The sequence below is a fragment of the Aquabacterium sp. genome (genome assembly GCF_036273115.1).
In the GTDB taxonomy this organism is placed as follows: Bacteria; Pseudomonadota; Gammaproteobacteria; order Burkholderiales; family Burkholderiaceae_C; genus Aquabacterium.
The window spans coordinates 286800-400328 of sequence record NZ_DASUIN010000002.1 but is presented as its reverse complement, the minus strand read 5'-3'; the positions used below and the strand labels follow the sequence as shown (position 1 = coordinate 400328).

General features: G+C 61.6%; 112 protein-coding genes and 2 tRNA genes (2 of these 114 running past the window's edge). 50 read left to right on the top strand and 64 right to left on the bottom strand.

The annotated features are described in order from the left end of the window. Window positions 1–1349, bottom strand: the 5' portion of a protein-coding gene (locus VFW72_RS02595; protein ID WP_329672698.1) for an amidase. Its footprint begins 142 nt before the window's first position; only the first 1349 of its 1491 coding nucleotides appear in the window; the start codon lies at window positions 1347–1349; its stop codon lies beyond the left edge, outside the window. Window positions 1350–1490: 141 nt separating this feature from the next. Between VFW72_RS02595 and VFW72_RS02590 the strand changes: the two genes are divergently transcribed. Together VFW72_RS02590 and VFW72_RS02585 are read left to right on the top strand one after the other, a co-directional pair. Further along, a complete protein-coding gene (locus VFW72_RS02590) occupies window positions 1491–2516 on the top strand; it encodes a helix-turn-helix transcriptional regulator (RefSeq protein WP_329672697.1) in 1026 nt (341 codons plus the stop codon). Continuing rightward, on the top strand, window positions 2506–3573 hold the full coding sequence (locus VFW72_RS02585; protein WP_329672696.1) for an RNA methyltransferase: 1068 nt from the start codon (window positions 2506–2508) through the stop codon (window positions 3571–3573). The genes VFW72_RS02590 and VFW72_RS02585 overlap by 11 nt, the downstream gene beginning before the upstream one ends. Here the strand turns inward: VFW72_RS02585 and rlmD are convergent, their stop codons facing one another. From rlmD to surE, 4 genes are read right to left on the bottom strand one after another with little or no spacing between them, the layout of a single operon-like run. Continuing rightward, window positions 3574–5007, bottom strand: a complete 1434-nt coding sequence (rlmD, locus tag VFW72_RS02580; RefSeq protein ID WP_329672695.1) for a 23S rRNA (uracil(1939)-C(5))-methyltransferase RlmD — start codon at window positions 5005–5007, stop codon at window positions 3574–3576. Window positions 5008–5037: 30 nt separating this feature from the next. Continuing rightward, entirely contained in the window at window positions 5038–5958 is a 921-nt protein-coding gene (locus tag VFW72_RS02575; RefSeq protein ID WP_329672694.1) for a peptidoglycan DD-metalloendopeptidase family protein, read from the bottom strand. 10 nt (window positions 5959–5968) lie between these two features. Continuing rightward, window positions 5969–6853: a protein-L-isoaspartate O-methyltransferase gene (locus VFW72_RS02570; RefSeq protein WP_329672693.1), complete on the bottom strand. Its 885-nt coding sequence runs from the start codon at window positions 6851–6853 to the stop codon at window positions 5969–5971. Further along, window positions 6850–7599, bottom strand: coding sequence for a 5'/3'-nucleotidase SurE (surE, locus tag VFW72_RS02565; protein ID WP_329672692.1), 750 nt, complete (start codon window positions 7597–7599; stop codon window positions 6850–6852). Before surE ends, VFW72_RS02570 begins: the two co-directional genes overlap by 4 nt. Before the next feature lie 226 nt (window positions 7600–7825). Here surE and VFW72_RS02560 point away from each other — a divergent pair, with 226 nt between their 5' ends. Together VFW72_RS02560 and VFW72_RS02555 are read left to right on the top strand one after the other, a co-directional pair. Next, on the top strand, window positions 7826–8557 hold the full coding sequence (locus tag VFW72_RS02560; protein WP_329672691.1) for a response regulator transcription factor: 732 nt from the start codon (window positions 7826–7828) through the stop codon (window positions 8555–8557). Window positions 8558–8571: 14 nt separating this feature from the next. Beyond that, window positions 8572–10908: a sensor histidine kinase gene (locus VFW72_RS02555; protein WP_329672690.1), complete on the top strand. Its 2337-nt coding sequence runs from the start codon at window positions 8572–8574 to the stop codon at window positions 10906–10908. Here the strand turns inward: VFW72_RS02555 and VFW72_RS02550 are convergent. After that, window positions 10893–12683, bottom strand: coding sequence for a GspE/PulE family protein (locus tag VFW72_RS02550; protein WP_329672689.1), 1791 nt, complete (start codon window positions 12681–12683; stop codon window positions 10893–10895). The two genes, VFW72_RS02555 and VFW72_RS02550, sit on opposite strands and share 16 nt — an antisense overlap. Window position 12684: 1 nt before the next feature. Continuing rightward, window positions 12685–13458 (bottom strand): spermidine synthase, encoded by a 774-nt coding sequence (locus VFW72_RS02545; protein WP_329672688.1) that lies wholly within the window; start codon window positions 13456–13458, stop codon window positions 12685–12687. A 27-nt stretch (window positions 13459–13485) separates the two neighbouring features. Here VFW72_RS02545 and VFW72_RS02540 point away from each other — a divergent pair, with 27 nt between their 5' ends. From VFW72_RS02540 to VFW72_RS02530, 3 genes are read left to right on the top strand one after another with little or no spacing between them, the layout of a single operon-like run. After that, entirely contained in the window at window positions 13486–14064 is a 579-nt protein-coding gene (locus VFW72_RS02540; RefSeq protein ID WP_329672687.1) for a DNA-deoxyinosine glycosylase, read from the top strand. Beyond that, window positions 14061–14741, top strand: a complete 681-nt coding sequence (locus tag VFW72_RS02535) for a phosphatase PAP2 family protein (protein ID WP_329672686.1) — start codon at window positions 14061–14063, stop codon at window positions 14739–14741. Before VFW72_RS02540 ends, VFW72_RS02535 begins: the two co-directional genes overlap by 4 nt. Then, window positions 14738–15124, top strand: a complete 387-nt coding sequence (locus VFW72_RS02530; protein WP_329672685.1) for a diacylglycerol kinase — start codon at window positions 14738–14740, stop codon at window positions 15122–15124. The genes VFW72_RS02535 and VFW72_RS02530 overlap by 4 nt, the downstream gene beginning before the upstream one ends. On the opposite strand, the gene VFW72_RS02525 is transcribed toward VFW72_RS02530, so the two are convergent. From VFW72_RS02525 to VFW72_RS02505, 5 genes are read right to left on the bottom strand one after another with little or no spacing between them, the layout of a single operon-like run. Further along, window positions 15079–15975, bottom strand: coding sequence for a TatD family hydrolase (locus VFW72_RS02525; protein WP_329672684.1), 897 nt, complete (start codon window positions 15973–15975; stop codon window positions 15079–15081). The genes VFW72_RS02530 and VFW72_RS02525 overlap by 46 nt on opposite strands. A gap of 9 nt (window positions 15976–15984) precedes the next feature. Further along, on the bottom strand, window positions 15985–16665 hold the full coding sequence (locus tag VFW72_RS02520; RefSeq protein WP_329672683.1) for an ABC transporter ATP-binding protein: 681 nt from the start codon (window positions 16663–16665) through the stop codon (window positions 15985–15987). A gap of 12 nt (window positions 16666–16677) precedes the next feature. Next, window positions 16678–16887 (bottom strand): DUF2788 domain-containing protein, encoded by a 210-nt coding sequence (locus VFW72_RS02515; RefSeq protein WP_329672682.1) that lies wholly within the window; start codon window positions 16885–16887, stop codon window positions 16678–16680. Window position 16888: 1 nt separating this feature from the next. Then, a complete protein-coding gene (locus VFW72_RS02510) occupies window positions 16889–17662 on the bottom strand; it encodes a DUF2189 domain-containing protein (protein WP_329672681.1) in 774 nt (257 codons plus the stop codon). After that, window positions 17655–18905 (bottom strand): lipoprotein-releasing ABC transporter permease subunit, encoded by a 1251-nt coding sequence (locus tag VFW72_RS02505; protein WP_329672680.1) that lies wholly within the window; start codon window positions 18903–18905, stop codon window positions 17655–17657. Before VFW72_RS02505 ends, VFW72_RS02510 begins: the two co-directional genes overlap by 8 nt. Window positions 18906–18939: 34 nt before the next feature. Here VFW72_RS02505 and VFW72_RS02500 point away from each other — a divergent pair, with 34 nt between their 5' ends. Then, window positions 18940–19935 carry a hypothetical protein gene (locus VFW72_RS02500; protein ID WP_329672679.1) on the top strand — a complete coding sequence of 332 codons (996 nt, stop codon included), beginning with the start codon at window positions 18940–18942 and terminating at the stop codon, window positions 19933–19935. After that, window positions 19932–21653, top strand: coding sequence for a single-stranded-DNA-specific exonuclease RecJ (gene recJ / locus VFW72_RS02495; protein ID WP_329672678.1), 1722 nt, complete (start codon window positions 19932–19934; stop codon window positions 21651–21653). The genes VFW72_RS02500 and recJ overlap by 4 nt, the downstream gene beginning before the upstream one ends. 31 nt (window positions 21654–21684) lie before the next feature. Here the strand turns inward: recJ and VFW72_RS02490 are convergent, their stop codons facing one another. From VFW72_RS02490 to flgA, 3 genes are all read right to left on the bottom strand, one after another. Next, window positions 21685–22080 carry a hypothetical protein gene (locus tag VFW72_RS02490; protein ID WP_329672677.1) on the bottom strand — a complete coding sequence of 132 codons (396 nt, stop codon included), beginning with the start codon at window positions 22078–22080 and terminating at the stop codon, window positions 21685–21687. A gap of 30 nt (window positions 22081–22110) precedes the next feature. Next, window positions 22111–22416, bottom strand: a complete 306-nt coding sequence (flgM, locus tag VFW72_RS02485) for a flagellar biosynthesis anti-sigma factor FlgM (RefSeq protein ID WP_329672676.1) — start codon at window positions 22414–22416, stop codon at window positions 22111–22113. Window positions 22417–22542: 126 nt separating this feature from the next. Beyond that, complete coding sequence (gene flgA / locus VFW72_RS02480) at window positions 22543–23319, bottom strand: flagellar basal body P-ring formation chaperone FlgA (RefSeq protein ID WP_329672675.1); 777 nt, start codon at window positions 23317–23319, stop codon at window positions 22543–22545. 128 nt (window positions 23320–23447) lie between these two features. Between flgA and flgB the strand changes: the two genes are divergently transcribed. From flgB to VFW72_RS02405, 15 genes are all read left to right on the top strand, one after another. Beyond that, window positions 23448–23885 (top strand): flagellar basal body rod protein FlgB, encoded by a 438-nt coding sequence (gene flgB / locus VFW72_RS02475; protein ID WP_329672674.1) that lies wholly within the window; start codon window positions 23448–23450, stop codon window positions 23883–23885. A 23-nt stretch (window positions 23886–23908) separates the two neighbouring features. After that, the gene (flgC, locus tag VFW72_RS02470) at window positions 23909–24319 is read left to right on the top strand and encodes a flagellar basal body rod protein FlgC (RefSeq protein ID WP_329672673.1); all 411 of its coding nucleotides are present in this window, start codon (window positions 23909–23911) and stop codon (window positions 24317–24319) included. Between the two features lie 25 nt (window positions 24320–24344). Beyond that, window positions 24345–25016 carry a flagellar hook assembly protein FlgD gene (locus tag VFW72_RS02465; RefSeq protein WP_329672672.1) on the top strand — a complete coding sequence of 224 codons (672 nt, stop codon included), beginning with the start codon at window positions 24345–24347 and terminating at the stop codon, window positions 25014–25016. Between the two features lie 44 nt (window positions 25017–25060). Beyond that, entirely contained in the window at window positions 25061–26404 is a 1344-nt protein-coding gene (gene flgE, locus VFW72_RS02460; RefSeq protein WP_329672671.1) for a flagellar hook protein FlgE, read from the top strand. A 37-nt stretch (window positions 26405–26441) separates the two neighbouring features. Next, window positions 26442–27176, top strand: a complete 735-nt coding sequence (gene flgF, locus VFW72_RS02455) for a flagellar basal-body rod protein FlgF (RefSeq protein WP_329672670.1) — start codon at window positions 26442–26444, stop codon at window positions 27174–27176. A gap of 31 nt (window positions 27177–27207) precedes the next feature. Beyond that, complete coding sequence (gene flgG, locus VFW72_RS02450) at window positions 27208–27990, top strand: flagellar basal-body rod protein FlgG (protein ID WP_329672669.1); 783 nt, start codon at window positions 27208–27210, stop codon at window positions 27988–27990. After that, a complete protein-coding gene (locus tag VFW72_RS02445) occupies window positions 27990–28679 on the top strand; it encodes a flagellar basal body L-ring protein FlgH (RefSeq protein WP_329672668.1) in 690 nt (229 codons plus the stop codon). The genes flgG and VFW72_RS02445 overlap by 1 nt, the downstream gene beginning before the upstream one ends. A gap of 42 nt (window positions 28680–28721) precedes the next feature. Continuing rightward, on the top strand, window positions 28722–29852 hold the full coding sequence (locus VFW72_RS02440) for a flagellar basal body P-ring protein FlgI (protein WP_329672667.1): 1131 nt from the start codon (window positions 28722–28724) through the stop codon (window positions 29850–29852). Next, window positions 29852–30760 carry a flagellar assembly peptidoglycan hydrolase FlgJ gene (gene flgJ / locus VFW72_RS02435; RefSeq protein ID WP_329672666.1) on the top strand — a complete coding sequence of 303 codons (909 nt, stop codon included), beginning with the start codon at window positions 29852–29854 and terminating at the stop codon, window positions 30758–30760. Before VFW72_RS02440 ends, flgJ begins: the two co-directional genes overlap by 1 nt. A 20-nt stretch (window positions 30761–30780) precedes the next feature. Next, complete coding sequence (gene flgK / locus VFW72_RS02430; RefSeq protein ID WP_329672665.1) at window positions 30781–32766, top strand: flagellar hook-associated protein FlgK; 1986 nt, start codon at window positions 30781–30783, stop codon at window positions 32764–32766. A gap of 11 nt (window positions 32767–32777) precedes the next feature. Further along, the gene (gene flgL / locus VFW72_RS02425; RefSeq protein ID WP_329672664.1) at window positions 32778–33977 is read left to right on the top strand and encodes a flagellar hook-associated protein FlgL; all 1200 of its coding nucleotides are present in this window, start codon (window positions 32778–32780) and stop codon (window positions 33975–33977) included. A gap of 18 nt (window positions 33978–33995) precedes the next feature. Then, the gene (locus tag VFW72_RS02420) at window positions 33996–35201 is read left to right on the top strand and encodes an EAL and HDOD domain-containing protein (protein WP_329672663.1); all 1206 of its coding nucleotides are present in this window, start codon (window positions 33996–33998) and stop codon (window positions 35199–35201) included. 134 nt (window positions 35202–35335) lie between these two features. Continuing rightward, entirely contained in the window at window positions 35336–35671 is a 336-nt protein-coding gene (locus VFW72_RS02415; RefSeq protein ID WP_329672662.1) for a hypothetical protein, read from the top strand. A gap of 188 nt (window positions 35672–35859) precedes the next feature. Then, window positions 35860–37728, top strand: coding sequence for a hypothetical protein (locus VFW72_RS02410; RefSeq protein WP_329672661.1), 1869 nt, complete (start codon window positions 35860–35862; stop codon window positions 37726–37728). 17 nt (window positions 37729–37745) lie between these two features. After that, window positions 37746–38798 (top strand): serine/threonine protein kinase, encoded by a 1053-nt coding sequence (locus VFW72_RS02405; protein WP_329672660.1) that lies wholly within the window; start codon window positions 37746–37748, stop codon window positions 38796–38798. Window positions 38799–38817: 19 nt separating this feature from the next. On the opposite strand, the gene VFW72_RS02400 is transcribed toward VFW72_RS02405, so the two are convergent. The 6 genes from VFW72_RS02400 to VFW72_RS02375 form a co-directional block, all read right to left on the bottom strand. Continuing rightward, a complete protein-coding gene (locus VFW72_RS02400; protein WP_329672659.1) occupies window positions 38818–39258 on the bottom strand; it encodes a hypothetical protein in 441 nt (146 codons plus the stop codon). A gap of 8 nt (window positions 39259–39266) precedes the next feature. After that, window positions 39267–40001 (bottom strand): FAD:protein FMN transferase, encoded by a 735-nt coding sequence (locus VFW72_RS02395; protein WP_329672658.1) that lies wholly within the window; start codon window positions 39999–40001, stop codon window positions 39267–39269. Beyond that, window positions 39998–40567 (bottom strand): FMN-binding protein, encoded by a 570-nt coding sequence (locus tag VFW72_RS02390; protein ID WP_329672657.1) that lies wholly within the window; start codon window positions 40565–40567, stop codon window positions 39998–40000. The genes VFW72_RS02395 and VFW72_RS02390 overlap by 4 nt, the downstream gene beginning before the upstream one ends. Then, complete coding sequence (locus VFW72_RS02385) at window positions 40567–41826, bottom strand: hypothetical protein (protein ID WP_329672656.1); 1260 nt, start codon at window positions 41824–41826, stop codon at window positions 40567–40569. Before VFW72_RS02385 ends, VFW72_RS02390 begins: the two co-directional genes overlap by 1 nt. Window positions 41827–41869: 43 nt before the next feature. Next, a complete protein-coding gene (locus VFW72_RS02380) occupies window positions 41870–43123 on the bottom strand; it encodes a cytochrome-c peroxidase (protein ID WP_329672655.1) in 1254 nt (417 codons plus the stop codon). 101 nt (window positions 43124–43224) lie between these two features. Further along, a complete protein-coding gene (locus VFW72_RS02375; protein WP_329672654.1) occupies window positions 43225–45153 on the bottom strand; it encodes a S8 family serine peptidase in 1929 nt (642 codons plus the stop codon). A 175-nt stretch (window positions 45154–45328) separates the two neighbouring features. Here VFW72_RS02375 and VFW72_RS02370 point away from each other — a divergent pair, with 175 nt between their 5' ends. After that, window positions 45329–46573: an MFS transporter gene (locus VFW72_RS02370; protein ID WP_329672653.1), complete on the top strand. Its 1245-nt coding sequence runs from the start codon at window positions 45329–45331 to the stop codon at window positions 46571–46573. A gap of 16 nt (window positions 46574–46589) precedes the next feature. Here the strand turns inward: VFW72_RS02370 and VFW72_RS02365 are convergent, their stop codons facing one another. Next, window positions 46590–46886: a hypothetical protein gene (locus VFW72_RS02365; RefSeq protein WP_329672652.1), complete on the bottom strand. Its 297-nt coding sequence runs from the start codon at window positions 46884–46886 to the stop codon at window positions 46590–46592. Between the two features lie 152 nt (window positions 46887–47038). On the opposite strand from VFW72_RS02365, the gene VFW72_RS02360 reads away from it, so the two are divergent. Together VFW72_RS02360 and VFW72_RS02355 are read left to right on the top strand one after the other, a co-directional pair. Then, window positions 47039–49210 carry a TonB-dependent receptor gene (locus VFW72_RS02360; protein ID WP_329672651.1) on the top strand — a complete coding sequence of 724 codons (2172 nt, stop codon included), beginning with the start codon at window positions 47039–47041 and terminating at the stop codon, window positions 49208–49210. Window positions 49211–49234: 24 nt separating this feature from the next. After that, window positions 49235–51373 carry a TonB-dependent receptor gene (locus VFW72_RS02355; RefSeq protein WP_329672650.1) on the top strand — a complete coding sequence of 713 codons (2139 nt, stop codon included), beginning with the start codon at window positions 49235–49237 and terminating at the stop codon, window positions 51371–51373. A 67-nt stretch (window positions 51374–51440) separates the two neighbouring features. Here the strand turns inward: VFW72_RS02355 and VFW72_RS02350 are convergent, their stop codons facing one another. From VFW72_RS02350 to VFW72_RS02340, 3 genes are all read right to left on the bottom strand, one after another. Beyond that, on the bottom strand, window positions 51441–53456 hold the full coding sequence (locus VFW72_RS02350; protein ID WP_329672649.1) for an ATP-binding protein: 2016 nt from the start codon (window positions 53454–53456) through the stop codon (window positions 51441–51443). A gap of 22 nt (window positions 53457–53478) precedes the next feature. Continuing rightward, entirely contained in the window at window positions 53479–54402 is a 924-nt protein-coding gene (locus VFW72_RS02345) for an ABC transporter substrate-binding protein (RefSeq protein ID WP_329672648.1), read from the bottom strand. Window positions 54403–54636: 234 nt separating this feature from the next. Further along, window positions 54637–54939, bottom strand: coding sequence for a hypothetical protein (locus VFW72_RS02340; RefSeq protein WP_329672647.1), 303 nt, complete (start codon window positions 54937–54939; stop codon window positions 54637–54639). Window positions 54940–55049: 110 nt separating this feature from the next. On the opposite strand from VFW72_RS02340, the gene VFW72_RS02335 reads away from it, so the two are divergent. Together VFW72_RS02335 and VFW72_RS02330 are read left to right on the top strand one after the other, a co-directional pair. Continuing rightward, on the top strand, window positions 55050–55298 hold the full coding sequence (locus VFW72_RS02335; RefSeq protein ID WP_329672646.1) for a hypothetical protein: 249 nt from the start codon (window positions 55050–55052) through the stop codon (window positions 55296–55298). Window positions 55299–55412: 114 nt separating this feature from the next. Continuing rightward, window positions 55413–57296, top strand: coding sequence for an ATP-binding protein (locus VFW72_RS02330; protein WP_329672645.1), 1884 nt, complete (start codon window positions 55413–55415; stop codon window positions 57294–57296). On the opposite strand, the gene VFW72_RS02325 is transcribed toward VFW72_RS02330, so the two are convergent. From VFW72_RS02325 to VFW72_RS02315, 3 genes are all read right to left on the bottom strand, one after another. After that, window positions 57211–57879: a hypothetical protein gene (locus VFW72_RS02325; RefSeq protein WP_329672644.1), complete on the bottom strand. Its 669-nt coding sequence runs from the start codon at window positions 57877–57879 to the stop codon at window positions 57211–57213. The two genes, VFW72_RS02330 and VFW72_RS02325, sit on opposite strands and share 86 nt — an antisense overlap. A gap of 158 nt (window positions 57880–58037) precedes the next feature. Further along, on the bottom strand, window positions 58038–58517 hold the full coding sequence (locus VFW72_RS02320; protein WP_329672643.1) for a hypothetical protein: 480 nt from the start codon (window positions 58515–58517) through the stop codon (window positions 58038–58040). A 145-nt stretch (window positions 58518–58662) separates the two neighbouring features. Further along, a tRNA-Ile gene (locus VFW72_RS02315) sits at window positions 58663–58741 on the bottom strand. Between the two features lie 139 nt (window positions 58742–58880). Between VFW72_RS02315 and VFW72_RS02310 the strand changes: the two genes are divergently transcribed. Continuing rightward, window positions 58881–59084: a hypothetical protein gene (locus VFW72_RS02310; RefSeq protein ID WP_329672642.1), complete on the top strand. Its 204-nt coding sequence runs from the start codon at window positions 58881–58883 to the stop codon at window positions 59082–59084. Between the two features lie 18 nt (window positions 59085–59102). On the opposite strand, the gene hrcA is transcribed toward VFW72_RS02310, so the two are convergent. Continuing rightward, a complete protein-coding gene (gene hrcA, locus VFW72_RS02305; protein WP_329672641.1) occupies window positions 59103–60122 on the bottom strand; it encodes a heat-inducible transcriptional repressor HrcA in 1020 nt (339 codons plus the stop codon). Between the two features lie 95 nt (window positions 60123–60217). On the opposite strand from hrcA, the gene VFW72_RS02300 reads away from it, so the two are divergent. From VFW72_RS02300 to rapZ, 3 genes are read left to right on the top strand one after another with little or no spacing between them, the layout of a single operon-like run. Then, window positions 60218–61120 (top strand): NAD kinase, encoded by a 903-nt coding sequence (locus VFW72_RS02300; protein WP_329672640.1) that lies wholly within the window; start codon window positions 60218–60220, stop codon window positions 61118–61120. A 1-nt stretch (window position 61121) separates the two neighbouring features. Further along, entirely contained in the window at window positions 61122–62876 is a 1755-nt protein-coding gene (gene recN, locus VFW72_RS02295; protein WP_329672639.1) for a DNA repair protein RecN, read from the top strand. After that, a complete protein-coding gene (rapZ, locus tag VFW72_RS02290; RefSeq protein WP_329672638.1) occupies window positions 62873–63760 on the top strand; it encodes an RNase adapter RapZ in 888 nt (295 codons plus the stop codon). Before recN ends, rapZ begins: the two co-directional genes overlap by 4 nt. A gap of 9 nt (window positions 63761–63769) precedes the next feature. Here rapZ and VFW72_RS02285 read toward each other — a convergent pair whose 3' ends face one another. From VFW72_RS02285 to VFW72_RS02255, 7 genes are all read right to left on the bottom strand, one after another. Beyond that, window positions 63770–64705, bottom strand: a complete 936-nt coding sequence (locus tag VFW72_RS02285) for an SDR family oxidoreductase (RefSeq protein ID WP_329672637.1) — start codon at window positions 64703–64705, stop codon at window positions 63770–63772. 50 nt (window positions 64706–64755) lie between these two features. Further along, window positions 64756–65037, bottom strand: a complete 282-nt coding sequence (locus VFW72_RS02280; RefSeq protein WP_329672636.1) for a Dabb family protein — start codon at window positions 65035–65037, stop codon at window positions 64756–64758. A 12-nt stretch (window positions 65038–65049) separates the two neighbouring features. Continuing rightward, window positions 65050–66915: an acyl-CoA dehydrogenase gene (locus VFW72_RS02275; RefSeq protein ID WP_329672635.1), complete on the bottom strand. Its 1866-nt coding sequence runs from the start codon at window positions 66913–66915 to the stop codon at window positions 65050–65052. Window positions 66916–66957: 42 nt separating this feature from the next. Beyond that, the gene (locus VFW72_RS02270; RefSeq protein WP_329672634.1) at window positions 66958–67737 is read right to left on the bottom strand and encodes a crotonase/enoyl-CoA hydratase family protein; all 780 of its coding nucleotides are present in this window, start codon (window positions 67735–67737) and stop codon (window positions 66958–66960) included. A gap of 156 nt (window positions 67738–67893) precedes the next feature. Beyond that, entirely contained in the window at window positions 67894–69999 is a 2106-nt protein-coding gene (locus VFW72_RS02265) for a 3-hydroxyacyl-CoA dehydrogenase NAD-binding domain-containing protein (protein WP_329672633.1), read from the bottom strand. Window positions 70000–70194: 195 nt separating this feature from the next. Beyond that, a complete protein-coding gene (locus VFW72_RS02260; RefSeq protein ID WP_329672632.1) occupies window positions 70195–71826 on the bottom strand; it encodes a 3-(methylthio)propionyl-CoA ligase in 1632 nt (543 codons plus the stop codon). Between the two features lie 106 nt (window positions 71827–71932). After that, on the bottom strand, window positions 71933–72667 hold the full coding sequence (locus tag VFW72_RS02255; RefSeq protein WP_329672631.1) for a nitroreductase: 735 nt from the start codon (window positions 72665–72667) through the stop codon (window positions 71933–71935). Between the two features lie 211 nt (window positions 72668–72878). Between VFW72_RS02255 and VFW72_RS02250 the strand changes: the two genes are divergently transcribed. From VFW72_RS02250 to VFW72_RS02240, 3 genes are all read left to right on the top strand, one after another. After that, window positions 72879–73580: a TetR/AcrR family transcriptional regulator gene (locus VFW72_RS02250; protein WP_329672630.1), complete on the top strand. Its 702-nt coding sequence runs from the start codon at window positions 72879–72881 to the stop codon at window positions 73578–73580. Between the two features lie 125 nt (window positions 73581–73705). After that, on the top strand, window positions 73706–74359 hold the full coding sequence (locus VFW72_RS02245; RefSeq protein WP_329672629.1) for a protein-L-isoaspartate O-methyltransferase: 654 nt from the start codon (window positions 73706–73708) through the stop codon (window positions 74357–74359). A gap of 26 nt (window positions 74360–74385) precedes the next feature. Then, the gene (locus VFW72_RS02240) at window positions 74386–75789 is read left to right on the top strand and encodes a TolC family outer membrane protein (protein WP_329672628.1); all 1404 of its coding nucleotides are present in this window, start codon (window positions 74386–74388) and stop codon (window positions 75787–75789) included. A gap of 83 nt (window positions 75790–75872) precedes the next feature. On the opposite strand, the gene VFW72_RS02235 is transcribed toward VFW72_RS02240, so the two are convergent. The 7 genes from VFW72_RS02235 to petA form a co-directional block, all read right to left on the bottom strand. Continuing rightward, entirely contained in the window at window positions 75873–76502 is a 630-nt protein-coding gene (locus VFW72_RS02235) for a DUF3617 domain-containing protein (RefSeq protein WP_329672627.1), read from the bottom strand. 188 nt (window positions 76503–76690) lie between these two features. Beyond that, window positions 76691–76766: transfer RNA gene (locus VFW72_RS02230), tRNA-Thr, on the bottom strand. Window positions 76767–76796: 30 nt separating this feature from the next. Next, window positions 76797–77390, bottom strand: coding sequence for a ClpXP protease specificity-enhancing factor (locus VFW72_RS02225; RefSeq protein WP_329672626.1), 594 nt, complete (start codon window positions 77388–77390; stop codon window positions 76797–76799). A gap of 18 nt (window positions 77391–77408) precedes the next feature. Next, window positions 77409–78023, bottom strand: coding sequence for a glutathione S-transferase N-terminal domain-containing protein (locus tag VFW72_RS02220; RefSeq protein ID WP_290870182.1), 615 nt, complete (start codon window positions 78021–78023; stop codon window positions 77409–77411). 132 nt (window positions 78024–78155) lie between these two features. Beyond that, window positions 78156–78923 carry a cytochrome c1 gene (locus VFW72_RS02215; RefSeq protein WP_329672625.1) on the bottom strand — a complete coding sequence of 256 codons (768 nt, stop codon included), beginning with the start codon at window positions 78921–78923 and terminating at the stop codon, window positions 78156–78158. Window positions 78924–78942: 19 nt separating this feature from the next. Continuing rightward, the gene (locus VFW72_RS02210) at window positions 78943–80343 is read right to left on the bottom strand and encodes a cytochrome bc complex cytochrome b subunit (protein ID WP_329672624.1); all 1401 of its coding nucleotides are present in this window, start codon (window positions 80341–80343) and stop codon (window positions 78943–78945) included. Between the two features lie 13 nt (window positions 80344–80356). Then, entirely contained in the window at window positions 80357–80956 is a 600-nt protein-coding gene (gene petA / locus VFW72_RS02205; RefSeq protein WP_329672623.1) for a ubiquinol-cytochrome c reductase iron-sulfur subunit, read from the bottom strand. A 296-nt stretch (window positions 80957–81252) separates the two neighbouring features. Here petA and VFW72_RS02200 point away from each other — a divergent pair, with 296 nt between their 5' ends. After that, window positions 81253–83769 (top strand): DUF1631 family protein, encoded by a 2517-nt coding sequence (locus VFW72_RS02200; RefSeq protein ID WP_329672622.1) that lies wholly within the window; start codon window positions 81253–81255, stop codon window positions 83767–83769. Here the strand turns inward: VFW72_RS02200 and pdxA are convergent. Beyond that, window positions 83758–84831, bottom strand: coding sequence for a 4-hydroxythreonine-4-phosphate dehydrogenase PdxA (gene pdxA / locus VFW72_RS02195; RefSeq protein ID WP_329672621.1), 1074 nt, complete (start codon window positions 84829–84831; stop codon window positions 83758–83760). The genes VFW72_RS02200 and pdxA overlap by 12 nt on opposite strands. Window positions 84832–84895: 64 nt before the next feature. Here pdxA and hisI point away from each other — a divergent pair, with 64 nt between their 5' ends. The 5 genes from hisI (at window position 84896) to tatC (ending at window position 87327) form a co-directional block, all read left to right on the top strand. Then, entirely contained in the window at window positions 84896–85285 is a 390-nt protein-coding gene (gene hisI / locus VFW72_RS02190; RefSeq protein WP_329672620.1) for a phosphoribosyl-AMP cyclohydrolase, read from the top strand. A gap of 8 nt (window positions 85286–85293) precedes the next feature. Continuing rightward, window positions 85294–85662 carry a phosphoribosyl-ATP diphosphatase gene (locus VFW72_RS02185; protein WP_329672619.1) on the top strand — a complete coding sequence of 123 codons (369 nt, stop codon included), beginning with the start codon at window positions 85294–85296 and terminating at the stop codon, window positions 85660–85662. Between the two features lie 145 nt (window positions 85663–85807). Beyond that, window positions 85808–86044, top strand: coding sequence for a Sec-independent protein translocase subunit TatA (tatA, locus tag VFW72_RS02180; protein WP_329672618.1), 237 nt, complete (start codon window positions 85808–85810; stop codon window positions 86042–86044). Window positions 86045–86047: 3 nt separating this feature from the next. Then, window positions 86048–86533, top strand: coding sequence for a twin-arginine translocase TatA/TatE family subunit (locus VFW72_RS02175; RefSeq protein WP_329672617.1), 486 nt, complete (start codon window positions 86048–86050; stop codon window positions 86531–86533). Between the two features lie 11 nt (window positions 86534–86544). After that, window positions 86545–87327 (top strand): twin-arginine translocase subunit TatC, encoded by a 783-nt coding sequence (gene tatC / locus VFW72_RS02170; protein WP_329672616.1) that lies wholly within the window; start codon window positions 86545–86547, stop codon window positions 87325–87327. Window positions 87328–87423: 96 nt separating this feature from the next. Here the strand turns inward: tatC and VFW72_RS02165 are convergent, their stop codons facing one another. Beyond that, complete coding sequence (locus VFW72_RS02165; RefSeq protein WP_329672615.1) at window positions 87424–88608, bottom strand: S1C family serine protease; 1185 nt, start codon at window positions 88606–88608, stop codon at window positions 87424–87426. Between the two features lie 31 nt (window positions 88609–88639). Here VFW72_RS02165 and VFW72_RS02160 point away from each other — a divergent pair, with 31 nt between their 5' ends. Further along, window positions 88640–89389, top strand: a complete 750-nt coding sequence (locus VFW72_RS02160; RefSeq protein ID WP_329672614.1) for a Nif3-like dinuclear metal center hexameric protein — start codon at window positions 88640–88642, stop codon at window positions 89387–89389. A 67-nt stretch (window positions 89390–89456) separates the two neighbouring features. On the opposite strand, the gene VFW72_RS02155 is transcribed toward VFW72_RS02160, so the two are convergent. The 12 genes from VFW72_RS02155 to VFW72_RS02100 form a co-directional block, all read right to left on the bottom strand. After that, entirely contained in the window at window positions 89457–90041 is a 585-nt protein-coding gene (locus VFW72_RS02155; protein ID WP_329672613.1) for a CBS domain-containing protein, read from the bottom strand. Between the two features lie 182 nt (window positions 90042–90223). Next, window positions 90224–91003 carry an imidazole glycerol phosphate synthase subunit HisF gene (hisF, locus tag VFW72_RS02150; protein ID WP_329672612.1) on the bottom strand — a complete coding sequence of 260 codons (780 nt, stop codon included), beginning with the start codon at window positions 91001–91003 and terminating at the stop codon, window positions 90224–90226. Window positions 91004–91006: 3 nt separating this feature from the next. Further along, a complete protein-coding gene (gene hisA / locus VFW72_RS02145; protein WP_329672611.1) occupies window positions 91007–91753 on the bottom strand; it encodes a 1-(5-phosphoribosyl)-5-[(5-phosphoribosylamino)methylideneamino]imidazole-4-carboxamide isomerase in 747 nt (248 codons plus the stop codon). Window positions 91754–91789: 36 nt separating this feature from the next. Continuing rightward, complete coding sequence (gene hisH / locus VFW72_RS02140; protein ID WP_329672610.1) at window positions 91790–92476, bottom strand: imidazole glycerol phosphate synthase subunit HisH; 687 nt, start codon at window positions 92474–92476, stop codon at window positions 91790–91792. Between the two features lie 46 nt (window positions 92477–92522). Beyond that, the gene (hisB, locus tag VFW72_RS02135) at window positions 92523–93137 is read right to left on the bottom strand and encodes an imidazoleglycerol-phosphate dehydratase HisB (protein WP_329672609.1); all 615 of its coding nucleotides are present in this window, start codon (window positions 93135–93137) and stop codon (window positions 92523–92525) included. After that, window positions 93134–94234, bottom strand: coding sequence for a histidinol-phosphate transaminase (gene hisC, locus VFW72_RS02130; protein ID WP_329672608.1), 1101 nt, complete (start codon window positions 94232–94234; stop codon window positions 93134–93136). The genes hisB and hisC overlap by 4 nt, the downstream gene beginning before the upstream one ends. A 54-nt stretch (window positions 94235–94288) precedes the next feature. Beyond that, entirely contained in the window at window positions 94289–95602 is a 1314-nt protein-coding gene (hisD, locus tag VFW72_RS02125; RefSeq protein WP_329672607.1) for a histidinol dehydrogenase, read from the bottom strand. A gap of 96 nt (window positions 95603–95698) precedes the next feature. Then, window positions 95699–96337: an ATP phosphoribosyltransferase gene (gene hisG / locus VFW72_RS02120; RefSeq protein WP_329672606.1), complete on the bottom strand. Its 639-nt coding sequence runs from the start codon at window positions 96335–96337 to the stop codon at window positions 95699–95701. Further along, window positions 96334–97632: a UDP-N-acetylglucosamine 1-carboxyvinyltransferase gene (murA, locus tag VFW72_RS02115; RefSeq protein ID WP_329672605.1), complete on the bottom strand. Its 1299-nt coding sequence runs from the start codon at window positions 97630–97632 to the stop codon at window positions 96334–96336. The genes hisG and murA overlap by 4 nt, the downstream gene beginning before the upstream one ends. A gap of 71 nt (window positions 97633–97703) precedes the next feature. Continuing rightward, the gene (locus VFW72_RS02110) at window positions 97704–97955 is read right to left on the bottom strand and encodes a BolA family protein (RefSeq protein WP_329672604.1); all 252 of its coding nucleotides are present in this window, start codon (window positions 97953–97955) and stop codon (window positions 97704–97706) included. Window positions 97956–97988: 33 nt separating this feature from the next. Next, window positions 97989–98753: an ABC transporter permease gene (locus tag VFW72_RS02105; protein WP_329672603.1), complete on the bottom strand. Its 765-nt coding sequence runs from the start codon at window positions 98751–98753 to the stop codon at window positions 97989–97991. After that, window positions 98750–99676 carry an ABC transporter ATP-binding protein gene (locus VFW72_RS02100; RefSeq protein WP_329672602.1) on the bottom strand — a complete coding sequence of 309 codons (927 nt, stop codon included), beginning with the start codon at window positions 99674–99676 and terminating at the stop codon, window positions 98750–98752. Before VFW72_RS02100 ends, VFW72_RS02105 begins: the two co-directional genes overlap by 4 nt. A gap of 128 nt (window positions 99677–99804) precedes the next feature. On the opposite strand from VFW72_RS02100, the gene VFW72_RS02095 reads away from it, so the two are divergent. Further along, on the top strand, window positions 99805–100062 hold the full coding sequence (locus VFW72_RS02095) for an acyl-CoA-binding protein (protein ID WP_329672601.1): 258 nt from the start codon (window positions 99805–99807) through the stop codon (window positions 100060–100062). 54 nt (window positions 100063–100116) lie between these two features. Here VFW72_RS02095 and VFW72_RS02090 read toward each other — a convergent pair whose 3' ends face one another. Continuing rightward, a complete protein-coding gene (locus tag VFW72_RS02090; protein ID WP_329672600.1) occupies window positions 100117–100422 on the bottom strand; it encodes a polyhydroxyalkanoic acid system family protein in 306 nt (101 codons plus the stop codon). A gap of 96 nt (window positions 100423–100518) precedes the next feature. Between VFW72_RS02090 and VFW72_RS02085 the strand changes: the two genes are divergently transcribed. Further along, entirely contained in the window at window positions 100519–101727 is a 1209-nt protein-coding gene (locus VFW72_RS02085; RefSeq protein ID WP_329672599.1) for a M20 aminoacylase family protein, read from the top strand. On the opposite strand, the gene fabR is transcribed toward VFW72_RS02085, so the two are convergent. Next, window positions 101654–102409, bottom strand: a complete 756-nt coding sequence (gene fabR, locus VFW72_RS02080; protein ID WP_329672598.1) for an HTH-type transcriptional repressor FabR — start codon at window positions 102407–102409, stop codon at window positions 101654–101656. The genes VFW72_RS02085 and fabR overlap by 74 nt on opposite strands. Before the next feature lie 139 nt (window positions 102410–102548). Between fabR and VFW72_RS02075 the strand changes: the two genes are divergently transcribed. The 3 genes from VFW72_RS02075 to VFW72_RS02065 all read left to right on the top strand — a co-directional run bounded on the left by VFW72_RS02075 (window position 102549) and on the right by VFW72_RS02065 (window position 107142). Beyond that, a complete protein-coding gene (locus tag VFW72_RS02075; RefSeq protein WP_329672597.1) occupies window positions 102549–103643 on the top strand; it encodes a ferredoxin reductase in 1095 nt (364 codons plus the stop codon). 3 nt (window positions 103644–103646) lie between these two features. After that, window positions 103647–104756 (top strand): acyl-CoA desaturase, encoded by a 1110-nt coding sequence (locus VFW72_RS02070; RefSeq protein ID WP_329672596.1) that lies wholly within the window; start codon window positions 103647–103649, stop codon window positions 104754–104756. A gap of 64 nt (window positions 104757–104820) precedes the next feature. After that, entirely contained in the window at window positions 104821–107142 is a 2322-nt protein-coding gene (locus VFW72_RS02065; protein ID WP_329672595.1) for a DEAD/DEAH box helicase, read from the top strand. Here the strand turns inward: VFW72_RS02065 and VFW72_RS02060 are convergent. Genes VFW72_RS02060 through VFW72_RS02050 form a run of 3 tightly spaced genes read right to left on the bottom strand, consistent with a single transcriptional unit; the run spans window position 107078 to window position 108736 of the window. Beyond that, a complete protein-coding gene (locus VFW72_RS02060) occupies window positions 107078–107419 on the bottom strand; it encodes a YkgJ family cysteine cluster protein (protein ID WP_329672594.1) in 342 nt (113 codons plus the stop codon). The two genes, VFW72_RS02065 and VFW72_RS02060, sit on opposite strands and share 65 nt — an antisense overlap. After that, window positions 107416–108153 carry an RNA ligase family protein gene (locus VFW72_RS02055; protein WP_329672593.1) on the bottom strand — a complete coding sequence of 246 codons (738 nt, stop codon included), beginning with the start codon at window positions 108151–108153 and terminating at the stop codon, window positions 107416–107418. Before VFW72_RS02055 ends, VFW72_RS02060 begins: the two co-directional genes overlap by 4 nt. Then, complete coding sequence (locus VFW72_RS02050) at window positions 108131–108736, bottom strand: hypothetical protein (RefSeq protein WP_329672592.1); 606 nt, start codon at window positions 108734–108736, stop codon at window positions 108131–108133. Before VFW72_RS02050 ends, VFW72_RS02055 begins: the two co-directional genes overlap by 23 nt. A 52-nt stretch (window positions 108737–108788) precedes the next feature. Between VFW72_RS02050 and VFW72_RS02045 the strand changes: the two genes are divergently transcribed. After that, window positions 108789–110561, top strand: a complete 1773-nt coding sequence (locus tag VFW72_RS02045; RefSeq protein ID WP_329672591.1) for an AAA family ATPase — start codon at window positions 108789–108791, stop codon at window positions 110559–110561. Further along, complete coding sequence (locus VFW72_RS02040) at window positions 110545–111315, top strand: general secretion pathway protein GspB (protein WP_329672590.1); 771 nt, start codon at window positions 110545–110547, stop codon at window positions 111313–111315. Before VFW72_RS02045 ends, VFW72_RS02040 begins: the two co-directional genes overlap by 17 nt. Window positions 111316–111329: 14 nt before the next feature. Here VFW72_RS02040 and modD read toward each other — a convergent pair whose 3' ends face one another. Together modD and cphA are read right to left on the bottom strand one after the other, a co-directional pair. After that, a complete protein-coding gene (modD, locus tag VFW72_RS02035) occupies window positions 111330–112181 on the bottom strand; it encodes a ModD protein (RefSeq protein ID WP_329672589.1) in 852 nt (283 codons plus the stop codon). Between the two features lie 105 nt (window positions 112182–112286). Beyond that, window positions 112287–113529, bottom strand: the final stretch of a protein-coding gene (gene cphA, locus VFW72_RS02030) for a cyanophycin synthetase (RefSeq protein ID WP_329672588.1). It continues 1325 nt past the right edge of the window; only the last 1243 of its 2568 coding nucleotides appear in the window; the start codon falls outside the window, past its right edge — the gene reads right to left on this strand; it ends in the stop codon at window positions 112287–112289.

The following is a 113529-nucleotide window of genomic DNA, read 5'->3' as shown; positions in this document are numbered from 1 at the left end:
GACATGGCTGGCAACCCGGTCAGGTTGGCCAGTTGAGTGAACGGCAGCCAGGCCATGTTGTCACGCACCAGTTGGTCAATGCCCCCCGCGCGAATCAGGGCACGCGTCAGGCCCAAAGTGGCCACAGCCTTCAAAGCTGCCACCTGCCAGGCAGGGACCGCCGTGCTGCCATGCGCCCCAGGCGGTGTGGCCAAGGTGGGCGTCAGCCAGACATCATGGCGCTCGAAGAAATGCCCCATGGCCATGGTGCAGGCCTTCGCGACGGTGTGGGCATCGAGGTACTCAGCCGCCGACAAGGCCTGGCCGAGCAAGCACATGGAACGGGTATCAGGCTCAAACCCCTCCCAACCGCACCCAGTCTGTTTGCGCACCTCTTGTACAAACTGGCCAACTTGAACACACCACAGCATCATGAAGCGCCGCGCCGCATCAAAGAAATCAATGTCAGGCTGGGCCTCTTCCACCTCATGACCCAGGTCTTTCAGCAAGGCCACTGTGCGCTCAACAGACGCAACAGCAGACGGATCCACCCCCAGGCCCAGCGGTGAGCGGGTGCTGAAGGCCACCCGCAACTTGCCAGGTGGGCGCGACACCTCCTCAAGGTAGGGCCGTACCGGAGGCGCCAGCAAGGCAAGTGCCCCCACTTCCGGGCCGTGGGTAGCGTCCAGCATGGCTGCGCTGTCGCGCACCGAACGGGTCAGCACATGCCCCATGACACCACCATGCATGTACTCGCTCAACTGGGGTCCCCAAGGGTTGCGCCCACGCCCCGGCTTGAGCCCAAAGAGACCACAGCAAGCAGCCGGAATGCGAATAGACCCACCGCCGTCGTTGGCGCCAGCCAGCGGCACCACACCAGCGGCCACGGCAGCAGCGGAACCGCCAGACGATCCGCCCGGGGTCACCGCCAGGTTCCACGGGTTGGCCGTCACGCCGGAAACAGCCGGTTCCGTCACCCCTTTGGAGCCAAACTCCGGCGTATTCGTCGTGCCCAGCACCACCACCCCTGCATTCAACCAACGCTGAGTCAGGGTGGCCGTCTGCGCGGCGACGTGACCAGATTGGTGCAGGGCCCTGCAGCCGTTGTAGTTGGGCACGCCGGCGATGTCCTGAAACAGGTCTTTGGTCAGGAAAGGCACACCCGCAAATGGGCCAGATGGTTTGCGCTTGACTTGCTCCTGGGCGCGATCTCGTAGAGGGGTGACCAGAAAATTCAGTTTGGGGTTGACCGCCTCCAGGCGCGCCCAAGCAGTGTCCAACAGCTCCTGGGCGCTGACTTGTCCGCTGCGAACCAATTCGGCCAGAGCCAGGCCATCGAGTTGTCTGTATTCCTCGAACTTCACAAACATGCCCTCGTTGTGTTGATGCGATACGCAATTGTCCGAATCACCACCGACGAACCGTGAGTGACAATCGAGCCAATTTGATTGCCATTTCGGGCCAGCATGGTACCCACCCCACACCCAGACTCAGACAAACCCCTGGTTTCCATGTCGTACTGGTCGGTCGTCGAATCGGTACTGAATGACCACGGCATTCAACAGGACTGGATGACCCAACACCCCGCCTTGAAACTCGGGCGCCAGACGGGTCGCCTGCGCTGCCGTGATTACGAGTCGCTGTTGCTGATGGCTTTGCAGGCTTTCGGACAGGCCTTAGGCGTAGAGGCTGGCCTACGCGGCTACCCCACCAAGCACGGCCCCTTGGGCGTGGCCTTCATGAGTTGCGCCACATTGGCCGACGCCATGCAACTGGGCATGCGCTATCACCCCACACGCATGCCGTACTACGACATGCAACTGCACACATCCCCCAACGCCCCCGCCGATTGGATCTGGGTGGATGTGCATGAACGCCTGCATGTGGATGGTCTGGAGCAATTCGGCAAGCTGTCTGCCCTGGTTGAGATCGCCACCCTGATTCGGACGCTGGCCCCTGTGCCGCGAGACCAGTTGCACTTGTATTTCACGATGGCCGAGCCCGATTTCTTCCATCGCTACCAAGATCGGCTGCCGCCCTGCACCTTCGGCTGGCCGGTTGACCGACTGGCCATTCACATCGACGCGCTGAGCGCCCGACTGCCCTCTGCCAACGCCGAAGCGCTCAAAGAGGCCTGCGCTCAATGTGACGCCGAATGGGTGCGACTGGGGCTGGCGGGCACCTGGCGCGAACGCGTCCTGAGCCACCTGCAGGATCCCACGCTCGCCCCGCGAACCATTGAACAGATGGCCGCCCGCCTTTGCACATCGGAGCGCACACTCAAACGCCAACTGCAGAAAGAAGGCTGCACCTTCAAATCGCTGCAAGATGCCGCACGACTGCGTGCTGCCAACAGCATGCTGAGTGATCGGGCTCTGGCCATTGCCGACATCGCGCAGCGAATTGGCTTTGACGACCCGGCCCACTTCACCCGGGCCTACAAGCGCTGGACCGGTGAAGCACCCAGCGCGGTCCGCGCTGCCCTGTTCGAGCAACAGTCCCCAGGCTTGCGTACACTCGCCTCCCATGCGAATTGAAGACATCCGCCAACGCCTGCGTGAGCGCGGCGCCAAGCCCTGCCATGAGCAGCGGGTGCTGCGCCACTGGGTGCAAGCCCGCCCTCATGACAGCGGGCGCCGCCGCCCGCAAGACTTCCTGCCTCAAGAGGTTCGCGACCTGTTGCCCAGCCTGAATGCCGAACTGCAGGGCCTGGCCACCTTGCGCTCGGCCCACCCTGGTGAGGACGGTTCGGAACGACTGCTCGTCGACCTGGCCGACGGCCAGACCGTGGAAAGCGTGCTGCTGCCCCGTGATGGCTTGTGCGTATCCACCCAAGTGGGTTGCGCCGTGGGCTGTGTGTTTTGCATGACCGGCAAGGACGGCCTGCTGCGCCAGGTCAGCAGCGCAGAGATCGTGGCCCAAGTGGCCCTGGCACGCACCCGTCGCCCGGTCAAGAAAGTGGTATTCATGGGCATGGGGGAGCCGGCCCATAACCTCGACAACGTCATGGAAGCGATCGACACCTTGGGTACCTTGGGGGCCATCGGCCACAAGAGCCTGGTGTTTTCTTCGGTGGGCGACCCTCGGGTGTTCGAGCGCCTGCCGCAAGGCCCCGTCAAACCGGCGCTGGCCTTGTCACTGCATACCTCAAGGGCCGATTTACGCGCCCGCCTGCTGCCCAAGGCCCCGCGCCTGAGCCCCGAGGAATTGGTGGAACTGGGCGAGCAATACGCGCGAGCAACTGGCTACCCCATTCAATACCAATGGACGCTGCTGGAAGGCATCAACGACTCACAGGAAGAGATCGACGGCATCGTGCGCCTGCTATCGGGCAAGTACGCGATGATGAACCTCATTCCCTTCAACTCGGTCGAAGACACGCCCTACCGCCGTCCTGAGTGGGAACAGGCCGCCGCCATGGCGCGCCAATTGCACCAGCGCGGCATTCTGACCAAGCTGCGCCATTCGGCAGGGCAAGACGTGGATGGTGGCTGCGGACAGCTGCGAGCCCGGGCACTGGGCGACGATCGCCCCACCCTGCCCCTGCAGCCGCAACCCCAGACCGTGCGCATCGACCGACGCGCACGAGGCTGATCAGGCCTTCTCGAACACCGCCATGCTTTCCACATGGGCGGTGTGCGGGAACATGTTCACCGCCCCGGCCGCTACGCAGCGGTAGCCGGCCTGATGCACCAGCAAGCCAGCATCACGCGCCAGGCTGGCGGGGTTGCAACTGACGTACACGATGCGCTTGGGCGCCACCCAATCAGGCACCAGAGATGGATCCTGATGCAGGTCAGCCATGGCCTTGGCCAGGGCGAACGCGCCCTCACGAGGGGGGTCGACCAGCCACTTGTCGGCGTAGCCATAACCCGCCAACTCCTGCGGGGTGATCTCGAACAGATTGCGCGCCACAAAGGTCGTGGGCGTGCTAATGGCATTGGCCACCACGTTTTCGCGCGAGCGAGCCACCAGTTGCTCGCTGCCTTCGATGCCCAGCACTTCACGGGCCTGTCGAGCCAAAGGCAAGGTGAAATTGCCCAGGCCACAGAACCAGTCGATGACACGCTCATCGCGCTTCACATCGAGCAAGCGCAAGGCCCGGCCCACCAGCACCTGGTTGATGGCATGGTTGACCTGGGTGAAATCGGTGGGCTTGAACGGCATGGTGATGCCGAATTCAGGCAAGGTGTAGTCCAGACCTGGCAGGGACGGATCGAGCGGATGCACGGTATCGGGGCCCTTGGGCTGCAACCACCATGAGATCAGGTGCTCACCGTTGTTCCAGGCGCTGTGCTCCTTGGCAAAGTCCAGCAACTTCTGGCGGTCGCTGTCGCCCAGCGCTTCCAGGTGGCGCAGCACCAGAACTGTCACCTTGGTGCCCACGGCCACTTCGATTTGGGGCAAGCGGTCGCGCTCGGCCATGGAGCCGATCAACTCGCGTAGCGGCATCAGCAAGCGGCTGACGTGAGGCGGCAAGATGGCGCAGGTCTGGATGTCCGCCACATAGCGGGACTTGCGCTCGTGAAAGCCCACCAGCACGGTGTTCTTCTTGGCCACATAGCGCACCGACAAACGGGCACGGAAACGGTAGCCCCAGGTGGGGCCTTCAATGGGGCGCAACAGGGTTTCGGGCTTGACCTTGCCCAGGTGCCAAAGGTTGTCTTCCAGCACGCGCTGCTTCACGGCCACCTGAGCCGAGGCATGGAAGTGCTGCATCTTGCAGCCACCACACACACCGAAGTGAGGACAGCCTGGGGTGACACGCTGCGAGCTCTCGCGACGCATCTCGGTCATCGTGGCCTGTTCCCAGTTGTTCTTCTTGCGGGACACAGACACGCGCACCTCTTCACCCGGCAAGGCGCCGTCGATGAAGACCACCTTGCCATCGGCGCGATGGGCCACGCCCTGCGCTTCCAGATCAAGGGATTCGACCTTCAGCCATTCCTGGCTGGGGTGCACGGGAGCAACCGGCGCAGCCTCAGGAGCCTGCGCCACAGATTCGGTGGAAACGGATTCTTGACTCATCCCCGAATTGTCTCAGGGATGAGCGCTGCTTCAACGTGCGGGCAGCTGTTTTGAGGGGTCGATCGGCTTGCCTTGCTTGCGGATTTCGAAGTGCAACTGCACCCGATCCGCATCAGTGGACCCCATTTCGGCAATTTTCTGCCCCTTGCGCACGACCTGATCTTCCTTGACCAGCAAAACCTTGTTGTGGGCATAGGCCGTCAGGTACTCACCACCATGCTTGATGATGATGAGGTTGCCGTAGCCTCGCAAGCCCGAACCGGCATAGACCACGCGGCCGTCGCCAGCCGCCAGCACGGGGTCGCCTTCCTTGCCGCCAATGGCCAGGCCCTTGCGCTTGCCTTCCTCAAAGCCACCCACAACCGGCCCGTTCGATGGCCAGATCCAGGCGGGCTCGTCCGCAGTGTCTTTGGACGATTCGGACGCCGAAGACGCGACAGGAGCCGGCGTCTGTGCCGTAGAAGACGCAGCAGAGGCCACCACACCAGCTGCCCCGGCAGGCTTGGTGGCTGCGCTGGCCACAGGGGCCGCGGCGGTGCTGCCCTTGCCATCCAGCCCCTTGGCTTCGACTTTGGGCACACTGATGGGCTTGGCCGCGGGCAAGGTGCTGGCGGCATCCACCGACGGCGGCACCACGCGCAGCACCTGACCGACCTCGATCAGATTCGGGTTCTCAAGGTTGTTCCAGTTGGCAATGTCGCGATAGTTCTGCCCCGATTCCAACGCAATGCGAATCAAGGTATCGCCCTTGGCCACGGTGTAGTAACCGGGTTTGCCGGCGTTTTCGGCACCGGGCGGAGGCTTGGGTGCGCTGACATTGCCACTGCCCGAGGCGCCACCGGAACGACCGCGATCTTCCACGGGCGCGCGATGGTGCTGGGTGGCACAACCGGCCAACAGGGACAACAGGACAGCCAAGGAGGCCAGACGGAAACGGGAAGTCATGAGCATGAGCGTCACTTCAAGTGATGCCGGATTTTAGTGGCACGAACAGAACAGCTCCGGCGCGAGTGTGCTGCAGACTGCCATCGGGCAGGCGATCCACCACGGTCAGGACCTGTCCCTGCCCGCGGCTGTCTTCCATGGGCGCGATCAAACGACCACCCGGCGCCAACTGGTCCAACCAGGCCTGGGGCAAGGCCGAACCACCCGCAGCCGCGATGATGGTGTCATAAGGCGCCTGCGGCGGATGGCCCACCATGCCGTCGCCGTAAACAAGACGCACGTCTTGCCACGCGGGCACATGCTGCCGAATGACATCGAGATTGCTGCGCGCCTTGAGGTGCAGATCGCGCAGCCGTTCAATGGATACCACGTGCCGGGCCAACAGGCTCAACAAGGCGGCCTGGTAGCCACACCCGGTACCGACTTCAAGGCAGGCCCCCAAAGGACGAGCGGGGTCCACGTGCGGCAGCGTCAGGCCAGGCCGAGCGCACAACAACTGCAACATGGTGCCGACCACAGAGGGCTTGGAAATGGTCTGCCCCAGGCCAATGGGCAGACTGGTGTCCTCATAAGCCTGATTGACCAGCGCCGTGTCCACGAACAAATGCCGAGGCATGCGTGCAAAGGCCTCCAGCACCGCCGTGTGCGTGATGCCGTCAGCCCGCAGCCGCTCGACCATGCGCAAGCGCACGGGCATCGAGTCCAGTCCGACACCTTGGGGCACCGTGTGTCGACGGCGGTCCTGTTCGATCTGATGCAGATGGGCCTGGGGCCTCAACACTTCGCGTTGAACAACGGGGCCTGCACGACCACGAGGCCCGCCGCTGGGGCTGGCCACCTTGTCGAGCGGCAAAGGAAACCGCTTGGGCGGCTTGTTGTCTGACGACCGCCCGTGGCTCATCGCACACCCAACCAGCCGTGCCAGGTGGGCATGGCACCGTGATCGGTCATGTCAACCTGCAAAGGCGTGATCGACACACCGCCGTCGCGAGTGACTTGAAAGTCGGTGCCATCGCCCTCTTCCCGGGCATCGCCGGCAGGCCCGATCCAGTAAATCGTGTCGCCACGCGGATTGGTCTGCGCAATGGCTGGCCGGCTGGCATGACGGCGCCCCAGACGGGTCACGTGCCAGGGTGCCTCTTCCAGGTCTTCGATGGCAGGCATGTTGACATTCAGCAGCCAAGGCCCCGTAGCGGGCGGGCGCGCCAGAACCGACTCGACCACGCGACGGGCCACCCGGGCAGCCTTGTCCAGATGCCCCCAGCCTTTGTCCGTCAGGGAAAAAGCAATGGCCGGCACCCCGAAAAGATAGCCTTCGGTGGCCGCAGCCACTGTGCCCGAATACAGGGTATCGTCGCCCATGTTGGCACCATTGTTGATGCCCGACAGCACGAGGTCCGGCTTGGGGATCAAGCCCGAGGTCAAGGCCAGATGCACGCAGTCAGACGGCGTCCCGGTGACGAAATGGAAGCCGCTGGGAGCCGTGTGCACGGTCAGCGGGTGGTGAAGGGTCAGGGCATTGGACGTACCGCTCGCGTTGCGTTCTGGCGCAAACACGTCGATATGACCCAGGCCCTCGCAGGCTTTGACCAGAGCAGCCAGCCCTGGGGCCAGATATCCGTCGTCGTTGGCAATCAGAATACGCATGGGTCTATTGTAAAAGTCCTCGGCCAAGTCGCCGAGGCATTAGGGTAAGCCCTTTTGGTGTCTCCTCCCCGTCAAACCAAGGGGGGTGTCCCGCGTGACGGCGCCTGTCTGCGCACTGATAATGCGCCGGTACCCATCATCCAAATGGATGAGCCCTGCACCCCAGCTGTCCAAGGGGAAACCATCAACCCAGGCTTGCCGACAGGCCCGCCTCGGGAGGAGCTTCATGACTGTCAAGGTTCTGATTCTGGAAGACAACCCCGTAGCCCGCAGCTTCCTGAGCCGCGTGGTACGCGAGAGCTTCAGCGACGTCAGCAGCATCACCGAGGCTGGCGACCTGGAAGCCGCTCGCCGTCTTCTGGGTTATGCCCCGGGCGGGCAGGCCGTTGCCGACCAAGCCCCCTATCAGCTGATTCTGGTCGACCTGGAGTTGCCAGACGGCAGCGGCATGGAGTTGCTCAAGGAATTGGCAGCTTACCCCGCCACCCGAATCGTGACCACGCTGTATTCGGACGACGAACACCTGTTTCCTGCCCTGCAATGTGGCGCAGACGGCTATCTGCTGAAAGAAGACCGTTTCGAAGTGCTGGTGGAAGAGTTGCAGAAGATTGTGCGTGGGCAGCCGCCCTTGTCGCCAGCCATTGCCCGCCGCCTGCTGACCCACTTCCGGACCGGCGAAGGCGCCTCGTTCGGGCAAGGCAATGGTCATGCCACAGCCACGGCCCTTCATCAGCCAGCCCACGCAGTGGCCGCCCCCTTGGACCATGAACGCCTGACGCCTCGGGAAAGCGAAGTGCTGACCTACCTCAGCAAGGGCTTCACCATCAAGGAAATCGCTGCCCTGATGGGCATCAAGTGGTTCACAGTGAACGACCACATCAAATCGATTTACAAAAAGCTGAACGTATCCAGCCGTGCTGAAGCCGCTGTTCTAGCCAGCAAACAAGGGCTGGTCTGACCCAGTAGGCTGGCATGTCCGCCTCATTCCCACCCCGAAACGATCCGGACGAAGCCCCCACGAGCCAGATCACCTCGCACTGGCCCAGCCTGGAGGCAGTCCTGCAGGGGCCGCTCGAAATGCCCCGCTGGCTGGGCTGGCGGCTCAAGCTCTTGGTGGTCTGGGTGCTACTCGGCTGCGCCCTGGTGTTCGGCATAGCCAACTGGCTGATGAGCCAACCCAAGTTGCCCCTGACGCTGCGGGGGACGCCCGATGGGCTGGTGAGGGTTCACAGCGTGGACTACCCCACCTTGCAACGGCTGGAGGGCCGCGTGCTGACCTCTGTGGCCTGGCACGCTCAAGACCCGGCCATCGCGAGCGATGGTCGCCAGATTGCGCCAGTCGACCTGCTGGTACTGCAGCGATCGGCCCGCTGGATCAGCCAAGCCGAATCGCGACAACGCTACTTCGATGAGCACGCGGCTCTGGCAGCCCTGCTGTCAAATTGGCAAGCCGGCAAAAGCATCATGGTGGACCTGGGCTTCCAGTCTGGCCCCACCGAATCGGTGCTGATCGCGCCGCGTGGTCTGATGGGGCTGAGCCCCTTGTTCTGGGTTCTCAGCCTGCTGTCGCTCATGGTCTATGCCGTGGGCGCCGTGGTCCTGCTGGCCAATCCGCAATGGCGCAACGTGGCGTTTGCCGTGGTGGCGGTGTGTCACAGCGTCGAACTGGCCCTGATCGGCATATCTACCAGCCTGGACCTGTTCACGCCCCAAGGCTTTCTCGTTTGGGACAGCCGCATCCGCGCCGTGTGCGATTTGCTGATCACCTCGACCATGGTCATCCTGGCAGCCTTGCATCCGCGCCCATTGCCGCGCTGGCATTGGGCCGTGGCCGGGGCCGCCTCAGGCATGCTGGTCACGCTTGCGGGGTTGGCGCTCTTGCCCATGACCTGGCGCTGGTGGTGGCTGCAGGGGGCATGCGCCACGATGGGTTTGGCCGCCATCGGTGTGATGACGCTGAATCATCACCACGTTCCCCACCCGTTCACGCTGATCATGCGTCGCTTCGCCTTGATCACGCTCGCATCGTGGTTGTTGCTGAGCCTGGCCATCGCCGTGGGCATTCAGCGCGCCGACATGCAGCTCAATGTGGCCACATTCGGGGTCATGACCTGGCAGGTTTTCGCGGCGTCCCAGTTACTGCTGTCACCCTACCTGTCACGCTCCAAACTGATCTTGCAGGAGTTCTCTCTGCTAGCGGCATCAAGCACAGTAGCGGCCTCGCTCGACTTGTTGTTCGTGGCCATCTTCTCGCTGGGTCAGTTCACGTCGATGACCTTGTCGCTGTTCCTGTCGTTCGGGGTGTATTTGTCAATTCGGCGCTGGCTGATGACCCGTCTGCCAGGCCGAGACCCCCTGACCACCGAGCGCCTGTTTCAGCGCCTCTACCGCATTGCTCGGGAAGTCGAAAGACAACCCGAAGCCCTCGACAACTCGTTGATGCAGTTGATGCGCGAACTGTTTGATCCGCTTGAGGCCTCCCTGCTGCAAGGTTCGGTCGGGGCTGCCACCCTCAAGGGCAATGGCTCGGTGCTGCTGATGCCGCTGCCGCAACTGGATCGTCCTCACTCCGACTCGGGGCGTGTGCTGATTCTGAAATACGCCAAGAAGGGCCAGCGCCTGTTCACCGGCGAAGACGCCCGCCTGGCCGATCGCATCGTAGAACAACTGCACCGAGCCATGAACTTCGACAAAGCCGTTGAGCAAGGCCGCAGCGAAGAACGGCTGCGCATTGCGCAAGATCTGCATGACGACATCGGCGCGCGTCTGTTGACCCTGATGTACCAGGCCCCCAACCCGGCCATGGAGGAGTACATCCGCCACACGCTACAAGACCTGAAAACCTTGACACGCGGGCTGGCAGCACAGTCCCACGCCCTGTCGGAAGCAGCAGGCGAATGGAAACGCGATCTGAGCCAGCGCCTGGGCGCTGCCCGCTGCGAGCTCGAGTGGCAGCTTCAGATCGATGTGGATGTGGTGCTGACCATGGTGCAATGGTCAGCGCTGACTCGCATCCTGCGGGAACTGGTCAACAACACCATCAGCCATGCCAAGGCCAACAAGGTCCATGTGAGCGTGACATTGGAGCAGGATCGCTTGACCCTGGTCGTGGCCGACAACGGCGTGGGAGTGGAGCCAACCACCTGGTCTCACGGCCTGGGTCTGGGTGGCGTGCGCAAGCGGGTCAAACAACTGGGCGGCGTCGTGCGCTGGATGAGCAATGAGCCGCGCGGCATTCGTTGCGAGGTAGTCGTGGAGCCCTTCTCGGCGTCAGCCGGCCAAGCCCCCGACCCTCAGGTTTCCCACTGAGGCGTGTTGCGCAGCACTTCTTCCAGGGTGGTCAAACCCTCGGCCACCTTCATGGCGCCAGACAAACGCAGCGGGCGCAGGCCTTCCTTGGCCGCGGTCTTGCGCAAGGCATGCATGTCAATGCCAGGGTGCATGGCATGGCGCACGCCCTCAGACACGGGCAGCAGTTCATACAGCCCCACGCGCCCCTTGTAGCCAGTCATTCGGCATTCCAGGCAGCCCACGGGCTTGTAGGGTTGAATCTTGCCGTTCATGCGCCAAGGCCGGATCACTTCGGCCAAGGCTTCTGGCGTCAGATCATGATCGGGCTGTTTGCAGCTGGGGCACAAGGTGCGCACCAGACGCTGGGCCAGCACACCGATGACGGTGGCACTGATCAGATAGGGTGGCACCCCCAGATCGGTGAGGCGGGTGATGGCCGAAGCCGCATCGTTGGTGTGCAGGGTAGAGAACACCAGGTGGCCGGTCAACGAGGCCTGGATGGCCATTTCCGCCGTTTCCAGGTCACGGATTTCGCCCACCATGATGATGTCGGGATCTTGCCGCATGAGGGCTCGCAGCCCTTCGGCAAAACTCAGGTCAATACCGGGCTGCACCTGGGTCTGATTGAAGGCCGGCTCGATCATTTCGATGGGGTCTTCGATGGTGCAGACATTGACCTCGTCAGTGGCCACGCGCTTGAGGGTGGAATACAAGGTGGTGGTCTTGCCCGAGCCAGTGGGCCCGGTCACCAGAATGATGCCGTGCGGGCGACCCACCAATTGCTCCCAGATCTGGATTTCATTGGGGGCAAAGCCCAGCGCATCAAACGACTTGACCGTGTTGTCAGGGTCGAAGATCCGCATGACCAGCTTTTCGCCAAAGGCTGTGGGCATGGTCGACAAGCGCATTTCGACTTCGTCGCCACCGGGATTGCGGGTCTTGATGCGGCCATCGAGCGGGCGGCGCTTTTCCACCACGTCCATGCGCCCCAGCAGCTTGATGCGAGCCGTCATGGCCTGCATCACCGCCAAAGGCACCTGGTACACCGTGTGCAGCACCCCGTCGATGCGGAAGCGAATGGCCCCCATTTCGCGGCGGGGCTCGAGGTGAATGTCGGAAGCACGCTGGTCAAACGCGTATTGCCATAACCAGTCAACCACCTGGATGATGCCCTGGTCATTGGCATCGAGCTGGCGATTGGTCTTGCCCAGCTCCACCAGCTGCTCGAAGTTATGCACCACCGAGTCACCGGTTTTCTTGCTGGCATCGCGAACCGACTTGGCCAGGGTGTAGAACTCGGTGCGGTAGCGCTGCAGGTCCAGCGGGCTGGACACGACCAGGCGAATCTTTTTCTTGGTGTGCGCCAGGATCTCGTCTACCCAGGCCACATCGAGCGGCTCGCAGGTGGCAATGGTGATGTCGGTCAACCCCACCTGCACGGGCAGCGCTGAACGGCGCTCGGCGTAGTTGATGGACATGACCTCGGCCACACGACCCACGTCGACCTTCAGCGGGTCAATGCGCAAATAAGGCAATCCGAGATGGCCAGCCAGCCATTCGGTCAGCGGCTCCAACTCCAAGGCGGCCCCGGTGTCGGCCCGCTTGAGCCCGAGGCCCGCCAGACGCACCAGAGGGTGCTGTGAGCTGCTGCCTGCGGCAAAGCGCTGCCGCACCAGTTGGGCGTCTTGCTCGGTCAGCACGCCGTCTGCCGTCAACCAGGACAAGACCAGCACCCAATCCAGCGGCCCTTGGTGGGTGGAGACGCGACGTTTGGAGTGGGCTGATGCGGTCATCTCAGGACTTCTTCGAAAGCTTGGGCGTGAAGGTAGACAGGAGCTTGACCCATTTTCGCGCAGGCAAGTCCCATTTGGTCTGCAAAGTTTCGGCTCGTTGAGCCAGCACTTCTCGTTCAGGCAGGTCAAACCCCTTCCACGCCAGGACGATGGTGTTGCCCTCGGTGGTGGGTTTCAGCATGGCAACACGGTCCTCGCCGAAGGCGGCCCGAATGCGCGCAGCGCTGCGATCGAAACTGGCATCACGTCCAAACAGGTTGACGGTCATCACCCCGCCATCATCCAGCACGCGCCAGCAGGCGCGATAGAAGTCTTCGTCGTCCAGCACAGGGCTGGCGGCCTCATGGTCATACAGGTCGACACAGAGGGCGTCAGCCGACGCAATGTGGCGATCATCTTCAACGTACTTGGCGGCATCCGCCTTCAATACCGTCAATCTTTCATCATTTTCTGGCAAATGAAACCAGACTCGGCACACCCCGATGACGGCGGGATTGATCTCCACCGCCGTGGTCGGCAGCCGCAAGACACTGTGACAGTACTTGGTGATGGCCGCCGCGCCCAGGCCCAGTTGCAAGCAGCGCGTGTCAGCCAGATCTTGCGGGTCACGCAGCAACAACCAGGCCATCATGCGCTGGATGTAATCAAGTTCCAGCTTGGTGGGCTTGCTGATGCGCATGGCGCCCTGAACCCAGGGGGTGCCCAGGTGCAGATAGCGAATGCCGCGTTCTTCGGAAATGGTGGCTTCGGCCAGTTGGGGTTTGCTGCGTTTCACGGGGGCGAGTGTGGCACAGTCATTGCCATGTGTTCTGCTACGTCGCCCTCCGATTCGAATGCCGCCCGCCGTCTACAAGGGTTGCCGCCCGTGGTGGGGCCAGGAGCCCGGCTGCTCGTTCTGGGCAGTTTTCCAGGCGCGGCATCCCTGGCTGCCCAGCAGTATTACGCCCACCCTCGCAACCAGTTCTGGCCCATTCTGTCGGCCATCTGGGGGTTGAGTGGCTCAGAAAGCTTGCAAAACCTGCCCTACCCCGATCGCCTGCCCGTTGCGATGCGACATGGCTTGGCGATCTGGGATGTCTACTCGGCTTGCATGCGCGAAGGCAGCCTCGACAGCGCCATCGAAGCGGCTGAACTGAACGATCTGGCAGGGCTCATCCGAAGCACGCCAACCTTGCGGGGCATTGCCCACAACGGTGGCGAATCGGCTCGCCACATCAAGATCACCCAGGCGCTGGGCTTGCCTGTGTTCAAGCTGCCCTCCACCAGTCCGGCCAATGCATCGTGGTCTTTCGAACGCAAGTTGGCTGCCTGGCAGGCCGTGTTCGAACAGACCGGCACCCATGTGTTGTTGCCCACTTCAGTGGAGGCCACCCGATCATGAACACGCGCCTTGACCTCCCGCCCAAAGTGCTGTGGCCGCTCTTGCTGCTGGCCGCGTCGGCCTGGGCCTTTGTGAAAATCGCGGGCGAAATGCTCGAGGGCGATACCCATGCCATCGACATGATGGTCTTGCAATGGTGCCGGGTGCCCGGCCAGGCATCGCTGCCCATTGGGCCCCAATGGTTCCAGGAAGGGGTGCGAGATCTGACCGCTCTGGGCAGCCCTGCGGTGCTGGCCCTGGCGGTGGGGGCGGCATGGGGCTATTTGATGCTGGCCGGACGCAAGCCTCTGGCCTGGCTCACGGCGGTGGCCACCGGGGGCGGACTGTTGACAGCCATGTTGTTGAAGAACCTGTTCTCGCGAAGCCGCCCCGATGCGCTCTACCACGCCACGGTGGCCAATGGCTATAGCTTCCCCAGCGGGCACGCGATGATGTCTGCCGTGGTGTTTCTGACCCTGGCCGCGCTGCTGGCACGCGTGGCCCCGCGCGTGCGTCTGCGGTGGTACATCATGGGCATCGCCCTGGTGTTGACGGGGCTGACAGGCCTATCTCGCGTGTATCTGGGGGTGCACTGGATCTCGGACGTGGCCGCGGGCTGGGCGGCCGGAGCGGCCTGGGCCATGGGTTGCTGGCTGATCGCGCACCGGCTGCACATCGGACAGGAATTTCGCTCATGAAGGGGCAAAGATGGCTGACCCGCCTGGGTTACGCGTTTGCTGGCTTGCGCACAGCTTGGCTGACCGAAAAGAGCCTGCGCACCCACGCCTTAGCCACCGCAGGAGTGATGCTGGCGCTGGTCATCACGCGGGCCCCGGCAATGTGGTGGGCAGTGATGGCACTAACCATCGGCCTGGTCCTGGCGACAGAACTCATCAACACGGCCATCGAGACCTTGGCCGATCACCTGCACCCCCAACGTCATGAAGCCATTCGAGTGACGAAAGACGTTGCGGCGGCGGCGGTGCTGGTCAGCAGCACGGTGGCACTGCTGGTGGCTGCCGCCTTCGTCGTGGATCAGGTCTTGCCCATGCTGGGAATGTCGCTGCCGATCAAACCTTGAGCAGCCCCTTCGGCGACCAAGCTCGTCAGACGCGGCAACGCAGCCAGGGCATTGCGCTGCGTCTGGGCTTCGACCTCGGCCGGCGTCCAGCCACGCACTTGCGCCAAGGTCTGCGCGATGCGAGGTAACTCGGCGGGCTCATTGCGACTGCGTTCGCCCTGAGCGCGCTGCTCGGCTGTTTTGTACAACCAGTGGGGCGGAATGTCGGGCGCGTCGGTTTCGAGCACCAAGGCCTCGGCCGGCAGATCGGCTGCCAGACGGCGTATTTGCAAGGCGCGGTCGTAGGTCATGGCCCCGCCAAACCCCAGCTTGAAACCCAGTTCAATGAATGCCAGGGCTTGCTGGTGGCTGCCATTGAAGGCATGCACAATGCCCCCCGCCACAGGCTGCCCGACATCGCGGCAACGCCTCAGGTGCTTGAGCAGCACGTCGGCACTGCGCCGCACATGCACGATGACGGGCAACCCATATCGGGCTGCCAGCTTCAGCTGCTCAGCATAAAAGGTTTCCTGCAGGGCTCGACTGGCTTCGTCTTGCAACTCGGGCACAAACCAGTCCAGCCCGATTTCCCCCACGGCGACCAGACGCGGGTCATGCGCGGACTGTGCCAGCGCTTGCGCCAGTTGCTGCAAGGCATCGTGTGGCACCGCTTTCACGTACAAGGGGTGAATGCCCAAAGCATAAGCGCCCTGGCACGCCTGCGCTGCGTTGCGCGAGGTGGAGAAGGTGGCCGGTGACACGGCGGGGATGACCATCAAGCCCACGCCAGCGTCACGCGCGCGAGCCATCACCTGTGCGCGATCGGCATCGAATTCAGGAGCGTCCAGGTGGCAGTGGGTATCGATCCACATGCCTGAACCTTACTGCGCAAACAGCCCGTTGACCAGGTGATGGCGTTGATCGCAACGGGCTGCCAAGGCCGTGTCGTGCGTGACCATGATCACCGACGTGCCCTGATCGGCTGCCAACTGCAGCATCAGGTCGAAGACCACATCGGCTGTGTTGCGGTCGAGGTTACCGGTGGGTTCATCGGCCAACACACAGGCGGGCTGGGTGACCAGGGCGCGAGCCACGGCCACGCGCTGGCGCTCGCCCCCCGATAGTTCGGACGGACGGTGTTCGGCACGGTTGGACAGGCCCACGCGGGCCAACCAGGCACGCGCTTTGTCTCGTGCTTGCGCCAGAGGCTCCCGGCGGATCAACCAGGGCATGGCCACGTTATCGATCGCGGTGAATTCGGGCAAGAGGTGGTGAAACTGGTAGATGAAGCCCAGGTGCTGGTTGCGCCAGGCGCCTTGCTCGGCAGCGCTTTGGTCAGACCACGACCGGCCCATCAGGCGAACGGTGCCGCTGGTAGGCACGTCCAGCCCGCCCAGCAAATGGAGCAAGGTGCTTTTGCCCGAGCCCGAGGCCCCGACCACCGCGACGGTTTTGCCACGCTCGACACTCAGATCCACGCCTTGCAGGATGGTCACATCCAGCGGCCCTTCGTGAAAGCGCTTGATCAAGCCCTGCGCCTGCAGGATGACGGCATCAGTCATGCGTGACCCCGGTCAGATGTTCAGCAGCCAGGCAATGACATTCTTGGCGATGAAGCCCAGCATGCCAAAGCCCAGAACAATGAACAACACGAATGTGCCAAAGCGTCCGGCCTTCGACTCCCTGGCCAGTTGCCAGATGATGACGAACATGTAGAGGATGAAGCCCCCTACCCCAACCGTGAGGCCCAGCTGAGCAATCTGCTCTTCTGTCAAACCAAACATCTCAAACCTTTTCGCGCACCACCAGGTCGCGGTAGGCGTGCCAGCTGGCATGACCCAGCACCGGCATCACCAGAATCAATCCGAACATCAGGGTTCCCAGACCCAGCAGCGTCAGCACCATGACCACGCCGGCCCACAGGCCGGTGGCGACGGGGTTGGCCAGCACCGCACGCCAACTGGTGAGCACGGCACGCTGCACACCCACTTGACGGTCCATCAGCAGGGGAATGGCGATCACACTGGAAGCGAACACGGGGGCGGCCATCAAGGCCCCCACCACCAACCAGATCTCGAACAGGCCAGGCTGCGGGGCCAATACCACCCGCTGGAGGAAATCGGTCGGCGTCGTCACCGGAGGGTGGACACCCAAGCTGATGAGCGCCGCCGAGGTGATGACCCAGCCCGTTCCCAATACGGTGAGCAAGATGCCGAACTGGATCAACCGGCGATCCAGCGACGCCCAGACCGCCCATACAGTCGAAAAATCAGCGCGCTCGCCGCGAACCAGCGCCCGGCTGACCGCATACAAGCCCGTTGCCAGCAAGGGCCCCACCAGCAGGAAGCCGGAAAACGCCCCGGCCAGGACCCAGAATCGATCCCAGGCCAACCAGAGGGCGAAGCCGCCAAACAGCGCTGCCGCAGCGCCATGCGCCAAGCCGACCTGGGGCGCTTCCATGAAGTCAGCCCACCCCCTCACCAACCAGATCCAGGCGCGCAAGGGATGGACCTTGCGAACCCGCAGTGGTGTCTTGGGCAAGGGGTTGTGATCACTCATATCGCAGGGCCTCCGCGGGTTGCACACGACTGGCGCGCCAGCTGGGGTAGAGGGTGGCCAGCAGCGCCAGAATCAAGGAAATGACGGTAATGGGCAGGATATCCGACCATTGCGGATCGCTGGGCATCTTGCTGATCAGATAGATGCTGCCGGGCAGAAAACTGACACCCAGCAACCTTTCGATGGCCGGCACGATCACGTCGATGTTGAACGCCACCAATAGCCCCAGGCCCAAACCACCCAGGGTGCCCAAGACACCCGACATGGCGCCTTGCACCATGAAGATGCCCATGATGGAACGCGGCGTGGCCCCGAGCGTGCGCAAGATGGCAATGTCGGCGCGCTTGTCGGTCACGGTCATGACGAGAGTGGACACCAGGTTGAACGCCGCCACTGCCACGATCAGGGTCAGGATGATGAACATCATGCGTTTTTCCACCTGAACCGCTTCGAACCAGTTGCGGTTGGTGTGGGTCCAGTCACGCACCAGCATCTGGGGCATGGTCTTCGACAGCTCATCGCCCACGGCACGCGCACGCTGAGGGTCTTTCAGCTTCAGCTGCACGCCCGACACCCCACCCGTGCGGAACAGGCGGGCCGCGTCGTCGGCATGCATCAGCGCCAGACCCGAGTCGTATTCGTAATGCCCCGCCTCAAAGAGCCCCACCACCGTGACCTGCTTCAAGCGTGGTACCACGCCGGCTGGCGTGACCTGACCGCTGGGGGCCACGAGGGTGATGGTGTCACCTTCGCGCACCCCCAGGCTGCGCGCCAGCTCGCTGCCCAGCACCACACCCCAACCACCGGGCTGAAGACGCGAAAACACCGACACCATGCGAGCCGCCAAGGGGGTGACCTGCGCTTCTTCAGCGGGCACGATGCCGCGCACCATCACGCCACGCATGTCTTCCCCGCGGGCAATCAGGGCCTGCGCGGGCACAAAGGGTGCTGCGCCCACGACATCAGGCTGTTTGCGCGCCTGCTCGGCCACCGCACGCCAATCGGCAATGGGGCCGCCCAATGCGTCATACAACTCGACGTGGGCCACCACCGACAGCATGCGGTCACGCACCTCCTTCTGGAAGCCGTTCATGACCGACAGCACGATGATGAGGGCCGCTACGCCCAGCGCAATGCCGATGACGGACACACCGGAAATGAAAGAAATGAAGCCGTTGCGACGGTCGCTGCGGCTGGCGCGGGTGTATCGCCACCCGACACGCCATTCATAAGGTAGGTTCATGGTGACAGGAGTGTACTCATTCGATAATGCCACCATGAGTGTCCCGACCGTCACCCACTGGGTTCTGCCCTTTGCTTCGAGTCTGTCCGAACCGTGCCAGCATGCGCTGCCGCGCCTGGGGCAGGACCCGGCCTTGCCCAATTTGCAGCAACTGCTGCAACGCCTGCAACCTTCGAGCCGCCTGGAAGGCGACGAGTTCGACCTGACCCTGCCCCACGAAAAGTGGCTGGCCCGCCAGATGGGCTGGAACCCCGATCAGGCGCCCTGGGCACTCTGGTGGGCCCGACAAGATGGCGTGGCCCTTGACACCGACCGCCCCTGGGGCCTGATGAGCCCGTGCCACTGGCTGATGGGCCGTGACCACCTGACCTTGCTGGACCCGCAGGCTTTGGCTCTGACCGCCACCGAATCCCGCGAATTGCTGGAGGCCATTCGCCCGCTGTTCGAAAGCGAGGGCTGGAAGCTGGTCTGGGGCGCCCCCACACGCTGGTACGTGTCGCACGAATCGCTGCGCGACCTGCCCACGGCCTCGTTGGACCGCGTCATTGGCCGCAACCCCGACCTCTGGCTGAACGACCACCCGCAGGCTCGCTTGCTGCGCCGACTGCAAAGCGAAGTGCAGATGCTGCTGTACCAGCACCCCTCGCACGACGAGCGCCAGGCGCGCGGCGCCCTGACGGTGAACTCGTTCTGGCTGAGCGGCTGCGGCCAATTGCCTGCGGGCGAGGCCTGGTCCACCGGCCAGCATGACATTCAGCTCGTCACCACCCTCAGGCAGCCCCTGTTGGCCGACGACATGTTGGCCTGGCTGCAAGCCTGGAAAAAACTCGACGCCTCGGTGCTGCAAGACGCGGTGGCCCGCCTGGACAGTGGCGAATCCATCATGCTGACCCTGTGCGGCGAGCGCCATGCCCAGACTTGGGCGCAGCCCTCGAACAACGCAGGCTGGCTCACGGGCATACGGCAAACCCTGCGCCGCTGGATGCCCTCACGTCGCCCCGACCTGCCCGCCTTGCTCAAAGACCTATGAACATCATTCACCGCGACGTCCCTCCCCGTGCCGCCTGGGCCCTGGAGCAAGCTGGCGTTCACCCCTTGCTGGCCAGACTGTTTGCCGCACGAGGCGTGCGCCAGGCTGAAGAGCTGGACGACACCCCCGCCAAACTGCTGCCCCCAGCAGATCTCAAGGGCGCAGCGCAAGCGGCCGTGCTGCTGGCCGACGCCCTTGAGCAGGGCCAGCGCATCTGCATCGTGGCCGACTACGACTGCGACGGCGCGACCGCCTGTGCCGTGGGGCTGCGTGGTTTGCGCATGCTGGGCGCCAAGGCCGATCAAGTGGACTATGTGGTGCCCGACCGGGCGGTGCATGGCTATGGGTTGACGCCCCCCATCGTCGATCTGGTCAAGGCCAAACGGGCCGACGTGCTGGTGACTGTGGACAACGGCATGGCCAGCCATGAAGCCGTTCGCAAAGCCCATGAGCTGGGGTTGAAGGTGCTGATTACCGATCACCACTTGCCCGTGGTCACAGACCAAGGTGAGGTCAGCCTGCCCGACGCCGATGTGATCGTGAACCCCAACCAGCCTGATTGCCCGTTCGCCAGCAAGGCGCTGGTCGGTGTGGGCGTGATGTTCTACGTGTTGCTGGCGCTGCGCGCCGAATTGCGCCAGCGTGGCGCCTTCGAGGCCGCCCAGCAGCCTCGCATCGACGCTTTGCTCGACCTGGTCGCCCTGGGCACGATTGCCGATGTGGGCAAGCTTGACGCGAACAACCGCCGCCTCGTCAGCCTGGGCCTGAAGCGCATTCGCAGCGGGCGCATGCAAGCCGGCATTGCTGCCTTGTTCGAGGCAGCTGGCCGTGATCCTGCCAAAGCCAGTAGTCAAGACTTTGGTTTTGCGCTGGGTCCGCGGGTGAACGCCGCAGGCCGCCTGGCAGAAATGGGGCTGGGCATTGAATGCCTGACCTGCGACGACCCGGGCCGTGCGCTGGAGCTGGCACGCCAGCTCGACGCCATCAACCGCGAGCGCCGTGAACTGGAAAGCGGCATGCGCGACCAGGCTGAGCAACTGCTCGAGTCGCTGATGCCGGAGGGTGAACCGCCACACGCCATCGCCATCTTCGACCCCGACTTCCATGAAGGTGTGGTGGGCATCGTGGCCTCACGTCTGAAAGATCGCCTGCACCGCCCGACCTTCGTGTTCGCCCTGGGGCAAGACGGCTTGCTCAAAGGCTCCGGGCGCTCGATTCCTGGCTTTCACCTACGCGATGCCCTCGATCTGGTCAGCAAACGTCACCCGGGCTTGCTGAAGAAGTTTGGCGGACACGCCATGGCGGCCGGTTGCACCATTGCCGAGGAAGACTTTGACACCTTCGACCAGGCTCTGCAAAAAGTGGCGCGAGAAGGATTGGACGCCAGCCTGCTGGCCCGACAGATCAGCACCGATGGCCCGCTCGAGCCCCAATGGTTCAGCGCCGAAACCGTGGCCGCACTCGACAGCGCCGTGTGGGGACCGGGCTTCGAGCCGCCGGTTTTCAGCGACGAGGTCGATGTGGTGGGGCAGCGCCTGGTGGGCGAACGCCACCTGAAATTGAGCCTGCGTGTGCAAGGTCAGGTTCGCGATGGAATCTGGTTCGGTCGTACCGAGCCGCTGCCAGCCAAAACGCAATTGGCATTCCGCGTCAGCCTGGATGAATTCCAGGGACGTCAGCGGGTGCAACTGATGGTCGAGGGAATGGCGGAAGGCTGAGCCCGCTGCCGTCAGCCTGGGTCAGCCCAGGTCAGACGCCCCGATAGGCCTTCGCCACACGGCCAGCGCCGGGGGCTTCATACGTGGGCGAGGCCTCACGCGGCAGCAGGATGTCCAGCGTGCGCTCGATGGCGGCACCGGCACGGTGCACCAGAGCCTGCTGGGCGGTGATGCGCGCTTGCGCCAGCACCAGACGTTGCTTCAATTCCGGGCTGATGGGGCTTTTGCCCTCATGCGCAGCATGCCGGAATGCGGCCAGGGAATCGGCCAGACTGCGTTGCAACTGCTGCCCTACTTGCTCTATGGCAGCAGGGTCTCCGGCCACCAAAGCGGCATCCAGGTCACTCAGGCGCTGTTCAATGTCGGTCACATGGGCAGACAAATCCAGCGCCTGGGCGACGGTGTCGGAGCGAGCGGCGTCAGTCATTCGGGTACTACGTGTGCACTACGACACAAATCAGTTGGAACTGCGCTTCAGAAGTTCCTGCGCATTGGCGATCAACTTGTCGGCAATGACTTCGGCATCGACTTGATACGTGCCGTTGTCAATGGATTGCTTGACCTTGTCGACCTTGTCGGCGTCAAAATCAGGGTCCATGCCGGAAATCAGGCTGGAAGCCATGGGCGACAGAGAAACCTTGGCGCTTTGCGAGACGCCGCCGTCGAGGGACTTTGTCTTGCCTGGGGCCGTGGTTGAGGCCCCCTCGGCCCGCTGGCTCGCCGAGCCACCGAGTGCTTTATCGATAGGGTTGCCGATCTTCATGATGTACTCCTTTGACTCGGTCTTTTCCGAGTGGTCACATCCGCGATATCGACGCGGCCTGTTCTGACTTTAATGCCAAACACCGAAACCCCCTTGTACAGGGGGGTGCAATCGGCAATAAGTGTTTCATAAGACCAACTCCACTTGCCGATCGCCCACGGGCTGGGCGCACACAACGCGGCCATTATCGGTGCGAACTCGCGCGCACCGCCCCTCGTCACCTGGGGTCAGTGCCGTTCCTTCAGATGAAATCTGAAAACCCGAGCCCTTGACCACCACGCGAACCGGGTCGCCGGCGGCAAACCAGCGACGCAATTTGATGTCTTCCTGGCGGATGCTCTGGCCGGGTTCAATGTTGCGCACCACGGCACGCCCCACGATGTCGGTCAGGTTCACGACGGCCGGCGAGGGGCTGGCCGCCAGATCGACCTCTGCCACGCGCAAATCAGCCGCATTGACCAAGGCCCCCGGGCGCAGCGGCACCACAGCGACCAAGGCTTGACCGTAGACCTTCACGGTCACCGGCCAGAACACATTCCAGCGGGTGACGCCCTGCTCGCAACGCAGACCGACACGGCTGCGCCCCCAAAGAGGCACCCCGGTTGGCACATAGGCGCGCACTTTTTCACAAGGCGCCAGTTTCAGCCGTGGGTCGAGTTGACCCAATTCGACCTGAACTCGACGCGGCTTGTCTTCTTCCAGGGCTTGCGCAGTGCTTGCCCCGGTGGTGGACTGAGTCCGGACAAATTCTTCAATCGTGGCCTGCAGGGTATCGCCCTGCGCAAAGGCCGGTAAGGCCAGCGACGCCACGGCGGCCACCCACGCCCACAACCAGGCCCGGAGCAATGCCACCGAGCGCGATGAGGCGCGAGATGTCTGGGAGGGGGTGAGAGTCGGTTTCATGGTGGCTTGACTCTACGGATCTGGCCGAGCCATGAGGGAGCGAAATGAGGCAGGAAAGCCCGCTTATTCGCGCTCATGTTTTTCCGTCAGGCCGTCAACATGTCCAGCAAGCTGCGTGGAGAAGCGCCATGTTGAACCGATTGACCGATACCTTGAATTTCCAGGCCGAAGCCCTGTCGCTGCGGTCTGAGCGCCAGCGCCTGATTGCCAGCAACATCGCCAACGCGGACACGCCCGGCTATGTCAGCAAGGACTTTGATTTCTCGACCGCGCTGCGTCAAGCCACCGGCCAACGCTCGGTGGGTGACTCTTCTATCGGCACGACTCGCCTGCAACTTCAGGGTGCCAACCCCGGCCATCTGGGTTTGAACGGCGCCCCAGCCGGCAGCCGCGCTGAACCCGAACTGGGCTACGCCGCCGCATCTCAAACGAATCTGGACAGCAACACGGTCGACCTGGACCGCGAACGGGCCAACTTCGCCGACAACACCGTGCGCTACGAAGCCACGCTGCGCTTCATCAACTCGCAGGTCCGTACGCTCAACACGGCCATCACCGGTCAGTAAGACGGTTAGCTAAGGAGATCATCATGTCGATGTTCAAGATCTTCAACGTGTCAGGCAGCGCGGTCAGCGCGCAGTCTCAGCGCCTGAATGTGGTCGCATCCAACCTGGCCAATGCCGACACCGTGGCTGGGCCCGACAAGTCGCCTTACAAGGCCCGCCAGGTGGTGTTCAGCACCACCCCCATGGGCGAAGTGGGCACCGCGGGCGTGACGGTCTCTCAGATCACCGAAGACAACACCCCCGGTCGCCGCGTGCTCGACCCCAAACACCCGCAAGCCGACGCCGATGGCTACGTGACCTACAGCAACGTCAATTCCGTGGAAGAGATGGTCAACATGATCTCTGCCTCGCGGTCCTACCAGAACAACATCGAGGTCATGAACACGACCAAGAGCCTGCTGATGAAGACCCTGCAAATGGGTCAAGGCAGCTGATCCCCCCCTACCTAGAGGCTGAACCATGACCACCACCACCGCGACCTCCGGCACCTCCGGGTTGGATGCCTATCTGGCCAACCAGAAGACCTCGACGGCTCAAAACACGACCGACGCCACCGCCGATCGCTTCCTGAAACTGCTCGTGACCCAGATGCAGAACCAGGACCCGCTCAACCCCATGGACAACGCCCAGGTGACGAGCCAGATGGCCCAGATCAACACGGTCACGGGCATCGACAAGCTCAACAACACCGTCAAGGACATTGGCACCAACTTTGGCCAACTGCAACTGCTGCAGGCCGCCAACATCGTCGGCCACAGCGTGCTGGTGGACGGCAACGAGTTGAACCTCGACACCAATGGCAAGACCGGTGGAGCCTATGAGCTCGATGCCAACGCGCGCAACGTGAACATCGAAGTGCTGTCGTCAGCCGGCGTGGTGGTGGACACCATCAGCCAAGGCGCTACGACCTCCGGTCGACATGATTTCACCTGGACCCCTCCCGAGGGCGTCAGCAAGGACCAGTCTTTCACATTCCGTGTCAAGGCGACCAATGGCACCACCAAGGTGGGCGCCAACACCTTGATGCTGGATCAGGTCGATGCCGTCAGCAATGCCAGCACAGGCGGCGTCAACCTGGAACTTCGCAACAGCGGCACAGTGGCTTACAGCAAGGTCAAGGCCGTGGGCTGATCAGCTCAATCTCTGCATTACTCAAACATTGAAAGGATCACACCATGGGCTTCCAACAAGGTCTTTCCGGTCTGAACGTCTCCTCCCGCAACCTGGAGGTGATTGGCAACAACGTGGCCAACGCGAGCACCTACGGTGCCAAAGCCTCGCGTGCTGAGTTCGCCGACATGTATGCTGCCGCATTGACCGGCGCGGGCACCAGTAACGTCGGTATTGGTGCCACCGTGGCCTCTGTCTCGCAGCAGTTCACGCAGGGCAACATCACCACCACGGATAGCCCGATGGATCTGGCCATCAACGGCAACGGCTTTTTCCAGGTCACCGACGGGGCCAAGCCCGTGATGTACAGCCGCAATGGCCAATTCAAGGTCAACCGCGACGGCTTCATCATCAACAACCAGGGCCACAAGCTGCTCGGCTACCAGGCTGACAACCAAGGCACCATCATCTCTGGCGCAGCCAGCCCACTGCAGTTGCCCACCTCGGGCATTGCCCCACGCGCCACCGATGAGATCAATCTGGAAATGAACTTTGACTCTCGTCAGGCTGTACCGTCTCAGACCCCGGTCGATTTCAGCGACCCACGGACCTACAACTTCTCGACCTCGCAAACCGTCTTCGACGCCAAGGGCCAGGCTGTCAGCCTGAACTACTACTTCGTCAAGACCGGGGCCGACAATTGGGACATGTATGCCACGGCCAATGGCACACCGATTCAGGATGACGGTGGCACTCCGGCCCGAGCCATGCGCGTGGCCTCGATGACCTTCCCTGCCGCCGGTGGCACCGCGACCAACACCACGGGTCTGAACAACCCGGGAGATGCCGGCACCATCTCCACGTATGACGGCACCGGCGCAGTCACATCGACTGTCACCAACGGCATGTTCACCCTTCCAACCATTCCATCGGCCACGCTGACGGGTGGCGCCCTCACGGAGCAGATTCCGGGCATCCGGATGGACATGTCGAAGTCAACCGAATACGGCTCGACCTTCAGCGTGACCAACCTGGGCCAGACCGGCTACGCCCCTGGCCAGTTGTCGAGCATCTCGATTGACTCCAGCGGCGTGATCATGGCGCGCTACTCGAACGGCCAGTCCAAACCGGCGGGCCAAGTCGAACTGGCCACCTTCCGCAACCCACAAGGTCTGTCACCCCAAGGTGGCAATGAGTGGTCCAGCACGTTTGCCTCAGGCGACCCGATCACGGGTGTGCCAGGTGCGGGCAACCTGGGCTTGCTGCAGTCTGGCGCGCTGGAGGAATCGAACGTCGACCTGACCGGTGAACTGGTCAACATGATGGTGGCGCAACGCATGTATCAGGCCAACGCACAGACCATCAAGACCGAAGACCAGGTGTTGCAGACCCTGGTGAACATGCGCTGATGCACTGCGCTGAACAGGCCGGACCAAGGAGTTCCACATGGACCGCATGATTTATCTGGGCATGACCGGTGCCAAGACCAATATGCAACGGCAAGACGTGCTGGCCAACAACCTGGCCAACGCGAGCACCACCGGCTTTCGCGCCGAGTTGCAGGCCGTGCGCGCCGTGCCGGTTCGTGGCGATGGCGCCAGCACCCGCGTGTACGCGCTGGAAACCACGGTGGGCTACGACGACTCGGCCGGCCCGATCAACTTCACGGGTCGCAACCTCGATGTCGCCATGCAAGGCAAATCCTGGATGGCCGTGCAGGGTCTGGACGGCACCGAGGCCTATACCCGTTTCGGCTCACTGACCGTGAACACCGAAGGCACCTTGATGACCCAGAACGGCTTGACCGTGATGGGCGATGGCGGCCCCATCACCCTGCCGGCCAACACCGAGCCCAGCATTGCCCCGGACGGCACCGTCAGCGCCAAACAGGCCAACGGTCGCAGCACCACAGTGGGTCGAATCAAGATGGTGATCCCCGAGACCAAGCTGGTTCGGGGAGAAGACGGTCTGTTTCGCGGTGCCGATGGCAATGATCTGCCAGCCAACCCCAATGCGCGCCTCCAGGACCGATCCCTGGAAGGCTCGAACGTGAACCCGATTGAAAACATGGTGGCGATGATTTCCGCTGCACGCCAGTTCGAAACCCAGATGAAGTTGCTGCAGACCGCCGAGGCGGACGAGAAAGCCGCAACGCAACTGTTGTCAGGCAGCGGAGCCTGACCCTTAATCCTGTAGTCAAAGGAGAACGGCCATGATGCGTTCACTGTGGATCTCGAAGTCCGGCATGGAAGCCCAGCAAACTCAGCTGGATCACATCTCGAACAACCTCGCCAACAGCGGCACCAACGGCTACAAGCGCTCGCATGCGGTGTTTGAAGACCTGATGTATCAGAACCTGCGCCAAAGTGGCGCCAACAGTTCTGAACAAACGCAGCTGCCCACAGGCTTGCAAGTCGGCCTGGGCGTACGCCCCGTCGCCACTTCTCGCCTGTTCACCCAGGGCAACCTGCAATCGAGCAGCAACAGCATGGACGTGGCCATCAACGGCAATGGCTTCTTCCAGATTCAGATGCCCGACGGCACCACTGGCTACACCCGCGACGGCTCCTTCAAGCTCGATGCCCAGGGCCAGATCGTGACCAACAACGGCTATCTGGTTCAACCCGGCATCACCGTGCCGGCCAACGCCACAAGCCTGACCATCGGCAACGATGGCACGGTCTCGGCGCTGCTGCCCGGCCAAGCTACCCCGCAAAACCTGGGTCAGATCCAGCTGGCCACTTTCATCAATCCGGCCGGCCTTGACCCTCGCGGCCAGAACATCTTCACGGAAACGGCTTCGTCCGGCACACCGCAAACGTCTGCCCCCGGCACCAACAGCATGGGCACCCTGTCGCAGGGGTTTGTGGAAACGTCGAACGTGAACGTGGTGGAAGAGCTGGTCTCGATGATTCAGACCCAACGCGCCTACGAGCTGAACTCGAAGGCGATCCAGACCTCGGATCAGATGCTGCAACGCCTGGGACAACTGTGATGAAACACCTGTCGTCTAACCGTCTGATGGCCTGGGCCGCAATGGCCCTGGGCTCGCTGGCCCTGAGCGGATGCATGGCCACGGCCCCAACGGTGGACGTCGTCGAGCCGACCCAGGCTCGACCCGAGGCCTCACGCTACGCCCCAACCAACAATGGCGCGATCTTTCAAGCTGCCAGCTACCGTCCACTTTATGAAACCTACCGTGCACGCATGGTGGGCGACATCGTGACGGTGACGATTGACGAAAAGATTTCCGCCAAGCAGGAAACCACCAGCAAGATCGAAAAATCGGGCACGGTGGGGGGTGCGATCACGGCAGTTCCCCTCATCCGTGCCGATCAACTCGGCAAGCTGGATGTGAACGGCAAGTCGGCCAATACCTTTGACGGCAAGGGCAGCACCGAGAGCAGCAACAACTTCTCGGGCATCATCACCTGCACCGTCGTCGAGGTGCTGCCCAACGGGCACCTCATCATCTCGGGTGAGAAGCAGATCGGTGTCGCCAAGAACGTCGACATCCTGAAATTCTCCGGCCAGATCGACCCGGTCACCATTCAGCCCGGCAACACGGTGTCATCCACCCAGATTGCCAACGTCCGCATCGAGCAAAAGGGCCGCGGCGCCCAGTCGGATGCGCAAGGAATAGGCTGGCTAGCACGCTTCTTTTTGAACATTCTCCCGTTCTAAAGTTCGTAAAAATGGGGTCGAACCTTCTAGAAAGTCGGCCCCATGAACACCACCGATCGCATCCTCAAATGGCTCATCGCCATGGCCTTCACGGCCGCTACGGCTGCCATGTGGTGGCCTGTGGAAGCCCACGCGGTTCGACTCAAGGAAATCGCGGCGGTTCAGGGGGTTCGCCCTAACCAATTGATGGGCTACGGCCTGGTCGTGGGCCTGGACGGCACCGGCGACCAAACCACCTCAGCCCCCTTCACCGCCCAAAGTCTCAACGCCATGCTGCAGCAGCTGGGCATCACGGTGCCCGCAGGTGCAGCCATGCAGCTCAAGAACGTGGCCGCCGTGCTGGTCACGGCCACCCTGCCCCCCTTTGCCCAGCCTGGCCAGGCTGTGGACGTGAACGTGTCTTCGCTGGCCAACGCCAAATCTTTGCGCGGCGGCACCCTGATCGCCACTCCCCTGAAGGGCAACGATGGCCAGATTTATGCGATGGCCCAGGGCAATCTGATCGTGGGCGGCGCAGGTGCCTCAGCTGGCGGTGCCAAGGTCCAGATCAACCACCTCAGTGCAGGCCGCATCCCCGCTGGCGCCACAGTGGAGCGCAGTGTGCCCACCCCGTGGCTGCAGAGCTCCGTGGTGCAACTGGACTTGCAGTCTGACGACTTCAACACCGCTCGCGAGGTGGCCGACACCATCAACAAGGCCAAGGGTGGCGGTGTAGCCGAAGCGCTCAACGGCCGTACGATTTCCGTGCGCCTGCCCAGCCAGCCTGGCGAGCGCGTGGCCTTCATGGCCGACCTGGAAAACCTCCCCATCGAGCGCGCCACACCAGCAGCCAAGGTCATCATCAACGCCCGTACCGGTTCCATTGTGGTCAACCAGGCCGTGGCGATTGGCCCCTGTGCCGTAGCGCACGGCAACCTGTCGGTCACCATCAGCTCGACCCCGGTCATCAGCCAACCTAGCCCCTTGTCTCAAGGGCAAACAGTGGTGGGCGAGAAGAACGACATCAAGATCAATCAGGAACCCGGCTCCTTGATCCAGCTGCCAGCGGGCACCAAGCTCACCGACGTGGTCAAGGCCCTCAACACCCTGGGCGCCAACCCGCAGGATCTGCTGGCCATCCTGCAAGCCATGAAGGCGGCGGGCGCGCTGGAAGCTGAGCTGGAGGTGATCTGATGGGTCTCTCGCAAACCGGTAACACCAACCTGAGCATGGACTTGCGGTCGCTGGACCGTTTGAAGTCGGCCTCAGGCGCGGATGCCAAGTCCGGCATCAAGGAAGCGGCCAAGCAGCTCGAAGGCCTGTTCATGCAGGAATTGATGAAGAGCATGCGCGCCTCGACCATGAACAGCGGCATGCTCGACAACGAGGCCACCGAGATGGGCACCAGCATGCTCGACACCCAGTTTGCCAACCAGATGGCAGGCATTCCGGGTGGCCTGGCCGACAAGATTGCCAAGCAACTGGAGCGCCAGATGGGCATCAAGCCCGAGGTGGATACCAGCAGCTTTGATCGCGCTGTGGCTCTGCCTACCCTGCGCACACCGCCCTCCTCTTCGGTGCAAAGCACCCAGAGCGGCAACAACGATATCGGCAACACTCGTGCGCTGTCCGCTTCGGAACGCTTTGTGCTCAAGCACCAGACCGCTGCGAAGGCCGCCGAAGCGGCCACAGGCATCCCCGCATCGAACATCCTGGGGCAGGCCGGGCTCGAGTCTGGCTGGGGCAAGCATGAAATCAAGATGCCAGATGGCAGCTCCAGTCACAACCTGTTCGGCATCAAGGCTGGGGCGGGCTGGAAGGGCAAAGTGGCAGAAGTGACAACGACCGAGTATTTCAATGGCGTTGCGAAAAAAGTCACGGCGAAATTTCGCGCCTATGACTCTTACGCCGAGGCCTTCACGGACCACGCTCGCCTATTGAGCCAAAGCCCACGCTACAGTCAAACCGTGGCTTCGGCGGATTCGGTCAAGGACTATGCCAAGGGTTTGCAAAAGGCGGGCTACGCCACCGACCCCGCCTATGCTGACAAGCTGACCAAAGCGATCAACACGACCTTGCGCGTACAGCGCTCGGTCTCTTGAGTGGCTGATCGGAGTACCCCATGGGATCTAGCATTCTCGCCCTGAGCACCCGAGCCATGCTGGCCAACACGGCCATGCTGCAAACGGTCAGCCACAACATCAGCAACGCCAACACCGAAGGCTATTCACGCCAATCGGTCGAGCTGGCAACCGAAGGGGGCCAGTTTTCCGGCGCGGGTTTCTTTGGCCGTGGTGTGCGCATTCAGACGGTTTCGCGCTCCAGCGATCAGTTCCTGACACGCGAAGCCAACGTCAACCTGGCGGCCTCGTCAGCAGACCAGACTCGCCTGGACAAGCTCAAGCAGATGGAAAAGGTCTTCCAGACCGGAGAGGCCGGCATCGGGTATGCCGCCAGCCAGATGCTCAACGCCTTTGTGGACGTGGCCAACCAGCCTCAAGACCTTTCCGCTCGCCAGGTGGCTCTGGCTCGCGCGCAGGACTTTGTCAGCCGTGCTAGCAGTGCCTCGACACAGCTGGACTCGCTGCAATCGGGTGTGCTGGCGGACATGAAGACCACCGTGGCACAGATCAACGACTACGCCAAGCAGATCGCCAGCATCAACCAGAAAATCGCGGTGGTGCAAGGCAATGGCCACAGCCCCAATGACCTGCTCGATACCCGCGACCAGTTGGTCAAGGAACTCAACACCAAGGTGCAGGTGTCAACCATCGAAGCGGGCGACGGCACGATCAGCGTCTTCATGGGCGGCGGACAGCGTCTGGTGCTGGGCAATCAGGCCGAGACCCTGAACGTGGAAGTCGATGAATTCGATGCGACCATGGGCCGGCTGTCGATCACGACCCCAAACGGCAACGCCCAACTGGATCAGGCCACCATCACCGGGGGCAGCCTCAAGGGTTTGCTTCAGACTCAGGACGAGGACATCCCTGCGGCGCGCAATCAACTCGGACAACTGGTGTCTGCCCTGGCCTGGCGAGTCAACAACCAGCAAGGACTCGGCCTGGATCTGAGCGGCAACCCTGGCGCCAGCGTGTTCGGAATCGCTGCGCCGGCGGTCTTGCCATCACGCACCAACAGCTCGTCTTTGTCTAACCCACCGGTCAGCTTGACCGTCACCGATGGGCGTGAACTTCAGGCCAGTGAATATTTGCTGGAAGAAGACCCGAACGCGCCAGGCACCCTGCGCCTGCTGCGAGACAACCAGCAAATTGCCACGAACGTCGTTGACGGAACGCAAATCGATGGGCTGCGAATCAATATCAATGGCGCCGTCCCCAGTGGAGACCAGTTTCTGCTGCGCCCGGTAGCCAATGCCGCGACCACCATCACACGGCTACTGGACAAGCCCACGGGCATTGCTGCGGCATCGCCCGTCACTGCCACGGTTTCGGCCAGCAACAAAGGCACCGCCACCCTGGCTTCCCTGTCGGTTTCCTCTGCCAACACGGTGCCTCACGGCAACGTGGAAATCGTCTTCACGGAAGACCTGAACACCACCGACAGCAGCGTCCCCTACACCCTGACCGACCTCACCAACGGCACCTCGGTGACGGGAACCTGGTCACCAGGCAACGCGATCAGCTACAACGGCTGGAACCTGAACCTCAATGGGGTGCCCAAGGGCGGCACCCAAGGGGCCAATGGGGTGGGCGACAAGATTGAAGTCAACCTCACCACCAACACGAAGAGCAACAACGGCAATGCCCTGACGATGCTGAGCATCCGCGATGAGGACATCGTCGGACGTCAGCGGGACAACAACAACCCGCTCAACGCACCCGTACCCGGTGCCAGCATCACCACGGCTTACTCGCAACTCATCGGCAACATTGGCGTGACCGTTCAAAGCGCCACCACCTCGGCTGATATTTCCGGGAAGCTGTCCGACGACTCAGAGACGCTGTTGAAGAACAAGACCGGGGTCAACCTCGACGAAGAAGCCGCCAAGATGATTCAATATCAACAAAACTATCAAGCGGCGGCCAAAGTTCTGCAAGTGGCCCAGTCTGTGTTTTCGACCCTGCTGGGCGTGTTGGGTAACTAAGGAGACTGATCATGCGCGTCAGTACCGCACACACCTACGACAAAGCCATCGAATCGCTGCAAAAGCGTCAAACCGATCTGGCTGCGGCCCAAGCACAGCTCACCACCGGCAAGAAGGTCAATGTCCCCAGCGACGACCCGATCGCCGCGGCCCGAGCAGAACGATCGCTTGCCACCATTGCACGCTCCGACGCCAATCAGCGGGCCTTGGAAGCCAGTCGCAATGCCATGCAGATCGCCGAGTCATCCATGGCCGATGCGGTCGACCTGATCCAACAGGCACGCGAAACCATCGTCTCCGCAGGCAATGCCAGCTTCACCGATTCGGAGCGCAAAAGCGTCGCCAAGAAGCTGCAGGAAATTCGCACCCAGTTGCTCACTGTGGCCAACCGTGCCGATGGGGGCGGTGGTTATGTATTCGGGGGTCAAGGCGCTGACACGCCGCCCTTCATCGACGCACCCGGCGGGGTTCAGTTTGTCGGCAAAGGAGGGGAAACGCAGGCCGCAGCCGGCGAACAGATGAACCTCACGATCGACGGTGAGAACGTCTGGCTCAAGGCCAACTCCGGCAATGGCGTATTCACGACCAGCGCAACCCTCCAATCCGGGTCAACGGCCTGGGTGACCTCAGGCTCGGTCACCAATCCCAGCGCGAATCCATACCTGACTGGGCTGTCCAACGCCCCTTACGACATTGACTTTCAGGTCAGCGGCGGCGTGACCACCTACACCGTCAACGGCGGCCCGGCCACGCCCTACGTGAGTGGACAGGCCATCGTCTTCGATGGCATGTCGGTCACCGTCAAAGGCGGGCCCGCCAATGGCGACAAGTTCACGATCTCCCCTTCGCAAAAGGACCTCAGCGTATTCAAGGCGCTGGACAACGTCATCGCCACCTTGAGCGCCAGCAACCAGAACAATGGCCAGGTCAGCCAGGCGGTCAACAAGGGGGTCGCCGACATGGACAGCGTGCTGAGCACCATGCAAGGCGCCCGTTCGGCTGTAGGCGAAACACTCAACCGCATGGATGGCACCGAAAACCGCATCAGCGCCACCAAGCTGGCCGCTCAATCGGAGCGATCCAACGCCGAAGACCTCGACATGACGGAAGCCATCTCGAGTTTCCAGGCCAAACAAACGGGCTACGACGCGGCGCTGAAGAGCTACTCCATGGTGCAGAAGATGTCCCTGTTCCAATATCTCAACTCCTAATTCAATCAGGCAGACACAATGGACCACCCCATTCTTGGTCAAGTCGCACTGGCTTACTCCCCAGTCATCGATCGCAATCGCAATGTCACTGCCACGCGCCTGAGTGTGTTCCCGCTGTCGCAAGGGGCCTCTCTTCAGCCGCAGGCCTTGCTGGCCGCCATTTCAGAGACCTGGCCCGCCGACGGTCCGCAGCTGTGGATGAACATCGTCAGCGAAAGCCTGCTGCGCGACATGCTCGCGGCCCAACCGGGCACGCACATCCTCATCGAAGTGCCCGCGTTCATGGCCAGCGACCCAAGCAACGTTGATGCCCTGTGCACCCTGCAGGCCAACGGCAGCACACTGCTGCTCAAAGGTCGCCCGCTGCAAGGACTGCCGCGCGAGGTGCTGCCCTGCTTCAAGCACTCGATCATCGACTTCGATGACGACCGTCGCATTCATCAGGATGGCGTCGAGCCCGCCACCCCACCCAGTGGCGTGATCCGCTCCATCGGGCACGTTCAGGCCGGTGTCAGCAATGTCACCGACATGGAAACGGCATTCCGCAAGGGCGCTTTCGCCGTGCTGGGCTGGCCCATCGACAACATCATTGAAGAGTCGACGCGTCCGGCCGACCAACCCGCCCTGCAAGTCATCGTGCACCTGATCGACCAGGTCCACAAAGAGGCGGAAATCGAGGATCTGGAAAACACCCTCAAGCGCGACCCGGCCCTGGCCTATAAGCTGATGCGTTACATCAATTCGCCAGCATTCGGCTTGTCGGTTGAAATCAATTCCTTCCGCCACGCCATCATGATCCTGGGTTACCAACGCCTCAAGCGCTGGCTGGCCCTGCTGCTGGCCACCGCCTCCAAGGATCCGAACATGCGCCCGGTGATGTTTGCCGCCGTGCGCCGTGGTCTGCTGATGGAAGAGCTGGGCAAGCTCAGTGGTGACGACGAACAGCGCAGCGAATTGTTCATCTGCGGCGTGTTTTCGCTGCTGGACCGCATGTTCCGCCAGCCCTTCAGCGAATTGCTGAAGACCATTCCGGTACCAGAACGGGTCTACCAGGCGCTGGTTGACCATTCCGGCCCCTACGAGCCGTACTTCAATCTGGTGAAAGCCGTCGAGGGCAGCACCATGTATGAAATCAAGGAGGCCGCAGACAACATGCTGCTGACCTTCCAGGACATCAACGAAGCCGTGTTGCGCGCACTCAAAGCGGCGAGCCAGCTCGAATAAGCGCTTGCCCTGCCGCGACCCAGGGGCCCACACGGGCCCTTTTTTGATTCGTGAAAGGATTCACACCCCCCACCCCCTCAAACACAGGGTTAACCCTTGCGTGCGCGGGTGCAGTCGCTATCCTTGGCGACATCATGAATCCCGTCACCCCTTTCATCGGCATCATCGTTCTGTGCGTGGCACTGACGGTCAACTTCTTCCGTGCCGCCTGGAAGCTGGGCATCTTGCGGGCATTCGGCCGGCGCAAGACCATTCGCTGGCGTACCCTGATCGCGGGCGCGTTGGCTGCCTGTCTGCCCTTTTCTGGCGCGATGGCCGCCATGCTGATCGTGCCCTCTGCCGACGGCAGCAATACCGTGCCCATTTCAGCCCTTGATCTGTCCTGGCAACTGGCCCTTGCCGGCCTGGTCACCCATCTGGTCAACGACAAGCTGATGCATTGGGGCACAGGCAAAACTGCCCAGCGTTGACCTCAGCGAAATAGGCCGGCTAGGCCCGGCATTTCCGCTTTTCCAGGTTGGGCGTCGGCCTCAACAATCGGGGAGCGCGCATCCGCGTGGGTGCGCCCCGATTCGAGGCCGTATCCATGAATGCCATCTCGCCCATCAGGTCCCCCCGCCTGGCACGTCTCCTCGCCACCCTGGCAGCCCTTGCGGCAATGGCACTCACCGCGGGATGCGGCGGAAGTGGTGGAGGCTCCAACTCGGGCCCGGGAGACACCAGCCCAGGACAAACTGGCACCCCTGCCAGCGAAGTCGGTCCGTTCACCGTTTCCGGGGTCGCGGCCATTGGCGCGCCTTTGCTCGGAGCCACGGTCACAGTGGTCGACGGCAAGGGGGTAGAACAAGGCCGCACTCGTACCAATACGTCAGACGGCAGCTACGCCGTCGCCCTGACCGGCTCGCACATCCCACTGCCGCTCTTGATCCAGGCCTCAGGGGTCGACATGACCGGCAAGCCTGTGATCCTGCACTCCGTCGTGCAAACCAGCACGACGGGTGCTACCCGAGGCACGGCCAACATCACCAGCATCACCGACGCAATCGTGGCCATGTTGCTGGGTGCCGACCCTGCAACTCAGTTTCAATCTGCCAGCTCGCTGGCCAGCACCTGGACCCTGCTGGCTGATGCCACTGCGCTGAAAAACGCGTCCGATCTGGTCAAAGCCATCGCCAAACCGGTGATCACCGACACCAAGGTCGCCGATGCCGCCAAGATCGACTTCTTCCAGGATGCCAGCTTCAGCGCCAACAAGACCGGTGCTGATGCCATTCTGGAAGGGCTCCACATCCAGGTCGGCAAAGACCGCGCCGGACGAGATCAACTCGAGTTCAGCAGCCGACTCAAGCAACCCTCTGATCCAGAGGTCACCGTCAACCTCAGCGTCGCCCGTACGCAATTGGCCTTGGGCAGCACAGGCAAAGTTGCCAATGCCATCACATCAAGTGCCAAAGTCACCACCAGCGCAACCACTTTGCTCAACAACGTGGGCACGCTCGACAACCTCGGCATCGCACTCAACCGAGCGCTGGCAGAACGCAACACCTCCGGCATGATCATGGTCTTGCCGATCTATTCGAACACCTACGGTAGCCACAATGGCGTCGCCATCGATGCCCTGGCCGCGCAACTGGCCCAATACGGTAGCAACGGCTGGCAACTCAGCCGGTTCCAGTTCACCGGCTGCGCCGACGACCCCATGCCAGCCAAAGGCTGTAACCTGGCTCAGGTATCTGCCCTGTTGAGCAATGCCACCGGTCAGGTCGTCGGCGTGTTCGACAACGTCGTGAAATACGAGGCCTCAACCGGCTGGGTGTTCCAGGGCAACGGCAAGCTCAGCAACTGGTCGGTCATTCCCGCTGCATGGCGTGCCTGGAATTCAACAGGGCAATCGACAGGCTCGGGCCAAGGGGTGCAGTTGTCGATCAAGCCGATCACCGACACCCTCTTCTCCAGCCTGACTCTGCCCAGCGGCTACACCGTGCAATTGCTCGACTGTCAGATGGGCAACTGGTGTCTGTCGGCCACCGCTACGGGCGACCTCCTCACCGACTCATTCCTGCAAGCAGGCACCCTGGGCTGGTATGGCGCGCAGCAAGACTCCACGCGCGGCGCGATCTACCGACTCTCGGCGCAAGCCATCCTGGCGCAGGAAGTATCGACTGCCATCCTGCCCCAGGACGTGCCGACGGAAGCCAGTGCGACGGCCTTCCCTCTGCCGGATGGACTGGCAGCCGGATCACCACTGACCTGCACTCAAATTCTCGCAGGGACGCGTGTGACCTGGAACAGCTGGGCCGCGAGTAACCCCACCTTGCGCATGCAGTCGGTTTACAGCGTGGTGACCGGTGCCGCTCACCTGCCCTGGGTGCAAACCGCATCGGTCACGCCCTTGTCGGACACCGTCACCGACGTGCCGGCGGTGGTCAGCCCGCCCGCATCCCCCACGGCCTGCCAACTGTGGATGGTGGCGCACGACAAGCTGGGCCGACGCTACATCAGCCGCATCGTCGCAGCGATCCCCTGAATGACCTAAGATCGGGCATGCCTTCCATGCCCGACTCTGGCGCACCGCACGCCACCGCTGACACCCCCTTCGCCGAGCTGACCCCAGACCGGGTGCTCGACACCCTGCAGGACTTCGGCGTGTTCGGCGACGGGCGTCTGCTGCAACTCAATTCCTACGAGAACCGCGTCTTTCAAGTCGGGCTGGAAGATGGCGGCATGGTCGTGGCCAAGTTCTATCGCCCTGGCCGCTGGACCACCGATCAGATCCTCGAAGAACACGACTTCGCCCACGAACTGCTGGCCGCCGAAGTGCCTGTGGTGGCCCCACTGACACTGACCTGCGCCGATGAAAGCCGCCTGCGAGGGGTGCCCCCCACCCTGGGCTGCGATGGCGACATACGCGTGGCGGTGTGCCCGCGCAAAGGCGGCCGCGGCCCCGAACTGGAAGACCCTGAAGTGCTGAGCTGGATTGGTCGCTTTCTGGGGCGACTGCACAGTGTGGGCAGCCGACGCGCCTTCGCCTACCGCACGACCCTGGGTGTGGAGCAGACCGGTCGGCAGGCGCAGCGTTGGCTGCTCGAAAACGACATCATTCCCCCGGATCAGATCCGCCCCTGGCAACAAGCCTGCGAGCAAGCACTGGACCTGGCCCAAGCCGCTTTTGATCGGACTGACGGCCTGACACTGCGCCGACTGCATGGCGATTGCCACATCGGCAACATTCTGTGGACCCCGGACGGCCCGCACTTCGTGGACCTGGACGACGCCTGCATGGGCCCAGCGGTTCAAGACTTCTGGATGCTGCTCAGCGGCGACCCGCAACAGCGCCAGGCTCAGCTGTACGCCTTGCTGGATGGCTATGAATCCATCATCGACTTCGATTGGCACGAACTGCGTCTGATTGAAGCACTACGGGCTTTGCGCATGGTTCACCACAGCGCCTGGCTGGCACGGCGCTGGCATGACCCGGCCTTCCCCGCCGCCTTTCCCTGGTTTGGCAACGGCACCTACTGGCAACAGCAAACCGATTTGTTGCGCCAGCAAATCGAAGTGATGCAAGAGCAGGCGCAAGACACGCCCTGGCCCTGAATACGTTCTCGACGCAGCGTCAGCGGCGGCGGTGAAACACAAACACCAACGCCATCAGCACCCCGGCGGCACCATGCGCCAGGCCCAAGGCATCACGCCAGCCCTCGGGCACCCAGTAGTACAAGGCGTAGCCAGACAGGGCCAGCGCCGCGATCAAAGCCAACAAGGCCACGCCATCGCCCACCCGTTTGCGCAAGCGCCAGCCCAACAGCACATGGGTGCCAGACAGGCGCCCCACCAGAAAGACCATGGCCAGCATGGCAGCCCCATGCAACTTCATCAAAGGGGCTTCCCAGGGGCTGGGCAAGCCTTCCATCTCAGGCCGCGCCAGAGCGGGCCATGCCAGGAAATGAATACTCAGCCACAAGCCACCCGTGACTACCAGGGCCAGCAGCAAGGCGTGAAGAGACCAACGCAGCCAAGGCCGCAACGCGTGTCGTCGATGGGGATGAAATACCATGCCCGGCATCATGCATGAACCCAGGCCTGCGCCTGGAAAAAATCCAGCCAGGGGGTCGATTTTTCGAGTCCGGCCAGCGCCACCACCTTCGTCAGGGCATCGGCTTGCGCGCAGGCAGGTGCCGCCACCGTCACATGCAAGCTCTTGCCCGAACCGTGCAAGACCGACCTCGCGTCTGGACCGAAGTAGCTGGTGGCCAAGGCCGCGTCTTTGACGTCGCCCCAGCGGCGTACGCCGCCTGCGGCTTCGTCACGCAAGTCCACAGGCAAGGCCATGCCACGGACACGCAGGTCGCCCCCGGCGTTCACCCAGGCCACCGGCACAAGGCGGTCAGCCAAGGCACCGATGGCCACGTCAACCGCGTAGCCTTTGGCAATGCCACCCAAGTCGATGGACACCCCCTCATCCAGCTTGACCCAGTAGCCGTTGGCATCCAGATCCCATCGCCCAGTGCCCAAGGCCACATCAAACAAACCGCCGGTTTGGGCGTGCAATTGGGCCGCCAGGCCCAGCACCTCACGGGTATGCCGGTTGATGGCCAAGGGCTGGCCCACTGAGGCACGATGAAATCGGCTCACATCGCTGTCAGGGTCGAACCGAGACATGGCGCGCTGCACTTGCGCAACCACAGCAAAGGTGTCGGCGATGGCCTGATGGGCCACGCCCATGTCCAAGGCCCCCAACGGCACCCCTATTTCAACCAAGGTCCCCAGCAAAGGCTGGGCACGCCGCAACACCGTCATCCGCCCACCAACTGCCCATTGGCACGCGCAGCCTCCACCACCGCCACAATGCGCTTGACCCCCTCGGTCACGTGCGAGCAGGACAAGGTGGCCCCGCTGATGTTGGCAATGTCCTGCCCCGTTTTCAGAGCCGACTGCGGGCCCTTGCCCACGAACTGCTGGCGCCAGGCCGGCAGGCGCACCTCGCCGCCATGGCTTTCTCGGTAAGACAAGATCTCGATTTGCCGCACCGTGCCATCCAGCTGCACCGCCACCGCATAGGTGATCAGCTCAAACTTGCCCACCACGTTGTCGACCACCACGAAGCCCAAGGTCTTGCCACCTTGGCTGGCCACCACCACTTTCCACTGTGCCGAGCGGGCTGGCATGCCCAAGCGCTGCTGCAGCGCTTGCAGCTGGGCTGCATCCAAGCGCACATCGCGCACCTCGAATCGGTCGGCGGTCGGGAACATCAGCTGCTGGGCCTGCTGCGGGCTGAGGTAGTCCACCGCGAAAGCCGCAGTGGGTGCCAAAGCGGTCAGGGCCAGCGGCACCACCGCCAAGCCCGTAGAAGGTCGCATCGACATCAGAAACTCCAGCCCAAACCGAGATTCAGACGATTGTCGTTGCTGTTTTGCTTGAAGCGTTGCACGTCGGCTTTCACCACGACGCCCGAACCCACGGCCAGGTTCGCGCCCACGGTGATGACACGCTCGGCCTTGGCCGCAGCAGGGGTCAGGCCCGCACCGAGGTCGGCATAGGCTTCACGGGTGTTGAACTCCTCCCAACGCACAAACGGCGACAAGGTCAGGTCCCCGTTCGACCACAGCTTGTAGGCAGCCTGGGTGTACCAACCACTGAAACGCGATGGCACCAGATAGTCATTGCCCACCAGGGTCTGGTTGAAATCGGCCGTGCGCGAAATGGTGCCCTGGGCATACAGAGCCGACAGGTCCCAAGCGCCCGGGGTGTAGCGCGCATGCAGATCCCACAAGGTCACGCCCATCTTGGGCACCCCTGCGTCGCCGTGGTCACCCTGCCCCGTGAACAAGGCGGTGCCCAGTTGCAGGCCCGGCACACCACGCCAGTTCACGGCACCGAAGAAGCCCCAATCGCGCGAGCGGGCTTGCGACATTTCCTGGTGCACCGCGCCCAAGGGCGACTCAGCGGTTTCCGCATCGGTTGAATCCCACTTGGTCAGGTTGAACCCCGTGCTGACGCCAGCCTGCACCGTCACACCACGATCCAGCTCGCCCACAAACTGCACCCCGCCCTCGCGCCAGGTGCTGGGAATGATGGCGGTTTCCACGAAATTGCGCTCCACACCGTAATACGCCGTGGGTTCATGGTTCTCGTTGAGCAGGCCCATGGGCATGACGAACAAACCGGCGCGGGCAGCCCAGCGATCACTCAACTGGCGCTCCACATAAGCCTGCTCGATCGCGACTTCACCGGCATCGTCAGCCGAGGTGACTGCATGCTCGACCTCGACTTCGGCCACCAGTTTGGTCTTCGGATCAAATCGGTGCTGAAAGCCGAGCACGAAACGAGTCAGATCAGCGCTGTTGCGGGCGGTGTCCTTGTTATAGAAACGGGCGCCCATCTCGCCATAGCTGGTCAGCACCGTGGCAGCCTCAACCGTCGCACCATTGGCGACAGATGCATTTTGCAAAGCCGATTGAGCGGCCGATTGAGAGGCCAATTGGGCTTTGACCGCGGCCAACTCGCTACTGAGTTGATCAACCTTCGCAGCCAAATCTGCCGACTGTGCGTGAGCTGGCAAAGACATCAAGGCGCAGGCGGCAGCCAGGCAGGCCAGGCGGAAAGCGTGGTGAGCTTGTTTCATGGTGAGAGCTTTCAATGAATATTCGAAAAATCTGGCCTGCCGGTCACTGCGACCAGCCATCTGTCAGGGTGCCCAGGAACGCGACCACATCGCGAATCTCGGCCTCGGTCAAAGCAGGCTGACCACCGGGCTGGCGGTTGTAGGGAGCCTCGCTGGTGTTGACATTGCCGCGGTACATCACCGGCAGGTCCTGGAAACGGTTGACCTGGCCGTTGACATCACGATCGACCTCGCCCAAGGCTGTGAGGTACCACTTCTCGGGGTTGGTGTCGCGCTGGGCGTAGAAGGTCACCACCGTGATCAGGTCATGAAACACGCCGTTGTGGAAGAAGGCGCCTCGTTGGGCCACATTGCGCAAAGACGGCACCTTGAACGCGCCGCACAGGGGCTGACGCTGGGCATCGGTCAACGCCTGAATGGCCGGGTTGGTGCTGGTGCACAGCCCCAGATCGAAGTAGTTCGGGTCGAGGTTTTCCGCAATCGTCCAGTTGCGCGGCACACCCAGCGAGTCATACGAAAAATCGGTGAACAAGGGGAAGCTACCGTCTGCCCCCTTGGCACTGGGGTGGCAAGCCGAGCAATTGCCTTTCGAGGGGCTGTTGAACAGCGCCAGCCCGCGCAACTCCTGCTCGGTCAATTTGGCTTGGCCCCGCAAAAAGGCATCGTACTTGCTGGTGAACGGCGCAAAGCGCGCGTCTTCGCGCTGAAAGGCTTGAATGGCCAAGGCCATGCGCTCGTAAGCGCTGGCGGTGTCAGCCAAGACATCTGCACCAAACACGCGACGGAACTCATCGGCGTAAGACGCCTGAGCCAACTTCGCCACCACGGCCTCGGGGTTGGCATTGGCCATTTCACGCGCGTTCACAAAAGGGCCCTTGGCCTGATCTGCCAATGAGGTGGCGCGCCCGTCCCAGAAGAAACCGCCGGTGGGTGTGCCTTCGCTGTCGAAGCGGAAATCCTGGTTGTAGCGCAGGTAGCGCATCGAAGGCGAATTGCGCGTGCCGTGCTGGTCGGTGCCTGTCACACCGCCTAACTGAACCGACAGGTCATTGGGAGCCGCATGGCCACGCGCCTCGTCATGGCAACTGGCGCATGACTGCCGGCCCGAGGCCGACAAACTGGGGTCGTTGAAAATCTTCTGCCCCAGCGCCGCCACATCGGACAAGGCCTGCGCCTGCACCACTGCGCCGGGCACCACTGGGGTCGTGCTGTCGCCCCCTCCGCCACCACAGCCCACCTGGAGTACGGACACAGTGGCAAGCAACGCCAACAGAGGCAAACGAATCGAACCGGACATGATGCACTAACTAATGCAAATAACAATGGTTCGCATTATCATGCATAGAGTACAAAAAAGCCAGGGACCTGCCCTGGCTTATCACCCTGGTCTGAGCTAAATCAAACCGGGCGAGATGTGCGCCGCCACAGCCAGATGACCCAGCCAGCCCCCAACAGCAGAACCATCACGTCCATGCTGCCGCCGCCACCTCCGCCCCCTTGCTTGGGCTGGAAAACAGCCTTCACTGTGACGGTCTGCGTAGAAGAGGACGACACATTGAGGTCGTCGGTCACCGTCAGGCGCACCACGAACTGGCCCGCTTGAGCCGGCCGCAAAGACACGGTCGGGGCATTGAGGTCGCCCGGCAAAGCACTGACGACACCGCCCCCGTCCACCAGTTGCCACTCGTACCGAACAATGCGAGTGGCCTGGGCACTGGGGAAGGATCCGGCTGCACTGAGCTCCATCAACTCACCAGCCAAAGGCTGTGCGGGGCTGACCCCGATGAGCGCAACCCCATCTGAAGCAGCCTGAGTCACGGCCGCAGCGGCATCCAGCATGCCAGCGCCACAGGTGCTGGTCGTGCAATAGCATTCGTACTGATCGGCGCTGAGGTTAGGCGCACGGCACACTGGCGTGTTTGCCACGGCCCCATTGGTAGGAAACGCTCGAGCCGTGCGCGTCAAAATGCGCAGGACCGCATCGGGCGACAACGCAGGGCGAGCTGCCAGCATCAACGCCACCGTGCCACTGACCATCGGCGCAGAAAAACTGGTGCCCAAGCCGGCCTTGTAAGTCGAGCCCCCCTCCGCGTCATACTTGGGGTCTTGCGTTCCCCCGTTCGAGGCAGACAAGATCGGGTAGAAACAGTTCACCCCGGCATCGTCTGCGCAGTTTCCCCCTGGGGCACTGATGGCCACCTCGGGTCCAGCAGCCGAATAACCCGACTTCGTCCCGGTATGCCGCAACCCGCCCACGGCAATGACGCCACGACAATTCGCGGGCGTATCGACCGTGCGGCTGCCATTGCCGGCCGACGCCACCACCACGACTCCCCGGGCTCGCACGGCGTCCACGGCCTCTTGATAGGCCTGAGAGCATTCTCCCGTCGAGCCCAGGCTCACGTTCAGGACACGGGCACGAGGTTGAGCCTGCTCACCGGACACCCCGTCAACCGACAAACCTGCAGCCCACCGCATGCCAGCAATGATGTCCGAGTCATACCCGCCACATTTGCCCAGTACGCGCACTGGCAGGATGGTGGTGTTGTACCCCACCCCCGCAATGCCTTCACCGTTGTTGGTGGCCGCGCCCACCACGCCAGCCACCTCCATGCCATGCCAGGAACTGGTCAGCTCCTCTTTGCATTGCGTAGGCGGGAAGCTGACCGGGTTGGCGTCAATTTGCTGCTGCGTGACCCAATCGCCCAGATCTTCCGCCCCAGGGCCTCGCCCGCTCGAGTTGCCGGCACGAATGCGATCAGAAATCATCGTGTAGCCGGGCAGAAACTTGCCGCTGAAATCTCGGTGGTCGCTGCGAACACCGGTGTCCAGCACGGCCACCGTCACCGAAGGCAGCCCTTGCGTCACATTCCAGGCTTCCACGGCGTTGATCGAAGCCGGGGTGTCAGCGTCAGGTGGGTAGAGGTACCACTGACCTGCCGCCAGTGATGGGGAGTTGCCAAACAGAGGGTCATTGGGCACGGACTGGCGAAACCGCAACTGGTCTGCCACCACATATTCCACATCGGGCTGTTGAGATAGCTTGGCCACCAAAGCGGCGGAAGACAGACCTGAGGCCAGTGCCACATGCATTCGGGGAGCCAGTTGCCGCCCGTCTGTCAGGGCCAGCCCCATCTTCTGGCCCAGGCGCTGCATGCGCCCCACTGTCGAGACGGACGGGGAACCGGCTGCCTGAGTGCCACTTTGTGCAGACAAGATTGCCGCGTCAGCGCGAAGCTTGACAATCACCCGTGCACCCGGATCAGCCTGCGCGAACAAGGGCGCAGCCAAGGCTGCCGCCAACCATGCAAAACGGAAAAGAGACATCGAACGCTCGGACCCGGGGCAATTTGATATGCGGATGGTAATTCCAGCGCCACCTGCCCAACAGGGGGCCTGGGTAAACCACTGCAAAGTTGGGGATGATGTGGGGCCGAATGCCAACAAAGTCACACACCATCCATTCCCGCCGAGGTCTTTGACTTGTCGCTACAGTGTCGGGATGACTTCCCCGCACCCCTCTTCCACGCCACAGCAAGACGTCCGCACCATCGGTCTCATCGGGTTGGCGCACGGCACCTCCCATTTTCACCACATGCTGTTGGCGCCGCTGTTTCCGGTCTTCATCCGGGACTTCGGCCTGAACTACGCCCAACTGGGCTTGCTGGTCAGCGTGTTCTTTGTGATTTCCGGCGTAGGCCAGGCCCTGGCGGGATTCGTGGTGGACCGCATTGGCGCACGCCCCGTGTTACTGGCCGCCCTGGGCTGCTTCGTGGCGGCCTCGCTGGCGGCCTTGAACGCCCAGGGATATGCCGGCCTGATGCTCGCGTCTGCATTGGCGGGCTTAGGCAACGCCCCCTTTCACCCTGCTGACTTCACCATTCTGAACAAGCGCGTGTCTCTGCCCCGACTGGGCCACGCCTTTTCGGTTCACGGCATCAGCGGCAACCTGGGCTGGGCTGCTGCGCCCCCCTTCATGCTGGGCATCACCGCCCTGAGCGGTCATTGGCGCTGGGCCTATGCCGCTGCCGCGGCCCTCACCCTGGGCGTGCTGCTGGTGCTCATCTGGCAACGTCAGGCCATCGACGACCACCACAACACATCACCCCACACGCAGCCCCACCTCAAACAGCCGCCCAAGGAGCACGCACTGGCATTTCTGCGGCTGCCATCGGTCTGGTTGTGCTTCTCGTTTTTCTTCTGGACCACATCGGCACTGGCCGCCATTCAAAGCTTCGCCAGCCCCGCCCTGCAACAGCTCTACGGCCTACCCGACTCCATCACGGCATTTGTCGTCACGGGCTACATGCTGTTTGGCGCCGCCGGCATGGTGGCAGGTGGCTTTCTGGTGAACCGCGCCGAACGACTGGAGCGCATCATTGCTGCAGCCATGTCGCTGGCAGCCGCCCTTCTGCTTCTGACCGCCATGGGCGTGCTGCCTGGGCTGCTGGCCGCTTTGGTCACCGCGCTGGCAGGCCTGGGAACGGGTCTGGCGGGTCCCTCGCGCGACATGCTCATCAAACGCGCAGCTCCGCCGGGAGCAACCGGCCGGGTCTATGGCATGGTGTATTCAGGGCTGGACCTGGGTTTCGCAGTCGCCGCCCCCGTCTTTGGCGCGATGATGGACCACGGTCATCCCCAAGGCGTGTTTGCCGGGTCGGCCGTCGTCCTGGTGCTAGGCATTGTTTCGGCCACCTTGGTGGGCCAGGGATTGGCATCACGCCGTCTGGCTCAAGCCCAAGCCTGAAAAGCCTGACAGCCCATCAAACCTCTTCGTCTGTTTCAGGAGAAGACCGACCGGCTCGGCCACCGGAGGTGTCACGGCGCTTGAAAGCCTCAGGGGTGATCACATTGCCCTGCCGCTCAACGGGTTGCCGCAGTCGCTGCAAGATTTCCTGAGTGGCCTTGCGAGCCTCTTTGCGTGTGGCCTGCCTCCGGTACAGCCGCACCAGCTTGCGCCTGCTCTCCGAAAACACTCGGTCCAGCTGCGCACGGCGACGCTCGCCCAAAGCCAGGCGCACCACCATCACCAGGCAAGCTACGGCAACCAATGCCGCCACGATTTTTTCCGCAGGAAACATGATCTGGATATGTCTGAATGCTTCACTGTAACCATAACCCAACGCCCCAGGAGAAATACGGGTAAACAAGCTCGGAGTGGCTGCACAAATGTGCCGAAAATGTTGTCAAAGCTTTTCGGACACCTCTCTGCATGAATTCGCCTTGCCCTTCCGGCTGCAGCCCATTCCTTCCCACTCCAGCCTGCAACCAAGTTCGGCGCCACCCGCGTGCCGTGGCCGCCAAGCTGGTCTGCCTGCTCGGGGCAAGTGCCTTGCTGGGTTCCGCTTGGGCCGCAGGCTCCACGGGCGAGGACGAAGAGGAATTGGCCCAAGCCTTTGGCGACCAAGCAACCATCAGTATTGCCACGGGTGCAAAACAACCCATCAGTCGCGCGCCCGCGGTAGCCACCGTCATCACGGCGGCCGACATTGAGGCCATGGGCGCCACCGATCTGGACGAGGTACTGGAGACGGTGCCTGGTTTCCACGTGGCCAGATCCACTCAAGGTTATTCCCCGTTATACGTTGTTCGAGGCGTCAACCTGGGTTTTAGCCCACAAGTATTGGTGCAGGTGAATGGTGTTCCATTGACCGCCGTTTTCGCTGGCAACCGTGGGATAGTCTGGGGCAGCTACCCGGTTCACAACATTGCCCGCATTGAGGTGTTGCGCGGCCCGGGCTCTGCCTTGTACGGTGCAGACGCTGTGGCGGGGGTCATCAACATCATCACCAAATCAGCTGCCGACATTGATGGCACCGTGGTGGGCGCCCGAACCGGGTCGTTCCACACGCACGATGGCTGGGCCCTGCACGGCGGCCAATGGGGCCCTGTCCAAGTGGCCGCATATGTACGCGTGGGCTCCACCGAAGGCGCTCGCAGCATCATCGAAGCCGACGCGCAAACCGGCTTCGATGCCCTGCGCGGCACTCATGCCTCGCTGGCCCCCGGCCCGGTCAACAATGGTCGCGATTTCATTGACGGCCAGCTTGACCTGAGCCTGGAAAACTGGCGCTGGCGCCTGGGCCTCAACGACCGTGATAACGTCGGCTCAGGCCCCGGCATCGCCTCTGCGCTGGACCCCCGCGGTACCAGTCGCAGCCAACGCCTGATGTCTGACCTGAGCTACGACAACGACCACATTGCCCCCAACTGGGCTCTGAATGCCCAGTTGTCAGCCCTGCACTACAGCGAACGCTCCGATCTGTTTCTGTACCCTGCCGGCGCCAAGATTGGTGGCGTGTACACCGACGGCATGATGGGCAACCCCTACAAGTGGGAACGCCACCACCGCCTGGGTGCCACCGCCACCTACAGCGGCTGGCAAAACCACCGCATTCGCCTGGGGCTGGGCGCCCATTGGGCCGAGATGTACAAGATCAAGAACACGCGGAACTCGAACAACAACTTCACCCCGATCGGCACCGGCTCACTAGCTGATCTGGTCGATGTATCCGAGACCCGCCCCTTCATCCGCCCCCATTCACGCCAGGTTCGCTACGCCTATGTGCAAGACGAATGGCAGCTGGTACCCGACTGGACCCTGACTGCCGGCCTACGGCATGACGACTACTCCGACTTTGGCAACACCACCAACCCGCGCCTGGCCTTGGTGTGGGATGCGGCCTATAACCTCACGGCCAAGCTGATGGCGGGCTCGGCATTCCGCCCGCCCTCTTTCACCGAAATGTTTGCGGTGAACAACCCGGTGGTCACCGGCAACCCGAACCTGAAGGCGGAAAAGACCCATACCGTTGAAGCGGCCGTGTCATGGCAGGCCACCCCGGCCTGGCAATTGGGTGCCAACGTGTACCACTTCCGCATGGATGACATCATCCAACTGGTCAGCTTCGTGTACCAGAACACCGGCAAACTCACCGGCAACGGCGTCGAGCTGGAATCGGCCTGGACCCTGAGCCCCGCCGTGCGCCTGTCGGGTAACTACAGCTATCAATACACCGTTGATGGCGCCACCAGCCACGATGCGGGCAGTGCCCCGCACCATCAGGTCTACGCCCGGCTTGACTGGCGTCTGCCCCAGAATTGGTCCCTGCACACCCAAGTGAACTGGATCAGCGACCAGACCCGCGTGTTATCCGATACCCGATCGCCGCTGGCCGGCTACAACACTCTGGACGTGACCTTGCGTACCCCCGCCGACAAAAAGGGCTGGAGCACCGCGTTCTCCATTCGCAACCTGCTGGATGCCGACGTTCGCGAGCCGACGACTTACGATTACTCAGCGGCTCACCCCTTCATTTCCCTGCCCAACGATCTCCCCATGCCAGGACGCTCGTTCTACGTGCAGGGCACCTACCGCTTTTAACGCTGTACTTGCACCTCCATCGGCATGACAGAAACACCCCAACTGGCTCACTCTGCAACTCGTCGGCACCCGCGCGCAGCCGCGGCCCGACTGGCTTGCCTGGCCGCATTGCCTTGGCTTCTGAGCCCTGCCAGTGCCTTGGCAGGCAACGAAGAGGAAGACCTGGCGCAGGTGTTCGGCGACCAGGCTCTGGTCAGCATTGCCACGGGTGCCAGACAACCACTCAGCCGCGCGCCCGGCGTGGCCTCCGTCATCACGGCAGCCGACATCGAAGCCATGGGCGCCACCGACCTCGACGAGGTGTTGGAAAGCGTGCCGGGCCTGCATGTCGCCCGGTCAAGCCAGGGGTATTCGCCGGTGTATGTGGTGCGCGGCGTCAACCTCGGCTTCAATCCTCAAGTTCTGGTGCTGATCAACGGCATCCCCTTGACCACGGTGTATGCCGGCAATCGTGGCAACCTCTGGGGCGGCTACCCCATTGAAAACATCGCGCGGGTCGAGGTGCTGCGGGGGCCAGGCTCGGCCCTGTACGGCGCCGATGCCGTGGCTGGTGTGATCAACATCATCACCAAGACCGCCCAAGACATTGACGGGACCCGACTGGGTGCCCGAACCGGCACATTTCACACACACGATGGCTGGGCCCAGTACGGCGGGCAGTGGGGCCCCATTGACGTAGCCAGTTATGTGCGCGTGGGCTCGACCGATGGCACCAATAACCTCGTCGAGGCCGATGCCCAGACTGGCTTCGACCGCCTATTGGGCACCCATGCATCGCTGGCCCCGGGCCGACTCAACACAGGTCGAGACGTCATCGACGGCCAACTCGACCTCAACTACGAAAACTGGCGCTGGCGCTTCGGTCTGCGCGACCGTGACAACGTCGGTTCGGCCCAGGGCATTGCCTCTGCACTCGACCCGCGAGGCAGTAGTCGCAACCAGAGCCTGTCGTCCGACCTGAGCTACAACAACGAGCACATCGCACCGGACTGGGCCATGTCGGCCCAATTGTCGGCCCTGCATTACAGCGAGCGGTCCGACCTGTTCCTGTTTCCCGCAGGCGCCAACCTGGGTGGCGTGTTTACCGACGGCATGATCGGGAACCCCTACAAATGGGAACGCCATCATCGCCTGGGGGCCACGGCCACCTACAGCGGCTGGCTCAAACACCGCGTCCGCTTCGGCTTGGGGATGCATTCGGCCGAGCTGTACAAGATTCGCGAAACGCGCAACATGAACATCGATTTCACACCGATTGGTGCGGGGTCCCTCTCCGATGTGATCGATGTATCTGACACCTGGCCCTTCATTCGTCCGCACTCGCGTCAGGTGCGCTATGCGTACGCGCAAGATGAGTGGCAACTGGTGCCTGACTGGACTTTGACCGCAGGTCTGCGCCACGACCGCTATTCAGACTTTGGTGACACCACCAACCCACGACTGGCCCTGGTATGGGATGCGGCTTACAACCTCACTGCCAAATTCATGGCGGGATCGGCCTTCCGCCCCCCCTCTTTCACCGAGATGTTCGCGGTGAACAACCCTGTGGCCAACGGCAACCCGAACCTGAAAGCTGAAAAGACCCGCACCGTGGAAGCGGCCCTGTCCTGGCAGGCTAGCCCTGCGTGGCAACTGGGGGCCAACGTCTACCATTTCCGCATGGATGACATCATCCAGTTGGTCAGCTTCGTGTACCAGAACACAGGCAGCCTCACAGGCAACGGTCTCGAGCTGGAATCTGCCTGGACATTGAACTCTGCCGTACGTCTGTCGGGCAACTACAGCTACCAGTACACCGTGGACAGTGCCACTGAACACGACGCCGGCAACGCTCCGCACCATCAGATCTACGCCCGGCTCGACTGGCGCCTACCTCGAAATTGGTCGCTGCACACTCAGGTCAACTGGGTCAGCGATCAGACTCGCGTGCTGGCCGACACCCGCCCTGCTCTGAAGGGCTACAACACCATCGATGTGACATTGCGAACTCCCTCAGACAAGAAAGGCTGGGGCGCCACGTTTTCAGTACGCAACTTGCTGAACGCAGACGTGCGCGAGCCTTTCGCTTACGACGCCACCCCTGGCCGCCCCTTCATTTCGTTGCCCAACGACTACCCCATGCCAGGTCGATCGTTCTACGTGCAGGCCAGCTATCGATTCTGAATTCTGTGGGCTAGGCGTAGGGGCCCCGTTGCTCCCGCGCCCTGCTCTCGTGCCCTGCTCTCGTGCCTCAGCCCACTGAACGCTTCCACGCCAACGACAAACACTGACCGATGCGCGCCAGCAGCAGGTCGCGCTCAAGCGGCTTGGGCAAGAATGCATCGGCTCCCGCCGTCAAAGCGCGATCCTGATCAGCCATCGAGGCATTGGCCGACAAGGCTATGACAGGCAGATGGGGCTGCCCCGGCTTGCGGCGCAAGCGTTCGATCGCGGCAATCCCATCCATCTCAGGCATGACAATGTCCATGACCACCAAGTCGGGCGCGGTGTCAGCAATCTGAACCAAGGCATCCACCCCGTCAATTGCCTGCCGAATGTCGAACCCCAAAGGCGACAGCAGGTCGGCCAGCATGCGCCGATTGGCCGCCACATCGTCCACCACCAGAATCTGCTTGCGAGCCCCCTCATAACCGGTGACCCGGTCGAAACTCACATCGCTGGCGACCAGATCGGGCGGAGCTTCCTGCGACGACTTCACCCAGAGATCGAACCAGAACAAACTGCCCTGCCCCGGCTGGCTTTCCACCCGGATTTCGCCGCCCATCATGCGCACCAACTGACGGCTGATGGCCAGCCCCAGACCGGTTCCCGCAGCTCGACTGCGTCCATCGCCGGCTTGCTCGAACGGTTCAAAGATGCGCTCGATGTCGGCCTGAGCCAAGCCCACCCCACTGTCCTGCACCTCGAAACGCAAGCGATGCCCGCGCGCGGGAGAGAACCCCATGCCGCTGACCGTCAGCCTGACTTGCCCCTGAGCCGTGAACTTGATCGCATTGCTCAACAAGTTGAGCAGAACCTGCCGCAACCGTTTTTCATCAAGCTGCACCACCTCGGGCACATCAGCCGCAACCTGCAACCCGAAACCCAACTGCTTTTCTTCCGCCTTGATTCGAATGATATCGCCCAGGCCCTTGAAGAAATCACGCGTTGGCACAGAGGCCTCATAGAGTTGGAACTTGCCTGCTTCAATGCTGGCCAGATCCAGAATGTCATTGATGAGCAAGAGCAGATGCTCACCACTGCTGTAGATGGTGCTCAAGCCGACCTTCTGGCGCTCGTTGAGCGGATCACCAATGCGCAGCAGTTGGGCATAGCCCATGATGGCGTTGAGCGGCGTACGCAGCTCGTGGCTCATGCGCGCCAGGAAGCTGCTCTTGGCCTGATTGGCCTCTTCGGCTCGCTCCTTGGCCTGCTGCAACTCCAACGTGCGCTCCCGCACCAGGTCTTCCAGCTGTTCCTGATGCCGGCGCAACTCCTGCCCGCGCTCTTCAAGCGAGGCGATCATGCGATTGAATGCCTGCGCCATGGCGGCAATGTCCTGCGAACCGTGTACTTCGGCTCTGACGGTGACGTCTCCGTGCTCGGCCTGCGCCATCACCCCCGAAAGATCTTTCAATGGCTGGGTCAATCGGACAGACAGCCAGCGAATCACCACCAGAAAGACAGCGGCACAGGTGAAGGAAATGATGAGGTTGGCAAAGAACACGTGCGCAGTCATGCGCTGCAACGTGGCCTTGCTGTAGACCACCCGAACGTGGCCCACGAAAGTTTCCTTGGGGGCTTCCACCTCGAAGGGCGAGGCGTCGGTGCGTGTCCAGACCGGGGCAATGAAATGCCAGGCGTCGTCGGACTCCTGATCGAGATAAGCCTCTCGGGGCAAGACCTTGCCTTGCAGCCGGCCTGGCTTGGCGAAACCACCCGTACCGCGCCCCATGAGCAGCGATCCGTCGGCATTGACCAGATCCACACGCAACACATCAGGAAACGCCAGCGTGGCTTCCACCGCACGATCGGCGTTATCTGACGATCCAGCCAGGAGCGCCAACGCACTCTGCCGCGCCATGCTCGACGCCACCTTCAGGCCTTGCTGGGTGAGGGTTTCCACAATTTGCTGGCTGCCCTGCCACGCGCTGACCAAAGACGACAGAATCGCCATGATCAGGACACCGAAGGCCACGGCCAGACTGAGCTGCCGCCTGAAGGTCATGCTGCGCAAGGGGCGCCGTATGCCTTGTTGTTGGAGCATGTTCTGAGTTTTCACCATCTTCTCAAGGCTCCGGGAAGACCATTTCGACACGCAAGCGACGCGTGTCGACATTGATACCAAGGTGGCTGGCCGTACGGGTGTTCACCGCCAGTAGTACTTCTTTCAGTGGGCTCAGGCCAGGTTGTGTACCGCCTGTCGACAATGCCTGACGCGCCAAACCTCGCCCCATTTCGACGTTGTCCGGATACAGCGCAAACAGAACCCCGCGACGGACATGACCCAAGTTGCTGGAAAACACCGCAAGACCGCGCCCCCAGCTCTCTTCCAGAACCATCGGCAGCACCACCGACTCGTCAACCGTGGTCGAATCCTGGGGCAACCACAGCACATCACGCCGTGTATCTGCACCGACGAAGACGTCTTTGTAGTGGTGTACGGCTGTTTTGAGGTCAGACGCCTCCAGGGCCAGCAACTCCAACCCCTGTGCCCTGGCCGCTTCGCGGGCCAGACGCACCAGCCAGTCGTTCTGGCGTGGGTCATAGACCACCATGATCCGACGTACGGCAGGCAGCATCGACTTCAAACGGGAAAACAGCGCGGCAGGATCAGGGGCCAGGCTTTGCACTGGCCATTCGCGCGCCTGAACATCAGGCACAGCGATCACGCCCCCAGCCACCACCGACCATTGCCGCTCCATGGTGGAAGCCAGCTTGAGGCCATTGCGCCCCAAGGCAATCACGACCTTGACATCACGTCGGCGAAGCTCGCTGGCCATGTCGACTGCATTGGCGTTGGCGCCCACCGCAAAACTCGCCACCCGGCCATTGGCCTGATCTTCAATGCCACCGATGATGGCGGCAAAGACGCTTCGGTAGGGTTCGCCGATATCAGGGTAGAGCACCGCGATGTTGCGGCTTCGATCTTCCGCTGCACCGACCCGGAATGAGCCTGCCAGCATCAGGCTCAAAGCCAATGCTCGGCGCACTTCCGAAATCGATTGCGACCTGCTCAAAATTTTCCCTGAACTTATGTGGGCTTTTGCCAAACCGACAGCTTACCCAGAGTTCGGGGCGGCGAAGGCCGTAATTTTCCCGATTCGGGACCAGAACCGGCCCAATCAGTCATGCTTAAAAAAGCGGCAAACCAAGCCATCTCATAGGAGAAAACACAGTTCTCCCCGGTTTGCCAACAAAGTTACCCACAGCTTGCGTGGATAACTTCAGCGCTTGCTTTCGGTGCTTTGCCACAACAGTCCTTGCAGACGCTGAGCAAAGCGAGCGGGATTGAAGCCTGCGCGGTTAGACATCTTAGTCAACTCAACCTCACCAGACGGCAAGGATTTCCCTACAAGATCACGCAATTCACTCAGGCGCCCATACCAGCGGGCATTGGCCAGCAACAGCATGGCGCAGGCCTTTTGCTCGGGAGCGACCCCTTCAAGCTGGCCCCAGGCCTCGGCATTGAAACGCCCATGCTGGGCGACACAGAAATTCAGCAACTGTTGCTCGGTATGACGGTTCATGACTGGGCAAAACATTTCAGGACACGTTCCTCTAACGTGCGATGCGGTGAATCGGATGACACAAGCTGGCTGTCAATTGCACCCTGCCCCCGCCTGATACGATGCGCAGCATGATTTCCCAGTTCAAGAGCCTGCTGCAGCGCCGACAAGCCGCCCGTCAAAAGCCGCAAGACATCTATCAACGCGCGCAATCGCTTCTGGACGCAGTCGATGCAGGCGGACTCCCCCTGAACCCGGCCATCATCAACGACATCGCTCGACAACTGGGGCTGGAGGTATCGTCTTCCGCACCAATGGACGAAACCATCGATCGAATTCGCGCCGCCATGTTGCGCCACCGCATCCAGGGTCAGCCGTGATCTGGGTTTGCCGGTCAAGTTAGGGCCTCAAGCTAGACCTGCCGGTCTTTTTGACGCAAAGTGTCACACTGCAGTAGGTTGTAGCCGTCCAACCCCTAATCGCCTCATCGCGCGATGCAATCGAACCACCCATCCAGACGAGCAGTACAAGAAGAGCAGCTTCGCATGATCTGGGCCCATGCCCGTATTGGCGTGCTGGTCGCCACAGCGTTTGCTGTCGTGCTCGGATTGGGGCTGCGGGAAGACCTGGGCTCCGAAACGGCGGTAGACGCCTGGCTGGTGGTCAAAGTGGTCGTCTCCACTTTTCGCTGGCTTCAAGGGCGCGCAGGACTCAACCACCCACCCTCTCGCGGAGCCACCCTCACCGGTCTGGTCGTGGATGGCCTGATCTGGGGGACCGCCGGGCTGTACGTATCCGTCACGGCCCCGTGGACACACGCCTCTTTCGTCATCGCAGCACTCGCTTGCATTTCATGCGTGGCCACGTTTGGCTTGCAGTTCAGTGTGCGCTACACGGCCGGGTATGTGCTGCCCATGCTGATTCCTACCGCCCTGGGCATGCTCATACGTGGCGAAATGCTGGGCCAGTTGGGCAGCCTGGGACTTCTGATGCTGCTAGGGCTGCAACTCATCACCGCCTCGCGCAGCGAACAGCGCCTGACCGAATCGATCCGTTTGCGCATGCAGGCCCAGGCACTCGCACAGGAAAAAGACGACGCCCTGAAAACAGCCGTTCGGCAAAGCGCCGTGAAAACACAGTTCCTCGCCAACATGAGCCACGAACTGCGCACCCCCTTGCACGGCATTTTGGGCATGGCTCGCATCCTGCACCTTGATGTGCACGATCCGCGTCTGCGGCAGCGTGTCGAGTTGATTCAATCTTCAGGCACCCATCTGCTCAGCCTGATCAACGACCTGCTTGACATTTCCCGAGTCGAGGCCGGGCAGTTCGTGCTGCGCAACGAACCCTATGACCTGCAAGAACAGATTCGCCAGCTGGCGGGGCTGTACACGGTGCGGGCCGAGGAAAAGGGGCTGCGCTTTGAGATTCGCAATGGTTTACCCAGAAGTTGCTGGGTGATGGGCGACGCAGCACGCTTTCGGCAGGTGCTTCATAACCTGCTGGGCAATGCCATCAAGTTCACACACCATGGCAGTGTGACCCTGACGATCACACACGATCCTGACGAGGGGGACGTGTGCGCTGAAGTCACCGACACGGGCCCCGGCATTGCCCCAGCTGACCTCGATCGCATCTTCGATGCCTTCCAGCAATCGGAATCGGGTTCGGCGAACCGCTCGCATGAAGGCGTGGGGCTGGGCCTGACCATCGCTCGAGACATCGCTCGCGCGATGGGCGGCGACATCACCGCCACCAGCGAACCCGGCTACGGCACCACGATGGTCTACACAGCCTATCAACCCGCTGTGGCAGCCCCTGTGGAGCACAGCGCCACGCCTGCATGGCATGCCGCTGCGGCGACGGGGCACCCCTTGGATCAATCTGCACAGCCCCCTGGGGCGCTGAGCCCATGCCTGGTCCTGCTCGCCGAAGACAACGAAGTCAACGCCCTCGTGGCCACGAACTTTCTGGAGTTAATCGGCGTCAGTACGGAACACGTGAAAGATGGCAAAGAGGCGGTTCAACACGCACTGAGAGAGATCAACCGCCCCGACCTGATCCTGATGGATTGCCACATGCCAATCATGGATGGCTATGAGGCCACCCGAGAGATTCGTCAGCAGGAAAAGCAACTTGGCCTGATCCCGGTTCCCATCGTGGCCCTGACGGCCACCGCAGGCGACGCAGAAAAGCAAGACTGCCTGGAGGCCGGCATGGATGACTTCCTGTCCAAACCGTGCACGCTCGAAGATCTCAGCCGCGTGGTCAACCGTTGGACCTCGCGCCAGATCACGCCACCTGCACCGCCACCGCAGGAAGCCCGGCACTTTGCTCCTGAGCCGGAGCCGACACAAGGCGCGACGGCGCAAGCATGAATTGCTGCAAGCGGTGCCCGGCCTGCTCCCAGACCTGACGGGTCTGAGGCAAGTTCATGGTGAATACCAGATGGGGAATGTTGCCTGCATAGGTCAGCGGCACCATCTGACCTGGGGCCAGATAGTCTTGAAAACCCAGCATGCGATAGGTTCGCGCCAGCGACTGGCTGCGCGCGCAAATAACCAGCCACTCAATGGCATGGGCCTCGCAGTAGTCGTAGACCGCTTTCATCAAATGGAGCTTGACGCTGGCGTCTGCCCCGGGCAGCACCGCCAACCGGGTCGCTTCGGCACGAGCGGCCGACGTGATCTGATGCGGCAAGATGACGCAACGTTCGACCTGCAGAGGGTGTCGCTCATGCGTCTGGATGCGAACCGTCCCCACAGGCTCGCCAGTGTCCGTGTCGCGGCAAATCAGGACGGCCACATCGTCGGCCACATCGAGGTGGTCGACCTGCCCAAAACTTGCCCCGACCTCTCCCAGGTGGTGCCCGTAGCCTGCCATGCGCACCCGGCAGGCGTCTCGCAAGTCATCGTCAGTGGTGGCAATCTGTACTGCAAAACGGCTGGCGCACGGGGTCATCTGGGCACTCGCTCTGTGAAATAGAACGAGGCCAACGATAGGGCGCCAGCCCTCTGCGCCAAGGCAAGAAAAGAGCGGGTTTCAAGGGCAAATTCTGCTCAAATTTTAAGCAAACCCTCACACCCCCCAGAAATAACCGACAGGCTCGCCTGCCGAGTTCATTCCTGCGGCGGCTTGGCAGCCTGCTCCGCCATGTCCTCCACGTCGTGGCGGACAGCCGTCATCCAGGCCCCTGCCATGGCGTTCATGACGCCATTGGCGGTTTTGAGCAAATTCGCCGGAGTCAGGTCTTCTGGCGGGCAAAGCAAAGGCCCAGCCGAATCAGGGTTCACCGCGGGCTGATCCGGACTGGCCATCAACATCCACTGAGCCATGCCGCTTTGCCACTGCGTCCACGCCTTCATCTGGGTGTTGACCAACGAGTTGAACAACTCCGCCATGCGCATGGCCTCATCGACACCCGCTGTCACCGGCACGCTGAGCATGTCCTTGCCGCCCTCAAGCTGTTTCTCCACGCCAGGCAGCGGCTTCATCATCTGCAACCAGAAATCAGCAATCTGGGCTGGCGCTTCCAGCCAGACTGGGGATGCTGGTGCTGAAACAGCCTCGGGGGTTCCGATTGGGGTCTTGCGTGTCATGATCGTCGCCTCGGTGAATTATGGGAAACACAACTGCAGTTGTTTTATACCCCCTCGTCAGGTCATGAGCAATCCTGATGCGCAAGGACTTTGCGTTGAGCCCAAACAAAAAAGCCAACCCCGAAAGGTTGGCTTTTCCGCTTGTTGGTAGGCCCCCCGGGAGTCGAACCCGGCACCAACGGATTATGAGTCCGCTGCTCTAACCAAGCATGAGCTAGAGGCCCGTTGCGCCCTTGAAGACACGGTGCGAATTGTAGTGCGTAGACCGAGCACACTTTAGGGATGGGCTCGCACTGCAAAACGCAGTACTTTCAACGCAACGGCTGACCGTTAGCGCCGTTCACTGAACACAAGGAGCAGACCATGCCCAACAGCAGGAACCCGGCCGACAAGCAAACCCCGCATGCCCGCAAGGTTGAAAACGACCACAACAGGATGGGCGAGCAAGCCAACACCCAACTGAATCAAGGTCACCGCACCCCAGAAAGCCGAAGCGACCGTGAGTCGCATGTGGGTAGCCACAATCAGTCTCAGTCCAGGCAGGCGCCAGGAGGGGCGAAGCGCTGAATCAGTGGGGCCGCACGTTCACTTCTGGCTCAGCGCATTGCTGACCAGGCGGGACGTGATGTCCACAATCTCGATCATGCGGTCGTAGGCCATGCGGGTGGGCCCGATCACGCCCAGCGTACCGACCACCTGGCCGTTGATTTCATACGGGGCCGACACCACCGAGAGCTCTTCAAACGGCACCACCTGGCTTTCGCCACCAATGTAGATCTGCACCCCTTCGGCTCGGCTGGAACCATCGAGCAGGCGCATGAGCTGGGTTTTCTGTTCGAACAGATCGAACATGCGGCGCAATGAGCCCAAGTCGTTGGAGAAGTCTTCCACCGTCAGCAAATTGCGCTCGCCCGACACCACAACCTGATCGGTGCTCTCAGCCAGGGCTTCACTGCCAGCCTGCACCGCCTGCTGCATCAGGGCAGCCATGTCGCTACGCAGTTGATCGACTTCCGACTTGAGCCGCTCACGCATGGCCTCGATCGACAGGCCCGAATAATGGGTGTTGAGGATGTTGCTGGCCTCAACCAATTGAGCCTGGCTGAAGTCCTGCGGGGTGAAGATGACGCGGTTCTGCACATCACCATCAGGCGCCACCAGAATCACCAGCACCCGCTTTTCTCCCAGACGCAGGAATTCAATGTGGCGAAACACCGATGGCTTGCGCGGGGCCGTGACCACGCCAACAAATTGCGAGAGGCTCGACAGCATCTGAGCCGCGTTGGCAATCACGCGCTGAGGTTGGTCAGGCAGCAACTGCTCGCGCGTCTGGGCATCGAGATCGTTGAGGGACAACTGCCGCGCGGTGAGCATGGTGTCCACGAACATGCGGTAGCCGCGCGCCGTCGGCACGCGCCCTGCAGAGGTGTGGGGGCTGACGATCAGACCCAGCTCTTCCAGATCAGCCATCACATTTCGGATGGTGGCAGCAGAGAGCTCCAGGCCCGAGGCACGCGACAAGGTGCGCGACCCCACGGGCTGGCCGTCGGCAATGTAACGCTCAACGAGCGCCTTCAGCAGAATCTTGGCTCGATCATCCATCATGGCCGTTTCATTTTAGGCCGACTGAGGGCAAACCGGGGGGCCGCCCACCGGATGCGTGGTACGGATTCACAACCCGCTGTGGTGTAATCGCCCGCATGTCCAGTCCACCCAACTGTCGCTTCCGTCATGCCGCCCTGATCGGCAAATACCAGGCCCGTGGCATTCGCCCGATTCTGGAAGATGTGGCGCACATTCTCTCTCGCACCGGCGTTGAGGTTTCTCTGGAAGTGGAAACGGCCCTGAACACCGGCATGGGCGACTATCCTTCGCTCACGGTCAATGAAATTGGCCGCGAATGCGATGTGGCCGTGGTGGTGGGCGGCGACGGCACGATGCTGGCCGTGGCACGCGAACTGTGCCGCTATAACGTGCCCCTCATCGGCATCAACCAAGGGCGTCTGGGCTTCATCACCGACATCCAGCAACGCGACGTGGCCACCGTGCTGCCCGTGATGCTGGCCGGTCACTACGAAGAGGAAACCCGCTCGGTGCTGGAGGGGGCTGTGCTACGCCCCCGTCGCGATGGCGGTCTGGAAACCATTTACGAAGACTACGCCATCAACGAAGTGGTGGTCAGCCGTGGCGCCACGGCCAGCATGGTGGAACTGCGTGCCGAGGTGGACGGGCTGTTCGTGGCCAACTATCGGGCTGACGGTTTGATCGTGGCCTCGCCAACCGGATCGACAGCTTATTCGCTCTCCGCAGGCGGCCCCATCTTGCACCCGGGCCTCAATGGTTGGGTCATGGTGCCCATCGCTTCGCACACGCTGTCGAACCGGCCTATTGTGGTGCCAGACACCGGCACCATCGACATTGAGATCGTCGCAGGCAAAGACGCGAGCATGAACTTCGACATGCAAAGTTTGGCGAGCTTGTTGCATGGCGACCGCGTCACGGTTCGCCGCTCGGCCCACCGGATTCGCTTCCTGCACCCCCAAGGTTGGAACTACTACGCCACGCTGCGGCGCAAGATGCGCTGGAACGAAGGAGTGAGTTGACATGTTGCGTCGCCTGAACCTGCGCGACTTTGTGATCGTGACGTCGCTGGACATTGATCTGAGCAGCGGCTTCACTGCCTTGACCGGCGAAACCGGTGCAGGCAAATCGATTTTGATTGATGCCCTGCAACTGGCTTTGGGCAGCCGGGGCGACGCTGGCGTGGTGCGCGAAGGCGCTGCGCGGGCCGACATCACCGCCGAGTTCGAACCCAACAACGCCCTGATGGCCAAACTGAGTGCCTGGCTGGAAGAAGCGGGCTTCGAGGCCGCGTCCGGCGAGCCGCTGCTGTTGCGCCGCGTGGTCGACAACCAGGGCAAGAGCCGCGCCTGGATCAACGGCCGCACCGCGACCGTGTCACAACTGCGAGAGCTGGGCGAGTACCTGGTCGACATCCACGGCCAGCATGCCTGGCAAAGCCTGACGCGCGCCGATGCCATTCGCGCGCTGGTTGATGAGCAAGCTGGGGTTGACACCGCTGCCCTGCTAGCCGCCTGGGCCACACGCCGCCAGGCACGCCAGAAGCTGGAAGACGCTCGGACCCGCCAGGCCGATCTGGACCGTGAACGCGAGCGCCTGCAGTGGCAAATTGCCGAGCTCGACAAGCTCAACCCGCAGGCCGACGAGTGGGAAGAACTCAACACAGAACACCAGCGCCTCAGTCACGGCCAGGCCATTCTCGATGCCACCCAGTTGGCGTTGAACCAGATTTCCGAAGCCGATGACAGCGCCGATTCATTGACCTCGCGCGCCATTGACGCACTCGACGACGTGGCGCGCTATGCGCCCGAACTGGCCAATGCCCTGGAGGTGCTACGCAGCGCGCAGGCGCAATTGCAAGATGCAGCCCACAGCCTGAGTGCCACCTTGCGCCACACCGATCTGGACCCTGACCGGCTGGCTGAGGTTGATGGCCGCATGTCGCTGTGGATGAGTCTGGCGCGCCGGTATCGCCGCACACCAGCCGAGCTGCCCGAGTTGCTACAAGGCTGGAAAGCCGAACTGGCCGAGGTCGATGCCGCAGCCGATCTGGCCGCCTTGGAGCAACAAGCCGAAGCCGCCCACCAGGCGTGGCTGGCTACGGCCAAAGTTGCCTCCAAACAGCGCGCCGCCATCGCACCGGTGCTGAGTCAGTCGGTCACGGAAGCCATGCAGAAATTGGGCATGGCCGGCGGTCGCTTCGAAGTCGCCTTGGTCAAGCAAGACGAGCCCCAAGCCTTCGGGCTGGAGTCGATCGAGTTCCTGGTGGCAGGCCATGCGGGCAGCACCCCTCGCCCATTGGGCAAAGTGGCATCCGGTGGCGAACTGTCGCGGCTGGCCCTGGCCATTGCCGTGACCACGACGCAGCGCGCCGACCAGGCCACCGCCGTCGGCACCCTGATCTTCGACGAAATCGATTCAGGGGTGGGCGGCGCGGTGGCCGACACCGTGGGCCAATTGATGCAACAACTTGGCCGTGATCGCCAAGTGCTGGCCGTGACCCACCTGGCCCAAGTCGCCGCCTGCGCCCACCAGCATCTGGTCGTGTCCAAGGCCTCGGTTGATGGCCAGACCAGCAGCGATATTCGCCCAGTATCAGACGAAGCCCGCGTTCAGGAAATTGCGCGCATGCTGGGCGGCGCCATCACCGACACCAGCCGGGCGCATGCCCAAGCCATGCTGCACACCGCCCATTCGGCAGACACTGCAGACACGGCACCAGAGGGCAACAACACCTCGACTGCCACCCGGCCCCGCAACAAAAAGGTGGCCGCATGAGCGTACTCGACATCGTCTTGCTGACTGGTATTTCCGGCTCGGGCAAATCTGTGGCGCTCAATGCGCTGGAAGACACGGGCTATTTCTGCGTCGACAACCTGCCGCCGCAACTGCTGCGAGGTCTGGTCGATCTGGAACAGAAACGCGCCCCCGAACAGCAGCGTCGTCTGGCCGTGTCGGTCGATGTACGCAGCGCGCAGTCGCTACCGGACCTGCTGCCAGTGCTCACCCAGCTGCGCCAGGAAGGCATCAAGGTGCGCTCGGTGTTTCTGGACGCCAGCACCGATGCCCTGGTTCGCCGGTTCTCGGAAACCCGACGCCCTCATCCCCTGCTACAAGGTGGGGAGCAGCTCGAAGGCTCTTCGGGTGAAAAAATTCTGGTCGACACGATCAACCTGGAGCGCGAACTGCTGAGCCCACTGCGCGAGGTCTCGACCGTGATCGACACCTCCCTCTTGCGCCCGGCCCAATTGCGCACCTGGATTCACAACGTGGTTCAGGCCGTGCCGTCACGCCTGACCTTGGTGTTCGAGTCGTTCGCGTTCAAGCATGGCGTCCCCATTGACGCCGACTTCGTGTTCGACGTGCGCGTGCTGCCCAACCCCTACTACATCAAGGAACTCAAGCCCTTGACGGGGCGAGATCAGCCCGTGATGGACTACCTGGCCCAGCAGCCCGAATCGGCCGAGATGATCGCCCAGATCGAGGCTTTCTTGCTGCGCTGGCTGCCCTCCATGGAAGAGGACCAGCGCAGCTATGTGACGGTGGCCATTGGCTGCACCGGCGGTCAGCACCGCTCGGTGTATTGCGTCGAGCAGCTGGCACAACGCTTCGGCGCCAGAGGCGTCGTGCTGACCCGTCACCGGGAGCAGGACGCCCGCTGAAAACCGCGCTTATTTTTGCTGCGCAGTTTTCAGGCCGGCCTTCAGAGCCTCGCGCAACTGCTGTCCCAACTCGGGCTTGGCCGCAAACGGATCGCTGGGGTTACGACCCGAGACGATGTCATCCATGCGGGTCTTGACGATGGCCAGCGCCTCGGGGTGACTGTAGATGTAGAACTGCCCCTTCTCGATCGCGTCATAGACCATAGCCGCCACATCAGCTGCCGTCACCTTGCCTGACGTGACCGCCTTGGTGCTGGTCGCGTGAGCCACCATCTGGCTGACCGTGGGCTTGCTGTCGCTGCGCAGCTCGGCCGGGCGGTTCATGTGCGAGTTGTGAATGCTGGTGGGCACGAAGTACGGGCACAGCACCGAGCAATGAATCTGCTCTGACACCAAGGCCAGATCTTGATACAACGTTTCACTCAGGCTGACCACGGCGTGCTTGCTGACGTTGTAGGCGCCCATGTTCGGCGTGTTGACCAAGCCAGCCATCGAGGCCACGTTGACCATGTGCCCGCGCCAGTTGGCATCTTTCGAGGCCGCATCCAGCATGAGGGGCATGAAGTGGCGCATGCCATGGATCACACCCCACAGGTTCACGCCCAGAACCCATTCCCAATCGCGCTGCGAGTGTTCCCAGATCAAACCGCCATGAGCCACGCCCGCGTTGTTGATGACGATGTTGGGCGCGCCAAAGCGCTCCTGGCACATCTCGGCCAAGGCGTGCACGTCTTCAGAACGAGACACGTCGCCACGCAGGGCGGCCACCTGAACACCGGTTGCAGTCAGCTCGGCAGTGACCTTGTCGAGTGCTTCACGCTGCACATCGGTGATGACCAGGTTCAGGCCCTTGCTGGCGGCCAGACGCGCCAACTCGAGACCAAAGCCGCTGGCAGCCCCAGTGATCACGGCCGTCTGACCGGCTTCCAGTTTCAGGTAAGACATGTGTTTCTCCTGTTTAGACGAATATCGGAATGAATCGAACTGGCTGTTCGTCAGCAGTGGTAGTCGACCACGTGCCGCGTCGCAGCCATTTCTCGAATCTGTGCCACCACACCTTGATGGTGGGGATGGATCTGGTAAGACGCCAAGGTATCTGCATCCTCGAAGGTGGACACGAGCACGGCATCGCAATTGGCTTCCAGGCCATCGGTCTTGATGCCGACCTGAAACTCATGAATGCCAGGCACCAGGGTCTTGCAGGTATCGAGCAAGGCCTTGACCTTGGCGGCGTCTTCCGGACGCTTGAGCGTCCACATCACAATGTGTCGAATCATGTTGGCTTGGGTTCAGAACCACTCGGCTTGCATCTGGGCACAGGTCATGTCTCGTTGCGAGACCACCTTGAGCCAAGCGTCAATCCGCGGCAGTTCAAAACGATAGAAGTAGTCACAAGCTGCCAGTTTGCCCTGAAGCAAGTGCTCGTCATTTGGGCGGTTTCCACTAGCCTTCACCGCTTGCGCGGCCAAAGCCAGCTCCAACCAGATCCAGGCGAGCACGGTGTGACCAAAGGCTTGCAGATACGGTGTCGCATTGGCCAAAGCCTCCTCAGGCTTGGCGGTTGACCAGGCAGACTGCGTGGCATGTGCGATGGCGTTCAGCGCCTGGCCCAATGCCTTGGCATGCAGCGCCAAGCCCTCGACCCCGCTGGCCTTTTGAATGGTCTGCGTGATGCGCGCACCCAGTACGGCCAGAGCCTGACCCTTGTTCATGATTACCTTGCGGCCCAGCAGGTCCAGGCCCTGAATGCCATGCGTGCCTTCGTGGATCATGTTGAGGCGGTTGTCGCGCCAGTGCTGCTCCACCGGGAAGTCGCGGGTGTAGCCGTAGCCGCCCAAGACCTGAATGGCCAGACTGTTGGCTTCCAGTGCCCATTCGCTGGGCCAGCTCTTGGCAATGGGGGTGAGCAACTCCAGCAGCAAAGTGGCTTGCGCCTTGTCTTCGGGCGTGCCGGTTTGCTCTTCATCGACCAGGCTCGCGCAAATCAGCCCCAGGGCTAGGCCGCCTTCCGTGATGGCCTTTTGCGCCAGCAGCATGCGCTTCACATCGGTGTGCGCAATGATTGGAATTTGCGGGCTGGCCGCGTCTTTGCCGGCGGCCGTCATGGGGCGACCTTGTGGGCGCTGCTTGGCATAGTCCAGCGAGGCTTCATAGCCCGCGTAGCCCAGCATGGTGGCCCCCAGGCCCACCCCGATGCGCGCCTCGTTCATCAAGGTGAACATGGCTTGCAAACCGCGCCCTGGCTGGCCAATCAGGTAGCCAACAGCACCGGCTTTGCCGCGCACCTTGAAACGCCCCTCACCAAAATTCAGCAAGGTATTGACGGTGCCACGGAAACCGCATTTGTGGTTCAGGCCTGCCAGCGACACATCGTTGCGTTGATCGGTGATGCGGCCATCGGCCTCCACCAGCTTGCGTGGCACGATGAACAGCGAGATGCCCTTCACACCCGGGATGGTCTTGCCCGTTTCATCGGGAATCTTGGCCAGCACCAAGTGAACGATGTTCTCGCCCATTTCGTGTTCGCCGCCAGAGATCCACATCTTGTTGCCAGTCAGGCGGTAGCGTGGCCCCAGTGGGTCGTCTTGCCATGGCGCCAAGCCTGCATCGACTGAGTCATCGGGCACGGCCTTGGTCGCAATGTCTGACAAGCTGGAGCCCGCCTGGGGCTCGCTCAAACACATGGTGCCAAAAGTGCGCCCCTCAAAGCCCGGCTTGGCAAACACCTCGATCTGTTTGGGGGTGCCATGCGCAAGGATGGTGTTGGCATTGCCGCGGGTCAGCATCAAGTAACCCGACATGCCAATGCTGGCTTTGCAGAAGAAAGCACGCGAAGCCATGTCCACCACCGTGGGCAACTGCATGCCACCCACCTCGTGATCCATCGCCGCCGCCATCAAGCCCGTATCCCGAAAGGCATTGAGTGCCTGCTCGGTTTCAGCCGGCAAATGCACACGCTCGCCGTCGAATTCAGGCTCTTGCACGTCTACCAGGCGGTTGTAGGGGGCGAACTGCTCATCAGCCAGCTTCTGACTCAGGTCCAGCACCGCATCAAAAGTCTCGCGATTGTGCTCAGCATGGCGCGGACGCTGGCACAACTGCTCCACGTTCAGCCAGTCATAGAGCATGAAATCAAGGGTCGGACGCAAGCTCATGGTTTGAATCGATTGAATGGGTTGAACAACGCGGCAAGCCGATCAGCGGCCTTTGAACACGGCCTCTCGACGCTGCACGAAGGACATCACGCCTTCCATCGCGTCTTCACTCTTCATCACGGTCAGCATGTCGGTGAACAAGCATTCAACGGCGGCCTGCTCTCCCTCGGTCCACGCCAAGCGGGTGGACTTCAATACGTTTTGCACCCCCAAGGGGGCCGCCTTGGCGATCTTCTCTGCGATCTCGCGCGCCTTGTCCAGTTGCTGTCCAGCGGGCACCACTTCCTGCACCAGGCCCAGGCGATGGGCTTCCTGAGCCGACCACGGATCGCCCGTGAGCAAATAGCGCTGCGCATTGGCCCACCCCATTTGTTGCGGCAAGCGCAAGGTCGCGCCGCCACAGGGGAAGATGCCCCGCTTGACTTCCAGCATCGCAAATCGAGTGTCGTCTGCGGCCACACGCACCTCGGTGTTGAGCAAGATCTCCACCCCCCAGGTAAAGCAGTTGCCCTGCATGGCCATGACCACGGGCTTGCTATGGCGAGGGCCCTTCAAACCGAAGGGATCGACCTCACCCTCGCCCACACTGAACCCGTTGCCACCCGAGAAGATGGGGGCCCACTTGTCCAACTCGATGCCCGAGGTGAAGTGCTTGCCATCGGCATACAGCAGCCCCACGCGCAACTCGGGGTCGCGACTCAACTCGGCATAGGCGCGAGCCAGGTCTCGGTACATCTCGGGAGACAAGGCGTTGTGCTTGTCGGCACGATTCACCTTGATTTCCAGCACATGGCCGTTGCGGCGGGTTTCAATGAAGGACATGGGCACTCGCTGAGTCAGGTTGGTGACACGCCCGCTAATTTGACATGAATTCATGTCAAATTCAATCCATGGTGCCAAAAAAACAAAAAAGTCCGCATGACTTTTGCCATGCGGACTTCGAAAGAGTCGTATTCCGAGGGGGCGAGCCCCCTGCTGTTACTGCTTCACACCGGTAAAGGTCTTGCCCTCTGCGGCCAATTTCAGCAACAGCGGCGCGGGTTGCCAGAAGGCCTGATCATCGTTCGGGTTGGCTGCAAACTGCTTCATCTGCTCCACCACCTTGGGCAAACCGATCAGATCGGCGTACAGCATCGGGCCGCCCCAGACCAGCGGGAAGCCATAGCCGGTCAGGTACACCATGTCGATGTCTGATGCCTTGTTGGCGATGCCTTCTTCCAGAATCAAGGCCCCTTCGTTGACCATGGCCAGCACCAGGCGCCCCACGATCTCTTCGTCGCTGATGGCGCGTGCGGTGATGCCCTTGTCAGCGCGCACCTTGTCGATGGCGGCCTGCACTTCGGCAGAGGGCACGGGCTCGCGCTTGCCGGCTTCGTAGTCGTACCAGCCCTTGCCCACTTTCTGACCATAACGGCCCAGTTCGCAAATGGCATCACCCACCTTGCTGTAGATCACGTTGGGCTGCTCCACCGCACGGCGCTGGCGAATGGCAAAGCCAATGTCGTTGCCGGCCAGATCGCCCACACGGAAGGGCCCCATGGCAAAGCCAAAAGCCTCGGCGGCCTTGTCCACTTGCTGCACGGTCGCGCCCTCTTGCACCAGGAAGAAAGCCTGGCGGGTGTACTGCTCGAACATGCGGTTGCCAATGAAGCCATCGCACACGCCCGACACCACGGCCACCTTCTTGATCTTCTTGGCCACCTGCATGACGGTCGCCATCACATCCTTGGCGGTGTGCTTGCTGCGCACCACTTCCAGCAGGCGCATGACATTGGCGGGGCTGAAGAAGTGCAGGCCCACGACATCGCCGGGACGCTTCGTGACTTCGGCAATCTTGTCCACATCCAAGGTCGAGGTGTTCGACGCCAGAATGGCACCCGCCTTCATGACCTGGTCCAGCTTGGTGAAGACCTGCGACTTCACGCCAAAGTCTTCAAACACCGCTTCGATGACCATGTCGGCTTGGGCGATGTCGTCGTAGCTCAAGGTCGTCTTGAGCAAGGCCATGCGGGCTTCGTACTTGTCTTGGGCCAGCTTGCCCTTGGCGACCTGGGCTTCGTAGTTCTTGCGAATCACGCCCACGCCACGGTCAATGGCTTCTTGCTTCATTTCCAGCAAGGTCACCGGAATGCCGGCATTCAAGAAGCACATGGTGATGCCGCCCCCCATGGTGCCGGCGCCGATCACGGCCACCTGCTTGATGTCACGCACCGGGGTGTTGTCGGGCACATCTGGAATCTTGGCGGCTGCGCGCTCGCCAAAGAAGGCGTGCTGCATGGCCTTGGCCTGCGAGCCGACCATGATGTCCTTGAAGATCTCCAGCTCGCGGTCAATGCCCGCGTCAATGTCCATCTGGGTGGCCACTTCCACCGCGTCAATGCAACGCTGGGGCGAGACCAGCCCCTTGCGGGCCTTGGCCATGTCGGCACGGAATTGGTTGAACAGCCCGGCATCGGCCACGGGCTGCACAGGCAGATCGCGGATCAATGGCATCGGGCGCACGCCCGCCACTTCCTTGGCGAAGGCCACCGCGCCAGCCAGCAAGTCGCCGTCAATCAAGCGGTCAAACAGCTTCTGGCCAGGCACCTTGCACAACTTGTCGCTGGGCACCGAGGCCCCACTGGTGACCATCTGCAGGGTCATCTCCACAGGAATGACGCGAGGCATGCGCTGCGTACCACCGCCACCAGGAATCAGGCCAATGTTCACCTCAGGGAAAGACACTTGCACACCGGGCGCCACCACGCGGTAATGGCAGCCCAGCGCCAATTCCAGCCCCCCACCCATGACGACACCGTGGATGGCTGCCACCACCGGCTTGGTGCTGGCTTCAATGGCCTTGATCACGGCATGCAAACCCGGTGTGGCGAATGCCGCTGGGGTGTTGAACTCGCGAATGTCGGCACCGCCGCAAAACACCTTGCCTGAGCCCATCAACACGATGGACTGGACGCTGTCGTCTGCCAAAGCCTGCTTCAGGCTGTCGACAATGCCGGCGCGGGTGCTTTGCCCCAAACCGTTGACAGGGGGATTGGCCAGGGCAATGACGGCCACGCCGTCGTTCACGCTGTAGGTAGTGCTCATACAACTCTCACAAGATGTCAGACACCGGGCGACCCAGATGTCACGATACGACGCGATTGACGTTTCGCGTCATTTCTGAAAAGACGTATTGTAAGAATTATTAAGCAGACGTAACGATGCGTACGCCATTCCCGAGTCCAGCACATGACAATCCGGGGGCGTGTCCCCAACCCCCGGCGCTGGCCCCAAGGCCCGTCAGACAGTGGGCAATGTATGGTCTTTGAACTGTTCGCGCAGACCCAATTTGTAGATCTTGCCGGTCGCCGTGTGGGGAATTTCGGTCACGAACACCACGTCGTCCGGCGTTTGCCACTTGGGAATCTTGCCGTCATAGAAGGCAATCAGCTCCTCGCGAGTGACCTCGGCACCCGGCTTCTTGACCACCACCAGCAAAGGGCGCTCGTCCCATTTCGGGTGGAAGGCGGCGATCGCCGCCGCTTCGTGCACGGCGGGATGAGCCATCGCCACATTCTCCAGGTCGATCGAGCTGATCCACTCCCCGCCGGACTTGATCACGTCCTTGCTGCGATCGGTGATCTGCATGTAGCCATCCGGGTCAATGGTGGCAACGTCTCCTGTGGGAAACCAGCCATCATGAAGCGGTGACTTGTCGACATTGAAATAGCTGTTGATGACCCAGTGACCTCGCACCTCCAGGTCGCCTGACGTTTTGCCATCCCAGGGCAGCACCTCGCCTTCGGCGTTAACGATGCGCATGTCGATGCCGTAAATGGACTTGCCCTGCTTTTCCAGCACCTTGCGTTTTTGCTCGATGGGCAGGTCACGGTGCTTGGTCTTCAAGCGGCTCAAGGTGCCGATCGGCGACAACTCGGTCATACCCCAGGCGTGCACCACTTCAACGTCGTAGTCACTTTCAAAGGTGCGAATCATGGCGGGCGGACAGGCTGCCCCGCCGATCACCGTAGACCGGAAACTGGAGAATTTCAGGTTGTTGGCCTTGACGTGATTCAACAAACCCAACCAGATAGTGGGCACGCCGGCACTCATGGTCACCTGCTCTTCTTCAAACAGGTTGTACAAGGAAGCGCCGTCCAGGTGGTGGCCAGGGAAAACCAACTTGCACCCCACCAGGGCCGCTGCATACGGAATGCCCCAGGCATTGACGTGGAACATGGGCACCACCGGCAAGATGGTGTCAGTGGCCTTGATGCACATGGCGTCCGGCATCGCTGCCGCAAACGCGTGCAGCACCGTGGAGCGGTGGGTATACACCGCTCCCTTGGGGTTGCCTGTCGTACCCGAGGTGTAGCAGATCGATGCCGCAGCGTTCTCATCAAAGGTGGGCCAGATGTACTGTCCATCTTCAGCAGCAATCAGGTCTTCGTAGCACAGCAAACCCGAAATGGGGCTGGACGCGGGCATGTGCTCACGCCCCGCCATCAGCACCACCGCTTTCACGGTAGGCAAACTGCCAATCAACTTCTCAACCAGAGGCAACAGGTTGATGTCAACAAACAGCACCTTGTCTTGCGCATCGTTGATGATCCAGGCAATTTGCTGAGGAAACAGACGCGGGTTCACGGTGTGGCACACCAACTGCGAGCCCGATGTCCCGTAGTACACCTCCAGGTGTCGATATCCGTTCCAGGCCAAGGTGCCGACTCGGTCACCCGGCTGACACCCCAATCGCGCCAGCGCCTGCGCCAGCTTGCGTGAACGCAACTCGACCTCAGCCCAGGTCGTGCGGTGCATGTCCCCTTCCACGCGCTTGGACACCACCTCGACATCGCCATTGTGGCGAGCCGCGTGCGTCAGCAGCGAAGAAATCATCAAGGGCATGTTCATCATCTGGCCCATCAGGCTCATTCTTGTCTCCTCAGATACTCTGCTCATTCATCGGCCAGACTCGGAAGCAGCTCAACAGGCGCATCCGCTGGCACCAGCACTCAAACGCGATTCAGTCAGTAGCGGCTCAATCGCGAAACGTGGCAAAGCCAGAAACAGGCTCACGTTCCGTCAACAAGGTGTTTTCAATCGCATCAGGGTCGGCATAACCCAATGCCATGCTGGCCACCACCATCTCACGGGTCTTGTCCAAGCCCAAGTGCGCCTCCAGCACGTCGTGGAAATGATTGAACGCAGCCTGTGGGCAGGTGTCGAGCCCTCGAGCCCGTGCGGCCACCATGATGTTTTGCAGGAACATGCCGTAATCAAGCCAACTGCCGCGCCCCATGACCCGGTCAATCGTGAACACCATGCCCACGGGCGCATCAAAGTAGGTGAAGTTGCGCCCCTGCTGCTCGTGCATCCGAACCTTGTCCCCTTTGGCAATGTTCAGCAGGCCATACAGATCCCACCCCACTTTGCGACGGCGATCGATGTAGGGCGACACCCATTCCCTGGGGTAGTAGTCGTACTCTTCCCCATGCTGAGCTTGCTGGCTGGGGTCATTGTGAATCGCCATGATCTTGTCGACCAGGGTTTGCCGACTCTCCCCCGTCAGCACATGCACCTTCCAGGGTTGCGTGTTCGTACCCGAAGGCGCACGCGATGCCACTCGCAGAATGTCTTCAATATCAGACCGAGGAACGGGGGTTGGCAAAAAGCGGCGAATCGAGCGGCGAGAGGTGATGGCGCGATCCACCGTGGCAATGCCCTCCGGTGTGATCAGGTCGGGTTCACGCGGGCAGGATGGAGAAGCGTTCATGCTGAATCGACGAAAAATGGAAAAGTGATCGACTCATTATTCACGACGCAGTTCAGATTGTGACAACGCCACACTTCAGTTTTACCCTCATACAACACCCCCACCCGGTGATCCCTGCACGCAACAGATATACCCATTGGGGTATATTGACCCTCTGGAGCACTCGCTGTACATTACTGACTCACGAGTCAGTTAAATCACGATCATCGCCGTGAGCACCCACGCCCTCGACGCCCCATCTACATGCCCGCTACAGCAGCTGGTCCGTCGTCGCCGAAAAGTGGCGCGCCCCCAGGAATTGCTGGAAGCAGCCCTCACCCTTTTCGTTGAAAAGGGTTTCGCTGCCACACGCGCAGAGGAAGTCGCACGCCTGGCCGGGGTCTCCAAGGGCACCCTTTATCTTTACTACCCCAGCAAAGACGAGCTGTTCAAAGCCGTGGTGCGCACCTACCTCGGGCAGTTCATCGTTGAAAGTGCCGATCTGGTCGACCAGCACGAGGGTTCCGCCGCAGAACTGCTGCAGGATCTCGCAAAGACCTGGTGGTCTCGCGTGGGGCAATCCCAAGCGGCCGGCATCATCAAACTGATCGTGGCCGAAGCGGCCAATTTCCCCGACCTCGCTCAGTTCTATATGGACGAGGTCGTCGCCCCCTGCCATGCGCTGCTGGGCCGCGCCGTGCAACGAGGCATCGACCGGGGTGAATTTCGCCCCATGGACGTCTCCTCTGTCGTCATGGCGCTGGTCGCCCCAGTCCAGTTTCTCGTGCTCTATCAACAGTGTGCCGCCGCCTGTACCGTCACGCCTGTGCCGATGGAGCCCGACCTGTTCATCCGAACCCAGATCGAACTGCTTCTCCGAGGCCTTGAAGTCCGACCGGATGCCAACCTTGGCCCCTCAGGCGCTGCGGCCTGATCTGAGTCAGCTCCACCCCAATAGATCACGCACAAACAACACGCAAAAACAGTCGCAGGCAGCCGAAGCCCTTCCAGCTCCCTAAAATCCCGTTTTTGCCTCTCTGTACTGTCAAGGACGCCAGCATGAACATCGAACAAGCCCGCTTCAACATGATCGAACAACAGATTCGCCCCTGGGACGTTCTGGACACCTCGATCCTGGCGCTGCTGTCGGCCGTGCGCCGCGAAGACTTCGTTCCTGCAGCACACCGCAGCCTGGCCTTCATGGACCTGGAGCTGCCCCTGGAGAACGGCGGCAGTCTGCTGGCTCCTCGCGTCGAAGCCCGCCTGGTTCAAGATCTGAACCTCAACAAACACGACTCGGTGTTGCAGATTGGGGTGGGCACCGGCTACATCACCGCTTTGCTGGCGCACAAGGCCCAGCGTGTCACCGCACTCGATGCCCGCGCCGACCTCGTCGAGATCTCGCGACAGAACCTGCGCAAGGCAGGTATTTCGAACGCCGACGTTCAACAGGGCGACGGCACCCAAGGCCTGCTGGGCCAGGCTCCATTTGACGCCATCTTGCTGGCTGGATCAGTGCAAAGCGTGCCGAAAGCTTTGCTGGACCAACTCAAGATCGGTGGCCGACTGCTGGCCATTGTCGGCAATGAACCCGTCATGCAAGCCACACTGATCACCCGCACGGGCGACAAGCAATTCGAACAACAAGAATTGTTTGACACCGTCGCGCCTCGTCTGCCTGGTTTTGCCACGCAAAACCGCTTCACCTTCTGATTTCCGAAACCGGAAAAGGACCCTTCATGCTGAACTGGCTCCCCTCCCGTGCCTCCCGCCCCGTCCGCAGTCAACGCCCAGCCTTGCGGCCACTGCTGACGGCGGCCGCTTGCGCGGCCCTGCTTCAGGGCGCCTCCGCCGTTCATGCTGAAGGGCTCGTTGAGTTGTATCAAGCGGCCAAGGCCTACGACGCTAGCTACCTGGCAGCCAAAGCACAAGCCGAATCCGTTGGATACAAGGCCGATCAAGCGCGATCGACCTGGCTGCCCCAAGTAGGCGCACAAGCCTCGCTGACACGCAGCGAAATCGACTCATCGGTAAGCCAGGTCCCCACGGTCAGCGGCACCACCCGCAAGATCGGCATTCAGGCGCGCCAAGCGCTGCTGAACAAAACGAATTGGGACACCATCAGCCAAGCCGACCAAGCCGTGATCGCGGCCGAGGCTGACCTGCAAATGGCCGAAGACGACCTGGTCGTCCGCCTGACCCAAGCCTACTTCGGCGTGCTGTCTGCGCAAGACATGCTCACTACGGCCCAAGCCAACAAAAAGGCTCTGGCTGAACAGTTGGCTGCGGCCAAACGCAGCTTCGAGGTGGGCAACGCCACCATCACCGACACCCGGGAAGCACAAGCCCGCTTTGACCTCGCCACAGCGCAGGAAATTGCTGCCACCAACGATCTCAACGTCAAGCGCATCGCGCTGGACCAGCTCGTCGGGCGCAACGGCGTTCAGCCTGATCCACTTCAAACTCCCGTCAACCTCAGCCAACTTGATCCCGGCCAGGTAGACGACTGGGTGAACCAATCAAGCAACGCCGCCATCGTTCGCAAAGCCAACGCAGGCCGTGAGGCTGCACGCCTGGAAACCAGCAAGGCTCGCGACGGTCACCTGCCCACGCTTGACCTGACAGCCTCCGTCGGCAACACCCACCTGTCGGGATACAAAGTCGCCGGAACCAACACCCAGTCCCAGATTTCCATGGGCGCAGGCACAGCCAAGGCCATCGGCCTCGAATTGAACGTGCCACTGTTCGCCGGCTTTGCAGTTCAAAATCGGGTCAAGGAAACCTTGGTGCTCGAAAACAAGGCCGAGAGTGATCTGGATAACGCCAAACGCAGCGTGGCCCTCGGCACCCGCCAGGCCTTCGCTGGCGTTCAATCCGGCCTGGCTCAAGTCAAGGCATACGAGGCAGCTGAAGCATCGGCCAAACTGGCCCTTGAGGCCACACAGTTGGGCTATCGCGTGGGCGTGCGCATCAACAAAGACGTGCTGGACGCGCAAACTCAGGTCGCCGCCACCCAGCGAGATCTCTACAAAGCTCGCTACGACGTGATTCTGGCCACCGTGAAACTGCGTCAGGCCAGCGGCACACTCAAGGCAGAAGACCTGGGCAACCTGAATAAGCTGCTGGCTACACCGGCCAAGTAATTCTTAGAGGTTGCCCCTCCTGGGCGGCTGGCATCGACGCCTGCCGCCACCTGCGTGGCAGTCGATCCTGTTCTGCCCCGCCTTCAAGGCTCGGTGTGGGTGTCCTCGCCTGCATCACCCTCGTCATCGGCCGCACCACCCAATAGCCCATCCTCCAAGCCCTTGGGTACAGCCCGGCAGTCAGCGGCAATCCATTTGCCCATCTGTTTGCTCACCGATGTCATGGCATAGCCGCCAATGGTGCCGGTCATCCGGGTCTCCATGCGCCAATCAGTCTTGCCCGTCAAACTGAGTTCGCCCTCCACATCACCAACTGTTGGCCCCAAGCCAGGGTTGGGCAAGTCACAGCGCCCCTTGAAGCGCACATGACCGGGGGTGGACTGCACGCTACTCAAGGCGCAGCCTTGGCGCCCTGCCGCTGACAAGAACGCATTCAAGTCATAGCTGCTCGCTGTGACACACATCGTGCCGGGCTGCCAACCGGCAGGCAATCCATGGGCGGACATGGCCTTGGTGATTTGACTTTTCTGCTCCGCACTCAAGGCGCCGCGGATGTCGAGCAGGGTGGGCAATCTCTTGCCGTTGATGGTCGTCTCGCTTGCCCCCACCCACAAACCAGGCTGTACCGCGACCGACGTTGCGGCGTGCGCGACCTGCACACCCAAGCCAAACAATACCGATAGCCCGACATAGGCTTTTTTAGCTTGCCACATACATGCTCCCTCTTTCACTAGTCACTTTTTAGGAGCTTCATTCAACGCAAGCCACAGCCTGCCAGATGACCAAGACGCTGTAACAGTGTGTCCCCAACGACACGAGGCGAGACTCAGCCCCACCTGACAAGATGCACCTCCGAGCCAACAAAAAAGCCTCCAGACTTTCGTCTGGAGGCTTGAATGTTTGGTGCCGGCTGTCGGATTCGAACTGACGACCTACCGCTTACAAGGCGGTTGCTCTACCAACTGAGCTAAGCCGGCACGCAAGGCTGAAATTCTACAACGATATCTTCACTTGATTCGACGCAAGGTCGGGCGACCGTTGTTAGGAGGCGGCACCTCGGGAGGACCTTGGTCATCCCCATCGGTGGCCTCACTGAGCTTGGTCTGGCTAGAGGCCGCACCACTTTTCTCAGTCGCTGCCTCGGGCGCGCTCGTTCCCGCCTCGTCCTTCGCTGCGCGAGCCAGTCTCAAACCACCACCACGAGATTCGGGCGCAGCTGGAGTGGCAGCGGCGTCGCCGTCATCCGAATCAGCCGCAGACAGGACAGAAGGAACCGGGAACGCCATGCCTTGACCGTTTTCACGGGCGTAGATGGCAATGACATGATCGACCGGCACCACGATCTCACGTGCCACACCGCCGAAACGCGCCTTGAACTCGACGAACTCATTGCCCAACTGCAGCTGGCTTGTGGCCTCAAAGCTCACATTGAGAACGATTTCGTTGTTCTTGACGTATTCCTGCGGCACCTGCACGGAGCGATCCACGTACACCGCCAGGTAGGGCGTGAACCCATTGTCAGTACACCAGTCGTGCAAGGCACGAATGAGGTACGGGCGAGTAGAACTGCCTTGGCTATCTTGATCGATGGACGTGGTCATGGGCTGCCGGTTCGATACTTACTTGCGCATCACTTTTTCGGACGGCGTCAGCGCCTCAATGTAGGCCGGACGCGAGAAGATTCGCTCAGCATACTTCAACAAGGGCAGCGCATTCTTCGACAGCTCGATGCCGTAGTAATCCAGACGCCACAGCAAAGGAGCGATCGCCACGTCGAGCATGGAGAAGTCGTCACCCAGCATGTACTTGTTCTTGAGGAAGATCGGCGCGAGCTGGGTCAGACGATCGCGAATTTGCGAACGCGCCTTTTCCAGTTGCTTGTCGTTGGCTTTGACGCCACCACGGCCTTCCAGCGTGTTGACGTGGGCGAACAGTTCCTTTTCAAAATTGAGCAGGAACAAGCGTACGCGGGCACGTGCAACGGGGTCTCCGGGCATCAACTGAGGATGCGGAAAGCGCTCGTCGATGTATTCGTTGATGATGTGCGACTCATACAGAATCAGATCGCGTTCAACCAGGATTGGCACCTCGTTGTACGGATTCATCAGCGCGATGTCTTCGGGCTTGGCAAAGATGTCGACGTCACGGATTTCAAAATCCATGCCCTTTTCGAACAGCACAAAACGGCAACGATGCGAGTAGGGGCAGGTCGTTCCGGAGTAGAGCACCATCATGGCGGTGGATTCCTCACATCAAAAAAAGGAAGTGGCGCCGAGCACCACAAAACAACGAAGCGCAGCGCCGCCAGAAAGCGGAACACTGCGCCGTAGACGCCTCGCCACCTTGGGCAGCGAGGGCGTCACCGATTACTTCACGTCTTTCCAGTAGGCTGCATTCAAGCGCCAGGCGATGAAGAAGAAGCCGGCCAGGAAAATCAGCACGCCCACGCCCAGGCGGGTACGTTGAGTCTGCATGGGCTCGGCCATCCACTGCATGTAGGCCACTAGGTCAGCCACATTGCTGTCGAACTCTTGAGCCGACATCTTGCCGGGAGTCAGTTGCTCGAAACCGTCAAAGTGGTGAACCTTCTTGGAAGGATCATGCGGATCAGTCTCTTCCACGAACTTGGCGGCACGCTGACCTTGCAGTTCCCACAGCACGTGCGGCATACCGACGTTGGGGAACACGAGGTTGTTCCAGCCGGTAGGACGGGTTTCGTCACGGTAGAACGAACGCAGGTAGGTGTAGAGGTAATCTGCACCGGTACCGCTGTGGCTGGCGCGCGAACGGGCCACCAGGGTCAGGTCAGGAGGCACCGCCCCAAACCATTCCTTGGCGTCCTTCGAGTCCAGGGACACCTTCATGACCTCACCAACCTTGTCGGTGGGGAACAGCAGGTTGTCCTTGATCTGTTGCTCGGTCAGACCAATGTCTTTCAGGCGATTGAAACGCATGAAAGCCGCAGCGTGACAGTTCAGGCAGTAGTTGACGAACAGCTTGGCACCGTTTTGCAGCGCAGCCATGTCGGTGATGCGCTCTTTGGGGAACTTGTCGAGGACCAGATCACCGCCAGAGGCCTGGGCGCCCGACACCATGGCCAGGGCTGCCAACAGAGAAGCAAGAATTTTTTTCATGAAATGTCTCCTGCCTTGATCAGTGGGGCTTGAAGGTCACGCGCTCAGGCACTTGCTTGAACGAACCAACGCGGCTCCACCAGGGCATCAACAGGAAGAAACCGAAGTAGATCAAAGTGCCGACCTGGCTGACCTTTTCGCCCACGGGGGACGGAGGCTGCACGCCCAGGTAACCCAGGATCACGAAGTTCACAACGAACACCGCGTACACCAGGTTATGCCAGGTAGGACGATAGCGAATCGACTTCACTGGGCTCTTGTCGAGCCAAGGCAGGAAGACCAGGATCACGACGGCGCCGCCCATCACGGCCACACCCCAGAACTTGGCTTCGAAGATCTTCAGCAGACCGATCAGAACGGCTGCACCCACCAGGGCACCCATCTTGGTCTTGCCATCGCCAGAGCCCTTGACCAGATTCAGCACAGCAGCAAGGCCGATGAGAATGGCCAACACGTTCACCATCCAGTCGGTCGTGGCACGCAGCATCGAGTAGAAAGGCGTGAAGTACCAGACAGGGGCAATGTGAGGAGGCGTCTTGAAGGGGTCAGCAGGAATGAAGTTGTTGTACTCCAGGAAGTAACCGCCAAACTCGGGCATGAAGAAGATCACGGCCGAGAAGACGATCAGGAAGCCGACCACGCCCACGATGTCGTGCACCGAGTAGTAGGGGTGGAAAGGAATGCCATCCAGAGGGATGCCATTGGCGTCCTTCTTTTCCTTGATTTCAACACCATCGGGGTTGTTGGAACCCACTTCGTGCAGCGCAATGATGTGAGCCACGACCAAGCCCAACAGGACCAGGGGCACAGCAATCACGTGCAGCGAGAAGAAGCGGTTCAGGGTCGCATCGCCCACCACGAAGTCACCACGGATCAAGATCGCCAGGTCTGGGCCCACAAACGGCACAGCGGCGAACAAGTTGATGATCACTTGGGCGCCCCAGTAGGACATCTGGCCCCAAGGCAACAGATAACCCATGAAAGCTTCAGCCATCAGGCACAAGAAGATCAGGCAACCGAAGATCCAGACGAGTTCACGCGGAGTGCGATAAGAACCGTAGATCAGGCCACGATACATGTGCAGATACACCACCACGAAGAACGCCGAAGCGCCGGTGGAGTGCATGTAACGGATCAGCCAGCCCCACGGCACATCACGCATGATGTACTCGACCGAGGCGAAGGCCACAGCCGCATCGGGCTTGTAGTTCATGACCAGGAAAATGCCGGTCACGATCTGGATCACCAGCACCAACATGGCCAGCGAACCGAAGAAATACCAGAAGTTGAAGTTCTTCGGAGCGTAGTACTCGGACATGTGCTCCTTGTACATCTTCGTGGCCGGGAATCGATTGTCGATCCAGGTCATGAACTTCTCGCCTGCCGACGCTCCGGCCGGCGCTTGCTTGAATTCAGCCATTGTGTTTCTCCGATCAGGCCTTCTTGTCTTCACCAATCAGCAGCTTGGTCTCAGACAGGTACATGTGGGGAGGGATTTCCAGATTGTCTGGAGCGGGCTTGTTCTTGAACACGCGGCCAGCCAGATCGAAGGTGGAGCCGTGGCAAGGGCACAGGAAACCACCGGGCCAATCATCAGGCAGCGAAGCCTGAGGGCCAGACTGGAACTTGGACGAAGGCGAGCAGCCCAGGTGGGTACAGATGCCCACGGCCACCAACACATCAGGCTTGATGGAGCGATGGGTATTGCGGCAGTACTCAGGGGTCAGTTCGCTGGGCTTGCGCTCGGACTTGGGGTCAGCCAGCTGACCGTCGATCTTTTCCAAGGCAGCCAGTTGCTCTGGTGTGCGCTTGAGGATCCAAACGGGTTTGCCGCGCCATTCGACGGTCATCATCTCGCCCGGCTTGAGGGCGCTGATATCAGCCTCGACAGCAGCACCAGCTGCGCGAGCACGTTCGGAAGGTTGGAAGGTCGAAACGAAGGGGATCGCAGTGGCCACGCCACCCACGCCACCGGCGGCGCAGGCCATGGTCACCCAAGTCCGACGGCTTTGATCCACTGGCTGATTGCTCATGGTTATCCTCGAGGACGATGACATTAGATTAGGGTCAACCTGAGATTCTAACGGACGACTGGCTGCCCGCTGAACTGAAGTAGCGCAAGGCGGCCGAGATCCGACCACTTTTTTTCTATGGCTTTTCTGCAACACCCGGAAACACTCCGATCTTTTCAGGCTCCCGCCTGGGTGAACAACGCATTCGTGACAGTTTGAAACAAGGCCATCAGGTTCAGCGGATCGCGTCGATAACCAACGTAGCCAGAGGGCTGGCTAACACAAACGTTGCGATACCGATTGACTGGACCGAAGCCGTGACCGACCCCCGTCTTGATTCCGTCTTGCAGGCAGCACTGGCTCGCCTGGAGTCGGCCATGCATGAGGCCGCCAACTCGTCGGGCACCGTTCTGGGGCAACTGGCTTTGAATTCCAGCAGCGCGACCCAGCGACAACTGCTGATGGATGCCGAACACATCCTGAGCAAGGAAAGCGGCAAACTGCATCGCTCCTTCGCCAAGGAACTGCAGGAGCGAGTCGAAAAAGAGGCCCGACGCCAGGCGGACAGCAAGAGCGGCATGCTCTCCGACACCGATTGGTCGATGCTGTCTTTGGTCGATGACGCCGAAGTCGAACGCGGCGTGGCCGCAGATCGATTGGCCGCCCAACTCGCGGGTGAATGCGACAAGGCGCTCGAAGCACTGAACAGCTATCTGAGCGCCGCCCTGGAAGATGGCAGCCCGAATACCAATCCCTTGCGTCCGCAGGTGATTGCCAAAGCCTGGTTGAAGGCCCTGGGCGAGCTGTGTGATGACCTGGGCGTGATCAACCTGATCGTTCAACAAACCGGGCGCCAACTGTCTCGACAGCTGAGCTCAGCCTACGAGCAAACCACCCAGGAGCTGAAAAACCTGGGCATCCAGCCGCAGAGTCTGTCGGTGCACCGCACGCGCGGCGCGGGCGGCGCCACCGAGTCCGGCTCGGACCACGCCAACACGCGGCCCAACTCTCTGCACGACACCGGCCCCGGGCATACGCAACCAGGGCACTGGAACAGCCCAACACAACCCGGCCCTCTGACAGGCAGCGGGAACGCGCCTTGGTACGGACCTCAAAGCGAACCCCACGTACGGGCTGCTCAGGCGCTGAGTGAAATGTTCGGCATGAGCGTGCCGATGGGGGCCACCGATGGGCCTGCGCCCATCAGCTTGCGGGCAGGCCGCCCCCAACCTGGTCAATTTGCCCCGATCACACCAGACTTCCGCAACCTGTTGCGCCAATTGAGCGTGCAAACGGCGGCGACGGACTGGTCTGCAACTTCGCCCGGCGCCGATTTTGATCCGAACGCCTTGGGCGCGGCGGGTACCCTCCCCCCCGGAGCTGGATTTGCCGGCCCCTTGATGGCCCCCAACCTGATTCGCGCCCACCGCGACGAACTCGTCCGCGCCAGCGGGGGCGCCGCCATTGATCAGATGGTGATCGACATCGTGGCCGCGCTGTTCGATCAGGTTCTGTCTGACCCCAAGGTGCCACCAGAGGCCGCACGGCAAATTGCCCGACTGCAAATGCCGGTGCTGCGCGTCGCCCTGGGTGACATGAGCTTCTTCAATTCACGCAAGCATCCGGTTCGGCGCTTCGTGAATCGCATTGCTTCGCTGGCCTCGTCATTCGACAACCACAAGGAAGGCCCTGGCAAGGAGTTCCTGGCGCACATCACAGAATTGGTCAACGACATCGTCGAGGGCGACTTCGACAAGATGGAGTTGTACGAAGCCAAGCTCAAAGAGCTGGAATCGTTCACCGAGTCGGAAACCGAGCGAGAGATTGCCGAGCAAGCTGCCGTGGCAGCACTGCTGAACAACAAGGAAGCCGATCTGCGGGTGCAACAGCGCTACATGCAGATCCTGCGCAAAGAGCTCGCTCAGATCGAGATGCCCGAGTTCGTGCGCGATTTCCTGGCTCAGATCTGGAGTCAGGTGCAGGTCATGGCCTCTGCGCGTGACGGCGCGCAGTCGGAATTGGCGGTTCGCATGCGGAAAGCCGGCCACGAGCTGGTCAGCAGCGTGCAGCCCAAGGGCAGCCCCCAACTGCGCAAGGATTTCCTGCTGCGCTTGCCCAAGCTGATGAAGGACCTCAATGAGGGCCTCGCACTGATCCAATGGTCTGAGGACGCCAAAAAGGAGTTCTTCGCCCAGCTGTTGCCCGCCCACGCCGAATGCCTCAAGGCGGCGCCTCAGCATGAATTGACCCAGCGCCTGCAGGAAAACGCGCTCAACAAGGTCGAACAGCTGTCCATCCCCAGCCGGGAGGAGGCCGCCAACGACCCACTGCCATCCACGCTGGAGGACTTGAATGCCCCTCCTCTGCTGACCGTCGTGACCGCTTTGTCGCCCGACGAGGTGCAAAAGGCCGGTTTCGTTCACGAAGCCGCCATCACAGCAGCGGGTGACCTGGACATCAATCTGGACGCCCCGGGTGAAGCCGACCCGTCTCTGGCGGAACTGGACATCAATCTCGACATTCCTCCGCCCCCCACATCGGGCATCCAGCTGGTGCACCACATTCAAAAGGGCACCGCTTATCAGATGATGATGCAGGGCGAATGGAAAAAGGTGCGCCTGACCTGGGTGAGCGAAGGACGGTCGTTCTTCATCTTCACGCAGGGCCACCACATGCACAAGCAGACCATTTCGCTGACAGGACGCACCCTGGCGAAAATGTGCGAGAGCGGTCGCTTCAAGGCTTACGAGCAGGCTGAACTGATCGAGCGCGCCACAGTCCGCGCACGTCGCCAGCTGGCCGCACTGGCCATGCCGAAAAAATCAGCCGCCTGAGCCCTGCCCGGAAATCAGTACCTGCGCCATGCGCATGGCCTGGATCAGGCTGGACGGATCAGCCCGCCCGGTGCCTGCCAGATCAAAGGCGGTGCCATGATCAGGGCTGGTGCGCACAAAAGGCAGCCCCAGCGTCACGTTCACCCCGTGATCCAGCCCCATGTATTTGACCGGAATGAGCCCTTGGTCGTGGTACATCGCCACCACCACATCGAACTCGCCCGGGTGCTCGGGCGGAGCATGACGCGCGCGCATGAACACGGTATCGGGCGCCAAAGGGCCCATGGCCTGGATGCCCGCGCGTCGCGCCGCCTCAATGGCTGGGCCAATGATGCGAAGCTCTTCATCGCCAAACAATCCGCCCTCGCCTGCATGAGGGTTCAAGCCGGCCACAGCAATGCGCGGCTGCTTGAGCCCCCATTGCAGGGCACTGCGGTGGGTGATCTCGATCGTTTCGAGCACAGCCTCGAAGGTGACCTGCTCGATTGCCTGCCGCAGGCTGACATGAATGGTGACCAGCACGGTTTTGAGTTGGTCATTCATCAACATCATGCGAACCGGTGCGGGCGGTTGCCCTGGGGGTGCCCCTTCTGCTTGCAGCAATTCGGTATGCCCAGGATAGGGCTCCCCAGCCTCTGCCAGGGCCTCTTTGTGCAAGGGCGCTGTCACGATGCCTGCCACCCCCCCATCTTGGGCCAAACTCACCGCAGCCCGGATACAGGCTGCCGCAGCCAAACCGGCACGCCGATCCACCCGCCCGAGCGGCGCATCGATCAAATCAGAGGGCAACCCGGGAGGCGCCCACACCCCCATCTGCCCAGTCGTCAAGCTCCGCCAGTCGTCGGGGTTTGACAAGGCCACCACATGAGGCCGCTGCTGCACGGCAAAGCCGCCCGTTTGCCCTACGGTGACCACCGCCCGAGCCATGACCGCCGGACAACCGATGACCAGCCCTTGGGGTGATTCGGCTGCCCAGAGCTTGGCCAAAATTTCGGGACCGATGCCACAGGCATCCCCCATGGTGAAGGCAAGAGGTTGAGGCGAAGGCACTGAATGGCTCATGACAGAAGATGGCAGGGGCGCGGAAATAACGAGACTGACACGCCCCCGTTGATACACTTCAGGCATGACTTGGTTAGATGATATTCGCTGGGATGAAAACGGGCTGGTTCCCGTCATTGCCCAAGAGGCCAGCACGGGCGACGTGCTCATGTTTGCCTGGATGAACCGTGACGCCCTGGCGCTGACCGCCGAGCGCGGTGAGGCTGTGTACTGGAGCCGTTCTCGCCGAAAGCTGTGGCACAAGGGTGAAGAATCCGGCCACATGCAGAAGGTTCACGAAATTCGCCTGGATTGCGATAACGACGTGATTCTGCTGAAAATCACCCAGCTGGGCCATGAGCCAGGGATTGCCTGCCACACGGGTCGCCACAGCTGCTTTTTCAGCCGGCTGGAAAATGGTGAATGGAAACCGGTCGATCCGGTCTTGAAAAACCCGGACTCGATCTACAAATAACCAGCAACATGAGCGACTCTCAAGCCAACACTCTCGACGTACTGGCCCGCGTGGCCGACGTCATCGAGTCACGCAAAGGCGGCGACCCCGACAAAAGTTACGTGGCGCGCCTGTTTCATAAAGGCACCGACACCATCTTGAAAAAGGTGGGCGAAGAAGCCACCGAAACCGTGCTCGCGGCCAAGGACATGGCCACTGATGCCAGTGACGCGAACCGCAAAGCCCTGGTCGGCGAGTTTGCCGACCTGTGGTTTCACTCGATGGTGGCCATGGCCCACCTGGGACTGGGGCCTCAAGACGTGGTGGCAGAGCTGGCTCGCCGGGAAGGCCTCTCAGGCCTGGTGGAATTTGCGTCTCGCCCAGGCAACAAAGTTTGACACCACCTAAGCTGGCACCACATTTGCTATGAATTAAACCGATATCAACATGCCCACCGTGGTCGACACAATCGGTTTAGAGTGCAGGCTGCACACCGCCAATGCAGGCGTTTTTTGAATAGACCTTTTCTTCGGAGTACTCAAAATGGGTTCCTTTAGCATCTGGCACTGGCTGATCGTGCTGCTGATCGTCGTCATGGTGTTCGGCACCAAGAAGCTCAAAAACGTTGGCCAGGATCTGGGCTCTGCGGTCAAGGGCTTCAAGGACGGCATGAAGGGTGAGGACGGCGGAGCCAATCAGGCCGCAGCCCCTCAGCAGGTCACCAACGCGACCCGTCAGGACAGCAACACCGTCGACGTCGACGCCAAAACCAAGTCCTGATCCGTGATTGACTTTGGCATTGACAAACTGGCGATCATCGGCGCAGTCGCCCTGATCGTCATTGGCCCTGAAAAGCTGCCCCGCGTCGCCAGGACCATCGGCGTTCTGGTGGGCAAGGCGCAGCGCTACGTTTCGCAGGTGCAAACCGAGGTCAATCGCTCGATGGAGCTCGACGAGCTCAAAAAGATGAAGCAGGGCATTGAAGAAGCGGCCCACAACATCAACACCGAGGTGTCAGCCGGCCTGCAGGAAGCCACACGCGACCTGTATACCGAAGACAGCGAGATGGCCCACCGCTACGGCAGCTTCGGCGATGCCGATACGCCCTACTACGGCAACGCCACCCCCGTGCGAAAGAATTGGCGCCTCAAGCGTGGTGCAACGCCCCTTTGGTACAAGCAAAAAAGCGGGGTGCGCCGCCACGCTCAATCCGGTGCAGCCCGTGTGGCTCGCTTCCGACCACAGCCTCCCCACTCCACCCGTAACTGACAGCCCCAGCCGTGAGCGACTCATCCAAAAGCCCCGATGACCTGGAGGGCGCGGAACAGCCTTTCATCACCCACCTGATCGAGTTACGTGACCGACTGGTCAAAGCCTTGGTCGCTGTCGGCGTGGTGTTTGTGGCTCTGGCGCTCTACCCCGGCCCTGCTGGGCTTTACGACTGGCTGGCCGCTCCTTTGGTGGCCCATCTGCCCAAAGGCGGCACCCTCATTGCCACCAACCCCATCTCGCCCTTCATGGTGCCCATCAAGGTCACCATGCTGGCTGCGTTCATGCTGGCCCTGCCCGTGGTGCTTTATCAGATCTGGGCCTTCATTGCGCCTGGCCTGTACAACCACGAGAAGAAGTTGGTGATGCCGCTCATCGTGTCCAGCACCTTGCTGTTCTTCGCAGGCGTGGCATTTTGCTATTTCTTCGTGTTTGGCAAAGTGTTCGCCTTCATCCAGACCTTTGCGCCCAAAAGCATCACGGCTGCGCCTGACATCGAGGCGTATCTCAGCTTCGTGCTCAACATGTTCCTGGCCTTCGGCGCCGCCTTCGAAGTGCCGGTGGTACTCGTCATTCTGGCCAGAATGGGGCTGGTTTCGGTGGAGAAGTTCCGCGAGTTCCGCAGCTACTTCATCGTGATCGCTTTTGTCATTGCCGCGGTGATCACCCCACCTGACGTGGTGTCGCAATTGTCGTTGGCCATCCCCATGTGCCTGCTTTACGAACTGGGCATCTGGGCCGCGGTGCTGTTTGTGAAACACACGCAAGCACCGGACAACGAAACCGCTCGCTGAACTTCGGCTGTCACGATCAGGCCGATCGTGACACGCGCCCCTGCTCGCGGCCAGAGGGCCAGCTAGCTAGCCCCCATCAGCCAACGTCAATTGGCGTCATTCTTCCTGGCTTCGAATTTGAGGCTGAACCGTGGCTTTGGGTCGCTTGGCCACCACCACCGAAAGCGTCATGGCTTGATTGCCTCGCTGCACCTTGACTGCGGCCGGTTTGCCTGGCGGCAGCGCCGCCACGGTGTTGAGCAACTGTGAGGTGTTGTTGACCGGTGCCGATGCGACCTGCGTGACCACATCCCCCGGGCGAATGCCCGCCAAGGCCGCCGGTCCGTTGTGCAACACGCCGGTGATCAGCACGCCCTCACGAATGGGCAAGTTGAAGGTTTCGGCAATCTCAGGTGTGAGGTCACGCGGCTCCACGCCGATCCAGCCGCGCGTTACCTGCCCTTCCTTGATCAGGCTTTCCATCACCTGCCGAGCCACCGACACGGGAATGGCAAAGCCAATGCCCAGGCTGCCCCCCGAACGAGAGTAGATGGCGCTGTTGATCCCCACCAGATTGCCCTGGGCGTCGACCAGCGCCCCACCCGAATTACCGGGGTTGATGGCCGCATCGGTTTGAATGAAATTCTCGAACGTACTGATGCCCAACTGATTGCGGCCCAGCGCGCTGACAATGCCAGCCGTGACGGTTTGCCCCACACCGAACGGATTGCCGATGGCAAGCACAGCATCGCCCACCAGCAGGTTGTCGGAATTGCCAAAGGTGATCGTAGGCAGGCGGTCGAGATCGATCTTCAACACCGCCAGATCGGTTTCCGGATCGGTGCCAATGACTTTGGCTTGAGTCTTGCGACCATCGACCAGCATGACCTCGATGTCATCCATGTGGTCGATGACGTGGTTGTTGGTCAGGATGTAACCCTCGGGCGAGACAATCACGCCCGAGCCCACACCCGACTGCGCCTGGCCTTGCTGATCACCGAAAAAATAGCGGAACCATTGATCGCCCCGCTGATTGCGGGCGGGCGATGTGCTGGTGATGACACTGACCACCGTGGGCGCCGCAGTCCGAGCGGCATCGGCATAGCCGCTGGAATGAATTTGCCCACTCACCAATCGCCCCGGCGCCGACGCCCCCTGGGCGACCACTGACACCGTGGCATCGGGCAACGCCGGGCGCCACGTCACCCCCTGCAGCCACTGCGGCTTGAAGGTGGCCACCACAAACAACACTGCCATCGCCACAGTGGCGGACTGGGCAAAAATCAACCAAACTTTACGCATGTGAATGTCACTGTTCGAAGAAAGAGCTGCTGTGATTGATCGAGACACACTGAACCGACACCTGGATAACTTGCTGGAGGTGTCGCGATTCAAGGATTATGGTCCGAACGGTTTGCAAGTTGAGGGCAAAGCCGAGATTCGCAAGGTCGTCAGCGGCGTGACCGCCAGCATGGCATTGATCGAAGCGGCCATTGCTGCCAAGGCCGATGCCATCATCGTGCACCACGGCCTGTTCTGGCGCGGCCAGGACGGCCGGCTGACCGGCTGGATGAAACGCCGCGTGGCCGCCCTCATGGCTCACGACATCAACCTGTTTGCCTACCATTTGCCGCTGGATGCCCACCCCAGCCTGGGCAACAACGCCCAGTTTGGCAAACGTCTGGGCTTGGCCGCCGATCACCATTTTGGGGATCAGGATCTCGGCTGCTTGAGTGAGTTGCCAGAAGCCATGACTCTGGCAGGCTTGTCCGACCAGGTCGCCCTCGCACTGGGCAAGCCTCCAACAGTCGTGCCAGGCGATGGGCGCCCGCTGCGTCGCATTGCGTGGTGTACGGGTGGCGCGCAAGGCAGCTTCGAAGCCGCCATTGCGGCCGGCGCAGATGTGTATCTGACCGGTGAGATTTCGGAGCCTCAAACCCACTACGCCCGCGAAACCGGCGTGGCCTACCTGGCCTGCGGGCATCACGCCAGTGAACGCTATGGGGCTCAAGCACTCGGCCGCCGCGTGGCCCACGACTTCTCGCTGGACCACGAGTTCATCGACATTGACAATCCGGCCTGATCACCCGCGCAGAATAAGCGAGACACCCGCGCCACACGAAGCGGCTCGGGTTCACCGAACATGCCCCTCAATGCGCCAGAACAGACTCCAGTTCGGCAAAGGTGCGTGAGTGCAGGTCTGCATGGATGGGCTTGCGCATGGCCATCTCCAGCCGCCTGGCCGAGAACAGTCCGCGCAAACAGGTTTCACCATTCTTGGTCTGCGTGACCAACAGGTAGCGCAAGTTGTGTTCATGCAGGGTGGCTTCGATGTCGCCCAGCCGCGCGGTTCGCACCTGGCTGAGATCCACCACATCCCAAGACCCCACGGGCACCATGACATCGGCCAGGGTCAACTCGCGCATGGGCACATGCTGACTCGAAGCCCGCACGACCGGGCGTTCACCCTGGATGTCTTCTGCGGTGACCATGCCCACCAAGGCCCCATCGGCCCCAGAAACGAACACCATACGCACCCCAGCGCGCTGCATCAGATGCAGCGTGGGCTCAATGCCATCTTGATAGCTGGCGATCACGCACGGGCTTTGCTGCAAGTCGGTCAGCAAGCTCATGGCGGGATGATGAGGCTCGGCCGTTCGAGACACCGAGGGCAAACGGGGCGCCTGATCCAAAGACTGCAGAGTCAGCGGCCTGAAACGATTGGCAAGTGGCATAGCGACGTCCTTTCCAGAACACACACACTCCATCGACAACGTCAGATTACGCCTAAGCGCGCCGTTCGGAAATGCCTATGGCCCCGGACCTGCCCTGTTGATGTGAAACCCATCACGATGTAAAAGAGGCCCCGCAGGGCCTCTCGCATCGCTTCACCATCGACCCGCAAGCCGCATCGGGTTCACAGCCGAACTGGAATACCTCGCTGAGCCATCAAGGCCTTGGCTTGCGCCACGGTGTATTCGCCGTAGTGGAAGATGCTGGCTGCCAACACGGCGTCGGCACCGCCTTGCTGCACGCCATCAGCCAGGTGATCGAGGTTGCCCACGCCACCCGAGGCGATGACCGGCACGCCCACAGCGTCGCTGACTGCGCGGGTCAGGTCCAGATCGAAACCCGATTTGGTGCCATCGCGGTCCATGCTGGTCAGCAGGATCTCGCCGGCACCATAGTCGGCCATTTGCTTGGCCCACGCGACGGCATCCAGGCCCACGTTCTTGCGGCCACCATGGCTGTAGACATCCCAACCCGGACCGCGTGCGGCCAGGTCGTCGCCCTGGCGCTTCTTGGCGTCAATGGCCACCACGATGCATTGCGAACCGTACTTGTCAGACGCATCGCGAATGACCTGGGGGTTGGCAATGGCTGCCGAGTTGAAGCTGACCTTGTCAGCACCGGCATTGAGCAGACGGCGCACGTCTTCCACCGTGCGCACCCCGCCGCCCACGGTCAGCGGGATGAAGACCTGGCTGGCCACCGCTTCGATGATGTGCAGGATCAGATCGCGACCATCGCTGGTGGCCGTGATGTCCAGAAACGTGAGTTCGTCGGCCCCTTGCTCGTTGTAGCGGGCCGCGATTTCAACCGGGTCGCCTGCGTCACGCAACTCCACGAAGTTGACGCCTTTGACCACGCGCCCGCCTGTCACATCCAGGCAAGGAATGATGCGTTTGGCCAGCACGGATCAGCCCTTGCCGTTGAGTTCGTCAGCCAGCTTCTGGCCTGCAGCCAGATCCAGATCACCGGTGTAGATCGCGCGGCCGCAGATCACGCCTTCCACGCCTTCGGACTCGACTGCGCACAGGGCTTCGATGTCCTTGATGTTGGACAGGCCACCCGAGGCGATCACGGGAATGGTCAAGGCCTGAGCCAGCTTGACGGTGGCTTCGATGTTGATGCCCGACAGCATGCCGTCACGGCCAATGTCGGTGTAGATCACGCCTTCCACGCCGTAGTCTTCAAACTTCTTGGCCAGGTCGATGACCTCGTGGCCAGACAGCTTGCTCCAGCCATCGGTGGCCACCTTGCCATCTTTGGCGTCAAGGCCGACGATGATGTGGCCGCCAAATGCGGTGCAGGCATCACGCAGGAAACCGGGATTTTTCACCGCGGCGGTGCCAATGATGACGTAGCTCAGGCCGTCATCCAGGTAGCGCTCGATGGTGTCGAGGTCACGGATGCCACCGCCCAATTGCACCGGGATGTCGCCGCCGACTTCCTTGATGATGGACTTGATGGCCGACTCGTTGACCGGCTTGCCGGCAAACGCACCATTGAGGTCGACCAGATGGAGACGGCGCGCGCCGGCATCCAACCAGCGGCGCGCGATGGCAGCCGGGTCGTCACCAAAAGTGGTGGAGTCGTTCATATCGCCTTGCTTGAGGCGCACGCATTTGCCGTCTTTCAGGTCAATCGCAGGGATCAGCAGCATGTTGTTGCTACAAGGGGTGGGGAATCGGTAAAAAAATCAGGGCTTCCACTGAAGGAAGTTGCGATACAGGGCCAAGCCGTGCTCCGCACTCTTCTCAGGGTGGAACTGAGTGGCAAAAATGTTATCCCTTGCCACGACGCAGGTAAAGCGAACGCCGTACTCGGTTTCGCCAGCGCTATGTTGGGGATTGTCCACAACCGCATGGTAGCTGTGAACGAAGTAAAAGTAACTGTCGTCAGGGATGCCCGCCCACACCGGATGCGGCTGACCGCCCCAAACGGCAGCATGGCGCGCTTGGTGAACACGGTTCCAACCCATCTGCGGCACTTTATAGCGGCTACCGTCGGGCTGCTTGAGGCCGTCCAGGCGGAATTTGATGACCTTGCCAGGGATCAGGCCCAGGCCAGGCGTGTCCTGCTCTTCCGAGTGGTCGAGCAGCATCTGCATGCCCACACACACCCCCATCAAGGGCTTGTTGGCAGCCGCGTCGAGCACGGCGCCCAGCAGTTCGCCACCATGGGCTTCACGCAGTTCGCGCATGCAGTCACGCATGGCGCCCTGCCCTGGCAGCACGACGCGTTCGGCGGCACGCACCACGGCGGGGTCATTGGTGACCACCACTTTCAGGTTCAGGTCTTTGGCTGCGTGTTCAACGGCCTGCGAAACGGAACGCAGGTTACCCATGCCGTAATCAATCACGGCCACGGTAGATGGCTGGCTCATGGCGTCAGAAAGAAAACATCACAAGGGGCGTCGAGACGGGAGCGGCTCACAGCGAGCCCTTGGTCGACGGGATGATGCCGGCCATGCGGGGGTCGCGCTCCAGCGCGGCACGCAAAGCGCGAGCAAATGCCTTGAACACGGTTTCGCACTGATGGTGCGCATTGGCGCCCTTCAGGTTGTCGATGTGCAGCGTGACGCCAGCGTGATTGACAAAGCCCTGGAAGAACTCGAAGGTCAACTGGGTGTCAAAACCACCGATGCTGCCAGCGGTGAAGGGAATATCAACATGCAAGCCAGGACGGCCAGAGAAGTCGATCACCACACGCGACAGGGCTTCATCCAGAGGCACATAGGCATGCCCATAACGGCGGATACCCTTTTTATCGCCCACAGCCTTGGCAAACGCCTGGCCCAGGGTGATGCCCACGTCTTCCACCGTGTGGTGGCCGTCGATGTGCAGATCGCCCACGGCATGGATGTCCAGATCGATCAGGCCGTGACGGGCAATCTGGTCGAGCATGTGGTCGAAGAAGCCAATGCCGGTGTGCAGCTTGGCGGCGCCCGTGCCGTCCAGATTCACGCGAACGGTGATCTGGGTTTCAGCGGTGTTGCGGGTGACTTCGGCGATGCGGTCGGTTCCGACCTGTTCTGGAGCGTTCATGCGGGGCTGGAAGTAAGGGGTTCGCGCAAGATGTCGGCCAGCGCTGACATCAGGGCGTCATTTTCCGAGGGCAAGCCCACGGTCAAACGGACACAGTTTGCCAGCAAACGGTGCAGTCCTGAGACATTTTTGATCAGGATGCCACGTGCTTTGAGTTCCGCAAACACGGCGGCAGCGTCGTTCACCCGCACCAGAATCATATTGGCCTGGCTGGGGTAGGCCTTGGCGCCAGGCATTTGGGCCAGCGCTGCCAACAGGCGCTCGCGCTCGGATTTGATCACTTCAGCTTGGCGGGCAAACTCGTCGGCGTGCTCCAGGGCGAACAGGGCCGCCTCGGTGTTGAGCACGCTGATGTTGTAGGGGGGGCGCACTTTTTCGACCTGCTCGATCAGGTCCTTGCGGCCCATCATGTAGCCCAAGCGGACACCGGCCAAGCCGAACTTGGACAAGGTGCGCATGAGCAGCACATGGGGGTGGCGATTCAAGCGATCCAGATACGACTTCGACGCGAACGGCTGGTAGGCCTCATCCATCACCACCAGGCCTTCGCCATTGGCGGCCACCGCGTCGATGATCTGCTCGATGGCGGCGTCGTCCCACAGGTTCGCGGTGGGGTTATTGGGGTAGGCGATGTAGGTGATGGCGGGCTTGTGCTCGCGGATGGCCGCCAGCATGGCTGGGGTGTCCAACTCGAAATCAGCCGTGAGCGGCACGCCCACAAAACGCATGCCGGTTTGCTTGGCAAAGGCCTCGTACATGACGAAGCCGGGCAAAGGCGCCAGCGCCACGGCCCCCGGCTTGGCACAGGCCACGGACAACAAGGAGATCAGCTCATCCGAACCATTGCCCAGCACCAAACCGCAGTCAGACGGCACCTTGGCATAACTGCGCAAAGCCACATGCAGATCGTTGATGCGCGTGCCGGGGTAGCGATTCAGCGCCACGCGGCCCAGTCGCTGCCCCAACTCAGCCTGCAACGCAGCGGGCAGCGTGAAGGGGTTCTCCATCGCGTCGAGCTTGATGTAGCCAGCGGCATCTTGCACATGGTAGGCGTGCATGGCCAGCACATCGGGACGGAAGACGTCGAGCAAACTCATGGTGGGGCTTTGGTGATGGCGCTTGACAGGCTCTTGGTGGGCTCGGGGCGTGGCTTACTTCTTCAGACGGAACTCAGCCGCTTGGGCGTGGGCTTGCAGGCCCTCGCCGTAGGCCAGCACGGCGGCGGTTTTGCCCAAAATCTGGGCACCGGCTTCGCTGACTTCGATCAGGCTGGAGCGCTTCTGGAAGTCGTACACACCCAAAGGCGACGAGAACCGCGCGGTGCCGGAGGTGGGCAGCACGTGGTTGGGGCCCGCGCAATAGTCACCCAAGGACTCAGAGGTGTAGGCGCCCAGGAAGATGGCGCCCGCGTGCTTGAGCAAAGGCTCCCACTTGTGGGGTTCGTTGCTGCTGACTTCGAGGTGCTCGGGGGCAATGCGGTTGCTGATGTCGCAAGCCTCTTCCATGTTGCGCGTCAGGATCAAAGCGCCACGGCCTTCCAGCGAAGCGCGGATGATGTCCGCACGAGGCATGGTAGGCAGCAAACGGTCGATTTCGGCTTGCACCTTGGCGATGTAGTCTGCATCGGGGCACAGCAGGATGCTTTGCGCCAACTCATCGTGCTCAGCCTGACTGAACAAGTCCATGGCCACCCAGTCGGGCGGTGTGGAGCCATCGGCCAACACCAAAATTTCAGAGGGGCCCGCAATCATATCGATGCCCACCTGGCCAAACACGTGCTTTTTGGCGCTGGCCACATAGGCATTGCCCGGCCCGGTGATCTTGTCCACTTTCGGGACGGTGGCCGTGCCATAGGCCAAGGCGGCCACGGCTTGCGCGCCACCAATGGTGAAGGCGCGGGTCACGCCGGCCACATAGGCGGCAGCCAGCACGAGCGGGTTCTTTTCGCCGCGAGGCGTGGGCACCACCATGATGATTTCGCCCACACCGGCCACATGAGCAGGAATGGCGTTCATCAACACCGACGACGGGTAAGCGGCCTTGCCGCCGGGCACATAAATACCCACGCGATCCAGCGGGGTCACCTTCTGGCCCAGCAAGGTACCGTCTTCATCGCGATACGACCAGCTCAAACCACAGGCCTGCTTCTGGCGCTCGTGATAGGACCGCACGCGAGCAGCCGCGCTTTCCAGGGCGGTGCGCTGCTCTGCAGGCAAGCTATCGAAAGCGGCTTTGAGCTCGGCTTGGCCCAACTCCAAAGCGGCCATGCCATCGACTTGCAGATGATCGAATCGGCCTGTGTACTCGAGCACGGCCGCGTCGCCGCGCAAGCGGACATCGGCCAGGATGGCGGCCACGCGGTCTTCGATGGCCGAATCCGTCTCGGCCGACCAATGCAGCACCTTCTGGAAAGCGGCATCGAAGTCAGGCTGAGCGGTGGAGAGGTGGCGAATCTGGACTGTCATGGCAGTAAGGATCTCAGAAATCAGGGGACACGCGGCGGCGAAGTCGATGGTTTGTGACTACCACCGCCATAGCATCTCAAGAAAGCGAGGCCAGCATCAAGCAGGAATGGCTGACTCGAATGCCTGGATCAGGGCACGGATGGGCTCGCGCTTGAGCTTGAGCGAAGCCTGGTTCACCACCAGACGCGAACTGATGTTCATGATTTGCTCGACTTCAACCAGCTTGTTGGCCTTCAGGGTGCTGCCGGTGGACACCAGATCCACGATCGCATCAGCCAGACCAGTCAGCGGCGCCAGTTCCATCGAGCCGTACAGCTTGATCAAATCGACGTGAACGCCCTTGTTGGCAAAGTGCTCGCGCGCAATGGTGGTGTACTTGGTCGCCACACGAATACGCGACCCTTGTTTCACCGCCGCTTCGTAGTCGAAATCAGCGCGCACAGCCACGCTCATGCGGCACTTGGCGATGTTCAGGTCGAGCGGTTGGTAAAGGTTGTCGCCGCCGTGCTCGATGAGGACATCCTTGCCGGCCACGCCGATATCGGCGCCGCCGTGCTCCACATAGGTGGGCACGTCGGTCGCGCGAACCAGCACCACGCGCACATCGTCGCGGTTGGTACCGAGAATCAGCTTGCGCGACTTTTCAGGGTCTTCGGTCACGGTGATACCGGCCGCGGCCAACAGAGGCAAGGTTTCCTCAAAGATGCGGCCTTTGGAGAGTGCGAGTGTGATCATGCTTTCACCCGTTCGATGTCAGCGCCAATGGCGCGCAGCTTGGCTTCCATGCGGTCATAGCCACGGTCCAAGTGATAGATGCGGTCGACCAGGGTCTCGCCTTCGGCAACCAGACCGGCAATGACCAGGCTGGCAGAGGCGCGCAGGTCGGTGGCCATCACGGTGGCACCAGACAATTTCTCGACTCCGGTGACCACGGCGCTGTGGCCGTCGACGGCGATCTTGGCGCCCAGGCGGATCAGCTCGTTGACGTGCATGAAGCGGTTTTCAAAAATGGTTTCGTGAATGACCGCGGTCCCTTCGGCGACACAGTTCAGCGCCATGAACTGCGCCTGCATGTCGGTAGGGAACGCCGGGTATTCGCGAGTGCGGAAGCCCACTGCTTTCGGACGAGCGTCGGCCTTCACACGGATCCAGTCTGGGCCTGACTCAACAGACACGCCGGCTTCACGCAGTTTTTCGATCACGGCCTCAAGGTGCTCGGCATTGGCCTTGCGCAGAGTGACATCGCCCCCCGCTGCGCCCACGGCGCACAGGAAGGTGCCGGTTTCAATGCGATCCGGAATGATGTGGTGAGCCTGCTCACCCTTCAAACCATGCAGCTTGTCGACGCCTTGGATGCGGATGCGGCTGGTGCCATGCCCTTCGATCTTGGCGCCCATGGCAATCAGCATATGGGCCAGATCGATGATCTCAGGCTCTTGGGCGGCGTTTTCGAGAATGGTTTCGCCCTCGGCCAACGCCGCGGCCATCAGGAAGTTTTCAGTGCCGGTCACGGTGACCATGTCGGTCGTGATGCGGGCGCCTTTCAGACGCGTGGGCTGACCGTTGGCGTCGAGCGGCGTGCGGGCTTCAATGTAGCCATGCTCGACGGTGATCTGGGCACCCATGGCTTGCAAGCCCTTGATGTGCTGATCGACCGGGCGAGAACCGATGGCGCAACCGCCCGGCAGCGACACGCGGGCACGGCCAAAACGCGCCAACAGCGGCCCCAGCACCAGGATCGAGGCGCGCATGGTTTTGACCAGCTCGTAAGGCGCCTCGGGGTTGTTCACCTTGCCAGCATCCAAGGTGACGACATTGGGGTCGTCGCCGTGGCGTTCGGACACCACGCCCATATTGGCCAGCAACTTGAAGGTGGTGGACACGTCCTGCAATTGAGGCACGTTGACCAGCGTGACCGGCTCGGCGCTGAGCAAGGCCGCGCAGAGGTCAGGCAAGGCAGCGTTCTTGGCACCAGAGATCGTCACTTCGCCTTGCAGGCGACGACCGCCACGAATCAGGAGTTTGTCCATGAAAAAACAAAGGGCACGAGGCCGCCGCTAGGCTGGCATCGCGCCGAAGTCAAAAGTAAAACAAGCCGGATTCAAGCGCCAGACTGAGCGGCCCATTCGGCCGGGGTCAGGGTCTTCATCGACAAAGCGTGAATCTGAGCCCGCATTCTATCGCCCAGGGCCTGGTAAACGCGCTGATGACGCGCAACTCGACTCTTGCCGTCGAATTCTGCCGAAACGATGGTGGCGAAAAAGTGCTGGCCATCGCCTTCCACCACCAGGTGGGAGCAAGGCAGGCCGTCAGCGATGTATTGCCGTACTTCGGCAGGTGTGGGATCAGCCATCTGAGACTTTCGAAAATAAGAACAAGAAAACGATCAATGACGGATTTTGTAGCCCGTTTTCAGCAAATGCAGCGCCAAAGCCGACACAGCCACGACAGCCAGTGACACGATCACCAGGCTCTCCCAGGGGCTGACATCGCTGACACCGAAGAAACCACAACGGAAACCGTCGATGAGGTAGAAAAATGGGTTGATGCGGGACACCGCATGCCAGAAGTCAGGCAGCGAATGCACTGAGTAAAACACGCCCGACAAAAAGGTCATGGGCACGATGACGAAGTTCTGGAACATGGCCATCTGATCGAATTTTTCGGCCCACAAGCCCGCGATCAGTCCCAATGCGCCCAACAGAATGCCCCCGAGAACCGCGAACACCACGATCCACCACCACTGGGCCAGCCCCGGCCAGGCGAACCACGAGGTCACCGCAAACACGCCCAGACCCACAGCCAAGCCCCGCACCAGCGAGGCTCCCACGTAGGCCACAAACCAGGCACGGTGCGACAAAGGGGTCAGCAGAACAAACACGAGGTTGCCGGTGATCTTGCTTTGAATGAGCGAGGAGGAACTGTTGGCGAACGCGTTTTGCAGCACGCTCATCATGACCAACCCGGGAACGAGGAAGCGGGTGTAGCCCACGCCGCTGAATACCTGCACATGGTCTTCCAGCACATGCCCGAAGATCAGCAGATACAGGATGGCCGTGAGCACCGGCGCCCCCACCGTCTGGGCACTGACTTTCCAGAATCGCAGGATTTCCTTGTAAAGAAGGGGCCGCGCCCCGGCGAATAGGCTCATGCTTGCACCTCGCGATCCAGTTTCTGGCCATGCATGATGTTGAGGAAGATGTCTTCCAGATCCGCCCGCCCCATCTCCAGGTCCTCCACCTGACACCCTCCTTGACGCAAGCGCCCCAGGATGGATTCGACCTCTGCCGCATCGCGCGCAGGCAACTGCACGATGCGCCCAGTCACACGCGCATGCGCCGCGAGGTCAACAGGCAAAGTCTGGTCGGTTTTGAAACGCAGCATGGTGCTGGCGGTGCCAGCCAGCAGATTGGACATCTTGTCGAGCGCCACCAATTGGCCTTGCTTGATCATGGCAATGCGGTGGCACAGGGCCTCGGCCTCTTCCAGGTAGTGGGTGGTCAACAAAACGGTGTGACCTTGCTTGTTGAGCTGGGCAATGAACTGCCACAAGGTTTGGCGCAATTCGACATCGACCCCGGCCGTGGGCTCATCCAGCACGATGACCCGAGGGCGGTGCACCAGGGCCTGCGCCACCAGCACACGCCGCTTCATGCCCCCCGACAGCTGGCGCATATTGGCATCAGCCTTGTCGGTTAGCCCCAGGTGCTGCAGCAACTCGTCGATCCAGTCGTCGTTACGGCGTAGCCCAAAGTAGGCGCTTTGAATGCGCAAGGTTTCGCGCACGGAAAAAAACGGATCGAACACCAGCTCTTGCGGCACCACACCCAGCGCTTGCCGGGCCTTGGCGTAGTCGCGCACCACATCGAAACCACAAACAGAAACCTGACCGGAGGTGGCATGACTGAGGCCGGCCAGGATGCTGATCAGCGTGGTCTTGCCTGCGCCGTTGGGCCCCAGCAAGCCGAAGAACTCCCCCTCTTCGATGTCGAAGGACACCCCTTTGAGCGCATGCAAAGGGCGGCCGCCGGGGTGGAAGGTTTTGGCGACGCTGTGAAATGAGACCGCTTTCATGGGGTCTGCATTGTAGAGAGGGTGTCACGCCCCCGCTTTAAGGGGGCCTTATATCAACACAAACCCTGAGTCGCGCAGTACGATTGCCGCCGACTTTCTGTTCGAGACCGCGCACCGAGGAGACAATCTTGTCCGATTTGAACGCTCGCTTTGAGCAGGCTGTGGCTGAATCCAAGCTGCTGCCCTCCAAGCCTGATAACAACACTCTCTTGAAGATTTATTCGCTGTTCAAGCAAGCCACCACGGGCGATGTGCAGGGCGAGCGCCCTGGTTTCACCGACTTCGTCGGCCGCGCCAAGTACGATGCGTGGGCTGACCTGAAGGGCCAGAGCCTGGATCAGGCCAAGCAAACGTACATCGACCTGATCGAATCGCTGAAGAAGTAAACTCAAGCGGCGGAATCAAAGCCCCTGCCCGGATCGGGTCAGGGGCTTTTTTTATCAGCCTTGGCCGCCAGCCTTTTCCAGCAAACGGGTCAGATTCTTGTCGATTTCGGCTTCGATCATGGGCTTGAGGGCCTTCATCATCATGCCGAGCTTGGCTTCGAGTTCGAGGGCGTCGCCACGCACCTTCATGACGCCGGTGACACCCGAGCGTTCAAACTTGATCTGGTCTTCGGTTTCACCCGAAACCAGCGAACAGGTCAGCCCCATTTTCTGGGCGGCACCTTCCATCCACTTGTTGGCCAGTTCACGGGCAGCGGGCAAACCAAGGGAATGAGGGCGAGAAATATTGATGTCAGCCATGATGAAATCTCAGGTGAATTGAACTGCGGGCCGCAGTGTAGCGCCGAGCCGCCGCAGTAAGATGTCGTGGCTCCATATAAAGGGCTTGCTCACGCCATGTCTGCTGACACTTTGAACCCTTCCTTGCCCGAATTGCTGGCACTCAGCCCCGGCATCGCCGCACTGCGGCGCGACATCCACGCACACCCCGAACTGTCTTTCGAAGAAATCCGCACGGCGGATCTGGTCGCGCAGCAACTGGCTTCGTGGGGCATTGAGGTGCATCGAGGACTGGGCAAAACCGGTTTGGTCGGCGTGATTCAGGGACGACCAGGCGCCCGATCGATTGGCTTGCGCGCGGACATGGATGCCTTGCCCATCACTGAGCACAACCGCTTTGCTCACGCCAGCAAGCACGCCGGCAAGATGCACGCCTGTGGACACGATGGCCACACGGCCATGCTGCTGGCAGCAGCCCAATACTTGGCTGCCCATCGTGATTTCGCCGGCACCGTCTATCTGGTCTTTCAGCCAGCGGAGGAAGCTGGCGGCGGTGCAGCCACCATGATGGCTGACGGCCTGTTCACCCGCTTCCCCATGGACGCGATTTTCGGCATGCACAACTGGCCCGGCATGGCTGCAGGCCAGTTCGCCATCAAGCCCGGCCCCTGTTTTGCCTCCAGCAACGAGTTTCAGATCACGATTCGAGGCAAGGGCTGCCATGCAGCCATGCCGCACCTGGGCATAGACCCTGTTCCCGTGGCCTGCCAGATGGTGCAAGCATTCCAGACGATTGTGTCGCGCAATGTGCGCCCGATCGATACGGGCGTGATTTCGACCACCATGATTCAGGCTGGTGAAGCCACGAACGTGATTCCCGACTATGTGACGGTGCAAGGCACGGTGCGCACGTTCACCACCGAAGTGCTGGACCTGATCGAGGAGCGCATGCGAGCGGTTGCCCAACACACCTGCGCAGCCTATGGCGCCAGTTGCGAGTTCGTGTTCCAGCGCAACTACCCGCCCACGGTGAACCACCACGACGAGTCCGAGTTCGTGCGCAAAGTGATGGTCGAGGTGGTCGGGGCCGACAATGTATTGGTGTTCGAACCCACCATGGGCGCTGAAGACTTCAGCTATTACCTGCAGGAAAAGCCGGGCGCCTATTTCCTCATTGGCAATGGCGACGGCACCCACCGCGAAGGGGGACACGGCTTGGGGCCGTGCATGCTGCACAACCCCAGCTACGACTTCAACGACCAGCTGATTCCGCTGGGGGCAACCCTGTGGGTGAAGCTGGTGCAACGCTGGCTGGCTCAGGCTTGATCACGACGGGCTCGACTGCGGCACGACCGGCCAGTTCGGGGCGCGCAGCCAAGGTCTGCGTGCCCACAATGATCATGCGAAGCATCAGTTCCAACTGATCCGCCCACTCGGCGTGCTTTTCATCTGGCAAATCCATGGCGGTGGTGCCCATGGCAAACACCAGGCGGGTGATGGCCTTGGCCGTGACCGCCGGCTCGTACAAACCGGTGCGATTCGCTTGCGCCAGACGAATCAGGTCCTGACGCAATTCATCTTCAAACGAGAGCAACTCCCGCTCCACAGCCTGCTTGTAGGCGTCTGAACCGACCGTGCCCTCACGCAGCAGCATGTGCAAAAGCTTGTCGTCTGAACGCAGTTGCCGCATGAAGGCTTCCACCGAGCCTCGCACCACGCTTTGCCCTGAATTGGCACGGTGGCGCGCTTCGCCAATGATGCGACGCAAGGACCGCCCTGCCCGATCGATCAGTGCCACCGCCAGCTCGTCCATGTCTCGGAACTGACGATAGAAGCTATTGGGCGCGATGCCGGCTTCACGCGCCACTTCGCGCAAACTGAGGGTGGACACACTGCGGTGTGGCCCGACGAGCTTGAGCGCAGCCTCAATGATGTCCTCGCGGGAGATCACAGGCTTACGGCCCAACGGCACAGCGCGGTCACGCAAAGGAGCAGGCGGCGTATTCACAGACGATCCAGCAGTACTGCAGAAACAAGATGCCCCGCATCATACCGTTACATATTACTATACACGTGTATAGACATTTGTGACTGATTCTCTATAATCGCGCCCATTGCGTGACGCTGGTCACGCCTATGGAGTCACCGTGTCTCGTTCTGCCCCCGGCGCACTGCAGCGTCTGCTCAGTCCCTTCGTCAACCCCGGCACCCTCGATTTCTGGGCGCAGCATCTGCGCTCGAACTGGTCATGGGATCGGCCGCTGGCTACCGTGGTGGCACGCCATGTCGAAGCCCGCGACACCGTGACCCTGACCCTGCGCCCCAACCGTCTGGTGACCTGGCCCAAGCCGGGTCAGCACGTGAACATCAGCGTGGAGGTGGATGGCCGCCGCACCACCCGCAGCTACAGCCCGACCCGCATTGATCGCCGGGCAGGCACGCTGGACATCACGGTCAAGCACATCCCGCAAGGGGCCATGAGCAGCCATCTGTGTCACAACACACAAGCCGGTGACGTGCTCGAAGTGGGCGAGGTGTTCGGCCACATGACCTGGTCGCAAGCACCGTCTGGCAAATGGCTGCTGCTGGCCGCTGGCAGCGGCATCACCCCCATGATCAGCCTGCTGCGCCAGGCGCAGGCATCGGGTAACCAGACCGATGTGACGCTGATTTACGCCGCGCGCCAACGCGCCGATTTGTGCTTCCTCGCAGAACTGCGAGAGATGACTCGCCGCAACCCTGGCTTCAAGCTGCAAATCGTTCTGTCACGCGAGACAGAGTTGCTGAACAGCGAAATCGGCGGGCGCATCGATGCCGCGCTGATTCAATCTCAAGTGCGTGATCTGACTGAGCGTCAGGTGCTGGCCTGCGGCCCCGCCGGCTTTGTGGATACGGCGCGAGCCCTGACCGCTGAAAGCGCTCGCCGGTTTGACGCGGAAGCCTTCACCCCACCCGCTTTGGTCACATCCAGTGACGAAGCGGTCGCGCCTGTGCGTGTGGTGCTGCAACAAAGCGGCCGCACCGTGACCGTCAACAGCGGCGAGCCACTGCTGCCGGCTCTGGAAGCTCACGGACTGCAATTGCCGTTTGGCTGCCGCATGGGTGTGTGCAACACCTGCTCATGCCCCAAGGTGTCTGGCACCACTCGCAATCTGCAAAGTGGCGAACTCGACGCCGAACCCGATACCTCTGTGCGCCTGTGCATCGCCAGCGCGCGTACCGACCTGACTTTGGACATCTGATTCATGACTGCCCCCTCTCCCAAGCACCGGGCGCTGACGCCCGAAGAACTGAACCAGTTCGGCGCTGAAATTGACGCCTTGCGTGACCGTGTTCGTGCCGACCTGGGTGAGCGCGACGTGCGCTATATCCGTGGCGTGATGCGCCTGCAGCGCTGGATGGAAGTAGCTGGCCGCGCCGTTCTGGTGGCATCAGGCTGGTTCCCTCCACTGTGGGTGCTGGGCGCCCTGCTACTCGGTCTGTCCAAGATCATCGAAAACATGGAAGTGGGTCACAACATCATCCATGGTCAGTTTGACTGGACGGGTGACCCGCGCCTGCAAGGCAAGACATACGAGTGGGACATCGTGGGAACAGCCGATAACTGGCGCAAGACCCACAACTTCCGTCATCACACCTACACGAACATCCATGGCATGGACGATGACGTGGGCGGCTACGGCGTGCTGCGCCTGTTCCCGGAACAGAAGTGGCACCCGGCCAATCTGTTCCAGCCCATCTATGCCGTGATCTTCGCGCTGCTGTTCCAATGGGGCGTGGCCATTCAAGACCTGCGCATCGGTCGCTACTTCCTGGGCAAGATCTCGGGCAAGGCTTTGTACCGTCAGGCCAAGCCCACCTTGACCAAAGCTGGCCGTCAGTTGGTCAAAGACTACGTGATCTTCCCACTGCTGGCAGGCCCCTTCTTCCTGCCGGTTTTCCTGGGCAACCTGGCTGCCAATGGCATCCGCAATCTGTGGACCTACTCGATCATTTTCTGCGGCCACTTCACGGACACGGTGGAAACCTTCCCCCGTAGCGTCTTGAAGAACGAAACCCGCGCGCACTGGTATCTGCGTCAGATTCGTGGTTCGTCCAACCTGCGTGGCGGCAAGATCCTGAATCTGCTGTCTGGCAACCTGAGCTTCCAGATCGAACACCACCTGTTCCCTGACCTGCCCGCCAACCGCTACGTGGAGATGGCACCCGAGATTCAGGAAATCTGCAAGCGGTATGGCCAGTACTACAGCAACGGCTCATTCACCCGCCAGTTCTCGACCGTGATCTGGCGCATTGTTCGCCACGCGTTCCCCAGCCAACCTCGCCAGCGCACCGAAGACCTGGTTCTGGAATAAGCCTTCCGACCTGCGCTGAAGCGCCTGCACCTGCGGGTGGCATTGCGGTCACAATGTGGCCTCGATGCCACCCGTTTCTCCTTCTGCGCCTCGCCCGACCTCCTCTCCACGCACGGAACCCGTGTGGCGCATGACCCTGCGCACGCTGAACCGCGGCGATGGTTTGCTGGGCATGGCCCCTTTTGACAAAGTCGGGCCACGCGGCAACGAGGTCACGGTGGTTGAGATCGAACCAGAGGCACCCTATCTGGCCCTGCAACTGGGCCTGGTTCGTGTGCCGCATTCGGCCTTGCAATGGCGCAGCGAAGAACTGGCCAGACAGGCTCGCCGAGAAGGCCGCCAGTGGTGGACCCTGACACGCGAGGATGACTTTGCCGAGTTTTGCGCCGAGCACCTTCCCGAACTGAAGGAACGGGGCTGGCACATAGAGCTGGCCCCGGGGTTTGCCCACCACCCACAAGACGCGGAGGGTTGGCGCATTCAGGTCAGCCCCTTGGCTTTGCCCGGCCGACAAGGCTCGTGGTTGGTGACCATGGGCGTGATGCTGGACGGCGAGCGGCTGGACCTGGCCCCCCTGCTGGCTGACCTGATCAAACGGGATGCCCGCTGGCTGGATGCGCGTGCCGTGGCCGCCATGGAAGATGACGCGACCGTGCTGCTGCGTGCGCCGGGCGGCAAGCGCATCCCGGCGCAGGCGGGCCCGATCAAGGCCATCGTCAGCCAGATGCTGGAGTTGCTGCTCGAACCTCTGTACCGAGACTCGGCCTGTGTGGTGTCAGATTGGGATGTGGCTCGCTTGGAGCGGATGCAAGCCGAGTTGCAAACCTCGCTGAGCCACCGGGTTGCAGCCTATGGCCAGTGGCATTGGGATTGCGATGCCCGCCTGTCAGAGCTGATGGCACGATTGCGCCCGCCGCAGGCACTCAACACGCCAGGCGCACCAACAGGGCTGACCATTACCTTGCGCCCCTACCAACAGCAAGGCCTGGCCTGGCTGCAGCATTTGCGTCAAGCCGGCTTGGCCGGCATTCTGGCCGATGACATGGGGCTAGGCAAAACAGCGCAAGCCCTGGCCCATGTGCTGACCGAAAAAGAAGCCGGTCGGCTCACCCGGCCCGCGTTCGTCGTCATGCCCACCTCGCTGGTGTTCAACTGGGTGAATGAGGCACGCCGCATGGTGCCGGATCTGCGCGTGCTGGTGCTGCATGGTGCCGACCGCGATGGCCGACTCGACGAGATCGATCACGCCGACCTGATCATCAGCACCTACCCGCTGATCTGGCGCGACATCGACAAGCTCAAGGCGATTCGGTTTCACTTGCTGATTCTGGACGAAGCGCAAACCGTGAAGAACCCGCGCAGCCGCAGTGCCCTGGCCTTGCGCGAACTACAGGCCACACACCGCCTGTGCCTGACTGGCACCCCCATGGAAAATCACCTGGGTGAACTGTGGGCGCAGTTCGACTTCCTGATGCCAGGCTTCCTGGGCGATGCCGGCACCTTCCAACGCCGTTGGCGCGACCCGATTGAAAAGAACGGCGAAACCCTGCGGGCGCAGTTGCTCGCGCAACGCATTCGCCCCTTTGTGCTGCGCAGGCGCAAAGAAGAGGTGGCCACCGAACTGCCCGCCAAGACCGAGATCGTCACGCGCCTGCGTTTGACCGGCTTACAGCGCGATCTGTACGAAAGCGTGCGCGTGGCCGCCGACGATTTCGTGCGCCGAGCCCTTACCCGCCAGGGCTTTGCAGGCTCGCAAATCACCATTCTGGATGCGCTGCTGAAACTACGCCAGGTGTGCTGCGACCCCTATTTGCTCAAGGGCCGCCACCTCCCTGCGCGCATGGAACGCGTGAAGTTGCACTGGTTGCTCGACACCCTGCCCGAGCTCGTTGCCGAGGGCCGCCGCGTGCTGGTCTTTTCGCAGTTCGCCCAGATGCTGCAGATCGTGGCGGCCGAACTGCAGCAGATCGGACAAACCGCGCTGCTGCTGACAGGCGACACGCCCACAGCAGAGCGGGCTCGCATCATTGATCGTTTCCAGGGCGAGCTGTGTCCCCTGCTGCTGATCAGCCTGAAGGCCGGTGGCGTGGGCCTGAACCTGACGGCTGCTGACACCGTCATCCACATCGACCCATGGTGGAACCCGGCTGTCGAGCGCCAGGCCACCGACCGCGCCCACCGCATCGGGCAGGACAAGCCGGTGTTCGTTTACAAGCTGGTGGTGGAAGGCAGCATTGAAGACCGCATCCAAACGCTGCAGCAGCGCAAATCAGATCTGGCCGATGCCGTTCTGGGGTCCGATCACAGCGGCCCCAGCTGGTTCACACCGGAAGATCTGGATGACCTGCTGGCACCGCTGGCAGGCCATGGGCCAAGCGGGCCTTGATGCACTGCGCATCACCCAATTCGACCTCCTTGCAAGTGGACGAGCGCAAGGGATAAATACCGCAAGACACCGACTGCCCGACCTGCCCCTCCAGAGCGACACACCGAACCGGATGGGTTCGCGTGCCCCTCATGCACCGCAAGTGCGGCGAGACGGGTTCCGTCAAAGCGACGGGCACGGAGCCACCGGGCGCATCGCTGGCTTCAGCCCAATAAAAGGAGACCCGGAACGTCGCACAACAGGCGCCACAGGTCTGACAAGGATGCAGATCACTCATTCCCAGCTGATCCGGTTCCACTGCAAGGCGCGGCTGCGCCAATGCTCTTCAATGCTTTGAACGAAATCGGGGCGAACCAGCTTGGCGCGCTGCAAGAGCCAGTCCTCGTCTTCGTATCGAATCACCACCCCTTCCAGATTGCCCTGGCGATAGTGGCTGCTCTTTTCCTTCACCCATTGAGTCAAGGCGGGCAAGTCAGTCAAGCCACGGCTGACACGTGGCACCACCTTGACGCCCAATTTGTCGGCCAGTTCATTGCGCCTGCGGGTGCTCCAGAAACGTTGCTCCCGGCGGTCATACACATCAAAGGCCATGAACCAGTCGGGCAAGGTGTCGTAGTCGAGTGAGTGCTGGGCCGCACACCACTCACCGAACAGCATGAGATGGCTGCCCAGGGCATCGAACAACTCATCTTCGCGCGAGGCCAGCCATTCATCAAGGCGAGAGAACTGCCCGCCATAAGGGCGATTCAAATACTGCCCGCGGTTCTGGACATGAAGCACCGCTTCGTGCGAGAACGAAATACCCATGTTGGCACCGTCGAGCTTTTCTTCCACCACCACTTCGTGCGCCAGCAGGGCCTTGGCTTCATCGATCGACAAGACCTTGTCATCACGCGGCTGCCCTTGCGCCAACCAGGCGATGTGCGGGGTATGAGGAAAGCGAAAAAATTCGGTCATCGACTTACCTGAATCCATGCGCCCGTTGAATTCAACGGGGCGATTTGTTGTCATGAAATGCGGCAATGGTGCGGGGGCACAGGAACTGCACCTTCACACCATGATCGCGCAAGGCTGCAGCCCAGTCCAGCCATTTGGAATCAGTGGCCTGCCAGATGGCAGGGTGCTCCGGATGCGCCACCGCCAAGGCCACAAACTTGCGGTCAGAGAGGTCAAAGGCATTGAGCCGCTCGTCGACCGGAAAGTGGGTAAAGCGGCCTGATTCGTCTTGTGGCAACTCAAGCAGATCGACCCGAGCCGGGTTGTTTTGCTCGTGCAACAGCCAGCGCAAGAAGACGTCACCCACTCCCTGGCCATCACTGGCGTGGGTCTTGTGCAGGTATTCGCCCAGCACAGCATGCCCGGCATCCAGTGCCACACGCCCGGTTTGCATGAGGGCTTGCAACCAACGCGAACAAATCTGCTGCGCTGCGGAGTCGACGTCTTCGTGTTGACCATTGGCCACCAGGATCACATTGGTGTCAACGATCCAGGTGCCTGTGGCGTCAGGCAGAGGCACACTTTCGCCCTGCTCGGCCGCGTTGGGCACGGAGTACCGACCCGGCCCATGATGGTGTGCATCCTTGCTTGATCCCATACCGATAGTCTACCCATGCCCTCGGGCCGGCAGAACACGCTATTCTTGCGGCATGTACGCGTCATTCTTCGGCCTGAAGCGAGAGCCATTTTCCATCGCACCAGACCCACGCTACCTGTTCATGAGCGAACGCCACCGGGAAGCCCTGGCGCACTTGCTTTATGGGGTCGGCGGGGGCGGCGGTTTTGTGCTGCTGACGGGCGAGATCGGTGCCGGCAAGACCACGGTGTGCCGCTGCTTTTTAGAGCAGATCCCGCGCCGTTGCAATGTGGCCTACATCTTCAACCCCAAGCTGACGGTGCTGGAGCTGCTGCAGTCGGTCTGCCAGGAGTTCCGCATTCCCTGTGAAGACCTGGACCCGGCGCAAGCCACGGTCAAGGCTTACCTGGATCGCCTCAACGAGTTCCTGTTGCGCACCCACGCCGTGGGCCAGAACAATGTGCTGATCATCGACGAGGCACAGAATCTTTCGTCAGACGTGTTGGAGCAACTGCGCTTGCTGACCAACCTCGAGACCAGCGAACGCAAGCTGCTGCAAATCATTTTGATCGGCCAACCTGAATTGCGTGAGATGCTGGCGCGCCCCGAACTGGAACAGCTGGCGCAGCGTGTGATTGCCCGCTTTCATCTGGAAGCCTTGTCCGAGGCCGAAACAGGCCAATACATCGCCCACCGCCTAGGCGTGGCCGGGCTCAAAGCCGGCACATTGTTTGATGCGGCAGCGGTGCGTCGCATTCATCAGGTAACCCGAGGGGTGCCTCGCCGCATCAACCTGCTATGCGACCGGGCCTTGCTCGGGGCTTACGCCACAGGCAAGCCCGTCGTCAGCGAGGACATCGTGGTGCAAGCCGCCCGCGAGGTATTTGAACTGCAACCGGGCAAGCTCCTCGGGCCGGCCACGCGGGCGCACCGCTCGCCCGGCAAATGGCTCGGGTTCCCGAAAAGGCTGCGCTTGCCGGGCTGGCCCTGGCTGGCTGCAGGCACGGCATGTGCGGTGGCCATCGGCATCGGGGCCTGGGGCTCCTTCCAGCACAGCCAGGCGCAGCCCCCTCAAGGCAGCGTGGCCGCGCCTCAGCCTCTGGCCTCTGCCGCATCGTCGGCCACAACGACTTCGTCTTCCCCTTTGGTTGAGACCGCGGCATCAAATCCCGGCACGACAGCCGCCTCCGGCGCGGCCGCAGGTCTGCGCGCGTCGACGCCGACGCCATTCGACTGGTCGGCTGGTTTTGCGCCGGCCCTTCGACAAGAGAAGGACGCTTGGCGACTGCTGGGGCAGCAATGGGGCCTGGTCACCGAAGGGGATGACCCTTGCGTACAGGCAGCCAAGCAACAGCTGGCCTGCTTTCGATCGAACAGCGGCCTCGGGCTGGTCCAGCTGCTCGACCGTCCTGCCGTGCTGACCCTCTTCGACCAGGAAGGCAAGCCCGCCTATGGCTTGCTCGTCGGCTTGTCTGCCCAGCAAGCCCAGGTGCAGATTGGTGATCAAACCCATCGCCTATCCCTGGCCGAACTGTCACGCATGTGGCGGGGTGACTTCGGCACCCTGTGGCAGACACCCGAGGGCTATAAAGGCAAACTGAGCGATGGTCAGTCGGGGCCGGTTGTGGAATGGCTTGCCCAGCAGCTGGCGGTGATCCAGCATGAACCGCCCCCGGTGGGCAAGCAGAAGCTCGACCCGCAATTGAAAGCCCGGCTGCATGCCTTCCAGCTCACCCAGGGCCTGCAGCCCGATGGCGTGGCCGGCCCGACCACTTTCATGCAACTGAACCGCGCCCTGGGCGTGGCCGAACCCCAACTGCAAGGCCCCCATGTCGTACATCCTTGATGCCCTGCGCAAAGCCGACTCGGAACGGGAGCGCGGTGAAGTTCCCGGCCTGCATGCACAACCGCACCTTCCGGCAGTGGGTGAGCCCACGCCTCAGGGCATCAACCGCAAGTTGATCTGGGCCGTGGCCGTGTTGGCTGGCTTGCTCACCGTGACCTTGCTGGTCATGTTCTGGGGCCGCTCCGATTCGGCCGCCCCGACACCTGCCGCTGATGTTGCACCACCACCGCTGGCAATGTCGCAGCAGTCGGTACCAACCGAGCCCATCGCGACGAGCCACAACCAAACCGCCGGACAAGTTCCACCCACGGTGCCGCCAGCCAACACGGCGACGCTGCCTGCCGAGCCCCGGCCTCAGACGGCTGCCATCACGCCACCACCTGGGGTGTTTCCTCCAGTGAACCCGCTCGCTGCACCGCAGCCAACGCCCCCGGCAGCCCCATCAGCCTCGTCTGCCCGCGCGATTCTGGGGGCCGCCCCTCAGGCAACCGCCCCCCCAACTCAGCCGAAGGCAGTCGACGAAGGCCGAATCATGACCGTGCAGGAACTGCCTGAGTCGGTTCGGCGCGAACTGCCCACCATCACGATTGGTGGGGCCATGTACTCTGACACCCCCTCTCAGCGCGTGCTGATCATCAACAGCCAGGTCTTGCACGAGGGCGACAAGATCAACCCGGAACTGAGCCTCGAGCAGATCAAGCTGAAATCGGCGGTCTTCCGCTTCCGCAATTACCGCTACGTCGTCAATTACTGAGGCAACTGGGTCGATCAGGCACTCAACACGCGAGAAAAGCTGGCCTCGATGTCTTTGGGGGGGGCCTGGTACGGCGCAGAGCTAACCAACACATCCGCCCCCGCTTCGGCATAAGCCACCGCGGTGGCTGCCGTCACCCCGCCAGACACCGCCAAGGTCGGATGCAAACGGCTGTTATGCAAGGCCAGCCGGGTCTGGCGAACGCCTTCCGGTGTGAAGCCATCCAATTGCAAGATATCGCTGCCGGCCAACGCAAACGTCATGGCCTCTTCCAGGCTGCTGACCAATGCCACCATCTTGCGCTCGGGTTGCGCCTTGCGCAGGCGACCGACCATGTCGTCCACGCTCGCATCCAGAAAGACGCGGTGCCCGGGGTAAAGCAGCACCCCATCAGACAGCCCCAGCCGGTGAAGCATGCCTCCGCCCGCTTGAACGGCTTTGTAAGACAGCGCTCGCCCACCGGGAAAGGCCTTGCGGGTACAGGCCAAGGGCTGCTGCAGGCCCGCTGCACGCAACTCAGTCACGATGCGAGCCACCTCGCTGGCAATGCCGCTGCTGGATTCGATCAGGGTTTGCGCCGTTTTCCAGGCCAGCATCAGGGCGGCCACCGGGCCTTGCGCCAGCAGCAACTCGGCCTGGGCGAGCACGTGGCGCCCCGATGGGGCGTGAATGTGGGCTGTGGCCCCCGCCAGTTCAAACAGGCGCTGGGCTTCTTCCACCCCGCACACGGTCATAGGCTGGCTGGCGGCAAAGGTCAGGTGCCCCTGCGTACCATTGAGGCCCAGGGCCTGGGTGGTCATGTCGCCATAGGGCGCATCGTCGAGCAATAACTGGCTGAGGGCGGCGTCTGACAAGGACCTGAGCATGACTACCTCGGCATGGGGATCATCCCCACACCAAGGCTACAACGCCTGCTCAGGTTTTGCCAAGGAGGGCCACCCTGATCGCGGCAAAACTTCCCGCAGGAGGCCTCAGCCTTCCTGGGAGCGACGGGCCAGATGCGCCAGCGCTTCTTCGACCTGATCGACCAGCACTAGGCACAGGTCGCCCGGGTTGAGTCGATTCAGAGCGGTATCGATGGCCAGGAACTCGCCGTAGACGTCTTCCACATGCGAAGCCCGAGAGGCTTGCTGCAAGCCTTCACGCAAGAGCTTGAGCACCTCGCCATCGGCGCGACCACGTTGGCAGGCATCCTGGAACAGGATGATGTCGTCGAAGGCCTCGCCCAAAATGGCGGTTTGCTCGCGAATGTCTTCATCTCGACGGTCACCCGCCCCGCTGATCACCACGGAGCGGCGCTTGGCTGGCATGCCTTCGACTGCCGCGACCAGGGCGCGCATGGCATCCGGGTTGTGGCCGTAGTCGGCAATGACCGTGGCGCCACGGAAGTCCATCACGTTGAAACGACCCGGCGCGTTGTCAGCGTCATTGACGAAGCTGGCCACGCCGTTGCGGATGCTGTCCCAATCAATGCCGGCCGCCCAGGCGGCAGCCACCGAGGCCATGACGTTTTCAACCTGGAAGCCGATGGTTCCATTGCGAGTCAGCGGTACGTCGCGCAGTGGAATGCTTTCGCGCCAGCTGCCTTCGGCCGCCACGATGCAGTCGCCGTCAACCGACACGGTACGCTTGCCTTGTGCACGGTGCGCAGTCAGAACCGGATGATGGAAGTCACGCGCAAAGAAAATGACCTGCCCCGGGCACTTGGGCGCCATGGCCGCCACGATGGGGTCGGCGGCGTTGAGTACGGCATACCCCTTCTCGGCCACGTTCATCACGATCACGCGCTTGAGCACGGCCAGCTCTTCCACGGTGGTGATGTAGTTCAGCCCGAGGTGGTCCCCCGCGCCGATGTTGGTCACCACCGCCACCTGGCAGCGATCGAAACCCAAGCCCTCACGCAGCACACCGCCGCGCGCGGTTTCAAACACAGCCGCGTCCACATCGGGGTGCATCAGCACATTGCGAGCGCTCTTGGGGCCGCTGCAATCGCCGCTGTCAATCTGGCGACCGTTGACATACACGCCATCGGTGTTGGTCATTCCCACCCGCAAGCCACTGGTGGCAATGAGGTGCGCGGTCAGTCGTGCGGTGGTGGTCTTGCCGTTGGTACCGGTCACGGCCACCACGGGAATGCGGCCGTCTTCGCCCTGCTTGTAGAGGTGCGAGACCACGGCCTCACCCACATTGCGCCCCTTGCCGTACGACGGCGAC

Bases quoted from the DNA above. Each gene is read 5' to 3' on its own strand.
- VFW72_RS02590 (WP_329672697.1), top strand. From the start codon at position 1,491: ATGTCGTACTGGTCGGTCGTCGAATCGGTACTGAATGACCACGGCATT.
- VFW72_RS02585 (WP_329672696.1), top strand. From the start codon at position 2,506: ATGCGAATTGAAGACATCCGCCAACGCCTGCGTGAGCGCGGCGCCAAG.
- rlmD (WP_329672695.1), bottom strand. From the start codon at position 5,007: ATGAGTCAAGAATCCGTTTCCACCGAATCTGTGGCGCAGGCTCCTGAG.
- VFW72_RS02575 (WP_329672694.1), bottom strand. From the start codon at position 5,958: ATGCTCATGACTTCCCGTTTCCGTCTGGCCTCCTTGGCTGTCCTGTTG.
- VFW72_RS02570 (WP_329672693.1), bottom strand. From the start codon at position 6,853: ATGAGCCACGGGCGGTCGTCAGACAACAAGCCGCCCAAGCGGTTTCCT.
- surE (WP_329672692.1), bottom strand. From the start codon at position 7,599: ATGCGTATTCTGATTGCCAACGACGACGGATATCTGGCCCCAGGGCTG.
- VFW72_RS02560 (WP_329672691.1), top strand. From the start codon at position 7,826: ATGACTGTCAAGGTTCTGATTCTGGAAGACAACCCCGTAGCCCGCAGC.
- VFW72_RS02555 (WP_329672690.1), top strand. From the start codon at position 8,572: ATGTCCGCCTCATTCCCACCCCGAAACGATCCGGACGAAGCCCCCACG.
- VFW72_RS02550 (WP_329672689.1), bottom strand. From the start codon at position 12,683: ATGACCGCATCAGCCCACTCCAAACGTCGCGTCTCCACCCACCAAGGG.
- VFW72_RS02540 (WP_329672687.1), top strand. From the start codon at position 13,486: ATGTGTTCTGCTACGTCGCCCTCCGATTCGAATGCCGCCCGCCGTCTA.
- VFW72_RS02535 (WP_329672686.1), top strand. From the start codon at position 14,061: ATGAACACGCGCCTTGACCTCCCGCCCAAAGTGCTGTGGCCGCTCTTG.
- VFW72_RS02530 (WP_329672685.1), top strand. From the start codon at position 14,738: ATGAAGGGGCAAAGATGGCTGACCCGCCTGGGTTACGCGTTTGCTGGC.
- VFW72_RS02525 (WP_329672684.1), bottom strand. From the start codon at position 15,975: ATGTGGATCGATACCCACTGCCACCTGGACGCTCCTGAATTCGATGCC.
- VFW72_RS02520 (WP_329672683.1), bottom strand. From the start codon at position 16,665: ATGACTGATGCCGTCATCCTGCAGGCGCAGGGCTTGATCAAGCGCTTT.
- VFW72_RS02515 (WP_329672682.1), bottom strand. From the start codon at position 16,887: ATGTTTGGTTTGACAGAAGAGCAGATTGCTCAGCTGGGCCTCACGGTT.
- VFW72_RS02510 (WP_329672681.1), bottom strand. From the start codon at position 17,662: ATGAGTGATCACAACCCCTTGCCCAAGACACCACTGCGGGTTCGCAAG.
- VFW72_RS02505 (WP_329672680.1), bottom strand. From the start codon at position 18,905: ATGAACCTACCTTATGAATGGCGTGTCGGGTGGCGATACACCCGCGCC.
- VFW72_RS02500 (WP_329672679.1), top strand. From the start codon at position 18,940: ATGAGTGTCCCGACCGTCACCCACTGGGTTCTGCCCTTTGCTTCGAGT.
- recJ (WP_329672678.1), top strand. From the start codon at position 19,932: ATGAACATCATTCACCGCGACGTCCCTCCCCGTGCCGCCTGGGCCCTG.
- VFW72_RS02490 (WP_329672677.1), bottom strand. From the start codon at position 22,080: ATGACTGACGCCGCTCGCTCCGACACCGTCGCCCAGGCGCTGGATTTG.
- flgM (WP_329672676.1), bottom strand. From the start codon at position 22,416: ATGAAGATCGGCAACCCTATCGATAAAGCACTCGGTGGCTCGGCGAGC.
- flgA (WP_329672675.1), bottom strand. From the start codon at position 23,319: ATGAAACCGACTCTCACCCCCTCCCAGACATCTCGCGCCTCATCGCGC.
- flgB (WP_329672674.1), top strand. From the start codon at position 23,448: ATGTTGAACCGATTGACCGATACCTTGAATTTCCAGGCCGAAGCCCTG.
- flgC (WP_329672673.1), top strand. From the start codon at position 23,909: ATGTCGATGTTCAAGATCTTCAACGTGTCAGGCAGCGCGGTCAGCGCG.
- VFW72_RS02465 (WP_329672672.1), top strand. From the start codon at position 24,345: ATGACCACCACCACCGCGACCTCCGGCACCTCCGGGTTGGATGCCTAT.
- flgE (WP_329672671.1), top strand. From the start codon at position 25,061: ATGGGCTTCCAACAAGGTCTTTCCGGTCTGAACGTCTCCTCCCGCAAC.
- flgF (WP_329672670.1), top strand. From the start codon at position 26,442: ATGGACCGCATGATTTATCTGGGCATGACCGGTGCCAAGACCAATATG.
- flgG (WP_329672669.1), top strand. From the start codon at position 27,208: ATGATGCGTTCACTGTGGATCTCGAAGTCCGGCATGGAAGCCCAGCAA.
- VFW72_RS02445 (WP_329672668.1), top strand. From the start codon at position 27,990: ATGAAACACCTGTCGTCTAACCGTCTGATGGCCTGGGCCGCAATGGCC.
- VFW72_RS02440 (WP_329672667.1), top strand. From the start codon at position 28,722: ATGAACACCACCGATCGCATCCTCAAATGGCTCATCGCCATGGCCTTC.
- flgJ (WP_329672666.1), top strand. From the start codon at position 29,852: ATGGGTCTCTCGCAAACCGGTAACACCAACCTGAGCATGGACTTGCGG.
- flgK (WP_329672665.1), top strand. From the start codon at position 30,781: ATGGGATCTAGCATTCTCGCCCTGAGCACCCGAGCCATGCTGGCCAAC.
- flgL (WP_329672664.1), top strand. From the start codon at position 32,778: ATGCGCGTCAGTACCGCACACACCTACGACAAAGCCATCGAATCGCTG.
- VFW72_RS02420 (WP_329672663.1), top strand. From the start codon at position 33,996: ATGGACCACCCCATTCTTGGTCAAGTCGCACTGGCTTACTCCCCAGTC.
- VFW72_RS02415 (WP_329672662.1), top strand. From the start codon at position 35,336: ATGAATCCCGTCACCCCTTTCATCGGCATCATCGTTCTGTGCGTGGCA.
- VFW72_RS02410 (WP_329672661.1), top strand. From the start codon at position 35,860: ATGGCACTCACCGCGGGATGCGGCGGAAGTGGTGGAGGCTCCAACTCG.
- VFW72_RS02405 (WP_329672660.1), top strand. From the start codon at position 37,746: ATGCCTTCCATGCCCGACTCTGGCGCACCGCACGCCACCGCTGACACC.
- VFW72_RS02400 (WP_329672659.1), bottom strand. From the start codon at position 39,258: ATGGTATTTCATCCCCATCGACGACACGCGTTGCGGCCTTGGCTGCGT.
- VFW72_RS02395 (WP_329672658.1), bottom strand. From the start codon at position 40,001: ATGACGGTGTTGCGGCGTGCCCAGCCTTTGCTGGGGACCTTGGTTGAA.
- VFW72_RS02390 (WP_329672657.1), bottom strand. From the start codon at position 40,567: ATGTCGATGCGACCTTCTACGGGCTTGGCGGTGGTGCCGCTGGCCCTG.
- VFW72_RS02385 (WP_329672656.1), bottom strand. From the start codon at position 41,826: ATGAAACAAGCTCACCACGCTTTCCGCCTGGCCTGCCTGGCTGCCGCC.
- VFW72_RS02380 (WP_329672655.1), bottom strand. From the start codon at position 43,123: ATGTCCGGTTCGATTCGTTTGCCTCTGTTGGCGTTGCTTGCCACTGTG.
- VFW72_RS02375 (WP_329672654.1), bottom strand. From the start codon at position 45,153: ATGTCTCTTTTCCGTTTTGCATGGTTGGCGGCAGCCTTGGCTGCGCCC.
- VFW72_RS02370 (WP_329672653.1), top strand. From the start codon at position 45,329: ATGACTTCCCCGCACCCCTCTTCCACGCCACAGCAAGACGTCCGCACC.
- VFW72_RS02360 (WP_329672651.1), top strand. From the start codon at position 47,039: ATGAATTCGCCTTGCCCTTCCGGCTGCAGCCCATTCCTTCCCACTCCA.
- VFW72_RS02355 (WP_329672650.1), top strand. From the start codon at position 49,235: ATGACAGAAACACCCCAACTGGCTCACTCTGCAACTCGTCGGCACCCG.
- VFW72_RS02350 (WP_329672649.1), bottom strand. From the start codon at position 53,456: ATGCTCCAACAACAAGGCATACGGCGCCCCTTGCGCAGCATGACCTTC.
- VFW72_RS02340 (WP_329672647.1), bottom strand. From the start codon at position 54,939: ATGAACCGTCATACCGAGCAACAGTTGCTGAATTTCTGTGTCGCCCAG.
- VFW72_RS02335 (WP_329672646.1), top strand. From the start codon at position 55,050: ATGATTTCCCAGTTCAAGAGCCTGCTGCAGCGCCGACAAGCCGCCCGT.
- VFW72_RS02330 (WP_329672645.1), top strand. From the start codon at position 55,413: ATGCAATCGAACCACCCATCCAGACGAGCAGTACAAGAAGAGCAGCTT.
- VFW72_RS02325 (WP_329672644.1), bottom strand. From the start codon at position 57,879: ATGACCCCGTGCGCCAGCCGTTTTGCAGTACAGATTGCCACCACTGAC.
- VFW72_RS02320 (WP_329672643.1), bottom strand. From the start codon at position 58,517: ATGACACGCAAGACCCCAATCGGAACCCCCGAGGCTGTTTCAGCACCA.
- VFW72_RS02310 (WP_329672642.1), top strand. From the start codon at position 58,881: ATGCCCAACAGCAGGAACCCGGCCGACAAGCAAACCCCGCATGCCCGC.
- hrcA (WP_329672641.1), bottom strand. From the start codon at position 60,122: ATGATGGATGATCGAGCCAAGATTCTGCTGAAGGCGCTCGTTGAGCGT.
- VFW72_RS02300 (WP_329672640.1), top strand. From the start codon at position 60,218: ATGTCCAGTCCACCCAACTGTCGCTTCCGTCATGCCGCCCTGATCGGC.
- recN (WP_329672639.1), top strand. From the start codon at position 61,122: ATGTTGCGTCGCCTGAACCTGCGCGACTTTGTGATCGTGACGTCGCTG.
- rapZ (WP_329672638.1), top strand. From the start codon at position 62,873: ATGAGCGTACTCGACATCGTCTTGCTGACTGGTATTTCCGGCTCGGGC.
- VFW72_RS02285 (WP_329672637.1), bottom strand. From the start codon at position 64,705: ATGTCTTACCTGAAACTGGAAGCCGGTCAGACGGCCGTGATCACTGGG.
- VFW72_RS02280 (WP_329672636.1), bottom strand. From the start codon at position 65,037: ATGATTCGACACATTGTGATGTGGACGCTCAAGCGTCCGGAAGACGCC.
- VFW72_RS02275 (WP_329672635.1), bottom strand. From the start codon at position 66,915: ATGAGCTTGCGTCCGACCCTTGATTTCATGCTCTATGACTGGCTGAAC.
- VFW72_RS02270 (WP_329672634.1), bottom strand. From the start codon at position 67,737: ATGTCCTTCATTGAAACCCGCCGCAACGGCCATGTGCTGGAAATCAAG.
- VFW72_RS02265 (WP_329672633.1), bottom strand. From the start codon at position 69,999: ATGAGCACTACCTACAGCGTGAACGACGGCGTGGCCGTCATTGCCCTG.
- VFW72_RS02260 (WP_329672632.1), bottom strand. From the start codon at position 71,826: ATGAGCCTGATGGGCCAGATGATGAACATGCCCTTGATGATTTCTTCG.
- VFW72_RS02255 (WP_329672631.1), bottom strand. From the start codon at position 72,667: ATGAACGCTTCTCCATCCTGCCCGCGTGAACCCGACCTGATCACACCG.
- VFW72_RS02245 (WP_329672629.1), top strand. From the start codon at position 73,706: ATGAACATCGAACAAGCCCGCTTCAACATGATCGAACAACAGATTCGC.
- VFW72_RS02240 (WP_329672628.1), top strand. From the start codon at position 74,386: ATGCTGAACTGGCTCCCCTCCCGTGCCTCCCGCCCCGTCCGCAGTCAA.
- VFW72_RS02235 (WP_329672627.1), bottom strand. From the start codon at position 76,502: ATGTGGCAAGCTAAAAAAGCCTATGTCGGGCTATCGGTATTGTTTGGC.
- VFW72_RS02225 (WP_329672626.1), bottom strand. From the start codon at position 77,390: ATGACCACGTCCATCGATCAAGATAGCCAAGGCAGTTCTACTCGCCCG.
- VFW72_RS02220 (WP_290870182.1), bottom strand. From the start codon at position 78,023: ATGATGGTGCTCTACTCCGGAACGACCTGCCCCTACTCGCATCGTTGC.
- VFW72_RS02215 (WP_329672625.1), bottom strand. From the start codon at position 78,923: ATGAAAAAAATTCTTGCTTCTCTGTTGGCAGCCCTGGCCATGGTGTCG.
- VFW72_RS02210 (WP_329672624.1), bottom strand. From the start codon at position 80,343: ATGGCTGAATTCAAGCAAGCGCCGGCCGGAGCGTCGGCAGGCGAGAAG.
- petA (WP_329672623.1), bottom strand. From the start codon at position 80,956: ATGAGCAATCAGCCAGTGGATCAAAGCCGTCGGACTTGGGTGACCATG.
- pdxA (WP_329672621.1), bottom strand. From the start codon at position 84,831: ATGAGCCATTCAGTGCCTTCGCCTCAACCTCTTGCCTTCACCATGGGG.
- hisI (WP_329672620.1), top strand. From the start codon at position 84,896: ATGACTTGGTTAGATGATATTCGCTGGGATGAAAACGGGCTGGTTCCC.
- VFW72_RS02185 (WP_329672619.1), top strand. From the start codon at position 85,294: ATGAGCGACTCTCAAGCCAACACTCTCGACGTACTGGCCCGCGTGGCC.
- tatA (WP_329672618.1), top strand. From the start codon at position 85,808: ATGGGTTCCTTTAGCATCTGGCACTGGCTGATCGTGCTGCTGATCGTC.
- VFW72_RS02165 (WP_329672615.1), bottom strand. From the start codon at position 88,608: ATGCGTAAAGTTTGGTTGATTTTTGCCCAGTCCGCCACTGTGGCGATG.
- VFW72_RS02155 (WP_329672613.1), bottom strand. From the start codon at position 90,041: ATGCCACTTGCCAATCGTTTCAGGCCGCTGACTCTGCAGTCTTTGGAT.
- hisA (WP_329672611.1), bottom strand. From the start codon at position 91,753: ATGCTGCTGATCCCTGCGATTGACCTGAAAGACGGCAAATGCGTGCGC.
- hisH (WP_329672610.1), bottom strand. From the start codon at position 92,476: ATGAGCCAGCCATCTACCGTGGCCGTGATTGATTACGGCATGGGTAAC.
- hisB (WP_329672609.1), bottom strand. From the start codon at position 93,137: ATGAACGCTCCAGAACAGGTCGGAACCGACCGCATCGCCGAAGTCACC.
- hisC (WP_329672608.1), bottom strand. From the start codon at position 94,234: ATGAGTTTGCTCGACGTCTTCCGTCCCGATGTGCTGGCCATGCACGCC.
- hisD (WP_329672607.1), bottom strand. From the start codon at position 95,602: ATGACAGTCCAGATTCGCCACCTCTCCACCGCTCAGCCTGACTTCGAT.
- hisG (WP_329672606.1), bottom strand. From the start codon at position 96,337: ATGATCACACTCGCACTCTCCAAAGGCCGCATCTTTGAGGAAACCTTG.
- murA (WP_329672605.1), bottom strand. From the start codon at position 97,632: ATGGACAAACTCCTGATTCGTGGCGGTCGTCGCCTGCAAGGCGAAGTG.
- VFW72_RS02110 (WP_329672604.1), bottom strand. From the start codon at position 97,955: ATGGCTGATCCCACACCTGCCGAAGTACGGCAATACATCGCTGACGGC.
- VFW72_RS02105 (WP_329672603.1), bottom strand. From the start codon at position 98,753: ATGAGCCTATTCGCCGGGGCGCGGCCCCTTCTTTACAAGGAAATCCTG.
- VFW72_RS02100 (WP_329672602.1), bottom strand. From the start codon at position 99,676: ATGAAAGCGGTCTCATTTCACAGCGTCGCCAAAACCTTCCACCCCGGC.
- VFW72_RS02090 (WP_329672600.1), bottom strand. From the start codon at position 100,422: ATGGCTGACATCAATATTTCTCGCCCTCATTCCCTTGGTTTGCCCGCT.
- VFW72_RS02085 (WP_329672599.1), top strand. From the start codon at position 100,519: ATGTCTGCTGACACTTTGAACCCTTCCTTGCCCGAATTGCTGGCACTC.
- VFW72_RS02070 (WP_329672596.1), top strand. From the start codon at position 103,647: ATGACTGCCCCCTCTCCCAAGCACCGGGCGCTGACGCCCGAAGAACTG.
- VFW72_RS02065 (WP_329672595.1), top strand. From the start codon at position 104,821: ATGCCACCCGTTTCTCCTTCTGCGCCTCGCCCGACCTCCTCTCCACGC.
- VFW72_RS02060 (WP_329672594.1), bottom strand. From the start codon at position 107,419: ATGAGTGATCTGCATCCTTGTCAGACCTGTGGCGCCTGTTGTGCGACG.
- VFW72_RS02055 (WP_329672593.1), bottom strand. From the start codon at position 108,153: ATGACAACAAATCGCCCCGTTGAATTCAACGGGCGCATGGATTCAGGT.
- VFW72_RS02050 (WP_329672592.1), bottom strand. From the start codon at position 108,736: ATGGGATCAAGCAAGGATGCACACCATCATGGGCCGGGTCGGTACTCC.
- VFW72_RS02045 (WP_329672591.1), top strand. From the start codon at position 108,789: ATGTACGCGTCATTCTTCGGCCTGAAGCGAGAGCCATTTTCCATCGCA.
- VFW72_RS02040 (WP_329672590.1), top strand. From the start codon at position 110,545: ATGTCGTACATCCTTGATGCCCTGCGCAAAGCCGACTCGGAACGGGAG.
- modD (WP_329672589.1), bottom strand. From the start codon at position 112,181: ATGCTCAGGTCCTTGTCAGACGCCGCCCTCAGCCAGTTATTGCTCGAC.